A 112,259-nucleotide genomic window follows, 5' to 3' on the forward strand; every position below is an offset into this window, starting at 1 on the left:
CAAGGACTACGTCTGCGCGCCGGTGCCGGGCACCGCGAATTCGTACACGTTCAACGTCGATTCGTTCGTGTTCTTCCAGCAGAAGGGCGAGAAGAACGCGACGCCGGGCCAGCTCGCGCTCGCGAAGACGATCATGACGCCGGACTTCCAGGAGCAGTTCAGCCTGCTGAAGGGCTCGGTGCCGGTGCGTCTCGGCGTGAAGATGGACAAGTTCGACGACTGCGCGAAGAAGTCGTATGCCGACGAGCAGACCGCGATCAAGTCGGGCGGCTTCGTGCCGTCGCTCGCGCACGGCATGGCGCAAGGCGACGCGACCGCCGGCGCGATCACCGACGTCGTGACGAAGTTCATGAACTCGCAGCAGGATTCGAAGAGCGCGGTCGCCGCGCTCGCGAAGGCCGCGAAGGTCAAGTAACGCGCGCCAGGCGCCCGGCCGGACACGCTTCATCGGCCGGGCGTTTTTGCATGTGCAGCAAACGGGCTCGCCCGCGGGTCCGTGCCGTACCCGGCGCCGGCCCGGCCTGCGCCGCCCTCGTTCCAGGAGTCGAATCAAGTGGCTGCCCCTCTTAGCGGAAACGGATCCGGCGCTGCCGCCGCACGGCGTACGTCGCCGATGTCGGCCTTCGCCGATCGCTGGATCCCGAAGCTCGTGCTCGCGCCGAGCGTCGCGATCGCCGTGGTGTTCATCTACGGCTTCATCCTGATTACCGGCTATCTGTCGCTGACCCGCTCGCGGCTGTTGCCCAACTACGAATTCGACGGCTTCGGCCGTTACACGGACCTGTTCCAGAACGACGTGTGGTGGACCTCCGCCGCGAACCTCGGCTGGTTCGGGATTCCGTTCATCGCGATCTGCGTCGGGCTCGGGCTGTTCCTCGCGATCCTGCTCGACCAGCGGATCCGCAACGAAGGCGCGCTGCGCGCGATCTTCCTGTACCCGATGGCGCTGTCGTTCATCGTCACCGGCACCGCGTGGCAGTGGATCCTGAACCCGGGCCTCGGCCTCGAGAAGGTGATGCACGACTGGGGCTGGACGAGCTTCTCGTTCGGCTGGCTCGACGATCCGGACAAGGCGATCTTCTGCGTGGTGATCGCGGCCGTGTGGCAGTCGACCGGCTTCGTGATGGCGCTGTTCCTCGCGGGGCTGCGCGGCGTCGACGGCGAGATCTTCAAGGCCGCGCAGGTCGACGGCGCGACGCTGCCCACCATCTACCGCAAGATCGTGATCCCGAGCATGCGCCCGGTGTTCTTCTCGGTGCTGCTGATCCTCTGCCACATCACGATCAAGACCTTCGACCTCGTCGTCGCGCTGACCGCGGGCGGCCCGGGCACGTCGTCGTCGCTGCCGGCCATGTTCATGTACACGTTTTCGTTCAACCGCGGCCAGCTCGGGCTCGGCGCGGCGTCCTCGGTGATGATGCTCGCGACCGTGGTCGCGGTGCTGGTGCCGCTGATGTATATGGAATCGAGGAGCACCCGCAATGCAGCCTAAGATGACGATCAGCCGGGCAGTGATCTATGCGGCACTGATCCTGTTCGCGCTGTATTTCCTGTTCCCGATCTACGTGATGCTGTCGACGTCGTTCAAGGACCTCGACCAGCTGCGCACCGGCAACCTGCTGACGCCGCCCACCACGTGGACCGTCGAGCCGTGGGTGAAGGCCTGGAGCGGCGCCTGTACCGGCGTGCGCTGCGACGGGATGAAGCCGTTCTTCCTGAACTCGCTGCAGATGGTGATCCCGGCCGTGCTGATCTCGTCGCTGATCGGCGCGTTCAACGGCTACGTGCTCACGCACTGGCGCTTTCGCGGCGCGGACGCGCTGTTCACGATGATGCTGGTCGGCTGCTTCATTCCGTTCCAGGTGATCCTGCTGCCGATGGCGCGCCTGCAGGGGATGCTCGGCCTCGCCAACACGATTCCGGGCCTCGTGTTCGTGCACGTCGTGTACGGGATCGCGTTCACGACGATGTTCTTCCGCAACTTTTACGTGAGCGTGCCGGCCGAACTCGTGAAGGCCGCGCGCATCGACGGCGCGGGCTTCTTCACGATCTTCACGAAGATCCTGCTGCCGGTGTCGCTGCCGATCTTCATGGTGTGCCTGATCTGGCAATTCACGCAGATCTGGAACGACTTCCTGTTCGGGATCGTGTTCTCCGGCGTCGATTCGATGCCGATCACGGTCGCGCTGAACAACCTCGTCAACACGTCGACGGGCGTGAAGGAATACAACGTCGACATGGCCGGCGCGATCATCGCCGCGCTGCCGACGCTGCTCGTCTACATCGTCGCCGGCCGCTACTTCGTGCGCGGGCTGACGGCAGGCGCGGTGAAGGGGTAAGCGCGGCTTCATCCGATACGACGAACCGGCCGCGCAGGACGCGCGGCGCATCGAAACGAACCCGACGCGGCGCCCGAGCGCGCCGCGCGAGACGAGACAGAGGATTCACAGCATGGCAAGCCTTTCCATCCGTGACGTGTACAAGACCTACCCGAACGGGGTGCCGGTCCTGAAGGGTGTCGACATCGAGATCGAGGACGGACAGTTCCTGATCCTGGTCGGCGGCTCGGGCTGCGGGAAATCGACGCTGCTCAACATGATCGCCGGGCTCGAGACCGTCACGAGCGGCGAGATCTGCATCGACGGCAAGGTCGTCAACGACCTGTCGCCGAAGGATCGCGACATCGCGATGGTGTTCCAGTCGTACGCGCTGTATCCGTCGATGACGGTGCGCGAGAACATTTCGTTCGGGCTGAACATCCGCAAGGTGCCGAAGAGCGAGCAGCAGCAGATCGTCGACCGCGTGTCGGCGATGCTGCAGATCCAGCACCTGCTCGACCGCAAGCCGGGCCAGCTGTCGGGCGGCCAGCGGCAGCGCGTCGCGATGGGCCGCGCGCTCGCGCGTGATCCGTCGCTGTTCCTGTTCGACGAACCGCTGTCGAACCTCGACGCGAAGCTGCGCATCGAGATGCGCGCGGAAATCAAGCTGCTGCACCAGCGTCTCGGCACGACGATCGTCTACGTGACGCACGACCAGATCGAGGCGATGACGCTCGGCGACCGGATCGCGGTGATGAAGGACGGCGTGGTCCAGCAGTTCGGCGCGCCGCAGGAGATCTACGATTCGCCGTCGAACCTGTTCGTCGCGGGCTTCATCGGCGCGCCGCCGATGAACTTCATCAACGGCAAGCTGGTCGAGCAGGGCAGCGGAATCGCGCTCGAGATCGACACGGGCCTCGCGCGCAGCGCGCTGATTCTGCCGTTCGACGCGGCGAAGCTGAAGTCGCACGTCGGCCGCGAGGTGATCCTGGGCCTGCGTCCGGAACGCATCACCGACGCACGCAACGCGCACAACGGCGAGGCGTCGAACCTGCAGCCGATCGACGTGCGCGTCGACGTGACCGAGCCGACCGGGCCGGACACGCACGTGTTCGCGCAGGTGAACGGCAAGCGCATCGTGAGCCGCGTGCATCCGGCCGCGAACCCGCAGCCGGGGCAGACGCAGTCGCTGCTGTTCGACGTGTCGAAGGCCGTGCTGTTCGATCCGGCATCGGAAGAGCGGATCGCGTGACGCGGCGCTTGGGTTGAACGAAACAGAAAGGGGCCGTATCGAACGGCCCCTTTTTTCGTTTCGGCGCTGCGGCTGACGCGTCCGCGGACGCGTCGGTCAATGCGGCAATCGCACGTCGAACTTGAACGTCGCGAGCCGCGCGACGAGGATGAAGCCGGTCGCGAGCAGCACGCTGTACACCGAGTCGAACTGCAGCCACACGAGCAGCAGGTAGAACCAGCAACCGACGAACGCGCAGGTCGCGTACGGCCGCGAATCGCGCAGGATCAGCGGAATGTCGTTGCACAGCACGTCGCGGACGATCCCGCCGACCACACCGGTAATCACGCCCATCATCACCGCGATGAAGCGCGGCATCTCGGCGTCGAGCGCGATCGCCGTGCCCGAGATGCTGAAGATGCCGAGCCCGATCGCATCGGCGATCAGCAGCAGCCGTTCGGCCGACAGCCGCGACAGCATGCGCAGCACGAACGGCGCGAACAGCGCGAGCACGAAGATCGCGATCACGTAGTCGTCGTGCACGACCCAGTAGAACGGCCGGCGCTCGAGCAGGATGTCGCGCAGCGTGCCGCCGCCGAACGCGGTCGCGAGCGCGACGACGAACGTGCCGACCGAATCGAGACGGTTCTTGCGCGCCTCGATGAACCCCGAAATCGCGAAGGCCAGCGTGGCGATCGCCTCCAGTACCGCGATCGCGAGCGTCAGCCTAGGATGCGGCACGCGGCCCCCGGTCGGCCGGCGCCGCGTGCGGCTGCAGCAGCACGAGCACCGCGCCCGCGCCGCCGTCGTGGCCGCGCGCCTCGCAGAATGCGATCACTTCTTCCTTCTGCACGAGCCATGCGCGCACCTTGCCCTTCAGCACGGGTTCCTTGCCGATCGAGCCGAGCCCCTTGCCATGGATCACGCGCAGGCAGCGCAGCCCTTTCTTGCCGGCTTCGCGGATGAATTCGGCGAGCGCATCGCGCGCCTCGTCGCGCCGCATCCCGTGCAGATCGATCTGCGCCTGCACGATCCACGCACCGCTTCTCAGCTTGCGCACGACGTCGCGGCTGATGCCGGGGCGGTGGTAATACAGCGAGTCGTCGCTGTCGAGCAGTGTCTCGGGATCGAATTCGTCGGACAGCGTCGCGTTCAGCACGGCTTCCTCGTCGCGCTGCGTCTGTTTCGGCACCGGGTCGGGCGGCATGCGGCCGGACGACGCGCGCGGCGGCGCGTTCAGCGGCCGGATCGTGCCGATTTCGTTGCGGAACAGGTTCGCGTCGGCTTCCGCCTTGCGCTCGGCCTGCGCGGCTTCGATGCGCGCGCGTTCGCGACGGTCGGCTTCGCCTTGCAGCGACTTGCGCAACGCGCCAAGGCCCGCGAGGCCCTGGCCGCGCAACGCGGCCGCATCGAGGGCGGGCGGCGGCGCCTCGGGCGCCGGGGTCACGGGACGGGCAGCGATCTTCCGCTTCGCGGGATCGCTCGGATGGGGCTGGTTCTTCGCCATGATTCGATAACAGGGCAGGCGCGTTCGGGCGCGCGGGCACAAAAAAGCCGCTGCGCGGCGGCAGCGGCTTTCCGGTCGAGCCCGCTTCGCGGCAGCGGACGCCATTGTAGCGCCCGCCGCGAAAAGGCTTCCGGCTTACTTCTTGTCGTGCAGGCTTTCGAGGTAGCGCTGCGCGTCGAGCGCGGCCATGCAGCCCGTGCCCGCGCTGGTGATCGCCTGGCGGTACACGTTGTCCTGCACGTCGCCCGCGGCGAACACGCCCGGCACGCTCGTCGACGTCGCATTGCCCTGCAGGCCGCTTTTCGTCAGGATGTAGCCGTCCTTCATCTCCAGCTGGCCCTGGAACAGGTCGGTGTTCGGCTTGTGGCCGATCGCGACGAACACGCCCTGCACCTGCAGGTCTTCCGTCGCGCCGGTCTTCACGTTCTTGATGCGCAGGCCCGTGACGCCCGACTCCTCGCCCGTCACCTCGTCGAGCACGTGATCCCACTTAATGTCGACGACGCCTTCCTTTTGCTTCTCCAGCAGGCGGTCGATCAGGATCGGCTCCGCGCGGAACTTGTCGCGGCGGTGGATCACGGTGACCTTTTTCGCGATGCCGGTGAGGTAAAGCGCTTCCTCGACGGCCGTATTGCCGCCGCCGATCACCGCGACTTCCTGGTTGCGATAGAAGAAGCCGTCGCAGGTCGCGCAGGCCGACACGCCCTTGCCCATGAACGCTTCCTCGGACGGCAGGCCGAGATACTGGGCGGACGCGCCGGTCGCGATGATCAGCGAATCGCACGTGTACTCGCCCGAGTCGCCGATCAGGCGGATCGGCTTTTCGTGCAGTTTCGCGGTGTGGATGTGGTCGAAGACGATTTCGGTGTTGAAGCGCTCGGCGTGCTCCTGGAAGCGCGCCATCAGCTCCGGACCCTGCACGCCTTTCGCGTCGGCCGGCCAGTTTTCGACGTCGGTCGTGGTCATCAGCTGGCCGCCCTGCGCGATGCCGGTGATCAGCACCGGGGACAGGTTGGCGCGTGCCGCGTAGACGGCAGCCGTGTAGCCGGCGGGGCCGGAACCGAGAATCAGGACTTTGGCGTGTTTGGGCGTGGACATGTGCGAATCCGTAAAAGGCGGCCGCGGCGGGCGGGGTGGGGCTCGCCGTACGATCCGGGATTGACCGGTATGCCGTCATAGATGGGTATCAGACGCGCATTATAAAGGCCCCGTTGCTGCGCTGCCGAACGAGAGTTTCAATCGTGCCGATAGCGTTTCGCGGCGCCTCGCCCACACGGGGCCGCGGGCCGGACGGCAGGCGGCCGGGGTGGCGGCGCGTTGCCGCACGCGCGGACATCCGGCCGGCTTGCGGCCGTCGGCGGCGCCGGTTCGGCGCTCCGTCTCCGTGATGTAACCGTCATTTACACTTGGCGGCGCGGTGCAGCGTTTACAATAAGCGCGATCGAACGACAGGCGGGCGCACGGCCCGTCCTCTTTATACGGATTCATGGCAAAAGCTCCTTATTCCGCCCAGGCACAGGCGTTGCCGCACCGGATGTCGAAGCTCCTCACGGAGATCCGCTGGATTCTCCAGGTCGCGCTCTGCGCCTTTCTGGTGATGGCCCTGCTGAGCTACAGCCGGCGCGATCCGAGCTGGACGCACGCCGCCCAGGTCGATCACATCTCGAACTGGGCCGGCCGCGTCGGCGCGTGGACGGCCGACATCATCCTGCTGCTGTTCGGCCTGTCGGCCTACTGGCTGATCGTGCCGCTCGGGCGGCGCATCGCCGTCAACTACCGCCGCATCACGCGCCACGAGGCGATTCCCGACGAACCGGAGCGGCCGATCGGCTGGCTCACCGAAATCTTTGCGTTCGTGCTGGTCGTGCTCGCGTGCGACGGCATCGAGGCGCTGCGCATGTGGTCGCTGAAGGTGCAGTTGCCGCGTGCGCCGGGCGGCGTCGTCGGCGAAGCCGTCGCGGGCGCGATGTCGCATGCGTTCGGCTTCACGGGCGGCACGCTGTTGCTGCTGATCGCGCTCGCGATCGGCCTGTCGCTGTATTTCCGCTTCTCGTGGCTGTCGGTCGCCGAGCGCGTCGGCGGTGCGATCCTGTCCGCCGTCAACGTCGCGAAGCTGCGCCGCGAGGCCGAGCGCGACCGCAAGCTCGGCGAGGCCGCGGCGGTGCGCCGCGAAGGCAAGGTCGAAGAGGAGCGCGTGCGCATCGAGGACCACGAGCCGGTGACGATCGTGCCGCCGGTCGTCACGCCGGCGAAGTCCGAGCGCGTCGAGCGCGAGCGCCAGGTGCCGCTGTTTACCGACCTGCCGGGCGATTCGACGCTGCCGCCGGTGTCGCTGCTCGACCCCGCGCCGAAGACGCAGGAAGCGATTTCCGCCGATACGCTCGAATTCACGTCGCGCCTGATCGAGAAGAAGCTGAAGGACTTCGGCGTCGAGGCGAGCGTCGTCGCCGCGTATCCGGGCCCGGTCGTCACGCGCTACGAGATCGAGCCGGCCACCGGCGTGAAGGGCAGCCAGATCGTCAACCTCGCGAAGGATCTCGCGCGTTCGCTGTCGCTCGTGTCGATCCGCGTCGTCGAGACGATTCCCGGCAAGAACTACATGGCGCTCGAGCTGCCGAACCAGCGCCGCCAGACGGTGCACCTGTCCGAGATCATCGGCTCCGAGGTGTATGCGGCCGCGTCGTCGGCGCTGACGCTGAGCCTCGGCAAGGACATCGGCGGCAAGCCGGTGTGCGCGGATCTCGCGAAGATGCCGCACCTGCTGGTGGCCGGTACGACCGGCTCGGGCAAGTCGGTCGGGATCAACGCGATGATCCTGTCGCTGTTGTACAAGGCCACCGCCGAGCAGGTGCGTCTGATCCTGATCGATCCGAAGATGCTCGAAATGAGCGTCTACGAAGGCATTCCGCACCTGCTGTGCCCGGTCGTCACCGACATGCGCCAGGCCGGCCATGCGCTGAACTGGACCGTCGCGGAGATGGAGCGCCGCTACAAGCTGATGAGCAAGCTCGGCGTGCGCAACCTTGCGGGCTACAACAACAAGATCGACGACGCGGCGAAGCGCGAGGAGAAGATCCCGAACCCGTTCAGCCTGACGCCGGAAGATCCCGAGCCGCTCGGCCGCCTGCCGAACATCGTCGTCGTGATCGACGAGCTGGCCGACCTGATGATGGTCGTCGGCAAGAAGGTCGAGGAACTGATCGCGCGGATCGCGCAGAAGGCGCGTGCGGCCGGCATCCACCTGATCCTCGCGACCCAGCGTCCGTCGGTCGACGTGATTACCGGCCTGATCAAGGCGAACGTGCCGACGCGGATCGCGTTCCAGGTGTCGTCGAAGATCGACTCGCGCACGATTCTCGACCAGATGGGCGCCGAATCGCTGCTCGGGATGGGCGACATGCTGTACCTGCCGCCGGGCACCGGGCTGCCGGTGCGCGTGCATGGCGCGTTCGTCGCCGACGACGAAGTGCATCGCGTCGTCGAGAAGCTCAAGGAGCAGGGCGAGCCGAACTACGTCGAGGGCCTGCTCGAAGGCGGCACCGCCGACGGCGACGAGGGCTCGGCCGGCGCGGGAACCGGCGAAGGCGGCGGCGAGTCTGATCCGCTGTACGACCAGGCGGTCGAGATCGTCATCAAGAACCGCCGCGCGTCGATCTCGCTCGTGCAGCGTCACCTGCGGATCGGCTACAACCGCGCGGCGCGGCTGCTCGAGCAGATGGAGCAGTCGGGGCTCGTGTCGGCGATGTCGTCGAGCGGCAACCGCGAAATTCTTGTGCCGGCGCGCGACGCGGAATGAGTCCGCGGCGCCCGCAGCGCCGGCCACCCAGGGAGAAAACCGCAATATGCAGCAACTTTCGTTCGTCCCTTTCCTTCGTTCGACGCGGCGCTGGCTCGGCGCGGCGCTCGCCGGCGCATCGCTGATGCTCGCGGCGACGCACGCGTTCGCGGGCGGCACCGAGCAACTGAAGGCCTTCGTGTCGCAGGTGCGTTCGGCGAAGGGCGATTTCACGCAGCAGATCGTCAAGGCGCCGGCCAAGGGCGCGAGCGCCGCACAGGCCGCACCGAAGCCCACCGACAATTCGAGCGGCACTTTCGTGTTCGCGCGTCCGGGCAAGTTCATCTGGACGTACCAGAAGCCGTACCAGCAGGTGCTGCAGGCCGACGGCGACAAGCTCTACGTGTACGACCGCGACCTGAACCAAGTCACCGAGCGCAAGCTGAACGGCGCGCTGGGCGCGAGCCCCGCCGCGATCCTGTTCGGCAGCAACGATCTCGACAAGAACTACACGCTGCGCGATGCCGGCGAGAAGGGCGGCATCGAGTGGCTCGAGATGCTGCCGAAGGCGCAGGACACGCAGTTCCAGCGGATCGGCATCGGCTTCCGCAACGGCACGCTCGCCGCGATGGAGCTGCACGACGTGTTCGGCAACGTCACGCTCTTGACCTTCACGAACATCCAGACGAACCCGGCGCTGAAGGGCGATACGTTCAAGTTCGTCGTGCCGAAGGGCGCGGACGTGATCAACGGCTGACCGGCGCCGCGCGCCGTTCTCCTGCAACGGGCCTGCCGGCGACGGCAGGCCCGTGTCGTTTCCGGGCGCGGGTAACAGGCTGGGCACCCCCGGGCCCGGCGGCGCGCTCGCGCGGCTGTCATAATGTCGGGTCCGGCGGCCGGTTCGGCCGCTATCGTTTGATGTGGAGCGAGGGTTCATGTCCGACCTGTTTCAAGTCGAGCCGCGCCGCCCGCTCGCCGAGGCGCTGCGGCCCAAAACGCTCGCCGAGGTGATCGGCCAGACGCATTTGCTGGGCGAAGGCAAGCCGCTGCGGCTCGCGTTCGAATCGGGCAAGCCGCATTCGATGATCCTGTGGGGGCCACCCGGCGTCGGCAAGACGACGCTCGCACGGCTCACCGCGCTCGCGTTCGACTGCGAGTTCATCGCGCTGTCCGCGGTGCTCGGCGGCGTGAAGGACATCCGCGAGTCGATGGAGCAGGCGAAGGACACGCTGAACCGCACCGGTCGCCACACGATCCTGTTCGTCGACGAGATCCACCGGTTCAACAAGGGGCAGCAGGACGCGCTGCTGCCGTTCGTCGAGTCGGGTCTCGTCACCTTCATCGGCGCGACGACCGAAAACCCGAGTTTCGAAGTCAATTCGGCGTTGCTGTCGCGCGCGCAGGTGTACGTGCTGAAATCGTTGAACGACGACGAGATGCGTCAGTTGCTGTCGCGCGCGCAGGAAATCGCGCTCGACGGCCTCGCGTTCGACGACAAGGCGATCGACACGCTGGTCGGCTACGCGGACGGCGACGCGCGCCGCTTTCTGAACCTGCTCGAACAGGCGCAGACGGCGGCGACGTCGGCCGGGGTCGCGACGATCGATGCCGATTTCGTCAGCAGCGCGATGACGCTGAACGCGCGGCGCTTCGACAAGGGCGGCGACAACTTCTACGACCAGATTTCGGCGCTGCACAAGTCGGTCCGCGGCTCGAGCCCGGACGGCGCGCTGTACTGGTTCTGCCGGATGATCGACGGCGGCGCGGATCCGAAGTATCTCGCGCGGCGCATCGTGCGGATGGCGTGGGAAGACATCGGGCTGGCCGACCCGCGCGCGTTGCAGGTGGCGAACGACGCGGCCGAGACCTACGAACGGCTCGGCTCGCCGGAAGGCGAACTCGCGCTCGGGCAGGCCGTGATCTATCTCGCGTGCGCGGCGAAGAGCAACGCCGGCTACAACGCGTTCAACCAGGCGATGGCGTTCGTGAAGCAGGACAAGTCGCGCGAGGTGCCCGTGCACCTGCGCAATGCGCCGACCAAGCTGATGAAGGAACTCGGCTACGGCCACGCGTATCGTTACGCGCACGACGAGCCGAATGCGTACGCGGCCGGCGAGACGTACCTGCCCGACGGGATGCGCGAGCCGCGCTGGTATCAGCCGGTGCCGCGCGGGCTCGAATCGAAGATCGCCGAGAAGCTCGCCTGGCTGCGCGAGCTCGATCGCGAAGCCGGCAAGAAGGACTGACGAGGCCGCGCGGCCCGGTTCGGCCTGCGCCTCGCGGACGCGTCAGCGCTTGCGGCCCGGCTGCTGCTTCCAGTATTCGAACGGTTCTTCGTGGCATTCGATGTCGAGTTCGGCGATCCGCGCGTGCAGGCGCTCCTGCGCGTCGGCGATCGCGAGGTTGTAGATCGCCGGCGCGATTTCCTGGACGAAGAAATGCAGCAGCGCGCCGGCCTGGATGTTGCCGATCGGCTCGTCCATGTTTTCTGTGAAATAACGTTGCAGCGACGCGATCGCACGGTCGCGTACATCCTTGTCGAGTTCGATGGTCATCGGATTCCCTGGCGTGCTGTGATACGGAGCCGGCGCGCCGCCTGAATCGGTTGGCGCCAGCCGGCGCGGGCGGTTTGCGATCCGCCATGGCGCGTCGCGCGGCAATTCGCCGGCCGCCGACGCGCAGACCGGCAATGCGATACTGCCATGCTCGCCCCATTTGCGGCATTGTCCGTCCGGACGGTGCCGTGGCGGCCGCGCGGTGCGTTAGAATTCCCGTCTTACACAACGATTTTCCAAGTCCTCCCATGCTCGACATCCAGTTGCTGCGCAAAGACCTCGACGGCGTCGCCAAGCGCCTCGCCGATCGCGGCTACACCCTCGACGTCGCCGCGTTCTCCGCACTCGAAGCGGAACGCCGCGCGATCCAGACCCACACCGAAGAGCTCCAGGCGCGCCGCAACAGCCTGTCGAAGCAGATCGGCGCGATGAAGGGGAAGGGCGAGGACACGTCGGCCGTGATGGCCGAAGTCAGCGGGATCGGCGACGACATGAAGGCGTCGGAAGCCAAGCTCGGCGAGATCCAGGCGCGCCTGTCCGACCTGATGCTGGGCATGCCGAACGTCGCGCACGAAAGCGTGCCGGTCGGCAAGGACGAGGCCGACAACGTCGAGGTGCGCCGCTGGGGCACGCCGCGCCAGTTCGACTTCGAGGTGAAGGATCACGTCGACGTCGGCACGCCGCTCGGCCTCGATTTCGAGACGGGCGCGAAGCTCGCCGGTGCGCGCTTCACGATGCTGCGCGGCCCGATCGCGCGCCTGCACCGCGCCCTCGCGCAGTTCATGATCGACACGCACACGCAGCAGCACGGCTATACCGAAACGTACACGCCGTACATCGTGAACCCGGAGATCCTGTACGGCACGGGCCAGTTGCCGAAGTTCGCGGACGACATGTTCCGCGTCGAGAAGGGCGGCGCGGAAAACACGGTCACGCAATACCTGATCTCCACGTCCGAGATTTCGCTGACGAACACCGTGCGCGAGTCGATCGTCGACGGCGCCGCGCTGCCGATCAAGCTCACCGCGCATTCCCCGTGCTTCCGCTCGGAAGCCGGTTCGTACGGCCGCGACACGCGCGGGATGATCCGTCAGCACCAGTTCGACAAGGTCGAGATGGTGCAGGTCGTCGCGCCGGAAACGTCGTACGCGGCGCTCGACGAGATGGTCGGCCACGCGGAAGCGATCCTGCAGAAGCTCGGCCTGCCGTACCGCGTGATCACGCTGTGCACGGGCGACATGGGCTTCTCGGCCGCGAAGACGTTCGACCTCGAGGTGTGGCTGCCCGCGCAGAACACCTATCGCGAGATCTCGAGCTGCTCGAACACCGAGGCGTTCCAGGCGCGCCGGATGCAAGCGCGCTTCCGCAACGCGCATGGCAAGCCGGAGCTCGTGCATACGCTGAACGGTTCGGGTCTGGCGGTCGGTCGCACGCTCGTCGCGGTGCTGGAGAATTACCAGAACGCGGACGGCTCGGTCACGGTGCCGGAAGTACTGCGTCCGTACATGGGCGGCATGGAGCGGATCGACGCGCCGGCACAGACGTCGTAACGCGGGTCTTTCGAAGCCCTCGCAAAAAAATTTGCAGAAAGGGCTTGTCAGCCGCGAAGTGATCGTCTTATAATCTTTTTCTCGCGGAAACGACCAGCCGCGAAATGCAGTAAGGAAGGAGAGGTGGCAGAGTGGTCGAATGTACCTGACTCGAAATCAGGCGTACGGTTTCCCCGTACCGTGGGTTCGAATCCCACCCTCTCCGCCAAAATACGAAGCCCCTTGATCCGGCAGGATCAAGGGGTTTTTCGTTTTGGGCCGGCGGCGCGCCCGCATCGGGTCGCATCTTCGATGCAGCCCGGCTGCTTGATGAACACCATCGCCCCGTGACGAACCGGTCGTCGGAAGTCCTGACAGTCGTTGCATGGCTGCCGCACCGCGCACGCGTGCAAAACCGGCAGCCGGTGCGCCCACCAGTTTCTACGCAGCCCTCACAGAACCATCACGCCGCCGCCGGATACTGCGCCAGCACCCTGTCGCGGATCGACGGCTTGATGTTCGACTGCGCCATGTCGCCGCGATAGTGGGCGACGACGCGCGGGTTCATCACGCGATACCAGAGCGGCGGCACGTACGCGAACAGGATCATCGTCGCGTAGCCGGCCGGCAATTGCGGCGCATCGTCGAAGTGGCGCAGCGCCTGGTACGAGCGCGTCGGATTCGCGTGATGGTCGGCGTGTCGCTGCAACTGGTACAGGAACAGGTTCGTGACGACGTGATTGCTGTTCCACGAATGCTGCGGCGTGCAGCGTTCGTAGCGGCCGCTCGGCAGCTTGCGACGGCCCAGCCCGTAGTGCTCGACGTAGTTCACGACTTCGAGCAGCGACGCGCCGTAGACGGCCTGGATCACGAGGAACGGAATCACGACCTTGCCGGCCATCGCGATCGCGATGCCCCACACGACGGCGGTCATCGCCCACGCGTGCAGCACTTCGTTGCGCCAGGTCCACGGCGACTGTCCGAGCCGTTCGAGGCGCGCCTTTTCGAGCCGCCACGCCGAGCGGATGCTGCCGGTCACCGTGCGCGGCAGGAACGCCCAGAACGACTCGCCGTAGCGCGCGCTCGCCGGATCCTCGGCCGTCGCGACGCGCACGTGATGGCCGCGGTTGTGCTCGACGTAGAAGTGGCCGTACGCGACCGGCGCGAGCGTGATCTTCGCGAGCCAGCGTTCGAAGCGGTCGGTCTTGTGCCCGAGTTCGTGCGCGGTATTGATCGAGATCCCGGTCGCGGCGCCGAGCGACAGCGCGAAGCCGACATAGTCGTACCACGCGAGCGCATGCGTGCCGACGATCCACACGCACATGAAGAACGCGACGTATTCGACGAAGGTCGCGAGATAGACGATGTACCGGTAATAGCGCTCGCGTTCGAGATGCGGCACGACGGCCTCGGGCGGATTGTCGCGATCGTCGCCGATCAGCGTGTCGAGGATCGGGATCACGCCGAACGCGAACAGCGGGCCGAACCACCAGAACACATGCAGGCCCGTCGACAGCGCGAGCTGTGCAGCGAGGATCGGCAGCGTGATCGTCAGCGCGCCGAGCAGCCACAGGTAACGCTTGCCATCCGACCAGCCCGAAGCCGATTCGTCGGTCATTGCCATTGTCTCCCTCCAGTCGGCCGGCCCGCCGGCGGCCGCATGCAAGATTGTTCGAATCCTCGTGGTCCGCGGCGTGCGCGGCGGCCTCCGGATCGTCGCCCGGTTCTGCCTGTTATACGACCGGTGCGCGCGCTTGCCAAACCCCGGCGCTAGGCGCGTCGCTCCAAACGGCGTGGTGCGCGCACCGCGCGCCGGGAAGGGCCGACACGCGCCGATTGAAACATGCAGGCGAGGGCGGATCGACCCGCACGGAGCGTCGCGTTCGTCGGATGAATGGCCCGGCGCGCGGCGAGCGCATGCCGGGTGATGGGGCTGCAACAAATGTTGCGTCGCAATAAAGACGGTGACGAAGGATTGGCACAGCGTGTTTTTCGTTTGCTTATATTACGCAGCATTACGGCCGCCGCGCGGCCATTCAGCGCGACTTGAAACCGGGTGGCCATGCATGGCAAGGAGAACGAGGCGATGCGCCAAGCGAGGGCGGCACGTTCACCGTCCGACCGCCCGCGTCGATGCACCGATGCTGCACCTGCACACCGATCGGCGCGTGTCGTCGCTGATGACACTTGCTGCCTTTCGATCCGCGCCGCCATTTGAAAATTACGATTTGACTCATGCCCCGCTTTCGGTTGAAGCTAATAGCTTGCTGTCCGAAGGGGGCTGTGCCTGCATGAGTTCGACCTTGACCGTTCGTCGTATCGCTGCCGATCAGGGCGGCGTGTATCGCGAACTCCGCGCTGCATCGCTGCGTGAGCCCTACGCGCCCGGCGAAGCGCCGGAGGCCGAATTGCTGACCGTCGAAGCGGACGCAGCGTCGGCGATCGCCGCGCAGCGCGCCGTGTCCGACGAGTCGACGACTTTCCTGCTGTACACCGAAGGCCATCCGGCCGGCATGATCGGCGCGTATTTCGACAACACGCCCGATCGGCGCGCGTTCGTCAGCGAACTGTGGGTCGCGCACGCGGTGCGTCACCTGCGCGGCGGCGTGCTGCTGCTGGAGACGGCCACCGCGTGGCTCGCCGAGCGCGGCGCCACCGACGTCTACGCATGGATCGCCGATGCGAACCGCAACGCGATCCGCTTCTACGAGCGCGCGGGTTTCGGCAACACCGGCGAACATGCGCCGATCGCCCGGATGCCCGGCGCGATGAAATCGCTGTTCGTATCGCAGGTGAAGCACTGACGCGACGGCGAAACGCCAGCCGCGCGGCGCGATGACAGCCCGGTCGCCCGCCTGCCTGCCCCCTGCCGGTCGCGCGTCCGCCCGGGCCGGCGCGACCCCGAGTCCCAAAAATAATGGCCGCACGCGTGGACGCCTGTAAAATACGCAAAAATTTTTTGCAGAGTGTCCATGTCGCTTAAAAAATCGCCATTCTTCGAGCTGCGCAGCGGATCGGTCGATACGTTGCTGTTCACCGTGAAGACGACCGATCTCGATGCGTTGCGTACCGAACTGGTCAAGCGCTTCGAAGCGACTCCCGAGTTTTTCGCCGACGATGTCGTCGCGATCGACGTCCGCCGCCTGGCTGACGGCGAACGCGTCGCGCTCGCGGACATCCGCCAGATGCTGAACGATGTGCGGATGCGTCCGGTGGGCGTCGTCGCACTGGCAACGCAGGGCTGGGCGGGGGAAGCCGGCCTGCCGTTGCTGGAGGCGCGCGATCGCCGCGCGCCGGCCGCGAAACCTGCGGACGAAGCGGAACCGGCGGCTGTGCCAGCCGTCGAGGCCGCCGCCGCTCCGGCAGCCGCAGCGGCGCCCGAACAGTCGTCGGATCCCGCGCCGACGCTCTTGCAGGCCGGTGGCCAGACGCTGGTGATCGACCGGCCGTTGCGTTCGGGGCAGCAGATTTACGCGAAAGGAGACCTCGTGGTGCTCGCGCCGGTCAGTCACGGCGCGGAAATCATCGCGGAAGGCAATATCCACATCTACGCGCCGTTGCGCGGCCGCGCCCTCGCGGGCGTGCACGGCAATCACGACGCGCGCATTTTCTGCACGTGTCTCGAACCGGAACTGATTTCGATCGCGGGTATCTATCGAACGACCGAGAACCCGCTGCCCGCCGACGTACTGGGCAAATCGGTGCAGATCCGGCTCGAAGAGGAAAAACTGATGATCGAACCGCTGCGCCTGACGTGATTCACGCGGTGCGCTCCGGATCGGTCGGCTCTCATTGACGAACACAGGGTATTGGGTAAATGGCAAAAATCATCGTGGTGACCTCGGGCAAGGGCGGCGTGGGCAAGACGACGACGAGCGCGAGCTTCGCGTCGGGTCTCGCGCTGCGCGGCCACAAGACGGCCGTGATCGACTTCGACGTCGGCCTGCGCAACCTCGATCTCATCATGGGCTGCGAGCGTCGCGTCGTGTATGACCTCGTGAACGTGATCCAGGGCGAAGCGAACCTGAACCAGGCGCTGATCAAGGACAAGAAGTGCGAGAACCTGTTCATCCTGCCGGCGTCGCAGACGCGCGACAAGGATGCGCTGACGCGCGACGGCGTCGAGAAGGTGCTGAACGACCTCGTCGCGATGGACTTCGAATACATCGTCTGCGATTCGCCGGCCGGTATCGAGGCCGGCGCGCTGCACGCGATGTACTTCGCCGATGAAGCGCTGATCGTCACGAACCCGGAAGTGTCGTCGGTGCGCGACTCGGACCGCATTCTCGGCATCCTGTCGTCGAAGACGAAACGCGCGACGGAAGGCAAGGAGCCGATCAAGGAACACCTGCTGATCACGCGTTACAGCCCGAAGCGCGTGAGCGAAGGCGAGATGCTGTCGCTCGAGGACATCAGCGAGATCCTGCGCATCAAGCTGATCGGCGTGGTGCCCGAGTCGGAAGCCGTGCTGCACGCGTCGAACCAGGGTCTGCCGGCCGTGCATATCGACGGCACCGACGTCGCGGAAGCGTACAAGGACGTCGTCTCGCGCTTCCTCGGCGAGGACAAGCCGCTGCGCTTCACCGATTACCAGAAGCCGGGCCTGCTGCAGCGCCTCTTCGGCAGCAAGTAACGGAGGCCGCCCATGTCCATCCTTTCGTTTCTCCTCGGCGAGAAGAAGAAGTCCGCATCGGTCGCGAAGGAGCGCCTGCAGCTCATCATCGCGCACGAGCGGGTCGGCGGCCGGCCGCCGGCCGATTACCTGCCGGCGCTGCAGAAAGAGCTGGTCGCGGTCATCTCGAAGTACGTCCATATTTCGAACGATGACATCCGCGTGAGCCTCGAGCGCCAGGACGATCTCGAAGTCCTCGAAGTGAAGATCGAGATTCCGCAAGCCTGACGCTTGGCGCGTGTCCCTCCGCACGGCGGCGCCCGCCGCCGTGCGCGTCTTACGCCCTGTTGCACTTTCGGGCACGCCGTAACACGGCGCCTGTCGACCGTAATCGACCTTCCCGCATTGAACGAATACGCTCGCGTGACTTGTTCAACCAGGAGGTTCCGATGGCTGTCCCTACCGTTTCCCGTCGTATCGTTTCGCTCGCGCTGTTCGCCGCGGGCCTGTCGGCCGTCGTCGCCCCGTTTGCCGCGCAGGCCGACGAGATTCTCGTCGGCACGCCCGTGGTCGCGCCGCAGGGCCGCATGGTGATCGCGGAGCCGGTTGCCGTGCGCACCGAGGAAATCGTCGTCGTCGCGCCGAATGCGCCACCGCCCGTGCGCTACGAGGTCGTACCGGCCATGCGCGTGGGCTATGTGTGGGAGCGCGGACACTGGCGCTGGGATCATGGCCGCTACGTATGGATCGGCGGCCACTGGGAAACCGAGCGCGTCGGCATGCAATGGGTGCCGGGGCATTGGGACCAGCGCGGTCCGAACTGGTTCTGGACGCGTGGCCACTGGGCCTGATGGAGGCGCGCGATGAAAAGAACCGCAATCGCCATCGTGCTCGTCGCGATCACGCTGGCCGGGTGCATCGTCGTGCCGGCGCGGCCGGTCTACTACCGGCCGGCGCCCGTCGTGATCTATTGAGCGTCGCGCGGGCCGTGCTGTTGCGCCGGACCGTTCGCGTCGGTCGCAGCCGGTCCGGCATCGTGCGGCGCCGGCGCATGCGCGGCGCTGTCGGCTGCCGCAGCAGCGGCCGGCTCGCTGCCATCTTCGTCGCGCAGCGTATCGAGCGGATCGGCAGGGGCCGCGTTCGCGTCTTGGGGTTCGGTCACATCGGTCACGTTGCTCGCAGCGGCCGCCGCGGTTGCCGCGGCCGGTGCGGCGGCCGCGACGGGCGGCGCGAGATAGCGCTGCGCGAGCGTTTCGTAGAGCGGCGGCGCGAAAAAGCGCGAGACGCGGCTCGATACCAGTGCGGTCGCCATCAGCGAAATCACGAGCGCATGACCGTTGATCATTTCCATCACGATCACGAACGACGTGATCGGCGACTGCGTGACGGCGGCCAGATAGCCGACCATCGCGAGCGCGATCAGCATCGGCAGGCTCATGTTGGTGAACACCGCATGCAGCAGATTGCCGAAGCCGGCGCCGATCGACAGCGACGGCGCGAAGATCCCGCCCGGGATGCCCGGCAGGTACGACGCGACCATCGACACCATCTTCAGGAACGGATAGAACACCGACAACTGCTGGCTGCCGTCGAGCAGGCCGCGCGCTTCGGCGTAGCCGCTGCCGAACGTCGTGCCGCCGGACACGAGCCCCACGACGGCGATCGCGAAGCCGCACAGCGCGGCGAACGTGACCGGCCGCTCGCGATACAGGCCCAGCAGTTGCGCGGGCAGCCAACGCCCCGTGTTGAGCAGCAGCCAGCAGAACAGGCCGCCCGCGATGCCCGTCACGATCGCGGTGACCAGCACCGCGACCGCCAGCAGTTTCGGGAAATGGAGGCCCGTGTCGATGGTGCCGAAATACGTGTAGTTGCCGTTCAGGCCGAGCGCGACCACGCCGGCGAGGATGATCGCGGTGATCAATACGCCGCTGGCGCGCGCGGAGAAGCTGCGGGTCAGCTCCTCGATCGCGAACACGATGCCGGCGAGCGGCGTATTGAATGCGGCCGACAGCCCGGCCGCCGCGCCGGCCAGCACCAGCTGGCGTTCGATCTGCGCGTTCGAGCGCGGGTAGAAGCGCCGCAGGTTGAACATCAGCGCCGCGCCGACCTGTACCGTCGGCCCTTCGCGACCGATCGTGAAGCCGCCGAGGATGCCGAGGAACGAGATCAGTATCTTGCCGAACAGGATGCGCAGCGTCAGCAGCCGGGCGCCGAATGCGCTCGGGCGCGCATGCAGCGTCGCGATCACCTGCGGGATGCCGCTGCCCTCGGCGCCGCGGAAGAAACGGCGCGTGACCCACACCGACATCGCGGCGATCGCCGGCGTCAGCAGCAGCGGCAGCCAGACGGCGTGATCGCGCATCGCGCGGAAAGTCTCGTAGCCCCAGTCGATCAACCGGGCGTACAGTACGGCGGCGAGGCCGACGACGATCGCGCCGAGCCAGAAAACACCATATTGGCGCCAGATTCGCAGCGAGCGGCGGGTGAGGGCGGGGAACAGCGAGGGAAGGGCGGGGCGCGGCATTGGCTCGGGCCGGAGGCAAAGAATGAATTATAAAAAGAACCGGATGCCAGCGGGGACGACAAACGCCCGCAAGGCGCGACAAAAATTCACAAAAGAGATGCAATTTGTTGCAAATGTAATGTTGACGTAATGTATGCGCACCGCAACCGTCGTTAGCATGCCGAATGGCCAGTCAGGAATACCCGCACATCGTGAAACGCATTCTTATCGTAAAAGTGACGTCGCTCGGCGACGTCGTCGAGACGCTGCCCGTCGTCGCCGACCTGCATCGCGCCTTTCCCGGCGTGTCGGTCGACTGGGCCGTGGACGAATCGTGTGCGGAGATCGTGCGCTGGCATCCGGGAGTGAGCACCGTCCTGTGCGCGCCGCTGCGCCGCTTCAAGAAAATGCGTAACGCCGGCGACCTGAAGGCGATCTCGGCCTCGATCGGTGCGCTGCGTGCGCACCGCTACGACGCGGTCATCGATCTGCACGGCGTCTACAAGAGCGCGATCATTGCGGCGCTGGCGCGCGCCGGGCGCCGCGTCGGTTACCGGACCCCGGATCTTGGCGAGACAGGGGCGCGTTTCGCGTATTCGCATCGTTTTGGCCCGAAGCCTGCATGCGATGCGTGGCACGGCATGCGCATCAGCGCGGGCGAAGCGCTCGGCTATGCGCCCGAGGGTATCGCCTCGTACGGGATCGAACCGCCCGACGTCACGTTGCCGCCCGCAGTTACCGAGGGTGCGCCGTTCATGCTGCTGTTCCACGCGACGTCGAATTCCGACAAGAAATGGCCGACCGGCCATTGGGTTGAACTGGCTACCCGGATGATGGCGCGCGGCTTGCGCGTGCTGCTGCCATGGGGCTCGTCGTCCGAGCATCGCGACGCGCAGGAGATCGCGATGCAGGCGCCTGGCGCGGTCGTGCTGCCGGCCATGTCGCTGGGCGAACTCGCCGCGACGATGAGCCGGGCGGCGCTGGTCATCGGTGTTGATACGGGGATGGTGCATCTGTCGCACGCGCTGCGGCGTCCGACGGTGATGATTTTCGTGGCCACCTCGCGCGCCCACTTCGGCATCGGCGGCGCACCGCACGCGCTGTCGATCGGTGAGTCCGGCGCCGCGCCGAGCGTGGACGACGCGATGAAGGCAATCGATACCGTGGGACCGGTCTACGACGTGTTGCCGGTGCGGGCGGTAGCCTGACGGCTGCCGGGCGGAGTTACGCCAGCAGCGCCTCGACCGTGACGACGGCGGCGATCGCCGCGAGATTCGCCAGCAGCGCCTCGAACACGAGGCCGCGCCAGGTCTTTGGCCGGAACCGCAGCGCGAGCAGCAACGCGCCACCCAGCGCGAGCGCGAGGATCAGGACGAGGTCGGCATTGGCGAGGCGGATATTCATCGCGGCGGCTCCTGTCGGGGCGGAATCCCCGGGCGCGCAACGACGCGCCCAGAATCGAGTATAGAGAGCCGCCGCCGCTGCACAACCCGGGTCGCCCCGGAGGGTCAGACGAGCGATGCGTCGCGCGTTTCGCGCATCAGCAGTACGCCGATCAGGCTGATCGCCGCCGCGACCGACACGTAACCGCCGACCCACGACAGGCCGCCGCGCGCAGCCAGCAGTTGCGCGATATACGGTGCGATCGACGCGCCGAGAATCCCGCCGAGGTTGTACGCGACGCCCGCGCCCGTATAGCGGACGTTGGTCGGGAACAGTTCCGGCAGCAGCGCGCCCATCGGTGCGAACGTCACGCCCATCAGGAACAGCTCGATCGTCAGGAACAGCGCAACGAGCGGCATCGACCCGCTGCCGAGCAGCGGCTCCATCGCGAACCCCGACAGCAGCGCGGCGATCGCGCCGACGACCAGCACCGGCTTGCGGCCGAAGCGGTCCGACGCCCATGCGGACAGCGGCGTCGCGAGCCCCATGAAGACGACCGCGAAACACAGCAGGCCGAGGAAGCTCTGGCGCGGAATATGCAGCGCTGACACGCCGTACGACAGCGAGAACACCGTCGAGATGTAGAACAGCGTGTAGCAGACGACCATCGCGAGCGCACCGAGCAGCGTCGGCTGCCAGTGCTGCGTGACGAGCGTCGCGACCGGCACGCGCACGCGCTCGTTGCGCTCGAGGGCCGCCTGGAACGCGGGCGTTTCGGTGATCTTGAGCCGCACGTACAGCCCGAGCGCGACGAGCACCGCGCTGACGAGGAACGGAATGCGCCAGCCCCAGCTGCGGAACTGCTCGTCGGACAGCGACAGCGCGAGCGCGAAGAACAGCCCGTTCGACATCAGGAAGCCGACCGACGGCCCCAGTTGCGGGAACATCCCGAACCAGCCGCGCTTGCCCTGCGGCGCATGCTCGGTCGCGAGCAGCGCCGCGCCGCCCCATTCGCCGCCCAGGCCGATCCCCTGACCGAAGCGCAGCACGCACAGCAGCACCGGCGCGAGCGCGCCGATCGCGTCGTAGCCGGGCACGAAGCCGATTGCGGTGGTGGACACGCCCATCACGAGCAGCGAGGCGACGAGCGTCGACTTGCGGCCGATACGGTCGCCGAAGTGCCCGAACAGGAACGAGCCGATCGGGCGTGCGATGAACGCGATGCCGAACGTGACGAATGCGGACAGCGCCTGCGCCGTCGCGGAGCCGTGCGGGAAGAACACGGGGCCGATGACGAGCGCGGCGGCCGTCGCGTACACGTAGAAGTCGTAGAACTCGATCGCGGTGCCGATGAAGCTCGCGAACACGATGCGCCGGTGGCTGACGGCGCCGGCCGAACCGGTTGCGTGTGCAACGGCCGGGGGGGATGCGGACATGGATGTCTCCGTTTTGTCGTTGGGGCGGTCGGCTGAGCGTGCGTTCGGGCAGGCGACGGCCTGCCGGGTGCAGCCGAGCAGAGGATGATGCGGATGACGCGGTGGCGGCGTGGACGCGCGCCGTGGCGCGGACGTCACCCGCCGGTCGACGATGGAGACGGGTACGTCGCCGCCGCCCGGTGCCGGCGTGGTCGGCTCGCTTGCCGGGTGGGGCGCGCGAACGCACGCGCGGCGTGATGGCCGCGCGAGTGCGGAAAATTATAGCCAGCGCCGCCGCTCACCGGCAATCGGGCTGCGGCGGCGCGTCAATCGATCGATTGCGCCTGCGCGGAGGCGGTGCTTTGCAGCTGGAAGTGGCCGTCGTCGTTGAAGAGCCAGCCTTCCATCAGTTCGAGCCGGCCGTTGCCGTCGAGCAGCCGCGACGGCGGGGCCGGCAGCGGTGCCGAGCGGCGCAGCGACGCGAGCGCGAGCGCTTCCGCTTCGCTGTCGCCGTTGCTGCGGTAGACGGATGCGTTCACCACGCGGCCGCTGCCATCGACGGTGAAGGCGACGACGACGAGCGAACGCAGCATCGCCTGCGGTGTGCCGTGCAGCATGCCGGACGGATTGCGTTCGGCGACACGATGGGCAACCTCGACGCGATACTGGTCGAGGCTGCCGCTGCGGGTGACCGACGGAATCGTCAGGACCGAGCGTAGCGACGAGGGCGGCGTGATCGTGCACGCGGCAAGCAGGGCGACGACGGCCAGCGTCGCAACACGAAGCCGCGCGACGCGCGGACGGAGAAGGGGGCGCATGAGGTGATGGCCAGGAGGGACGATAAAAAAATGATAGGCGTACCGGCGCGCGGCGATATGGGGAGAAACGCATAGCGCGCGGGACCGGTCGCTGCTATCGCTGATGATGACGGCCGGGTGCCGCGTCGTGCCGTGTACATCGCGATGTGACGCGACAGGTGACAGCGTGCGCGGTGGACGCGCCTGTTGGAGGGTTGAAAGCGATGGCGTGCAGCGTTCGTCCGGCCGGGCGACGCGGTCATCTGATGCGGCAACCTCGGCTTGCCGCGCGCACGCTGGCAAGCGATGCCGGCCGGCTCAGAAGCCGTGCGTGACGAGCGACAGTACCGACAGGTCGGGATGCGTGCCGTCGATGATGCTCTTGCCGATGTGCACGGCTTCGCGGGTGGCCTCGTCGAGGCTCGCGAAGCTTTCCTCGCCGTCCGCGTGGAACGGCACCGCATGGCCGGGCAGCGCGGGATTCACGCCCGGATGGCACACGTAGCCGGTGTAGGTATAGCGCGTGTCGCTGCCGGGCATCGCGGCCGGCACGACATGGATCTCGAAGCCTTCGTAATCGACGGGTTCCGTCGCGCTCGACAGGTCGGTCATGGCGATCTCCGTGTGCCGCGCGCAGGGTGGCGCGTGCGGCATCGAATACGCGGCGGCGTTCGTGTCGCCGTGTTGAACGAATTCTAGGCGATGGCGGGGCGGGCCGGGAGGCGTCCGGCGCGGTGCGACGCAACGACGGGCCGCTGCCGGGCCCGTGGCTCAGATGCCGCGCGAGGTTCGGCACGAACGCGCGTGCCGTTCCGATTGACGGATTCGCGCGCCGCGCTGCGTCATTGTTTGCAGCGCGCGTTCTTGCGCTGCACGACGATGATCACCGGGTATTTCTGGCCATGATCGAGCTCCACGCGCGCCACGACCGTCAGCGTCGCTGGATCGGAATCGTCGTACACGCTGACCTGTTCGTTGCGCAGATAGGTCACGCCGGTACAGTTCGACGTGCGTCCGTCGTCGCCGACCTTGCACTGGAGGTCGTTGTCCTTCAGGTAGTTGTAGGGCGACGGGCTCGCGAGGTATTCGCTCAGGCCGCGCGGCGAGCCGCCGACGCCGGTCACGTACGCGATCGCGCACGACGCCTGCGCGTCGCTGCCGGAGGCGGTGTCGGCCGCTGCATGCATGCTGGCGGCGGCCAGCACGGCGACGAGCGACGAGACGAGGAAGGGCTTCATGACGTGGATTTCCCGTTTCGCGAATCGGAGCGCCGGATTGTAACGGCATCCGGCGGGGCGCGTCGGGAAGTGCGGGGCACGGCCACCAGGCTGGTCGGCGATTTGACTGTAGAATCGCGGCCTGAGAGCGCCAGCCATCATCTGGTGAAAAAACGACGGCAAAAGAAACAATAGAGGGATTGGAATGAGTGCGCAGGACATCGTGCGGGCGTTTTAAGGAGGCTTGATCCAGCAGGACCGCCTGCTGAAACTCGACACTCCGCTCGGGCCCGATGTGTTGTTGCCGCAGCGTGCGGCGGGACTTTCGCGCATCGGCCGGCATTACGACTTCACGCTCGATGTGCTGTCGACACGCAGCGACGTCAAGCTGAAGAGCCTGATTGGGCAGCCCGTTACCCCGTGGATCCAGCAGCCGAAACAGTCGTATCTGCCCCGACACGGTTATGTCTATATGGTGCGGATACCAGCAAGATCGGCCGCTTTTACTGGCTGGGACTCGGTGCGTTCGCATCGAAGCAGGTCGCCGCGACGCTCGCGCTGTGGCAGGTGCGATATGCCGGGCGCTGGACCGAATTGCGGGCTGGGCTAGGCCGCGGCAATCTCTGGCTCTTCAACGACGTGCTGGCGTGGTTCTACGCGTATGCCGCCGGGTCTGATACGTTCGACAAGTGCGTGCAATCGCGTGACAGCACCCAGTTCGTCAAGCAGGTCGCGGTCAACTTTACTCGGCAGGTTGGATACGACGAAGCGATCGACAAGGTACCGTTCGAAATCGACGGAGAAACCGGCGCCAAGAAAAAGCAACTGGGCTATCTCAAGTCCACGCCGATTATTGTTGCCGGATTCAACAAGGTAAAGCAGTGGGAAGCGGGCGATGAGCAAAGCCGGGCGATCTGGGCTTTCCAGCATCTGATTTTGATTGCGCAACACGAGCAGGGCGAGGTGTTGCAGGGGCTGATTTACGAAAACAAGAAGTTCAAGCGATGGCTTGGCGTGCAGCGTGGCGCACTGGCGTCTTCGGACGATACGGCGATCAACAACTCGGTCCAGTCGATGCAGCACGGCCTGTCGGACGGTTCCGAGATTGCGCTGGCGCCGGTCATTCGCGCGCTGGTTCCCAGCCTTCAACTCGTGCTCACGGCCGATGATAAGACTGACAGCATCGAATTCAGATCGGACGCGCCGGACCGTCTGGTTCTGGAGGACTATCAGAAGCGCATGGACTGGATCCAGACGGCAGCAACGAAGTACGACGGGTTGATGCAGGGACCCAGGAGGCAAGTCATGCTCGATTATCTCGGAACGATCAAAAGCTGGGGCGACAGACCCGATACCTGATGAAAAAGACTCATTTCCTTGTACTGATTCTCGGGGCGTTCCTGCTCGGCGTCGTGCTCTCATCGCACAACGGGAATGCCCGCTCAACCCTCGACAACCGCAACGGCATGAATCCATCACTTACAGTTATCCGGCTCGGCGATCCCAAGGACTCTGATCTCAACGGTCCGGGCGCGTCTGTCGACACTCATCCGTCCGGCACGAGCTTTTATCAGCATGAGTGGATGCGCGGTAATCTCGGCACGGTGAAGTTCGTGCAGGGAACGCATGGTTTCGTGCTGGACAACGTGCTGTCCGCGGTGGGTTCCGCGGACAAGGACGTGCCGGGCGGCATCTACACGTGGAATATCAATTTCGGCGTCAGTCCCGAGCAGGCCGACACGCACGAGGCCGCACTGGCGCGCATGACGAAACTGTTTCAGGATCTGCGCGCGAACGGCTGGGTCCGGTACATCGACGTCAGCAATCCGCGCCTGACCGGCAAGCAGGCGTGGGACTACATGAAAACGTATTCGATCTATTCCCTCGATTCTGGCTACACGCCGACGATCGAGGAGTGGAAGGCCGCCGTGAAGGAAATGCCGAGATGGGTTTTTTATGCAGATGGCGCCTATCTGGAGATTTCACTGTCGGAGCGAAACATGGGCGGCTTTGTCGGGAAGACGACCTATCTTCTGACGGCTCGCATTAGGAACGAGTATGCGTTCTACGGGCTGGGGTATTTCCCCGGGAACGCTGAAAAAATTCGTAACTGGAAGGCGTTGTTGCCCGCGGAACTGCAGAAGTACCATGCGAAGCGCATTGCTACCGAGGCTGCCCTGAAGGGGCAGGGCTATACGATCGACACGGCCTATCAGGATCCGCCGATCCAGGCGTTGAAGTGACGTGTCCGCCCATTCGTGACGAGGTGATGCAGGTGAGGCGAGCGACAGTAGGCGGGAAGGCGCAGATCGTGGTCGGCGACACGACCAGTCATGGCGGGCGGGTGATTTCCGGCAGCCCTTCTTCGACGTGGGGACGCGACGCAATTCCGATCGCGCGCAAAGGCGACAAGGTGACCTGTCCGATTTGCGCACCTCATGTCTTCGAGATCGCGGAGGGTTGTTCGATCAGTCTGGATTTTGGTGCACCGGTCGCGCTGGAAGGGCACACGACGACGTGCGGCGCGGTGCTGCTGGCCGAGTCCGGCGGTGCCGAGTCGTGAACGGAATCGTTGATCGCCGCGTGACCACGCACGCGAACCGCGTCGACGATGCGCCGTGAGTGGCGCAGGCGGATGTGCTCAGCACCGGATAACTGTCGGAAACGAAAAACGGGCCAAGCGGCCCGTTTCCTTTGAAACCCTGGCGGAAGCGGTGAGATTCGAACTCACGGACAGTTTCCCGTCGCTGGTTTTCAAGACCAGTGCCTTAAACCGCTCGGCCACGCTTCCACACGAGGCGGCATTGTAACCGAAATGCCGCCTCGTTCATTCGTTCAGTCGTCGCGCAGGAACAATTCCTGCAGGTCGTTGAGGAAACGCTGGCCGAGCGGCGTCGGCGCGATTTGCGTGAAATCGCGCGTGATCAGTCCGCGCCGCTCCGCTTCCTTCAGCGCCGGCTCGATCGTGCTCATCGGCAGGCCGGTGCGTTCCGCGAAGCTGTGCACGGGGAAGCCCTCGACGAGCCGCAGCGTGTTCAGCATGAATTCGAACGGCAGGTCGCGCGTGCCGACTTCGCGCTCTTCCTGCACGGCCGCGCCGGCCTTCGCCTGCTCGATGAAGGTCGCCGGATGCTTGTAGCGTGCCTGCCGCAGGATCCGGTTCGGGAACGACAGCTTCGTATGGGCGCCCGCGCCGATGCCGAGATAGTCGCCGAAGCGCCAGTAGTTCAGGTTGTGCTTGCACTGATGATTCGGCTTCGCGTACGCGGACACTTCGTAGCGCCCGTAGCCGGCTTCGGCCGTGCGCGCATGGATCCATTCCTGCATGTCGGCCGACGCGTCGTCGTCGGGGACCACCGGCGGGAACTTCGCGAACAGCGTATTCGGCTCGAGCGTCAGGTGATACAGCGACAGGTGCGGCGGCGCGAACGACAGCGCGGTCTCGATGTCGGTGCGGCATTCGTCGAGCGTCTGGTTCGGCAATGCGAACATCAGGTCGAGGTTGAAGTTGTCGAAGTTCTTCGCGGCGATCTCGACGGCCGCGCGTGCCTGCGCGGTGTCGTGAATCCGGCCGAGCGCCTTCAGGTGCCCCTCGTTGAAGCTCTGGATGCCGACCGACAGGCGGTTCACGCCGCTTGCGCGGAACTGCGCGAACTTCGCGGCTTCGAATGTGCCCGGATTCGCCTCGAGCGTGATCTCGGCATCGGCATCGAGCGGCAAGAGCGCGCGCACGTCGGACAGCATCCGGTCGAGACCGGCCGCCGACAGCAGGCTCGGCGTGCCGCCGCCGATGAACACGGTATGCACCTGCCGGCCCCACACGAGCGGCAGCGCCTGCTCGAGATCGGCGCGCAACGCGTCGAGATACTCGGTTTCCGGAAACCGCTCGCCTTTCCATTCGTGCGAGTTGAAATCGCAGTACGGGCACTTGCGCACGCACCACGGGAAATGCACGTACAGCGCGAGCGGCGGCAGCGACGTGAGGCGCACCTGGCCGGGCGACGTGAAGGTCGCGACGACGCGCGCGCCGGTTTCCGCAGCCTGGCTCATGCGGCCTCCCGCAGCGAATGGGTGTCGGGTACGGTCATGCTTCCTCCGCGAGCCGCGCGAGCAACGCCTTCAGCGCCAGCGCGCGATGGCTGTGCGTGTTCTTCACGGTGGGTTCGAGTTCGGCGGCCGTCGCGCCGAGCGACGGCAGGTAGAAATACGGGTCGTAGCCGAATCCGTGTTCGCCGCGCGGCGTGTCGACGATCTCGCCGGCCCAGCGACCTTCGGCGAACAGCGGCTCCGGGTCGTCCGCATGGCGGACGAGCGCGAGCACGCAACAGTAGTATGCGCGCCGGTCGCCGATGCCGCGCAGTTGCTCGACGAGATACGCGTTGTTCGCCGCGTCGCCCTTGTCGCGGCCCGCGCGCTGCGCGTAGCGGGCCGAATAGACGCCCGGCGCGCCGCGCAGCACGCGCACGCACAGGCCCGAATCGTCGGCGATCGCCGGCAGCCCGGTGAGCCGCGACGCGTGACGCGCCTTGGTCAGCGCGTTCTCGATGAACGTGCCGAACGGCTCTTCCGCCTCGGGCACCGCGAGGTCGCCCTGCGGGACGATCTCGATGCCGACCGTCGAGAACAGCGCGGTGAATTCGCGCAGCTTGCCCGGGTTGTTCGACGCGAGAACGATGCGCGACAGCGGCGCGACGGTGCGGTCGTCAGGCATGGCTCGCACCCAGGACGTCTTTCTGCAACTGCACGAGCTCGGCGATCCCGCCCTGCGCGAGGTCGAGCAGCGCATTCATCTCGGCGCGCGAGAACGGCACGCCTTCGGCCGTGCCCTGGACTTCGACGAAGCCGCCCGCGCCCGTCATCACGACGTTCATGTCGGTGTCGCAGCGCGAATCTTCCGCGTAGTCGAGGTCGAGCACCGGTGCGCCTTCGTACACGCCGACCGAAATCGCGGCGACGTGATCGGTGATCGGCGAGCGCGTGAGCTTGCCGGCCGCGATCAGCGTCGACACGGCGTCGTGCGCGGCGACGAACGCGCCGGTGATGCTGGCCGTGCGCGTGCCGCCGTCGGCCTGGATCACGTCGCAGTCGATGTGGATGGTGCGCGGGCCCAGCGCCTCGAGATCGAACACCGCGCGCAGCGCGCGGCCGATCAGGCGCTGAATTTCCTGGGTGCGGCCCGTCTGCTTGCCGCGCGCGGCTTCACGGTCGCTGCGCGTGTGGGTCGCGCGCGGCAGCATCCCGTATTCGGCGGTCAGCCAGCCTTGCCCGCGCTCGCGCAGGAATTCGGGCACGCGCTCGGCGACGCTCGCGGTGCAGAGCACCTTGGTGTCGCCGAATTCGACCAGCACGGAGCCTTCGGCGTGTTTCGTGTAGTGGCGCGTGAGGGCGACCTTGCGCAGTTCGTCGGCGCGGCGGCCGCTCGGGCGGGAAACGGAAGACGTCATGGGGAAATCGCGGAAGAAGAGGAAACCCCGATTTTAGCGCCGAACGGCGGGCGCGCCCGGCGGGGTGGTCCGCAAAAATGGGATAATGCGCGCTTGCCGCCCCGCGCTTTCCGATGCGCCGGGCGCCTCGACATATCCCCCCGCCCGCGAGGGCACCAGACGGCGAGACGAACCATGATCTACAGCATGACGGGCTACGCGAGCGCGACGCGCGAACTCGTGACGGCCACCGGCAACGGCGGCACCAGCGTGTCGGTCGAACTGCGCACCGTGAACTCGCGCTTCCTCGATCTCAATTTCCGGATGCCGGACGACGTGCGCGCGTGCGAACCCGCGCTGCGCGAAATGCTGATGAACAAGCTGTCGCGCGGCAAGGTCGACGTGCGCATCAACCTGCAGCGCGGCGAGCAGAGCATCGGCGCGGGCGCGCTGAACCAGTCGGCGCTCGGCCAGCTTGCCGAGCTCGAGCGCGCGGTGCTCGATTCGTTCCCGGGCGTCGGCCGCCTGCGCGCGGGCGAAATCCTGCGCTGGCCCGGCGTGCTCGCCGAGAGCGGCGTGTCCGCGGAAGCGATCCGCGACGCGGTGCTCGCCTGCGGCAAGGAAGCGATCGGCGAGCTCGTCGTCGTGCGTTCGCGCGAAGGCGCGCAACTGGCGACGATGCTGCTGTCGAACGTTACCGAGATGGAGGCGATCGTCGCGCGCATCACGCCGCTCGTGCCGGAGCTGATCGCGAAGCACCAGCAGAAGATCGTCGAGCGGCTGCAGGAAGCGCTCGGCCTCGCGGCGCCCGAAGGCGGCTCGACGGTCGTCACGCGCGAGGAAGCCGCGGAGCGCATCCGTCAGGAAGTGACGATGTACGGGATCCGGATCGACATCGCGGAAGAGCTGTCGCGGCTCACCGCGCACCTGAACGAAACGCGTCACGTGATCGAGAAGGGCGGCCGCGTCGGCAAGCGTCTCGACTTCATGATGCAGGAACTGAATCGCGAAGCGAACACGCTCGGCTCGAAGGCGGCGGCGAAGGAACTCGCCGATGCGTCGATGGCGCTGAAGCTGCTGATCGAGCAGATGCGCGAGCAAGTGCAAAACCTGGAGTAACAGCAACATGACCGACCTTAACCGCGACGGCCACGCGTCGCATTCGCTGCATGGCGGCGTCTATCCCGGCAACCTGTTCATGGTCGTCGCGCCGTCGGGCGCCGGCAAGTCGACGCTCGTGAACGCGCTGCTGTCGAAGGACAGCGACATCTGCCTGTCGATCTCGTACACGACGCGCAAGCCGCGCCCGGGCGAGCAGGACGGCCAGCACTACCACTTCACGACCGTCGAGGATTTCCGCGCGCGTCACGCGGCGCACGAATTCCTCGAGAGCGCTGAAGTGCACGGCAACTACTACGGCACGTCGCGCGTCTGGATCGAAGAGCAGATGAAGAACGGTCACGACGTGCTGCTCGAAATCGACTGGCAGGGTGCGTTGCAGGTGAAGAAGCAGTTCCGCAACGCGGTCGGCATCTTCATCCTGCCGCCGTCGCTCGACGCCCTCGAGGAGCGCCTGAAGAAGCGCGGCCAGGATGAACCGAACGTGATCACGCGACGCCTGCTGGCCGCCGGCAGCGAGATTGCGCACGCGTCGGAAGCGGAATACGTGGTGATCAACGAGAATTTCGAGCGTGCGCTCGCGGAACTCGAATGCATCGTCGCGGCGACGCGCCTGCGTTTTGCTTCGCAGTACGCGCGACACACGGAGCTGTTCATCGACCTCGGCGTCCATCTGCCCCACGCGGAATGACGCGGGGCACGAGGGACATAAGGTAGAATAAGGACTATATTCAGAAGGAATTACCAACATGGCTCGCATTACCGTCGAAGACTGCCTGAAGCAAATCCCGAACCGCTTCGAACTGGCGCTCGCCGCCACCTATCGCGCGCGGCAGCTCGCGCAAGGCCATACGCCGAAAATCGAAAGCCGCGACAAGCCGACCGTCGTCGCGCTGCGCGAAATCGCTGCCGGCCAGGTCGGCGTCGAGATGCTGAAGAAGGTGCCGGTGTAACGCGCATCCGGCCCGTTCCAGCCATGTAGTCCACGCGCGCAACGACTCGACCTGGAGGCGAATATGAGCACCACCCCATCGTCCGCCTCCGCGGATTCGACCACCGAAGCCACGGCCCAGTCGCCTGCGCGCCAGTACATCGACGCGGTCCTCGAACAGTCCTTCCGGCATCTGTTCGGGCCGACCGCCACGCCGGAGCAGCCGCGCAAGCACGGCGTCGTTTCGATCGCGAAACTGACCGCCGCGCTTGCCGAGTATCTCGGTCCGGACGAAATCAAAGAGGTCAAGGCGGCGTTCCACTTCAGCGACGAAGCCCACCTCGGTCAATATCGCCAGAGCGGCGAGCCCTACATCACCCATCCCGTCGCCGTCGCGGAAATCTGCGCCGGCTGGAAGCTCGACGCGCAGGCCGTGATGGCCGCGTTGCTGCACGACGTGATGGAAGACCAGGGCGTGACCAAGAACGAGCTGGCCGAGCGATTCGGCCCGAAGGTCGCCGAGCTGGTCGACGGCCTGTCGAAGCTCGACAAGATGGAATTCCGCAGCCGCGAGGAAGCGCAGGCGGAAAACTTCCGCAAGATGCTGCTCGCGATGGCGCGCGACGTGCGCGTCATTCTCGTCAAGCTCGCCGATCGCCTGCACAACATGCGTACGCTCGGCGCGGTGCCGATGGAAAAGCGCCGCCGCGTCGCGCGGGAAACGCTCGACATCTACGCACCGATCGCGCACCGGCTCGGCTTGAACAACACGTATCGCGAGCTGCAGGACATGAGCTTCGCGAACTTCAACCCGCATCGCTACGCGACGCTCGAGAAAGCCGTGAAGGCCGCGCGCGGCAATCGCCGCGAAGTGATCAGCAAGATCCTCGAGGCCGCGCAGCGCGCGATGGCCGACGCGAAGATCGACGCTGAGATCACCGGCCGCGAGAAAACCATCTACAGCGTCTATCGCAAGATGCGCGACAAGCAGTTGTCGTTCTCGCAGGTGCTCGACGTGTACGGCTTCCGTGTCGTCGTCGACAGCCCGCTCGACTGCTACACGTGCATCGGCGCGCTGCATGCGCTGTACAAGCCGGTGCCCGGCAAGTTCAAGGATTACATCGCGATCCCGAAGATCAACGGCTATCAGTCGCTGCACACGACGCTCGTCGGCCCGTTCGGCGCGCCGATCGAGTTCCAGGTGCGTACGCGCAAGATGCACGAGATCGCCGAGGCGGGCGTCGCCGCGCACTGGCTGTACAAGAACGGCAGCGCGGATCTCAGCGACGTGCAGAAGCGCGCGCACCAGTGGCTGAAGTCGCTGCTCGACATCCAGAGCGAGGCCGGCGATTCGAGCGAGTTCCTCGAGCACGTGAAGATCGACCTGTTCCCCGATGCGGTCTACGTGTTCACGCCGAAGTCGAAGATCATGGCGCTGCCGCGCGGCGCGACGGCGCTCGATTTCGCGTATTCGATCCACAGCGATCTCGGCAACCAGTGCGTGGCCGTGAAGATCAACAACGAGCTGCTGCCGTTGCGCACCGAATTGAAGAGCGGCGACATCGTCGAGGTGATCACCGCGCCGTATTCGAAGCCGAACCCCGCGTGGCTGGGCTTCGTGCGTACCGGCAAGGCGCGCTCGGCGATCCGTCACTACCTGAAGACGATGCGCCTGAACGAGTCCGTGCAGCTGGGCGAGCGGCTCGTCGACCAGAGCCTGAAGGGCTATGGTCTCGCGCTGGCCGACGTCGAGCCGGAAGTGTGGGAGAAGCTCGTGCAGTGGACGGGCAACAAGAGCCGTCAGGAAATCTTCGCGGACATCGGTCTCGGCCGTCGCGTCGCCGCGGTGATGGCCAAGCGCATCGAGGTGCTGATGAGCGGCCGCGATGCGGACGACGATCTGCCGAAGTCCGAGCGGCATCCCGCGCATCATGCGCCGCCGGTCGTGATCACCGGCACCGAAGGGATGTCCGTGCAGTTGTCCGCATGCTGCCGGCCGATTCCGGGTGACGCGATCATGGGTTACATCGGCATCGGTCTGGGCATGGCGATTCATACGACGGATTGCCGGGTCGCGCAGCGCATCCATCGCCGCGATCCGGGCCGCTGGATCGACGTCGAATGGGCGCCGCAGCCGGGCCGTCTGTTCGATGTCGCGGTGAAGGCGCTCGTGAAGAATACGAAGGGCATCTTCGCGCGCGTCGCCGCGGACATCACGTCGGCCGACGCGAACATCGTCCATATTGCGATGGACGAGGATCTGACGCACGAATCGACGGTGCTGCGCTTCGTGATCCAGGTCAGCGACCGCGTGCACCTCGCGAACGTGATGCGGCGCGTGAGAACCAATCCGGACGTGATGCGGATCATGCGCGAGCGCTCGACTGACGACGGTGCGCATGCGCGCCATGACGGCGGGATGCGAATCGAGCGCGAGCGGCAGGATTACTGACGCTGACGCGCACCCTCGCGGGTGAATGCGTTGATCGACGGACGGCGGCCGATGGCCGCCGTTTTCATTGGGGCCGGCGAAAGCGCGCGCGACGTTGCCGGTGCTTTGCCCAAGGCGTGCGGATGATGGCGCGAACGAAGGAGGGGCGCAAAAAGAAAAAGGGCTTTCCCGGAGGAAAGCCCTTTTAAGGTGGCGCGGCTGGCAGGATTCGAACCCACGACCCCTTGGTTCGTAGCCAAGTACTCTATCCAACTGAGCTACAGCCGCACGCAAAACGGTACTGCTTCAACTGTCGGAACCTTCTGCGATGGGAAGGCCCCCAAAAAAGTGGCGCGGCTGGCAGGATTCGAACCCACGACCCCTTGGTTCGTAGCCAAGTACTCTATCCAACTGAGCTACAGCCGCACGCAACAACAAACTTCTACTGCTTCGAACTGAAAGGGCCTTCGGTTGGGAAGGCCCTCGAAAAAGTGGCGCGGCTGGCAGGATTCGAACCCACGACCCCTTGGTTCGTAGCCAAGTACTCTATCCAACTGAGCTACAGCCGCACGCAGAAGCGGAAGTATAGCAGAGTCGTATAAAAAGGGAAGCCTTATTCGCGAATTAGGGTGCATGACCTTGGCCGGCCCCCTTCGTGTACCCTTGGGGGGATCAGTCATCCACGTTGAATCTGCATCATGAACAAGGCGTTTGTCAAAGAGTCGGACGGTGACGACGACGATCTCGACCCGGCTCAACCCGCGATTCCGGCGGGCGCGAAGAACTACATCACGCCGGCCGGCCACAAGCGGCTGAGGGACGAGCTGCTGAACCTGATCGACGTCGAGCGTCCCGAAGTCGTGCGGCTCGTGTCGTGGGCCGCATCGAACGGTGACCGGTCGGAGAACGGTGACTACATCTACGGCAAGCGGCGGCTTCGCGAGATCGATCGCCGCATCCGCTTCCTGACGAAGCGGCTCGACCTCGCGGAAGTCGTCGACGCGAGCCGACAGGAGAATGTCGACCAGGTGTTTTTCGGCGCGACGGTCGATTACGAGACGCCGGACGGCGAGGATCATACGGTGACGATCGTCGGGATCGACGAGGTCGATCTCGACCGCGGCTGCGTCAGCTGGATTTCGCCGGTCGCGCGTGCGCTGATCAAGGCGAAGATCGGCGATACCGTCACGCTGATGACGCCGGCGGGCCCCCAGCCGATCGACATACTCGACGTCCGGTATCCGGCACGGGGCGACGCCTGAGCGTCGACGGTGCGGCACGGCAAAGAAAAAGCGCCCCGACGGGGCGCTTTTCCGTTCCGGTGTATGGTGCGGTGCCGGTGGCTCAGAAACGGTGACGCAGGCCGGCGGTCACGGCGATCTGCTTGTTGCTCGACGAAGCGCCACCGAGGCCATTGACATAGGCGCCGATGCCCAGGCCGTCCGTGCTGACGCGCTGATACACGCCTTGCACATACACGTCGGTCCGCTTGGACAGCGCATAGTCGGTCTGCAGGTTGAACTGATTCCAGCCCGGATGACGGCCGTCCAGGAAGCCCGCGGTGTACGTGTACGACCCGGCCAGCGACAACGCCGGCGTGAGCGCGTAGCGCGCGTTCACTTCGTAGTTGTTGAAGCGGGCAAACGTGCCGTTGAGACCCAGGCCGGTCGACACGCCCGACGCACCGGCAGAGATGCCGAGCGCCCGGTTCACGCGCGATTGCGTGAAGACGAAGCCGGCCGTTGCCGGACCGAACGTGTAGTTCAGGCCACCGCCGAACACGCGCTGACGCTTGCCGACGAACGTGTTGTCGCCTGCCACCGCGCCGGCGCCGTTGGTGACCGCGGCCGACGTGAGCCCCGAGATGTCGTTGTTCAGCTGCAGATAGCCGGCGCCGATATTGAAGCCGGCGTAGGTGTACGACACCCCCGCGCTGTATGCACGGTTGTTCGAGAACTGGCTGCTGTTCGAGAAGCCGTACAACGCCCCGAACTTCAGCCCGCCGAAATTGACGCTCGTATATTTGACGGCGTTGTTGATCCGGAACGAATTGTTCAGGTTGTCGTTATCGAACGGGTGGGCAAACTGGGTGCCGCCGAATTGCGTGCCGGTCAGCGACAGCGGGCCGATATAGTCGACGACGCTATCGTATTGGCGACCGAGGGTGATGGCGCCGAACTGCTCCTGCGACAGGCCGACGAATGCCTGGCGGCCGAACTCGCGGCCATTCTGGCCGAGCGTGCCGTTGGCGATGTTGAAGCCGTTTTCCAGCACGAAGATCGCTTTCAGGCCGCCGCCGAGATCTTCCGTGCCGCGCAGACCCCAGCGGCTCCCGTTGATCTGGCCGCTGCGTTCGGACCACGAGCTGTGGCCGCCCTGATTGTTCGTATAGGTGATGCCTGCGTCGATCAGGCCGTACAGCGTAACGCTGCTTTGAGCATGGGCTGCGGTAACGAATACACCCGACAACGCGGTGACGATCAGGGTTTTTTTCATGGATCTGTCTCCAAACAGGATGATGTCGATCGAACCTGCGGCGGACTGGCCGTGTTTTGCTTGACGCTGTAGCCGGTCCCGCAGAACGGCGGTGCGCTTATCAGAAAGCCATGTGCAGTGTACGGAGGGCGCGAAGCGGGGACGGCTCACACTTTAAGAAACAATGTATTTTGGAATCCGCAAAAATCGAAAAAAGCGCGCAAACGGTTGCTCCGCAAGGGTTTGTGGCAGTGCAGCGAAATGAAATGGAACTCAGGACTACGTAACGGGCGTTGCGCGATTGCGACAGACGGTCAGCAACGGGCGGCGGCAGCTATAGCGCGATTATTGACACATCGGCAATAGAGGTTTGTGTGGAGCATGGATAATGAAAGGTAGTTCTCTCGTTATACTGCGATCTCTGCTTTCCGAAGCAGACTTTTTCGTTGACGGAAAAGATCTCCAAACCTTTGTCGGCGCGACTTCCCAGTCGCGCTTTTTTTTGCCCTGCTGCCCGGTGCGCTACTGCGTGTACGAGCGGCGCTTGCGCTTGCCCGCGGGCACGGCTTCTTCTGCCTCGATCGGCGGCGGCGTGTAGGTCCAGTCTTCCATCACGTAGTGACGGGCATCGAGAGGCGATGCGAGCAGGTTCTGCCAGTGATCGCCGTGCCACGTCATATCGAATTCGGTGTCGCACGGCGCTTCGCGCGCGGACTCGGCCAGGGCGCGGGACTTGCGACGTACGCGTCCGAGCCGGCTCGCGAAGCGCTTGATTCCGTCCAGCCACATGACCCTCTCCTTCCTTCCGGTGTTGATTCAGGATCGCAACGTCCCCGCATTTCTGCAACCCGGAAAAAACCCGAGGATTTTACCGAATCGATTTGTCCCCGGTAGGAATTTCACGCCCCGGATTATTGGCGATCCGGTCCCGGTAATATTGACAGGTTTTTGATGCGAATCAATTAATCAAAGGCGATGGTGTACCGATTCCAGTGCTATTAGCGTCTTTTCGATAAAACGGTCGCCAAAAATTTTCTTGACGCACCCGGATTGTCCAATTTATAAAGTCAGCACTCCGTCCTCGGGCGGCGTGCTGGTGCGGGTGCTGGCGCAATGTTTCGGGATTTCGGGTAACGGCTATAAAAATAGCTTTTTTGATCTTATCGAGTGGGGAACGAAGACATGGATACCGGTATCGTGAAATGGTTTAACGATGCTAAAGGTTTTGGCTTTATTACGTCGGACAATGGCGGTGAAGATTTGTTTGCGCACTTTTCCGAAATCCGGATGGACGGCTTCAAGACGCTGAAGGAAAACCAGCGTGTCTCGTTCGACGTCAAGGTCGGCCCGAAAGGCAAGCAGGCAGCGAATATCCAGGCGGTCTGACGCGCCACGCATCGCCGATCACGTCCGGCCCCCGCATCGCGGGGGCTTTTTGTTTTCCGGGGACGGAGCAAACCGGTCCGGGCTGGCCGCGAGTACGCCCGCCGGTGCATACTCACGGAAGCATCGTTTCCCAGTCTTTTCATGTCCGATTCCCGTCCGTCCGATCCCGCCAGCGAACAGCCGCTCGTCTTCGTCGACCTCGAAACCACCGGCGGCTCGTCCGCCGACCACCGCATCACCGAAATCGGCGTGGTCGAAATCGGACCGCTCGGCGTGTCGACGTGGACGAGTCTCGTCAATCCGGGGCAGGCGATCCCGCCGTTCATCCAGCAACTGACGGGCATCTCCGACGCGATGGTGCGCGACGCGCCGACGTTCGCGTCGCTCGCGCCGGCGTTGTTCGAGCGGCTCGACGGGAAGCTGTTCGTCGCGCACAACGCGAGCTTCGACCGCGGTTTCCTGCGCGCCGAGTTCGAGCGCGCCGGGCTGGCCTTCAATCCCGATGTGCTCTGCACGGTGCGGCTGTCGCGCGCGCTGTTTCCGCGCGAATCGCGGCACGGGCTCGATGCGCTGATCGAACGGCATGGGCTCGTTCCGGCCGCGCGCCACCGGGCGCTGGCCGATGCCGACCTGCTCTGGCAGTTCTGGCGCCAGTTGCACGAGATCGTGCCGCTCGAGCGGCTGCGCGACCAGATCGCGCGGACGACGCGTCACTTCCGTCTGGGCGGCGATCTGACCGAGGCGTGGCTGGATACCGCGCCGGCAGGGTGCGGCGCGTATGCGTTGTTCGGGGAGCGTGACGAAGCGCTGTATGTCGGCCGCAGCGTGCGCGTGCGGCAGCGGCTGCGTGCGCTGTTGACCGGCGAACGCCGGTCGTCGAAGGAAATGCGGCTGGCGCAGCAGGTGCGCCGTGTCGAATGGCGCGAGACCGGCAACGAGCTGGGGGCGATGCTCGCCGAAGCGCAATGGATTGCCCGGTTGCGCCCGTCGTACAACCGGCGCCCCACGGCCGACGCTACCCGCGCGGGTGGCGCGCCCTGGCCGTTCGAAGGCGCCGTCGCGTTCGAGGCGAACGGCGAGCGCCGCCTGTTTCATGTGATCGACGGCTGGTGCTATCTCGGTTCGGCGGAATCGCTCGATGCGGCCGCGCGGCTCGTGGCCGACGCGGCGGCCAGTGTGTTCGAACCCTTCACCCATCGCCTGCTGCAGACGCATCTCGCGCGCGGCCTGCAGGTGATTCCGCTCATGGCGCTCACGCCGGCGGATTGAGCGCCACGGCGCGTCAGCCGATCGCGCTGGCTCCGCCGGCGGAGCAGACGTGCGACAGCGCGGTATCGAGTGCCTGCGTCTGCGTGGAATCGTAGCGGGTGAGCGTCTTCCAGTTCGCGATGCTGCGCGCGAGCCGCGCCTGGCAATCGGGCGCCGCGCGTAGCGGGGCGACCTGCGCGAGACCGGTCAGCATTTTCTGCGTCAGCCGATCGAGCGCCGGCCGCGTGCTGGTCGCGAGATCGGGCGGTGTGCCTTCCGGCGGCCGCGTCGTGCGCCAGGTCGCGAACAGTGCATTCTGCACGTCCTTGCTCGCCGTGATCTGGTCCTCGAAGAACGTACGGGCGAACGCGGGATCGATGCCGGCCTGAACGGCGCGCTGTTCGACCGCCGTGAGCAGGGCCGCTTCGCGCGGCCGGTCCTCGATGGCCTTGTGATTCGCCCATTTCCAGCGCGCGACCGGTTCGGCGAGCGCGAGGCGCTGCGACGCGAGCGCCACGATGTTGGTGAGGGCGGTGTCGTCGCCGTCTGCCCGGGCGGGATGCGGAGACGAAAGGAGGGCGACGCCGAGCGCGGCGACAGCGAGGCTGGCACGAATGGCTTGCTTCATCGGAACGATCGGGAGACCCGGGCGGGCCGGACGTGGAAAACCAGAAGGATAGACGAAGACAGTCGCGCGGCGTAGCGTCGCGACAGGAGAATCAGCAGGCGAGCTGATCCGGCACCGTCAGGCTGTTGCGGCCCGGGTGCGAGGCGAATTGCGCGCGAAGCGCACGGATGAACCGCACGATAGCGATGATCGACACGTGGCGGTTACAGAACCGAACTGACGTTCACTTCGGCGAGTACAGCTTGTGCTGCTCGTCGAAGAATGCCCGAACGTGCTCGGGCAGCTCGGCGAGGAATTCCACGCCGACGGGTTCCGGATCCGGGCTCATCACTTGCTCGGGCGGTGGCATGCGAGTGGGTCTTTCGTCCATGATCGTTTCTCCAGCAGGTTCAATGATTATCAACCTCGCGCTCGGATTTATGCCAGCGGCGAATCGTTAGATTTTGTCTCTGTTGTATTAACGGCACATGCGTTCCGGCGCGCGGTGCGATGCCCGGTATTGCACGCTGCACGATCGGCAACAATCGGGCCGCTTGTTATACTTGCGCGCACTTTTTCCTGGACCGCGATGAGACGAACGACGCGATGGATCGGCCTCGTATGGCTGGCGCTGGTACTGAACGTACTGTCGCCCGTCGTCGGCTACGCGCGTCTCGCGTCGAGCGGCTCCGGCGCACTCACGCTCGAATTGTGCAGTGCAGCGGGCGCCCGTCAGGTCGTGCTCGCACAAGCGGGCGACGACCGCGACACGTCGTCGTTCGACCATGCCGGCGTCCCGCACTGCGTGTACTGCCCCGGCTTCGCGGCGAACGTCGCGCTGGGCACGAGCCTGCCCGCGATGCCGGGCTTCGTGCGGACGTTCGCGTATCGGGTGGCCGCGCCGGTCGTTCCCGATGTACCCCGCAAGGGCATCCGTCTCGCGCAGCCGCGCGCCCCGCCTGAAAACCTCCCGATCTGATTGATGTCGTCCGCGCGCCCTGGTGGCGCGCGAGCCGCCCGCGGCCCCGGTCCGCGCGTCGCGTCGTTCGTGCGCGGCTCGCGCACCCGTGTCCGGCGGCGTCCGATCACGTTTTCAGGAATTCACTCATGTCGTCTACCTTTGCCGCGCGGCCGTCGCGCTGCCGGCTCGCGCTCGCATGCGCGACCGCTTTCGCATGGCCGGCCGCTCACGCGGCTTCGACCGACGATGCACGCGCCGAGGCCGCCCGCGGCGGCGACGCCGATCGTTCCGCCATCGCCACGCCGGCTTCCGCCGGTGTCGCGGCATCGGCCACACCGGCCGGCGACACGCTGAGCGCCGTCAGCGTGACCGCGCAGCGGCAACCGGTCGACCCGGATACGCCGGCCGTCGTCACGTCGATCACCCGCGAGCAGATCGATGCGCACACCAACGTCACCACCGAGGACGCGCTGAAGTACGCGCCGAACCTGATGGTCCGCAAGCGCTACATCGGTGACCGCAACAGCATCTTCGCGGGCCGCGACTTCAACGAACTGCAGAGCGCGCGCGGGCTCGTCTATGCCGACGGCGTGCTGCTGTCGAACCTGCTCGGGTCGAGCTACGCGTACCCGCCGCGCTGGTCGCTGATTCCGCCCGACGACATCGCGCGCGTCGACGTGCTCTATGGCCCCTTTTCCGCGCTGTATCCGGGCAATTCGATCGGCTCGACCGTGCTGCTCACCACGCGCCGCCCGGAACAGCTCGAGGCGTCGCTGTCGACGCAGTTTTTCACGCAGCGCTACCACGACGGCTACGGCTTTGCCGATAGCCTCGGCGGCAATCATCAGACCGCGCGGATCGCGAACCGCGTCGGCCGGTTCTGGTTCGCGCTGTCGCTCGACCGGCTGGAGAACAACGGCCAGCCGATGCAGTATGCGAGCCCCGCTTCGGCCTACAACCCGAGGCTGGGCGCCGCCGTGCCCGTGACGGGCGCCGCGACCGACATCGGCCCCAACGGCAAGCCGCGGACCATCGTCGGCGCGCAGACGATCGAGCGGACCGAGCAGCTCAACGAGACGGTCCGGATGGGCTATGCGTTCACCGATCACGTCGATGCGACGCTGACGCTCGGGCATTGGGAGAACCATTACCGGCAGCACGGCGAGACCTTCCTGCGCGATGCGACGGGCAATCCGGTCTACGGCGGCAACGTGTCGATCGGCGGGCAGAACATGACCGTCGCGCCGAACGCGTTCGCGCCGCAGCGTGGCGACCAGGAGAACTGGCTGTACGCGCTCGGGCTGAACGGCCGGCTCGATTCCGGCTGGCGGTTGTCGGGCGTGGTATCCGCGTACGACGTGTCGCGCGACGTGCTGCGCGCGGCCTCGACCGTGCAGGGTGGGGCCGGCACGCTGTTCCAGGGCGACGGCACCGGCTGGCGCACGCTCGACCTGAAGGCCGAGGCGCCGGAAGTGAAAGGCCATACGTTCACGTTCGGCTATCACTACGACAACTACTTCCTGCGCAACGTCACGTACAACACCGCCGACTGGCTGGCCGGGCCGACCACGTCGCTCGCGAGCGTCTATCGTGGCGACACGCGCACGCAGGCGCTGTTCGGGCAGGACGCGTGGCGCTTCGCGCCGGGCTGGCTCGCGACGCTCGGGCTGCGCTACGAGCGCTGGGATGCGTACGGCGGCGCGCTCGGCAATGCGAAAGGCACGTTCGGCTATGCGGACCGGAGCGCGAATGCGCTGTCGCCGAAAGTCGCGCTGCAGTGGGACGCGACGGAAGTCTGGCGCTTCCGGCTGTCGTTCGCGACCGGCACGCGGTTTCCGACGGTCGGCGAGCTGTTCCAGGGCACGATTTCGAACAACGCGATCGTCAACAACAATCCGAACCTGCGGCCCGAAAAGGCGATCGACTGGGATTTCACGGCCGAACGCGACGTGGGCGTCGGCGTCGTGCGCGCCAGCGTGTTCCAGAGCGACCTGCGCGATTCGATCTACAGCCAGACGACGGCGTCGGGCGCGACGACCGTCACCAACATCTCGAACGTCGACCGCGTGCGCGTGCGTGGCGTCGAGCTCGCGTTCAGCGGCGAGAACGTCGGGCTGCGCGGGCTCAACCTCGACGCGAACGTGTCGGCGAGCAACGCGCAGATCCTTGCCGATGCCGCGAACCCGGCCTACGTCGGGTCGCGTTTCCCGCGCATTCCGCGCATGCGCGCGAACCTGCTCGCGTCGTATCGCTTCGACGAGCACTGGCTCGCGAGCGTCGGCGTGCGCTACTCGGGCCGCCAGTACAACACGCTCGACAACAGCGACGTGAATCCGGACGTCTACGGCGGCACGAGCTCGTTCACGGTCGTCGATCTGAAGGCACGCTACCGCTTCGATCGTCACTGGACCGCGTCGGCCGGCATCGACAACCTGACGGACCGCCGCTACTACACGTTCCACCCGTATCCGGGCCGCACTTTCTATGGAGAACTGAAATGGTCGCTGTGAGATCGTTCGCGGCGGGCTGCGCGCTGTGGCTCGCGGCGCTCTCGACCGCCGGCGCGCATGATGCGTCCAGCGTGCCGAAAGCCGCCGATCCGCACGCCGCGCACACGAGCATGCAGGCGACGCCCGCGCAGCAGAAGCAGCCGCTCGCGACGGGCGCCGCGTTCGATACGCGTCATCGGCTGTGGGTCGCATGGGTCGAAGGCGCGCATGTCGTCGTCGCGCATTCCGACGACGCCGGGCGCACGCTGTCCGCGCCCGTCACCGTCAATGCGATGCCCGAGCCGATCTACACGAGCGCCGAGAATCGCCCGAAGCTCGCGACGAGCCCGGACGGGCGCGCGGTGTACGTGTCGTGGTCGATGCCGCTCGATGCGCCGTACACCGGCATGGTGCGCTTCTCGCGCTCGCTCGACGGCGGCGCGACATGGAGCGTGCCCGTGACCGTGCATCGCGACCGGCAGGCGATCACGCACCGCTTCGACATGATGGCCGTCGATCCCGCCGGCAACATCGCGATCGCATGGATCGACAAGCGTGATCTCGTCGCGGCGAAGGCGGCCGGGCAGACGTACGAAGGCGCGGCCGTCTACTACGCGGTGTCACGCGACGGCGGCGCGTCGTTCGACCCCGAGCGCAAGGTGACCGACCACACCTGCGAATGCTGCCGGATCGCGATGGCGATCGATCCGGCCGGGCGCATCGAGGCCGTGTGGCGCAACGTGTTCCCGGGGCAGATCCGCGATCACGCGCTCGCGGTGCTGCCCGTATCGGCGTCCGAGCCGGTCCTGCCGATACGCGCGACGTTCTCGAACTGGCACGTCGAGGCGTGCCCCGAACACGGGCCGGCGCTCGCGATCACGCCGGACGGCACGCGACATGTGGCGTGGTTCGGCGTCGTCGACGGTCGCGCCGACGTGTTCTATTCGCGCATCGGCGCCGATGGCCAGCCGCGCGGTACACCGTGGGCATTCGGCGCGAATCCCGCGGTGCCCGGCGAGCAGGCGTCGCATGCGGCGCTCGTCGCGCACGGCGACGTCGTGTGGCTCGCTTGGAAGGCGTTCGACGGCGACACGATGCAGATCAAGCTGCGTCGGTCGGATGACCGCGGCGAGCACTGGTCGGCGCCGCGCGTGATCGCGTCGACGGCGGGCGCGAGCGACAACCCGCAATTGCTCGACGATGCGGGCCGCATCTACCTGTCGTGGCGCACGCGCAACGACGGCTATCGGCTGATCGCCGTGGAGGGAGTGCAATGAAGCGGCTGATGGCATGGCTCGGCATCGTGCTCGCGAGCCTGCCCGCATGGGCGGGCGGCGGTGCATTGCAGCCGTTGCGCGCGGCGGACGTCGCGCGCCTGTACGCGGCGGCGCGCGAGCGGCCGCTGGCGGTCGAGATCTGGTCGCTCGATTGCGGATACTGTCGCGAGAACGCCGCGCATCTGGTCGCGTGGCAGCGCCGTCATCCGGGCGTGCAGCTCGCGATGGTCGCGATGGATGCGTACGACGACAACGGTGCGGCGATCGCGCAGGCGCTGGCGCAGATGAATCTGCCGCCGCAGGTCGCGCAGTATGCGAACGCGGAGCCGATGCCCGAGCGGCTGCGAACGGCGCTCGATGCGGGATGGCGAGGGGAGATGCCGCGCACCGTGTGGATCGGGCGCGAGGGCGTGCGTGACGCGCGCAGCGGCTTGCTGACGGCCGACGTGCTCGACGGCTGGCTGCAGCACGCGAAGCGGTGACGCAGCGGGCGGCGCGCGGCGAACCGGCCGCGCGCCGGCCCGATGCGAAAACGCGCCCGAAGGCGCGTGGAGAGAAACGTCAGGCCGCTCGCCTGAATAGCCGGATCACGAACAGCAGGATCACCGCGCCGATGACCGCGACGATCACCGAACCGATGAAGCCGCTGCCGATGCTGATGCCGAGCAACCCGGCAAGCCAGCCGCCGATCACCGCGCCGACGATCCCGACGATGATGTCGACGATCAGCCCGAAGCCGCCGCCCTTCACGAGCAAGCCGGCAAGCCAGCCGGCGATCGCGCCGATGATGAGCCACATAATCAAGCCATGAGTCATGGTGGTCCTCTCCTTGGGTTGAGTCGAAATGACCGCGTACCGGCCGCCGCGCGCCGCAAGCTGGTTGAAAGCGGCTGCGACCGCCGCGCCGCCCACGCAATGTAACGCGATAGACGGGTCAGAATCGTTAAGTAATGTTATGCACCCTTAAGCAGATTTTCCAGGTGATTTGTCTGCGTACGGCACGATTCGTGCGCACGAGACGCATGGCGAAATGAATTTGTAAGAATCGGGTTGCCGCTGCGGCTCATCGGTCGAACGCGTTATCTCTCGTGCGTCGTCGTGGGCAGGGTGGCCTCCGGCAGTCCGTCGGCTGCGTCGGCGATCAGTCGCGCGACGGTCGCGGCATCGTCGATCGCCTCGATCGACAGCAGCGCCAAACGGGCGAGGAAGAGCGACGCATCGGCTTCACCGATCCGGGTCATCGTGTGGCACAGAGCGGTGTAGAGCGTGTCGCGTTCGGTGTCCGTCATCATGCGGTCTCCTGAAGATCGGTTTCGATCGAAGCGTGCGGATGGAGCGCGCGATCGAGTGCGGCGCTCACGTCGTCGGCCCGCGCATCGTGCCAGCGACCGAGCACGTGCCCGTCCGGACGCACGAGATAGACGGTGCCGTCGCGTGCGCCGTACATGTCGAACAGCCGCCCGTCGTCGTCGTGGCCGCGGCAGGCCGGATGCCGTACGGTCGCCGCATGCCGGGCGAGCGTGACGAGCGCGAACGGTATGTGCGCTGCCTGCAGGCGTGGCTCGAGCGCGGCGAGCGATGGATCGGGCACGCCGTCCGCCGTGAAGCAGAACGCGGTGAAGCGCGGCGCGACGAGATCGGTCAGGTGGCCGCGGTGCGTATCGTCGCCATGCGCCCCGTACAGCGTCAACGGACACTCGGGGAGCACCGTGCCGGGCGCCGGGCCGGCCGCGAAGGTGTCGCGTTCGGCCGTGTTGAGCGGCGACCTGGCATACGCGATGGCCGATGTCTGGCGCGGGTTGATCAGCGAACGCAGTGCCGGATGCCGCACCGCGAGCGTCAGCACGGCCTTGCGCATCAGCGCGAACGCAAACGACGGCGGCGCCATGAACTCGGTGCTCTTCGTGCCGTAGCGCAGGTTCTCGTGCGCCGCGAACACGCGCTCGTCCGAGTAGCTGTCGAGCAGCGCGTCCGACGCGATGCCGCGGATCACGTACGCGAGCTTCCACGCGACATTGTCGGCATCGTCGATACCCGAATTCGCGCCACGCACGCCGAAGATTGGCACGAGATGCGCGGCATCGCCGCAGAACAGCACGCGGTCGTGCCGGTAGCGTTCGAGCGTCAGCGCGTTCGCCTTGTAGATCGTGATCCAGATGGGCGACCACGCGCCGCGCTCGCCCATCATGTCGAGCAGGTCCTGCACGCGCGGGATCACGTTCTCCGGCTTCACGGCCGCTGCGGGATCCTCGTCGTCACGCAACTGGTAGTCGATCCGCCATACGTTGTCGGGCTGCTTGTGGACGAGCACGGTGGAGCCCGGATTCGACGACGGATCGAAGTAGGCCAGGCGTTCGGTCGGCCGGTCGCTGTCGAGCGCGATGTCGACGATCACGTAGCGGCCCTCGTAGGTCGTGCCGCGCAGCGACAGGCCGAGCGCGTCGCGCATCGTGCTGCGGCCGCCGTCGCACGCAACGACCCAGTCGGCATCGAATGCGTAGCCGCCGAGCGGCGTGTCGACGTCGATGCGCACACCGTCCGGCAGCCGCGTCACGCCGGTCACCTTCGTCTGCCAGCGGATCTCGATCAGGTCGGGCTGGCGCAGCGCGGCATCGAGCAGGAATTGTTCGATGTGATATTGCGCGAGATTCACCATCGGTGGCAGCTTCTGGTTCGCGTCCTGCGGCATCGTGAAATGCAGCACTTCGTCGCGCCGGTAGAAACTGCGGCCGCCGGTCCATGGGAGCCCCGTGCGCAGGAAATCGTCGAGCGCGCCGAGCCGCTCGACGATCTCGAGGCTGCGGCGCGAGATGCAGATGGCGCGGCTGCCGTGGCAGACCGAATCGTCGGCTTCGATCAGCACGCTGCGGATGCCGTGATTCGCGAGGCCGAGCGCGACGGCGAGGCCCACGGGGCCGCCGCCGACGATCGCGACGCGATGCCGGCGCGTGTCGATGCCGCCGTCACGCTCCGGCAGATGCGCGGGATGGCGCTCGGCGACGAACGGGTAGGGCTTGAAGTCGATATCCATCGTTGGCTTCCAGGGTGGTCCGGTTCGACGTGCCCGCATCGGTGAAGCGATGTGGGCAGCTGGTCGATCCAGTATGGAAGCCGGTCGTGCCGCCGTTGTCCCCATTTCGGGTACGGCGGCGGTCGCGCTACGCCCGGTGCGAGCCGACGCGTTTCAGGGCTGCATGCACAGCGCGAACAGTTCTCGCTGGCTCGAAATGCCGAGGCGCCGATACGCGCGTTTCTGATAGGTCACGACGCTCGACGCCTTTACGCCCATCGTCTCGCCGATGTCATGCGCGGTCTGGCCTTCGAGCACGCCGCGCAACACGTCGAGTTCGCGCTTCGACAATGCCGGGCACGCATGACGCAGTCGCGCGAGCATGCGTTGCGGGATGCCGATCTGCGCCGCGCCGGCCAGCGCGTAGTGATGCTTGGCGGCCTGCGCGATCAGCGGCGCGAGCGCCTCGATCGTCGCGATCTCGCGCGGCTGGAATGCGCCGCTGCGATGCGCGCGATACAGGTTGATCGACAGCCAGGTTGCATCGTCGGGCTGCATCAGCAACGCGAGCCGGTCGGATACGTCGGGGCCGCGATAGCACGCCGCGCGATACGCTTCGTGATCGATCTCGTCGCCGGCCTGCTGGTGCAGCAGCACGCCGTGCCGGTGCGTGCCGCGCCGGGCGGCCGAGACGATCGGCTGGTTGCCGTCGAGTGCGTAGAAGTGTCGCGCGTACGTGTCGGCGACGTCGCGCAGATAGCGGCCGCCGCGATGATCGGCGACGGACAGCGTGCGCGGGCGGTTGCCGAACTCGTACGCGAAGATCGTGCACTGCGTGATCGACAGTGCATCGTCGAACAGCCTCAGGATTTCGCCGGCGAACGCGTCGGGTTCGTTGCCGCCGATCGCGGCGACGAGGCGCGTCGCGCGGGACACGTCCAGTTGCGCGGAGAAAGTCGGTCGCTCGAGACGCCAGGTGCGCATGGTGCGGGGAGAGGGCGGAATGGTCCGGCGATTGTAATCGGCGGGACGCGGCGCGGGAGTCGGGAGATGCCCGCAAACGAGGGTGAGTCGGAAAGCGGACGGGCGCACGATTTCGGCGCCGGAAAATAGAAAAGGTCTGACAAGCGATGCTTGTCAGACCTTTATGTCTTGGTGCCGGAGATAGGAGTCGAACCTACGACCTTCGCATTACGAATGCGCTGCTCTACCAACTGAGCTACACCGGCAGCAGAGAAATGAAATTATATGGTGAAATCCGCGATCTTGGCAATAGGTTTTGCGAAATTTTTTCAGCTTGCTGCGGCTGCTTCGCGAAACCCTCGATCCGGCGGACTTTCCGCTTTCACTTCACTGCGATGCAACCCGTTAGGGCCACATCGCGAAGGCGCGATTGTACTGATGTCTCGCACCCTCGTCCAGTGCTGCAGTGCAATTATTTGGCTTCGTCGTGATAGCCGGTCACGCGCTCGACTTCGTTCTTCGAACCGAGGAACACGGGCACGCGCTGGTGCAGGCCGGTCGGCTGCACTTCCATGATGCGCTGCGTGCCGGTCGTCGCGGCGCCGCCTGCCTGTTCGACGATGAACGACATCGGGTTCGCTTCGTACATCAGGCGCAGCTTGCCCGGACGATCGGGCGTGCGCTTGTCGGCCGGGTACATGAAGATGCCGCCGCGATTCAGGATCCGGTGCACGTCGGCCACCATCGACGCGATCCAGCGCATGTTGAAGTTGTCGCCGCGCGGGCCGTCCTTGCCGGCGTTCAGCTCGTCGACGTAGCGCTTGACCGGGTCGTACCAGTGGCGCGCGTTCGATGCGTTGATCGCGTATTCGCGCGTGTCGGCCGGGATCTGCATGTTGCTCTGCGTGAGCACCCACGAGCCGACTTCGCGGTCGAGCGTGAAGCAGTTCACGCCGTTGCCGGTCGTCAGCACGAACACCGTCTGCGGGCCGTAGACGGCGTAGCCGGCCGCGACCTGCTGCGTGCCGGGTTGCAGGAACGATTCCTCGGTCGCCTGCTTGCCGTCCGGGCAGCGCAGCACCGAGAAGATCGTGCCGATCGACACGTTCACGTCGATGTTCGACGAGCCGTCGAGCGGATCGAACACGAGCAGGTATTCGCCGCGCGGGTAGTTCGCCGGGATCGGGAAGAACGTTTCCATTTCTTCCGACGCCATCGCGGCGAGGTTGCCACCCCATTCGTTCGCGTCGAGCAGGATTTCGTTCGACAGGATGTCGAGCTTCTTCTGCACTTCGCCCTGGACGTTCTCGCTGCCGGCGGTGCCGAGCGCTTCGCCGAGCGCGCCCTTCGACACGTTGTAGCTGATCGCCTTGCACGCGCGGGCGACGACTTCGATCAGCAGGCGCAGGTCGGCGGGGAGGTTGTTGGTCTCACGTTGCTGTTCGATCAGGAACTTCGACAGCGTGGTGCGGCGGGCAATGGACATGACAGACTCCGAAAGGCCAAAGAATCCTTGAATGGCCGCAATTTTACCCGTCGCGCCTCCGGTGCCGCCGGCTTTTTTCGTCCGGTTACATGGCCGGGTGCCCGAAGCTGCGCGGTATCGGGCGGCGACGCCGGGCGGGGTGCGCCTCGCCGCGGAGGCCGCCCGAGCGGTCCGACCCCACGAGCGCGTGCGGTTGCAGCCGTGCTCGTACGATAAAAAAGCCGGCGCCGCGTGAGGCGGCACCGGCTCGATCGCGCGGACGCGACAGGTCGAACGCGCAAGTTACGCGAGCGCCTTCTCGACGATCTCGCGCACGTCACGCGATTTCGCGCCGGCCGCGACCTGTTCGAGCGCTTCGCGCATCCGGTCGCGCAGCGCCGGCGTGAAGCGGCGCCACAGTTCGAGCGAGCGCGCGAGGCGTGCGGCGACCTGCGGGTTGATCGCGTCGAGCGCGAGCACCTGTTCGGCCCAGAACGCGTAGCCCGAACCGTCCGCCGCGTGGAATTGCGCGGGATTGGCCGCGCAGAAGCTGAAGATCAGCGAGCGCGCGCGGTTCGGATTCTTCAGATTGAACGCCGGGTGCGCGAGCAGCTTGCGCACCTTCGCGAGCGTCGGCTGCGCGGGCGTACCGCGTTGCGCCGCCTGCATCGCGAACCACTTGTCGATCACGAGCGCTTCCTTCTCGAAGCGGCGGTAGAAGTCGTCGAGCGCGTGCTCGGCCGGCCCGTTCGCGCCCGCGGCGGCCGCGGACAGCAGCGCGCCGAGCGCAGCCGCGCGATCGGTCATGTTGTTCGCCGCGTCGTACTGGGCCGTGGCGAGGCGTACCGCATCGGCCGGATCGTCGAGTTCGGCCAGATACGCGAGCGCGAGGTTCTTCAGCGCGCGGCGGCCCGACGCGTCCGGGGTCGGCTCGTAGGCGCCGGGCGTCTGGTGCTGCTCGTACGTAGCGAGCCAGTCGGCGCGCAGCGCGGTCGCGAGCTGGCGGCGCACGAACTGGCGCGCGCGATGCACGGCGGCCGGATCGGCCTCGGCCATCTGATCGGCGAGATAGGTTTCCGACGGCAGGGTCAGCGCGAGTTCGCGGAACGCCGGCGACAGGCTTTCATCGGTCAATACGCGGTGGAACGCGGCGACGAAGTTCTCGCCGAGCGTGAGCGGCGCGTTGGCGGCCGCCCGCGCGGCGAGCGTCAGCAGCGCGCGCGTCGCGAGGCGCTGGCCGGCCTCCCAGCGGTTGAACGGATCGCTGTCGTGCGCGAGCAGGAACGCGAGATCGTCGTCGCTGTAGTCGTACTCGACGATCACCGGCGACGAGAAGTTGCGCAGCAGCGACGGCAGCGGCGCTTCCGGCACGTCGACGAACGTGAAGGTCTGCTCGGTGTCGGTGAACTCCAGCACGCGCGTCGTGCCCGATGCAGCGGCTTCGCCGTCGAGACGCAGCGGCAGGTCACGGCCGTCGCGGCCGATCAGGCCGATCGCGAACGGGATCAGGAGCGGCCCCTGCTGCGTTTCGCGCGCGGCCGGCGACGCGTCGCCGTAGCCCTGCGCGAGCGTGACCGTATAGCGGCGTGCGGCCGCGTCGTACGCGGTGCGCACCGACACGCGCGGCGTGCCGGCCTGGCTGTACCAGCGCTCGAACTGCGCGAGGTCGCGTCCGTTCGCGTCGGCCATCGCGTGACGGAAGTCATCGCAGGTCACCGCGTGGCCGTCGTGGCGCTTGAAGTAGAGGTCCATCCCCTTGCGGAAGCCGTCGCGGCCGAACAGCGTCTGGTACATCCGCACGACTTCCGAGCCTTTCTCGTAGACCGTCATCGTGTAGAAGTTGTTGATCTCGACGTAGCTCTCCGGGCGCACCGGGTGCGCCATCGGGCCCGCGTCCTCCGCGAACTGCAGCTGGCGCAGCACGCGCACGTCCTCGATGCGCTTGACCGCGCGGGCCGCCGATTCGACCGCGTCGCCCGCGGCCATGTCGGCCGAGAACTCCTGGTCGCGGAACACCGTCAGGCCTTCCTTCAGGCTCAACTGGAACCAGTCGCGGCAGGTCACGCGGTTGCCGGTCCAGTTGTGGAAGTACTCGTGGCCGACCACCGACTCGATGTTCGCGAAATCGGTGTCGGTCGCGGTCTCGGGGTTCGCCAGCACGTACTTCGTGTTGAAGATGTTGAGCCCCTTGTTTTCCATCGCGCCCATGTTGAAGTCGCCGACCGCGACGATCATGAAGCGGTCGAGATCGAGCTCGAGGCCGAAGCGCTTTTCGTCCCAGCGGATCGAGTGGATCAGCGAATCCATCGCGTGACGCGTCTTGTCGAGATCGGCCGGTTCGACCCACGCCTGCAGCAGCTTTTCCTTGCCGGAGCCGGTGGTGATCGTTTCCTCGATCGCGACGAGCTTGCCCGCGACCAGCGCGAACAGATAGCTCGGCTTGCGGAACGGGTCTTCCCATTTCGCGAAGTGGCGGCCGTCGGGCAGGTCGCCCGAATCGACGAGGTTGCCGTTCGACAGCAGCACCGGGTACGCGGCCTTGTCGGCACGCAACGTGACGACGTACGACGCCATCACGTCGGGGCGGTCGAGGAAGTAGGTGATGCGGCGAAAGCCTTCGGCTTCGCACTGCGTGAAGAAGTTGCCGCTCGACACGTAGAGGCCCGACAGCGTCGTATTCTGGTCGGGGGCGCACGCGCTTTCGAGCGTCAGCTCGAACGTGTCGGGTACGTTCTCGACGGTCAGCCCGTGCTCGTGCGCGCGCACCGCGCCGTGCGGTGCGCCATCCAGCCGCGCGCCGAGGAATTCGAGCGCCTCGCCCATCAGTTCCAGGTGCGGCGCGGGCGCGGCATCCGGATTGCGGCGCACGCGCATCGTATTCCTGACGATCGTGCGGGCCGGCGCGAGATCGAATTCGAGTGCGACGGAATCGATGAGGAAGGCCGGCGGCGTGTAGTCGGCGCGGCGGATCACGGTGGAGGAGGCGTTGTCGGACATGGTCGTCGAGATCGGTGGAGTGGGGGACGGGCCCGTCGCGCGGGCCAGGCGAACCGGGCCATTGTACAAAGGCTTGCGGCTGCGTGTCGGGCGAACTTTTTACCGCTTCCGCCAGTCCGCGTATTATCGGCATCCCGTTGTGGTTCGCGCGGTGCGACGAACGGGTGACGGATCGACGAGGATCAACATGAAACGCGATTGGATTTTTCGCGGTGCGGGCTGGGCGGCGGCGCTGTGCGTCGCGCTGCTGACCGGCTGCACCAGCTACGTGACCACCCAGGTCACGGCCTTCTCCGACTGGAGCGGCAGCGACGCGACGCGCACCTATGCGTTCACGCGCACGGACGCGCAGAAGAACAGCATCGAGCAGTCGACCTACGAGCCGATCGTCGCGAACGAGCTGTCCGCGTACGCGTTCCGGCAGGTGCCGCAGTCGCAGGCCCGCTATCTCGTCGGGCTGACCTATGCGGTCGGCAGCGATCTCGTGACGGTGCCGCAGCCGGTCTACTACGATCCGTGGTTCGCGCCCGGGCCGTACTGGCGGCGCGGGCCGTGGAATCCCTGGGGCCCGTGGGGGCCCTGGGGGCCGATGCCGGCCGGCTATGTCGCGCAGACGTACCAGGTGTTCGACTACATGCTCGGTATCCGCATCACCGAGCGCGCGACCGGCAAGGAGGTCTACAACGTGTCCGCGCGCACGACCGGCGACAACGGCACGCTGCTGTACGCGATGCCGTTCCTCGCGCGCAGCGCGCTCGCCGATTTCCCGTTGTCGAACGGCGCGGTCCGCTCGGTTCGGCTGCCGGTCGACAAGCGCGGCGGGCCGGCGGCGCCGGCCGCCAACGAGCGCGCGGTGCCGCCGGCGCCCGCCTCGGGCGCGGCCGTCGCGAAGTAAAGCGGCATCCACTCCGGCGCGGCCGCCCGGCCGCGCCGGCCATCTACCTTTCCGTCAGACCCCGATACCCAGCAGCGCCAGCGCGCCGAGCACGACGAACAGCACGGCTGCGATCCCGTGTACGAGCTTCGTCGGCAGACGGTGCGCGAAGCGGTCGCCGAGCAGGATCGCCGGCACGTTCGCGAGCATCATCCCGAACGTCGTGCCGGCCACGACACCGATGTAGTCCTGGAAGCGCGCGGCCAGCGCGACGGTCGCGATCTGCGTCTTGTCGCCCATTTCCGCGAGGAAGAACGCGACGAGCGTCGCGCCGAACACGCCGAGCCGCGAGCGGGTCGCATTGGCTTCGTCCTCGTCGAGCTTGTCCGGTACGAGAATCCACAGCCCCATCGCGATGAACGAGAACGCGAGCGCCCAGCGCATGATCGACGGCGTGACGAGCGCGCCCAGCCATTCGCCGAGCGCGCCGGCGAAACCATGGTTGACGAGCGTCGCGACGAGCACGCCGAGAATGATCGGTACCGGCTTGCGATAGCGCGCGGCCAGCACGAGGGAAAGCAGTTGGGTCTTGTCGCCGATTTCAGCGAGGGCGACGGCGCCGGTGGAGATCAGGAAGGCTTGAGACACGAATGGGGTTCCGCGGGCCGTTGTTGTGCGTGCGAGCGACGATCCACCGCGCGCCGGGCCCTGATGCGGCGCGCAGTGAACCATCGGTCTCGCCAGGCCAACGTGGCTGCGTCCGCCATGGCCGAACGGCCAAGTCTGTTGACGGACGCCTCCGTCACGATGCGCGCCGGGGGCGCGGGACATCGAGCGGAGCGGCTACTCCCCAATGAGCGGCGCATTCTAGCACGGCGCGTTGCGCGCCGGAAAGCAGCCGGGCCGCCGTGCGGCGCACTGAAGCGGCTTCGATTGCCGACATGCACGGCGGCGAAGCTGCCGCGCGTGTCGGAACGTGCCGGCCGCGGGTCGTTACGCGGCGGCCGGGCGGCGCGCGGCGCCGCGTTCGTGCACGAGTTCGCCGGCCGCGTAGGTGCGGTATACCGCGCGGTCGTCGCCGAGCAGCGCGAACGCGAACAGCAGTTCCTCGAGCGACTCCGCGCGCTTCGTACGGCGCGCGAGCAGCGGCGTCGCCTGCGGATCGAGCACGACGAAGTCGGCTTCGGTGCGCGGCTTGAGCGTGCCGACCGTGTCGGCGAGGTCGAGCGCCTGCGCGGCGCCGGCCGTCGCGAGCCAGAACATCCGCGTGGCGGTCAGGTGGTGGCCCGACAGCCGCGCGACCTTGTGCGCCTCGTTCATCGTCTGCAGCATCGAGAACGACGTGCCGCCGCCGACGTCGGTCGCGAGCGTGACGGGCACGTCGTGTTCGCCGGCCTTGTCGAAGTCGAACAGCCCGCTGCCGAGGAAGAAGTTCGACGTCGGGCAGTGCGCGACGACGGTGCGCGTCTCGGCCATCCGGCGGCGATCCTCGTCGTCGAGGTGGATGCAGTGACCGTACACCGCGCGCGGACGCAGCAGCCCGTAGCGGTCGTAGATGTCGAGATAGCTGCGATGGCCGGGGAACAGCTCGGCCACCCATTTCACCTCGTCGACGTTTTCCGCGACGTGGCTCTGCACGAACACGTCCGGATGGCGGCGCGCGAGTTCGCCGCACGCCTCGAGCTGCGCCTCGGTCGACGTCGGCGCGAAGCGCGGCGTGAGCGCGTACATCTGGCGGCCCTTGCCGTGCCAGCGGTCGATCAGCTCGGCGCTGTCGTCATAGCCCGACTGCGCGGTGTCGCGCAGGAAGTCGGGGCAGTTGCGGTCCATCAGCACCTTGCCCGCGATCATCCGCAGGTCGCGCGCGTCGCTTGCGGCGAATAGCGCATCGGTCGATTGTTTGTGCACCGTGCAGTAGACGAGTGCGCTCGTCGTGCCGCACGCAAGCAGTTCGTCGACGAAGAAGTCGGCGACTTCGCGCGCATGCTCGGGGTCGCCGAACTGGCGCTCGGTCGGGAACGTGTACTTGTCGAGCCACGGCAACAGGCCCGGCGCCGGCGACGCGATCATGTCCGTCTGCGGATAGTGGATGTGCGTGTCGATGAAGCCGGGCACGATCAGCTTGTCGCGCAGGTCGTGGACCACCGCATCGCGCGCGAGCGTCGCGGCGAGCGCCGCATACGGGCCGGCCGCGACGACCTTGCCGTCGTCGACGATCAGGAGCCCGTCGGTCTCGTGGTTCGCGGCCTGGCTCGATTGCGCCGGGTCGCCGTTGAAGGTCAGCAGCTGGGAACGGAAAGCGGTTTGCGTCATGACGAATGGTCCTGCATCAAGGTAAGGCGAACAGAAGAAAGCGATCGGCGCAGCACGGCGGCGGGACGGTGCGTCGCGAGCGGCAGCGGCACGCGGCGTGCGGCGCGGCCGGCGGCGATGGCATGGGCGAACGTGGCGGCCGAAGCCGCCCGCAAGTGGTTGCCCGCGCACCTCGCGGCCGTTGCACCCGCATCCGGTGCGGCGGCGAACGGCACGGCAAGCCGCGACGGCCGGTGCGCACAAGCGCCGACACACGGCGCCGTCGCGCCGCATGCACGCAGCCCACCGGCCCGGGGCCAGGCCGAACCGGTGAGCGCGAAGCGGATGCCGTTGCCGTGTTTCATCTGTCTAGCGTTCCTCGATGCGGGCCGTCACGCGGCCTGCCAGTACGCGTCGAGGCGCGCGTACAGTGCGTCGCGCTGCGCCGGTTCGATGAACGACGCCTCGAAGCCGTTGCGGATCACCGCATGGACTTCGGCATCCGTGAGTTGCAGCCCTTCGGCCGTCGCGAAGTAGTTTTCATTGACGTAGCCGCCGAAATAGGCCGGATCGTCGGAGTTGATCGTCACCGCGACGCCGCGGTCGAGCAGCGCCTTCAGCGTGTGCTTCGCCATGTCGTCGAACACGCACAGCTTCAGGTTCGACAGCGGGCAGACGGTGAGCGCCGTGCGCGATCGGGCGAGGCGTTCGACGAGCGCGGCATCCTCGATGCTGCGCACGCCGTGGTCGATCCGGTCGACCTTCAGCACGTCGAGCGCTTCGTAGATGTAGGCGGGCGGGCCTTCCTCGCCCGCATGCGCGACGAGCTTCAGCCCGAGTGCGCGGGCCTTCTCGAACACGCGCGCGAACTTCGTCGGCGGATGGCCGAGCTCGGACGAATCGAGGCCCACGCCGATCAGGCGATGACGATAGCGTTCGAACAGCGGCAACGCGGATTCGAACGTCGCGAGCGCATCCTCTTCCGACAGGTGGCGCAGGAAGCACAGGATCAGCTTGCTCGACAGCCCGCGTCGTTCGGCATCGGCGAGCGCGCGCTCGATGCCCGCGACGACCGTCTCGATCGGCACGCCGCGCTCGGTGTGCGTCTGCGGGTCGAAGAACAGTTCGGTGTGGACGACGTTGTCGGCGAGCGCGCGTTCGCAGTACGCGGCCGTCATGTCGTAGAAATCCTGCTCGGTGAGCAGCACGCTCGCGCCGGCGTAGTAGATGTCGAGGAACGATTGCAGGTCGGTGAACGCATACGCGGCGCGCAGCGCATCGATCGAGTCGTAAGCGAGCTTCACGCCGTTGCGCTGCGCGAGCGCGAAGATCAGTTCGGGCTCGAGCGAGCCTTCGATGTGGATGTGCAGCTCCGCTTTCGGCGCGCGGGCAATCTTGTCCTTGAATGTCGGGGTCATGGCGTCGTTCTTGGTCGGTCAGTAGGTAGGGGAAGCCTGCGCGGACGCATTCGCCTCGACGGCCTGCAGCAACTGCGCGGCCACCGAGATCGCGATCACTTCGGGCGCCTTGTCGATGATGCCTTCGACACCGATCGGGCAGCGCATCCGCGCGACCTGGGCCGGGTCGATGCCGATCGCGGCGAGCCGGTGATCGAACTGCACGCGCTTCGTGTGCGAGCCGGTCATCCCGAAGTACGCATAGTCGCCGCGTCGCAGGATGCGCTCGGCCAGCACGAAATCGAGTGCATGGTCGTGCGTCATCACGACGAAGTAGGACTGCGGCGGCGCGGCGTCGACCGCGTCCGCCGGCGAAGCGGCCGCGTCGATCACGAGGTTGCCGATACCGGCGAGCGCGTCGGCCGGCGGGAACACCGCATCGGGCCCGTCGATCCAGCGCACGTGGCACGGCAGCGTCGCCAGCACCTTCACGAGCGCGGTGCCGATGTGCCCGGCGCCGAACAGCACGACGGGGAACGCATACGGCGCGATCGTCTCGGTCATCAGCGATACGCCGCCGGTTTCCCACAGCAGGCAGTCGGCACGCGCGGCTTCCGATTCGGGCTCGCTCAACAGCGGCGCGCCCGGCGAGGGGCCGAATGATACGCTACGCACGGTCGCGGCGCCGGCCGCGACGCGCTTCGCGAGCGACATGATCCAGCCGAGATCGCCGACGTCGAGCCGCTCGAACGCGAGCACCACGACGCCGCCGCAGCACTGGCCGAGACTCGGGCCGAGCGCGAGCCGCTCGAGCCGGCGGGCGTGCGGCACGTGCGCGCCGTCCTTCAGCAGGTGCCGCGCGATCTCGATCGCCTTCCATTCCAGATGACCGCCGCCGATCGTATGGCGGGCCGTGTCGCGCGTGACGAGCATCTTGGTGCCGGCTTCGCGCGGCGCGGAGCCGTCGGTGTGCGCGACCGTCACGAGCACGGCCGCTTCGCCGTGCGCGAGCAGTTGCTGCAGATCGCCGAGCCAGGCTTCCATCAGCACGCTCCGTTCGGGACGACGCGGCACGGCACGCGGCGCGGGCTGGCGGGCGCGGCGGCAACGAGGACGGACGGGAGCGGGGCCGGCCGGCTGCAGGGCCGATGCCGTGCGGTGGCCGCGGACTGACGGCGTGCGCGTACGGCGCCGCCGGACGCGCGGACGCCATGAGGGTGACGGATGCGGATGGTTTGCGTTGTCATGATGAATCCAGTCGACATTGCGGATCGGGCGCGCGTTACGCAGGGAGCGGTGAGACCGCCTGGCCTCGCGCACGTAGATCGCCATCCAGTCCCTAAGATAGCATCGCCACGCGGCCGGAACATGGCCGGGCGGTGATCCGGGCTATCAGGAGGCGATCATGTCGATCATAGGCCCGCCGCGCGGGATCGGGGGACCGATGCATGCACATCGGGCCGAAACGCATGCGTGGCGGGGCGGGGGCGCGGCAATCGCGCGACACGCGCTCGCCCGGAAATCCAGGCGACGGCGGGGTAGGTGTTTACGCGCGGCGGCCGGGCAGGGCCGCCGGAGGCGTCGGCTGCAGCCGGGCGACGACTTGCCGGCGGCGCGCGGCCCGTTCGGCGGGGCCGCGCAGGCCATGGGCCAAAACGCGGCCGGCCGGTCAGCCCGCGAGCTTGCGGCGATGGCGCCAGAGGCTCGCGACGACCGCGACCAGGATCACGGCGAAGCCGATCAGCGCCCAGCCGGGCAGCAGGATGCCGAAGATCGGCGGATAGACGGTCTCGCACAGCCCGGCGACCTTGAACATGCCGGGGAACCACTGCGCGGGCGGCAGGCTGTCGACGATCGGCTGCAGCGTGTCGAAGCCGCAGCTGAAGCCCGGATTCATCTGGATCGACAGGTGCCGTGCGGCCGTGCCGACACCGCCGGCCGCGGCGATCGCGATCAGCAGCTCGAGCACCCAGACGCCGCGCCAGTTGCGGATCCCGGCGGCCAGGAACGCGAAGATCCCGATCGCGCAGAAGAAGTAGCGCTGGATGATGCACAGCGGGCACGGGTCTTCGTTCTTCACGTACTGCAGGTACAGCGCGCCGGCCAGCAGGGCGATGCACACCCATCCGAGCAGCATCAGCAGGCGGCGTTCGCGGCGTAGTGCAAGCGTGTAGTCGTTCATGTCGGCGGGGTTCCTCGTCGGTCGGTCCGGAAAACAATCGCGCGATTTTAGCGCGAACGGTCTGGCACGAAACTGACAGCGCGCGTGCGGCACCCTGCCGCACCGCGCTCGGTCCGCCGACGATCGGCGGGCGCGGTCAGCGGATCGTGTTCAGCACGGCCTCGACCGACTGGCCGATCGCGAGCAGCGCGTCGTCGCGATGCGGCGCCGCCGCGAGCATCAGGCCGACCGGTGCCGCGTCGCGCGGATGGCACGGCAGCGACAGCCCGCACGCATCGAGGAAGTTGAACGCGCTCGGGTTGCGCAGGATCAGCGCGTTGGTGCGCGTGAACGCGTCGTCGTCCGTTTCGAGTTCGGCGATGCGCGGCGGCACGACCGGCACCGTCGGCGCGACGAGCGCGTCGAAGCGCGCCCAGACCGTGTGCGCGGCTTCGTCGAGCATCGCGGCACGCGCGGCGAGCAGGTCGAGATAGTCGGCGGCGCTCGCGGGTTCGCCCTTCAGGATCCGCGTCAGCACGCGCGGGTCGTACTGGTCGCGATGCGTGGCGAGCAGCGGACGATGCCACGCGTACGCCTCGATCGGCGAGAAGCCGAAACGGTTGATCTCCGGCAGCCGGTCGAGCGCGGGGAAGCGCACTTCGGTGATGATCGCGCCGGCGGCTTCCAGATGCTTGAGCGCGGTGTCGAGCGCGGCCGCGACGTCGGCATCGACGCCGTCCGTCACGTAGTTCGTCAGCACGCCGAGCCGTACGCCTTCGAGCGGCCGGGCGGCCGGCACGTGCGGCTCGAGCCCCGCCAGCATCCGGTCGACGAGCGCGCAGCACGCGACCGTGAGGCCGATCGGGCCGAACGAGTCGAGCGTCGTCGACAGCGGCACGCCGCCTTGCGTCGGAATCCGGCTCGCGGTCGGCTTGAAGCCCGTGAGCCCGCACAGCGCGGCCGGGATGCGGATCGAGCCGCCGGTGTCGGTGCCGAGCGCGACGGCGGCCATCCCGTCGGCGACCGACGCGGCCGCCCCCGACGACGAGCCGCCCGAAATCCGCGCGTCGCCCGGCACGTCGCGGTGGTACGGCGAGCGCGGATTGCCGAAGTGCGGATTCAGCCCGAGCCCCGAGAACGCGAATTCGCTCATGTTGGTGCGGCCGACCAGCACCGCGCCCGCGCGCTTGAGCCGCGCGACGGCGACCGCATCGGTGCGCGCGGCCGGTGCGCCGTCGAGCACGCGCGAGCCCGCGCGCGTCACCTGGCCCGCGACGTCGAACAGGTCCTTGACCGATACCGGAATGCCCGCGAGCGGCGACAGCACGGTGCCCGCCGCGCGCAGCCGGTCGTGCGCGTCGGCGGCCGCGCGGGCGTTGTCGGCATCGACTTCGGTGAAGACGACCGCGCCCTGGCCCGCCGGATCGGCGATCCGGTCGAGCGCGGTGTCGACGAGCGCGCGGCTCGTGGTTCGGCCGGCGGCGAGGTCGGCGGCGAGCTGGGCGAGCGGGGGGAACGGCGTGAAAGTGGTCATGGCGGCTCAGGGGCGAAGATGTTGGACAAGCGTGGAGCGGAACGAATCGATGTGGCTTTCGACGGCTGCGCGCGCACCGGCGGCGTCGCGGGCGGACAGCCGGTCGAACAGCGCGCGGTGCTCGTGCTGGACGTCGGCGAGATGGTGCGGTTCGGACAGCGTGACGAACCAGAAGCGCAGCGAGCGCTCGTGCAGCGCGCGCAGGATGTCGGCGAGCACCGCATTGCGCGCGGCCGCGGCGATCGTCTGGTGAAACGCGCGGTCGAGCTCCATCATGCCTTCGACGTCGTGCGTGTCGACGCAGGCCTGCCCGTCGTCGAGCAGCGCGGCCAGGTGCGCGAGATCGTCGGGTGTCGCATGGCGCGCGGCGAGTTCGGCGCAGTGCGCTTCGTTGATGCGCCGCACGTCGATCACCGCGACGATGTCGTCGAGCGACAGCGGCTGCACCATCAGGCCCTTGCGCGGCATCACGGACAGCAGCCCTTCGAGCACGAGCCGATGCACGGCCTGGTGCACCGGCGTGCGGCCGATCCCGGTGCGCGCGACGAGGTCGGCTTCGTTGAGCGCGGCGCCCGGCTTCAGGCGCATCGTGATGATGTCCCGCTGGATCAGCGCGTACGCGCGGTCGGCAAGGCTGGCCGGCGATGCGGCGGGGCGGTCGCGTGCGACGTCGGTCAGCGTACTCATGCGGGCGGCGGCAGCGGGGCCGGAGGGGGCGCGATCATGACGCGGAGGCTCGGAAAGCGTGGACGATCTCTGGATATTATTGTGATATATCACGGATGTCCACTGCGGAAGATATCGGGAAAGCCGGTGCCGGCGCGTGAGCGGAACCGCCCCGCGGCACGACTTGCCACCGACTTGCAACAATATCGACAGGATGTTGCAGGTTTGCCGCGCGATCGTGCACTGAAGCATAATGAATCTTCGTCAATCCATACGCGCGAGCGACGTACCAGACCATCGTCATGAGCGAAACCACGCCTTCCCCGGCCGGTCTGCCCGGCACCTCTTCCGCTTCTTCCGATTCCCCCCGTCCCGATCCGGCGAAAACGCCCGATGCGCCGGCCACGCAGGCCGCCGCGCACAACGTCGCCGACGACGGCGCGTCGCCCGTCACGGCCGCATCCGAGCCGGGCGCGCCCGGTGCGGCAGGCGCCGTAGGCGATGGCGCTGCCGCAGCCGCGCCGCCGAAGCCCGGCGCGCCGCCGCCCGGATTCGGCGCGCAGCCCGATTTCGACACGCCGCGGCCGCCGCCCGCGAACGCGCAGAATGCGCCGCCGGCCTACCTGAAGCAGAGCGACACGCCGTGGTCGGTGTTCGGCCGGATCGTCGCGGCGCGCGCGCGGCGGCTGTTCGACCGCGCCGGCCAGCGCATCACGCAGCGCACGCTGCGCATCGGCGTGTCGGCGCGGATCTTCCATCCGGAGCCGGGCGCGAAGGGGCTGCGCGGCAAGACGCTGCAGTATCTCGAGGAATCGATCGCTCACTGGGTGATGTCGCGCGACGTGCTCGTGTTCATGATTCCGACCGTCGGCCATCAAGGCATGATCCATCCGAGCAACATCCGCCTGCGCGATTACGCGAAGCATCTCGACGGCCTGCTGCTGCAAGGCGGCGCCGACGTGTCGCCGCAGACCTACGCGGCGTCGGATGCGCGTCCCGAATGGCCCGGCGATCGCGTGCGCGACATGTACGAGCTCGAGCTGCTGCACGAATTCGTCGAGTCCGGCAAACCCGTGCTCGGCGTGTGTCGCGGCTGCCAGCTGATCAACGTCGCGTTCGGCGGCTCCTTGTACCAGGACATCGCCACCGACGTGCCGACCGCGAATGCGCACGTGAGCGAGCATTACGACCAGCATCGTCACGCGATCCGCTTCCCCGACTCGTCGACGCTCGCGAGCATGTTCCCGGGACGCAGCGAAGCGATCGTCAACTCGATTCACCACCAGGCGATCCGCGATCTCGGCCGCGATCTGAACATCGAGGCCGTATCGGCCGGCGATGGAATCATCGAAGGCATTCGCCATCGGCGCTCGCCGTTCGTCGTCGGCGTGCAGTGGCATCCGGAGTTCCATCGCGCGGGCGGCTCTGAACTGCTCGATTGCACGCCGCTGCTCGATGCGTTCCTGCGCGCGGCGCGTGAAACGCGTCTGTAGCACGCCGCATTTTCCGTGTTGCACGAAGGCCGGCCGCATCCCGATAAATTCGAGATGCGGCCGTTTCGTTTTGAACGATAATCGCGAGTTCCGATTCGTTCGCCGGAGTCTGACGTTGGTTTTCCGAAACTTTTCCCCTGCACGATGCGCAACGTGGATCGTTGCGCTGGTTGCCTGCGCGCAAACGGGCGCGGCCTGGTCCGCCGACGCGAGCGCACCTGTTGCCGGCACGCGTCCGGCGGTCACGAGCCTGAGCGGCGGCGCGTCATCGGCGGCATCGGGCGCGGTCGCGACGGACGCCGCCGCGCAAGGCAACGTCGCCGAGCTGACGCAGATGCTGCACGACGGCCGGATTGTCGAGATGCGCACCACGTACAACGGCAGTTACGGCGCGAGCCTGATGTTCGATCCGCGCGAGATGACGTATTACGTCGCGCTGTTCCAGGACAAGAACCTGTGGCGCGTGATCCGTTCGCAGGAAAAGAATCGCGCGGAGACGGTGTACGCGAACTTCGTGCAGCAGACCGCGCAGCTCGCCGATATCGAGATCCGCCGGACCGAGTTGCAGGCGCAGAAGGCATTTCTCGAGCGCGTGATCGCGCTGCAGGCGAATCGTGCGCAACAGTTGCAGGCCGATCTGAGCGTCGCGCGCAGCCAGCAGGCCGAAGTCGCGCAGCGGCAGAAGTCGGCGCAGGAGCAGGCGCAGGCGCTGCAGGTCGAGAAGCGGGCTGCGCAGTTGCAGTTGCGCGATCTGCAGGAGCAGGTGCGGCAACTCGAGAGACAGACCGAGACAGGGCTGCCCGCGCACAAGTAACGGTTCGTCGAACGGACGGAGCGAGACGAGCGAAAACCCGGCGAAGCGATCTTCGCCGGGTTTTTTATTGCGCGGGCGTCAGTGCGTGAACGCGTCCGGCGTGTCGGTCACGCGGCGGTGCGACAGTTGCGACGTCCAGTCGAAACCGGCCGCGCTCGGGTGTGCCGGGCGGGCCGGCTGCGTGGCGCGCAGCGCGTTCGCCATTGCGATCAACGTGGCCGGATCGTCGAGCGAGCCGCGTGCATCGCGCCTGTTGGCGATGCGCGGCGGTGGAGCGAGTCGATCGCGTGTGCCGGTGCCGGCCGCGTCGCGCGGGATCGGCGGATGCGCAGCGAGCCGCGGCACGACCGGTGTGCGGGTCGGTGACTTCGTCGTGCGCAGGCCGGTTGCTCGACGTGGTGAAGCAGGCGTGACGTGCCGCACGTCGGCCGTCGCTTGCGGGTGAAGCGTTGCCGGTCGAAGCGCGACGCGGTGCCTGGCTGGCGGCGATTCGACCGTGTGCGCGACGGGCGTCGCCATCTTGTGCTGCGGCATGACGCGCGTCGATGTATCCGGCTGTGCCGAGGCGACACGTATCGAGCCGGTCGATGTCGTGACGTGATCGGACGTACGGCCGGTCGCTTGAATCGCATGCACGGGCCCGAAACCCGCAGGCGGGTCGTACGTGCCGATCAGCCAGCCGATGATGCCGAGCGCGCCGATGCTCCAGCAGACCGCGTACATCGCGCGCCGGTCGCGAGGGCGGCGCGCGGGATGGCGCAACCGCCGGGCAGGGGCCGCAGCCGGCGCGACAGCCCGCCCGCCCGAAGCCGGCAGCGCGGCCGCCGGTAGCGGTTGCCACCGGCATGCGCGGTGCGGCGAGCCGACATCGACGCAGGACGTCGTCAGGGTCGCGAGGCCGTGCTTGCCGGGCCGTGCGCCGGGTGCGCCGAGAAACCGCCATTCGCGGCCGAACGGCGGGACGTGATCGAGCGGATTGACGCGCGGGCGGGCGAGCGCGCCTTCGATCGGGACGAGGGGCGATGGGGTCATGAAAGGGGTACACCGTGCGATACGGGCAACCGTGCCGGCGCGCCGCGGAAATGTCGTTGCAAATCGTGACATTGTGGTCAGCCGGCGAAGGCAGGTCGATCAGATCAATCTGATTCTTGTGCCCGTTTGAGGGCGACTGGTACGAGGTGGGTGCCGCGACAGCCGGGACGGGCGCGCCACAAGGCAAATGTCGGCCTGGCGTGGCATGATTCGCGAATCATGCCGGCGGCGCGTCGTTACGCGCAGTGCCGTCGGCGGGCAGCGATGCCCGTGCGCGCGGGTCAACCCGGCGCGTCGCGCATCGCCGGATTCATGCGGCGCGGTATTCGCGCCATCCGAGCTGAGCGAGAAAACATGTCCACAGCGTCCCCTGCCATCGCGCAGGAATCGAAAGTCCGCACCGTCTTCCGGGTGGTCAGCGGCAATTTCCTGGAAATGTACGACTTCATGGTCTACGGGTATTACGCGTCGGCCATCGCGAAAACGTACTTTCCGAGCGGCAACGCCTTCGCATCGCTGATGCTGTCGCTGTCGGTATTCGGCGCGGGTTTCCTGATGCGGCCGGTCGGCGCGATCGTGCTCGGCGCGTACATCGACCATCACGGCCGCCGCAAGGGGCTGATCCTGACGCTCGGGCTGATGGCGATCGGCACGCTCACGGTGGCCGCGATACCGGGCTATGCGACGATCGGCGTGCTCGCGCCGGTGCTCGTGCTGCTCGGCCGGCTGTTGCAGGGCTTTTCGGCGGGCGTCGAGCTCGGCGGCGTGTCGGTCTACCTGTCGGAAATCGCGACGAAGGGGCACAAGGGGTTCTATACGTCGTGGCAGTCGGGCAGCCAGCAGGTGGCCGTCGTGTTCGCCGCGTTCGTCGGTGTCGTGCTGAACCGCGCGCTGCCGGTCGAGGAAATGACCGCGTGGGGCTGGCGCATTCCGTTCCTGATCGGCTGCCTGATCGTGCCGTTCCTGTTCCTGATCCGCCGGTCGCTGAAGGAGACCGACGAATTCCTGGCGAAGCGTCACCGTCCGACGATGGGCGAGATCATGCGCTCGATGCTCGACAACTGGGGCGTCGTGGTGGCCGGCATGGGGATGGTGATCATGACGACGGTGTCGTTCTACATGATTACCGCCTATACGCCGACCTTCGGCAAGGAAGTGCTGCACCTGTCGTCGCTCGATGCGCTCGTCGTGACCGTTTGTGTCGGGATCTCGAATCTCGTGTGGCTGCCGCTGTCCGGTGCGTTGTCCGACCGCATCGGCCGCCGCCCGGTGCTGATCGCGTTCACCGTGCTGACGCTGGTGTCGGCTTACCCGGCCGTGCTGTGGCTCGTCGGCGATCCGTCGTTCCTGCGGCTGCTCGCGGTCGAGCTGTGGCTGTCGTTCCTGTACGCGTCGTACAACGGGGCGATGGTCGTCGCGCTGACCGAAGTGATGCCGGCCGACGTGCGTACGGCCGGCTTTTCGCTCGCGTACAGCCTGGCCACGACGATCGGCGGCTTCACGCCGGCGATCTCGACGCTGCTGATCCACCAGACGGGCAACAAGGCGGCGCCGGGGCTGTGGTTGAGCGTGGCCGCGATCTGCGGCTTGATCGCGACGCTCGTGCTGTACCGCACGGCCGACGCGCGCAACCAGTACAAGTCGGCCTGACGGCGGCAGGGCTAGCGCGCGGCGTCGGCCGCGCATCACATCGAAACAGGGAGCGCGATGCGCTCCCTGTTTCGTTTGCGGTCATGCTTCGCGCAGCAGGTCGGCCACCGCGGCCGCCACGTCGCGCCAAGCGCCCGGTGCAGGCTGGCGCGCGATCCTGGCCCGCGGATACCACGGGCAGTCGTCGCCGGTGAACCAGCGCCAGTCGGCTGCGAACGGCAACATGACCCACAGTGGCTTGCCGAGCGCGCCCGCGAGGTGCGCGACCGCCGTGTCGATCGTGACGACGCCGTCGAGGCGCTCGATCAGCGCGGCCGTATCGGCAAAGTCGTTCAGCCGGCCGTCGAGACGATGCACGCGCGGATGCGCGTCGACGCGCGTCCGTTCGTCGTCGTCGAGCGCGGGCTGCAGCACGATCCAGTCGATGTCCGGCAGCGCGAGCAGCGGCGCGAGCGCGTCGAACGGCATCGAGCGGTTTTCCTGCGCCTGGCGGCGTCCCGACCAGGCCAGGCCGAACTTGCGCTTCGACTGCCCGCCGAGCGAGCCGCGAAAGCGCCGGCGGGCGCCGTCGGGGGCGTCGAGGTAGCGCGAGCCGGCGATGTCGTCCGGCTGAAGCCCGAGCAGGAACGGCAGGCTCATCAGCGTGCAGGCGACGTCCGCGGCAGGCGGCTTCGCGGCGCCCTGCGCGACGAGCGTCACGCGCCAGCGCGACGCGGCCGGCGCCAGCAGCGCGACGAGCTCCGGCTGGACTTCGAGGACGACGCGCGCGCAGCGTGCGCGGACCAGCGGCACGAAGCGGACGAACTGCAGTGTGTCGCCGAACCCCTGTTCCGCGCGGATCAGCAGCGTGCGCGACGCAATCGGCTCGCCCTGCCAGCGCGGCAGCGTGCCGAGCGGCGTCGCGCCGGGCGTCTCGTGGCGCGCTTCGTAGGCGGGTAGGCCGCGCGTGAAGTCGCGCAGCGTCAGCAGCGTGACCGCGCGGTGCAGCCGCGCGAGCGTGAGATCGGGCGCGACGCGCAGCGCCTGGTCGTATGCGCGCAGCGCCATCTCGTGCGCGCAGAGCGCGTGATGCGCGTTGCCGAGATTCAGCCACGCGAGCCCGAACGACGGATCGAGCCCGACGGCGCGTTCGTAGTAGGGCAGCGCGTCGCGGTGGCGCGCCTGCGCGCAGAGCGCATTCGCAAGCCCGAACAGCGCGAGCGGAAACGGCGGATGCAGCGCGAGCGCGGCTTCGAATGCCGCGGCCGCCTCGGCATGCCGGCCGACCGCATCGAACGTATTGCCGAGATTGAAATGCGCGGCGACGAACCGCGGCTGCGCGGCGATCGCGGCCTGGAAGTGTGCGATCGCATCGTCGGCGCGCCCCATCGCGTTCAGCGCCATCGCGAGGTTGTTGTGCGCGCCCGCGTGCCCGGGCCGGAGCTCGAGCGCGCGACCGAACGCGGCGAGCGCGTCGTCGTGGCGGCCGAGCGCGTTCAGCGCGTTGCCGAGATTGTTGTGGATCGACGCGTCGTCGGGCGTGAGCCGCAGCGCGCGGCGGAAGGCGTCGATCGCATCGTCGTGGCGCTGCAGCGCCGCATACGCGTTGCCGAGGTTGTAGTGCGCGAGCGGAAATTCGGGCGCGAGCGTCAGCGCGTTGCGAAAGCGGTCGATCGCTTCGTCGAGCCGGCCGAGCGCTTTCAGCGCGTTGCCGAGATTGAGCTGCAGCGCCGCATCGTCCGGACGCAGCGCGACGGCGCGGCCGACGAGATCGGCCGCCTCGGCGTGCTGGCCCTGCTGGTGCCGCAGCACGCCGAACAGGTGCAGCGCGTCGGCGTCGGCGGGGTTGGAGGCGAGCGCGTTGCGATAGCCGTGCTCGGCCTCGGCGAGGCGGCCCGCACGGTGTGCGGCGTACGCCTGGTCGAATGCGGAATCCATGACGCGAAAACTGGCGGAAAGCGCGTATTTTCCCACACCGCGCGGCGGGGCCGCGGATCGGCCGGTCGGCATATGGCCCCGTCACGCGGAGCGGCGTAGACTTGCATGATCGCGTGTCATCGAGGTCCTCATGGCTGACACACTGTCCGATATCCCGCCCGTGCTGATCGTCGGCGCGGGGCCGACCGGCCTTGCCGCGGCGATGAGCCTCGCGCGGGCCCACGTGCCGGTGCGCCTCATCGATCGTCTCGTCGCGCCCGCGCCGTTTTCGCGTGCGATCGGCATCCAGGCGCGCACGCTCGAACTGCTGGAGCAGCATCGCGCGGTCGAGCCGTTTCTCGCGCTCGGTCATCGCGCGCATGCGGCCGAGCTGCATGCCGACGGCCGCGTGATCGCGCGGCTCGATTTCGATCCGCTGCAAACGCGCTATCCATATCTGATGTTCCTCGACCAGAGCATCACCGAGCGGCTACTCGCCGAGCATCTGGCCGGGATGGGCGTGAGCGTCGAGCGCGGTACGACGCTGACCGCCTGCGACGCGGGCGGCACGTCGCTCGACGTGACGCTTCGCCGCGCCGACGGCCGCGACGAGTCGTTCACGCCGTCGTACCTGATTGCGGCCGACGGCGCGCACAGCACGGTCAGGCATCTGCTCGGCCTGGGCTTTGCCGGGCATGCGTTCGAACAGACGTTCCTGCTTGCCGATTTCGCGGCGATACCCGACTGGCCGGACGAAGAGATCCGCCTGTTTACGACATCCGCGGGCATCGCGGGCCTGTTTCCGATGGGGGGCGGTCGTTACCGGCTCGTCGCGGACCGGCCGCCCGGCAGCGATGCGTCGCCTGACGCGCCGGCGCCGTCGCTCGACGAATGCGACGCGATCATCCGCGCGCGCGTCGGCGCATCGATCGCGCCGAGCGATCTTGCATGGTCGTCCTATTTCCACCTGCACAGCCGGATGGTCGACCGGCTGCGTCACGGCCGCGTGTTCTTCGCGGGCGACGCCGCGCACGTCCACAGTCCGGCCGGCGCGCAGGGCATGAACACCGGCATCCAGGAGGCGTTCAACCTGGGCTGGAAGCTCGCCCGCGTCCTCCGTGCAGGCGCGCCCGAGCGATTGGTCGACACGTATCACGCGGAGCGCCACCCGATCGAGCGCGACGTGTTGCGGCAGACCGGTTTCGTCACGCAGGTCGTCGGAGCCGAGCGCGGCGCGATGAAGCTGCTGCGCGATCATGTCGTGCCGCTGCTGGCGTCGTTCGGGCCGATGCGCGACGCGGTCAGGCGCACGGTCAGCGAGCTCGGCGTGCAGTACCGGAAGAGTCCGCTCACGCTCGAGCGCGTGCTCGACGGCGGCCCGCGCGCCGGCGAACGCGCGCCCGATGCACTCGTGCACGTGCTCGACGGGCCGCTCGGTCGCGCGCCCGGCACGGCGCGGTTATACGATCTTCACGATCCGGCGAGCTTCACGCTGTTGCTGCTGGAAGAGCCGGTGAATACCGGCGCCGGCGAGGTACCGCCGATCTCGGCCGACGCGCAGGTGCTCGTGCAGGGGCTCGAACGGATCATGCCGGAAGCGGTGCGCGTGTGGCGTGTCGCCGATGCCGAAGGCGACGGGGCGGCGGGGCTCGCGCAGGAATACGGCCGCTCGCGGCCGTCGTTCTATCTGCTGCGGCCCGACGGCTATGTCGCCGCGCGCGGGCGTACGGCAACCGACGCGAACGCGTTGCTGCGCCACTGCGAAAGCTGGTTCGCGGGCATGTCGGTGTCCGCGTAGCCGCGCTCAGGCCGGCGCCGCCGCGGGGACGAGCGCCGCGCGATGCGCGGCGATCGCGTCGCGCACGATCGGCGCCGCGCGTTGCCCGGCTTCGCTCGACGGATCGTCGAGCGCGGCGAGGAATGCGCGACGCATCCGCGGCTCCCAGAAGCGCCGGATATGCTCGGCGATCCCGGTCAGCGCTTCGTCGCGATCGGGCATCGATTCGAAGAATGCGCCGATCTGGTTGGCCATGTCGATCAGGTGGTCGTTGTCCATGGTTGCCTCACTTGCCTGTCGTCACGGCGGCCGGCGCGGCGGCGCGGCGCTCGAGCAGATCGAGCTGCTCCGTGTTGAAGCGCGCATACGAGCGCTGCCAGTCGGACGGTTGCGCAACCGGCATCACCTGCACGGCCGTCACCTTGTATTCGGGGCAGTTCGTCGCCCAGTCGGAACTGTCCGTCGTGATCACGTTCGCCCCCGATTCAGGGAAGTGGAACGTCGTGTACACGACGCCCGGCTGCATGCGGTCGGACACCCGCGCGCGCAACACGGTCTGACCGGCACGCGACTCGATGCCGACCCAGTCGCCGGTCCGGATCCCGCGATCTTCCGCGTCGTGCGGATGGATCTCGAGGCGATCCTCTTCATGCCACTGAACGTTCTCGGTCCGGCGCGTCTGCGCGCCGACGTTGTATTGCGACAGGATGCGGCCCGTCGTCAGGATCAGCGGATAGCGCTGCGTGACCTTCTCCGGCGTCGGAATGAACTTGGTGATCACGAACCGGCCCTTGCCGCGCACGAACGTGTCGATGTGCATGGTCGGCGTGCCGTCCGGCGCCTGTTCGTTGCACGGCCATTGAATGCTGCCGAGCGCGTCGAGCTTCTCGTACGACACGCCCGAGAAGGTCGGCGTGAGCCGCGCGATCTCGTCCATGATTTCCGACGGATGCGTGTAGTGCATGTCGTAGCCGAGCGCCTGCGACAGCAGCAGCGTGACTTCCCAGTCCGCGTAGCCCGCGAGCGGCGGCATCACCTTGCGCACGCGCGAGATCCGGCGTTCCGCGTTCGTGAACGTGCCGTCCTTTTCGAGGAACGTCGAGCCCGGCAGCAGCACGTGCGCGTATTTCGCGGTTTCGTTCAGGAAGATGTCCTGCACGACGATGCATTCCATCGCGGACAGTGCGGCCGCGACGTGCTGCGTGTTCGGGTCCGACTGGACGATGTCCTCGCCTTGGCAGTAGAGTCCCTTGAAGCTGCCGTCGAGCGCCGCGTCGAACATGTTCGGGATGCGCAGCCCCGGCTCCGGCTGCAGCGTGGCCGACCACGCCTGCTCGAACTGCGTGCGCACGACCGTGTCGCCGATGTGCCGGTAGCCGGGCAATTCGTGCGGGAACGAGCCCATGTCGCACGAACCCTGCACGTTGTTCTGGCCGCGCAGCGGATTGACGCCGACGCCTTCGCGGCCGACGTTGCCGGTCGCCATCGCGAGGTTGGCGATGCCCATCACCGTCGTCGAGCCCTGCGCGTGTTCGGTGACGCCCAGGCCGTAGTAGATCGCGGCGTTGCCGCCCGTCGCATAGAGGCGCGCGGCCTCGCGCACTAATTCGGCCGGCACGCCCGTCACGTCGGCGGTCGCCTCGGGCGAATTGTCGGCCTGCGCGACGAAGTCGCGCCATTGCTCGAACGCGCGCGTCTCGCACCGCTCGGCGACGAATGCGTCGGCCACCAGCCCTTCGGTGACGATCACGTGCGCCAGCGCATTGACGATCGCGACGTTGGTGCCCGGGCGCAACTGCAGGTGATGCGTGGCCTTCACGTGCGGACCGTCGACGACGTCGATGCGGCGCGGGTCGATCACGATCAGCTTCGCGCCTTCGCGTACGCGCCGCTTCAGTCGCGAGCCGAATACCGGATGGCCGTCGGTCGGGTTCGCGCCCATTACGACGATCACGTCGGCCTGGCCGACCGATGCGAACGTCTGCGTGCCGGCCGATTCACCGAGCGTCGTCTTGAGGCCATAGCCGGTCGGCGAGTGGCACACGCGTGCGCAGGTATCGACGTTGTTGTTGCCGAACGCGGCGCGCACGAGCTTCTGCACGAGATAGGTTTCCTCGTTCGTGCAGCGCGACGACGTGATGCCGCCGATCGAATCGCGGCCGTATTTCTGCTGCAGCTTGCGGAATTGCGTCGCCGCGTAGGTGAGGGCTTCGTCCCAGCTCACTTCGCGCCACGGGTCGGTGATCTTCTCGCGGATCATCGGCTTCGTGATGCGGTCCTTGTGCGTCGCATAGCCCCACGCGAAACGTCCCTTCACGCAGGCGTGGCCTTCGTTCGCGAGACCGTTCTTGTGCGGCGTCATGCGCACGACCTGCGTACCCTTCATCTCGGCCTTGAACGAGCAGCCGACGCCGCAGTACGCGCAGGTCGTGACGACCGAGTGTTCGGCCTGGCCGAGCTGCACGACGGATTTTTCCTGCAGCGTGGCCGTCGGGCAGGCGGCGACGCACGCGCCGCACGACACGCATTCCGATGCCATGAACGATTCGCTTTCGCCGGCGGCGACGCGCGATTCGAAGCCGCGCGCGGCGATCGTCAGCGCGAACGTGCCCTGCGTTTCCTCGCACGCGCGCACGCAGCGGTTGCAGACGATACACTTCGACGGATCGTACGTGAAGTACGGATTCGATTCGTCCTTCGTGTCCTTCAGGTGATTCGCGCCATCGAAGCCGTAGCGCACTTCGCGCAGCCCGACCACGCCGGCCATGTCCTGCAGCTCGCAATCGCCGTTGGCGGGGCAGGTGAGGCAGTCGAGCGGATGGTCGGAGATGTACAGCTCCATCACGTTGCGGCGCAGCGACTGCAGCCGGTCCGACTGCGTGCGCACCTTCATGCCGGCCTCGGCGGGCGTCGTGCACGACGCCGGATAGCCGCGCCGGCCTTCGATCTCGACGAGGCACAGCCGGCACGAGCCGAACGGTTCGAGCGAATCGGTCGCGCAGAGCTTCGGGACGTTGACGCCGGCTTCGATCGCCGCGCGCATCACCGACGTGCCGGCCGGCACCGTGACCGGCTGGCCGTCGATTTCGAGCGTGACGTCGGTGTCGGCATGCCGTTGCGGCGTGCCGTAGTCGGTTTCGTCGAATGGGTCGAATGCGCGCGCCTGCGCGGCGCTCTTGCACGCGCATTGGCCCGAGCCGCAGCCGCCTTGGCGGACGTTGTTCGTGTCGAGGGACATGCAGGGCTCCTTCTGGGTCAGGCCGCAGCCTTGACCGGGCCCGACGCGGCATCCTTGCCGGCTGCGAGCCCGAAATCTTCGGGGAAATGGTCGAGCGCGGACAGCACCGGGTACGGCGTCATGCCGCCCATCGCGCACAGCGAACCGGCGAGCATCGTGTCGCACAGGTCGCGCAACAGCGTGACCTGCCGCTCCGACGTGTCGCCGTCGCGAATCCGCGCGATCGTCTCGACCCCGCGCGTCGAACCGATCCGGCACGGCGTGCACTTGCCGCACGATTCGATCGCGCAGAACTTCATCGCGTATTCGGCCAGCTCGGCGAGATTCGACGTGTCGTCGTGCAGCACGATGCCGCCGTGGCCGACGACCGCGCCGATCGCCGTGTACGCCTCGTAGTCGAGCGGCACGTCCCACCGATGGTCGGGCAGGTAGGTGCCGAGCGGGCCGCCGACCTGCGCGGCGCGGGCCGGCCGGCCGCTGGCCGTGCCGCCGCCGAAGTCGAACAGCAGCTCGCGCAGCGTGACGCCGAACGCAAGCTCGACGAGGCCGCCGTGACGGATGTTGCCTGCCAGCTGGAACGGCAGCGTGCCGCGCGAGCGGCCCATCCCGTAATCGCGATAGAACGCGGCGCCGCGCGCGAAGATCACCGGCGCCGTCGCGAGCGTGATCACGTTGTTGATGACGGTCGGCTGGCCGAACAGGCCCGCGAGCGCGGGCAGCGGCGGCTTCGCGCGCACGACGCCGCGCTTGCCCTCCAGCGATTCGAGCAGCGCCGTTTCCTCGCCGCACACGTACGAACCCGCGCCTTTCGCGACCTGCAGCTCGAACGCATGCGCGGAGCCGAGCACGTGCTCGCCGAGCCAGCCGGCTTCACGCGCGCGGACGATCGCGGCTTCGAGCGTGGCGATCGCGTGCGGGTATTCGCTGCGCACGTAGATGTAGCCGACCGTCGCGCCGGTGGCGACGCCCGCGATGATCATTCCTTCGATCAGGCAGTACGGATCGCACTCCATCAGCAGGCGGTCGGAGAACGTGCCCGAATCGCCTTCGTCCGCGTTGCAGACGATGTATTTCTGCGTGGCGCGTGCTTGCCGCACGGTACGCCACTTGATGCCGGCCGGGAATGCCGCGCCGCCGCGGCCGCGCAGCCCCGATTCGATCAGCGTTTCGCAGGCGGCATCGCCGTCGAGCGCCAGTGCGTTCTTCAGGCCGGCGAGGCCGCCGTGTTGCAGATAGTCGTCGATCGACAGCGGATCGGTCAGGCCGATGCGCGCGAACGTGAGTCGCTGCTGACGGGCGAGGTAGGGCAGTGCGTCGACGAGGCCGACACTGCTCGGATGCGTGCCGCCGTCGAGCCAGTTGGCGTCGAACAGGGCGGGCACGTCGGCGGCCGACAGGTTCGCATAGCCGACGCGGCCCGCGGCCGTCCCGACCTCGACGAGCGGCTCGAGCCACAGCAGCCCGCGCGAACCGTTGCGAACCAGTTCGATCGCGACGCCGCGCCGTTCGGCTTCGGCCACGATCGCGGCGGCGAGCGCGTCGGCGCCGAGCGCCAGCGCGGACGAATCGCGCGGAACGTAGATGCGGGTCGTCATGCCAGCTCCTGCGTGTGGGCGACCGCGTCGGCCAGCAGCGCGTCGAACTTCTCCGGCGTGACCTTCGCGTGGAGCACGCCGTTGACCGTCATCGACGGCGATTGCGCACATAGCCCGAGGCAGTAGACCGATTGGAGCGCGACGTCGTCCGGCGCGTGGGGCGCGGCGGCATCGCCGTGCGCGGCGTCGAACCGGCAGCCCGTGCGGGCTTCCGCATGAGCGGCGAGCGTTTCGCAGCCCATGCTGCGGCACGCTTCGGCACGGCACATCTGGATCGTCACGCGCGCGGGCGGCGCGGTGCGGAAATGGTGGTAGTAGGTCAGCACGCCGTGCACTTCCGCGCGCGACAGGTTCAGCGCTTTGGCGAGCGGCGCGACGCAGCCCGGCGGCACGTAGCCCGCGTCGTCCTGGATCGCGTGCAGGATCGCGACGAGCGACCGGCCGGCGTGCGCATGGCGCCCGACGAGCGCGTCGGGCGCAGGGGAATTCGGGGACATCGGTTATGCTCCTCCAAAGTCTCATATGCGCTCGAAATTCATATAGTGCGCATCGGGACTTCGTTCTGATTGATTTCGACCAACGATAAGCGGAAGATTTCGCGGTCGCAATAGGAAATCGGAGTGCATAATTGATTCGAATCGAATGCGACGCGTATCTGACCGTACGCGACACCGAAGGCCGTTCGGCCAGTCTGTCCGACGTCGCGCCGCTGCTGGAGCTCGTGGCCGATACGGGCAGCATTGCGCAGGCCGCGCAAGCGAAGGGACTGTCGTACCGGCACGCGTGGGGCATGCTGCGCGCGCTGGAGTCGTGCATCGGCGGGGAATTGATCGAAACCGCACGCGGCAAGGGTTCGACGCTGTCGGCGCTCGGGCAGGCGGTCGTCGATGCGCAGCGTCTGGCGCGCAGCCGCCTCGACGGGAACCTGCGTACGCTGGCGGCGGAGGTGGCTAGCGAGCTCAACCGGCGGCTCGCGCAGCGCGATGGCGCCGTGCGCATTCATGCGTCGCACGGTTACGCGGTCGCGGCGCTCGTCTCCGCGCTCGTCGATGCGCAGGCGGCCGTCGACATCAAGTATCGCGAGAGCGTCGAGGCCGTGCAGGCGCTCGTCCGCGGCGAATGCGATCTCGCCGGCTTTCATTTGCCGCGCGGCGCGTTTCGCGCGCAGTGCGCGCAAATCTACCGGCCCTGGCTCGACGACACGCGCCACGTGCTGATTCATCTGACGCGCCGCCAGCAGGGGCTGTTCGTCCCGCGCGGCAATCCGAAGCAGGTCCGCGGGCTGGCGGATCTGGCACGCAACGACATCCGCTTCGTCAATCGCCAGCCAGGGTCGGGCACGCGCATGCTGCTGGATCTCGCGTTGCGCGCGATCGGCATCGATCCGGAGCGCATCGACGGCTATGCGTCGGCCGAACTCACGCATTCGGCGATCGCGGCGTTCGTCGCGAGCGGCATGGCCGATCTCGGTTTCGGTGTCGAGCCGGCCGCCCGTCATTTCGGGCTCGACTTCATTCCGGTCGTCGACGAGGACTATTACTTCGCCTGCGAGCGCGCCCGGCTCGATGTGCGGCCGCTCGCCGACGTGCTGGCGCTGCTGCGCGACGCACGGTTCGTCGAACGGGTCGCGCATCTCGACGGCTACGATCCGGCCGCGTGCGGCGCGCTGGAGTGCATCGCGACCGGGCTGGCCGGCAGCGACGGCGCGAGCGCGTCTGACGGCAATTCCCGGTAACGAAGACGCGATCGAACCGCGCTGCAGCAGTGGGGGATTTGCGCTACGCTTGCCGCTTGATCAACGTTCCAACAAGCACGCCGTTCAGGCGTCATCCGCCATGAAATTTTCCGTTCCCCTTGCCGCGGCAGCGTTGACCGCGGGGCTGCTGGTCGTCGCTTCGCCGTTTGCGTTCGCGCAGAATTCCCCGGGTGTGCCCGGCGGGATCCTGAGCGAACAGTTTCGCCTGAACGAACATCCGCAGATGCCGTTCGCGGCGTCGGCGCCGTCGCAGAAATACCAGGGCAGCAAGAAGTCGGCATTGCGCCGTAAGGGGGACCTGGGCGATCCGAACGGCTGCAACCTGAAGTGCCCGATGGATAGCCGGTAACGCGCAGGCTGTGTGCTTGCGCCCGGGTGAGGCGCCTGTCCTCTGGACAGCAGCCGGATCAACTGACAACCGATTGCGCCCGATCCGCTTTGTTCGAGCCCCGCGAAGCCTGCCGCTTCGCGGGGCTTGTGCTTTGGGGCAGGCATTTCCTGCAATGCGGGGACGACCCCGCGACCGTTCGCCTGCGCGTCATATCGACGGTGATTCAGGGTTAACCCGTAAATCAGGAAGGATGTCTTCCTGAAACCTGCCTTATTCTTAAGCATCCACCTACATAAACTTCGGTTTGTCGGCGCTGATCAACGTGTTCACCGCCGAATCAGACAAACCTGGAGGTAGGTCATCATGAAGTCGCTCGTTCAAGCTGTTGTCGTTGCTGCCGCTCTCGTTGCCCCGGTCGTGTCGTTCGCCCAGTCGGGTTCGACGATCACCCGTGCGCAGGTCCGTGCCGAACTGGTTCAGCTCCAGCAGGCCGGTTACAACTCCGCCCGTGGCGAAGATCCGCATTATCCGGAAGCGATCCAGGCCGCAACGGCGCGTATCGCGGAGCAGCAGCGCAGTGCACTGGCGCAAGCGCAAGGCGCCGACGTCAGCGGCTACGGTGCGCAGGCACAGGGCGCATCGGCATCGGGTTCGCGTGCGATGGGCGTGCGCCCGGCCAGCGCGGAAGAAATGAAGTCGCTGTATCGCGGCAGCTAAGTCGTACATCGCCCGGTGCGGGCAGGCGCGACGCCTGACCGCCGGGCCGGCCGCTGCCCCGCGCAAGCGATGATGGCGCGGGCGCGGCAGAACATCCGTCACCTCCTGTCGCCGGAACGCCGGCGGCATTCCGCCCGGCCCGCCCGTGGCTGGGCGCTTTTTCGGAAGGGTCGGACGTGCGTTTCGTCGGCAACAAAAAACCCCGCAGACTTGCGTCTTGCGGGGTTCGTGCGACGAGCGCGGAATTTGGTGGAGGCGGCGGGAATCGAACCCGCGTCCAGAAGCGCTCCACGACTAGTTCTACATGTTTAGTCCAGTCTTTTGATTTAACCGCAGCGACGCGGACGAACACGCTGCACTACGGCGATTCGCTAGATTTTCGACCCTGGCGTCGCGACGCCGACAGGGCTTAACTGACGTAAATGACCTCTGTCGGTATTGCTACCGGTCTTGCGACACTAGCCCGTCAGTGAACTAGGCAGAGGACGGCGGCCCTTAGGCTGCCAGTGCGAACGTATCGTCGTTTGCAGTTACGATTTTCCCATTGATTAACGAGGTGACGGGTCCTCGACATGCCCTAGCCGCTTCACAACCCCTGTCGAAACCAGGTCGCCCCCGCGGATAAGATCAAACATTATAGCCCAACATCGCGCAGCAGGTCCCGCAGTTCCTGCGTCGTGTCGACGAGGTGCTGGGCCTGCCAGTCGGCCGGCGCGATACCGTCGCCGCAATAGCCGTATGCGGCCGCGACCGTGGCCATGCCGGCGGCGCTGCCGGCCTGAATGTCGCGCAGGTCGTCGCCGACGTAGACGATGCGCGCGGGCGCGAGCGTCAGCTGGCCGGCTGCATGCAGCAGCGGGGCCGGATGCGGCTTCGAGTGCGGCGTTGTGTCGCCCCCGACGACGCATGCGGCGCGCGACGCGAGGCCGAGCAGCTCGACGAGCGGTGCCGTGAGCCGCATCGCCTTGTTCGTGACGATGCCCCAGCGCACGCCGCGCGCATCAAGTTCGTCGAGCACGTCGCGGATGCCCGGGAACAGCGTGGTATGCACGCACAGATCGGTCGCATAGTTGGCGAGGAACTCGTCGCGCATCGCGTCGTAGCCCGGCGTGTGCGGGTCGATGCCGAACGCGCCGCCGAGCAGCCCGCGCGCGCCGGCCGAGGCCAGCGGCCGCAACACGTCGAGCGACGTTTCGGGCAGGCCGCGTTCGCGCTGCATCTTGTTGACAGCTGCCGCGAGATCGGGCGCCGTGTCGGCGAGCGTGCCGTCCAGGTCGAACAGGACCGCATCGCAGTGCAGCAGGCGCGGTTCGTCGGCGATCCGCGCGGTCGAAAGGGGAGTCGTCATGCCGGTCGGGGAGTCACGCGCCGCGGCGGCACGCGACGAGGTAGTTGATGTCGGTGTCGTTCGACAGCGCGAAGCGCTTGCCGATCGGGTGATACGTGATGCCCTTGATCTCGACGATGTGCAGATCCGTCGCACGCACGAAGCCGGCCAGCTCCGACGGGCGGATGAAGCGCGCGTAATCGTGCGTACCCTTCGGCAGCATTTGCGCGATGTACTCCGCGCCGATCACGGCGAACAGGTAGGACTTCAGGTTGCGGTTCAGCGTCGAGAAGAACACCCAGCCGCCCGGCTTCACGAGCGTCGCGCACGCGGCCACGACATCGCCCGGCGACGGCACGTGCTCGAGCATTTCCATGCAGGTGACGACGTCGTAGGTACCCGGTTCGCGCGCGGCGATCGCTTCGGCGGCGATCGCCTCGTAATCGACCGAAATGCCGCTTTCGAGGCTGTGCAGGTCGGCCACGCCGAGCGCTTCGGTCGACAGGTCGATGCCTTTCACCTGGGCGCCGAGCCCGGCCATCGATTCGGACAGGATGCCGCCGCCGCAGCCGATGTCGAGTGCGCGCTTGCCGGCCAGATGCGCATGCGCGTCGATCCAGCCGAGCCGGACCGGGTTCAGGTCGTGCAGCGGTTTGAATTCGGCATTCGGATCCCACCAACGGTGGGCGAGGTCGCTGAATTTCTGGAGTTCGTGCGGATCGGCGTTGGTCATGTCGGCAAACGGGCTACGAGAGGAGGGCGGTGCTTCGGTGCGTCAGCCCCGAGTATATAAGCGGGCGGACCACGAGGCCAGCGAGCGCCTGGACGGGCGTCAATGAAAAAGCCCCGCCGGAGCGGGGCTTTGAAGCAGTCGAAAACCGCGGCTTAGTTTGCCGGAACGGTCGTCTTCTGCACTTGCTGCGTACCAACCACTTCGACTTCCACGCGGCGGTCCGGTGCGAGGCAGGCGATGAGTTGCTTGCGGTTCTTCTGGTTGCAGCCGGTCGTAACCGGGTTGCGCTTGCCCTTGCCTTCCGTGTAGATCTTGTTGGCCGGCACACCCTTGCTGACCAGGTACGACTTCACGGCTTGCGCACGGCGCAGCGACAGACGGTCGTTGTACTTGTCCGAACCGATGCGGTCCGTGTAGCCCGTTGCGACGACCACTTCCGTGTTCATGCCTTCGATCTTCGAAGCCAGTTCGTCCAGCTTTTGCTTGCCCAGCGGCTTGAGCGTTGCCTTGTCGAAGTCGAACAGTGCGTCAGCTTGATACGTGATCTTCTGGCTCGTGATGGCCGGAGCGACCGGAGCGACCGGCGGCTGCGGTGCCTGGGCGACCAGTGCGCCATCGCACTTCGCGTTGGCGGTGGCCGGCGTCCAGAACGCATCGCGCCAGCAGAGCTCGTTCGTGCCGTTCATCCACACCCATTCGCCCGTGCCGTTCACCCAGTTGTCATTGACGGCTTGACGCGACGCCGGCACCGACTGTGCCGAAGCGGATGCAGCCATAACTGCGGTAGCTGCAATGAACGCGAGCTTTGAAAGTTTATTCATATTTCTCCTCTCGAAATTGAGATTACCGCAGGTTTACTGCGAGCCTGTTGACGGTGACAAGTCATACATTGCTCGAAGTATAACATTGGTGCGGCACAAAAAACGCGGCACCGCTCTGTGTAGACTTCGAGCAGCGTCTAACTTTCAGTGCGTTGGCATTTTGCCATATCGTTCCCTTCCTACGAAAAAAAATCCTCCCCACCCCAAGATCGCTTCAACTTTGTGGTGCATGCGCAACACCGGCCTGCCGTAACTTTTAGAGATTGTCAAGAGCGGGGCGGCGAAATTGCGCGAATGCGTGCAGTTGTTTACTCGTGTGCGTGAAACGCGGTGATGCGATCGCCTGCGACGTCGAGTCGCACGCGCGTGGGTGCGATGCGATTGCGGCCGATTCGTCGCGGCCGCGATTTTTGCTATTTATATATAGAGGGGAAGGCGAATTGGCGGCTGATGGGCGCATGTTAGAATCTCGCGTTGCGTTGCGCATGCAGCGCCCACGCGAAAGGCGTTCGCCGTCTTCGCTCCGAAACGATACGGATACATGGATCAATTCGCCAAAGAGACCCTGCCCACCTCCCTAGAGGAGGAAATGCGCCGTTCGTATCTCGATTACGCGATGAGCGTGATCGTCGGACGTGCCCTCCCGGATGTCCGCGATGGCCTCAAGCCCGTGCACCGGCGCGTGTTGTTCGCGATGCACGAACTGAACAACGACTGGAACCGTGCGTACAAGAAGTCGGCGCGTATCGTCGGTGACGTGATCGGTAAATACCACCCTCACGGCGATACCGCGGTCTACGACACGATCGTGCGGATGGCGCAGGATTTCTCGCTGCGCTACATGCTGATCGACGGGCAGGGCAACTTCGGCTCGATCGACGGCGACAATGCCGCGGCGATGCGTTACACCGAAATTCGCATGGCGAAGATCGGCCACGAGCTGCTCGCCGACATCGACAAGGAAACGGTCGATTTCGAGCCGAACTACGACGGCAACGAAATGCAGCCGTCGGTCCTGCCGTCGCGCATCCCGAACCTGCTGATCAACGGCTCGTCGGGCATCGCGGTCGGCATGGCGACCAACATCCCGCCGCACAACCTGAACGAAGTCGTCGACGCGTGCCAGCACCTGCTGGGCAACCCGGAAGCGACGATCGACGAGCTGATCGAGATCATCCCGGCGCCGGACTTCCCGACGGCCGGCATCATCTACGGCGTCGCCGGCGTGCGCGACGGCTACCGCACCGGGCGCGGCCGCGTCGTGATGCGCGCGGCCACGCACTTCGAGGAGATCGACCGCGGCCAGCGGATGGCGATCATCGTCGACGAGCTGCCGTACCAGGTGAACAAGCGCTCGCTGCTCGAGCGGATCGCCGAGCTCGTCAACGAGAAGAAGCTCGAAGGCATTTCCGACATCCGCGACGAGTCCGACAAGAGCGGCATGCGTGTCGTGATCGAGCTCAAGCGCGGCGAAGTGCCTGAAGTGGTGCTGAACAACCTGTACAAGGCGACGCAGCTGCAGGACACGTTCGGCATGAACATGGTCGCGCTGGTCGACGGCCAGCCGAAGCTGCTGAACCTGAAGGAAATCCTGCAGTGCTTCCTGTCGCACCGACGCGAAGTGCTGACGCGCCGCACGATCTACGAACTGCGCAAGGCCCGCGAACGCGGCCACGTGCTCGAAGGTCTCGCGGTCGCGCTCGCGAACATCGACGAGTTCATCGCGATCATCAAGGCCGCGCCGACGCCGCCGATCGCGAAGCAGGAACTGATGGCGAAGCCGTGGGATTCGTCGCTCGTGCGCGAGATGCTGACGCGCGCCGAGAGCGAGAACGCGGCGGCCGGCGGCCGTTCCGCGTACCGTCCGGAAGGCCTGAACCCGGCGTTCGGGATGCAGGCCGACGGGCTGTACCGCCTGTCCGACACGCAGGCGCAGGAAATCCTGCAGATGCGCCTGCAGCGCCTGACCGGCCTCGAGCAGGACAAGATCATCGGCGAGTACCGCGACGTGATGGCACAAATCGCCGACCTGCTGGACATCCTCGCGCGCCCCGAGCGGATCACGACGATGATCGGCGAGGAGCTGACCGCGGTGAAGGCCGAATTCGGCGACGCGCGCCGCTCGAGGATCGAGCTGAACGCGACCGAGCTGAACACCGAGGATCTGATCACGCCGCAGGACATGGTCGTCACGATGTCGCATGCGGGCTACGTGAAGTCGCAGCCGCTGTCCGAGTACCGCGCGCAGAAGCGCGGCGGTCGCGGCAAGCAGGCGACGCAGATGAAGGAAGACGACTGGATCGAGACGCTGTTCATCGCGAACACGCACGACTACATCCTGTGCTTCTCGAACCGCGGCCGCGTGTACTGGGTCAAGGTCTATGAGGTGCCGCAAGGCTCGCGCAACTCGCGCGGCCGTCCGATCGTCAACATGTTCCCGCTGCAGGAAGGCGAGAAGATCAACGTCGTGCTGCCGGTCAAGGAATTCTCGGCCGACAAGTTCATCTTCATGGCGACGTCGCTCGGCACCGTGAAGAAGACGCCGCTCGAAGCGTTCAGCCGCCCGATGAAGAAGGGCATCATCGCGGTCGGCCTCGACGAGGGCGACTACCTGATCGGCGCGTCGATCACCGACGGTGCGCACGACGTGATGCTGTTCTCGGACTCCGGCAAGGCCGTGCGTTTCGACGAGAACGACGTGCGCCCGATGGGGCGCGAGGCGCGCGGCGTGCGCGGCATGCAGCTCGAGGACGGGCAGCAGGTCATCGCGCTGCTGGTCGCGGGCAGCGAGGAGCAGACCGTGCTCACCGCTACCGAAAACGGCTACGGCAAACGCACGCCGATCACCGAGTACACGCGCCATGGCCGCGGCACGAAGGGTATGATCGCGATCCAGACGTCCGAGCGCAACGGCAAGGTCGTGGCTGCCACGCTCGTCGACGCCGAGGATCAGATCATGCTGATCACGACGGCCGGCGTGTTGATTCGCACCCGCGTATCCGAGATTCGCGAGATGGGGCGCGCCACGCAAGGTGTTACACTCATCAGTCTCGATGAGGGTACCAAGCTCTCTGGCCTGCAGCAGATCGCCGAGGCCGAAGAGGGAGAGGGCGAGGCCGACGAGGCGTCGGACGGCGAAGCCTGAAGAACGGATGAGACTCTGGCCGCCGCGGGCGAAAAGCGCCGCGGCCGGCGAGCAACCATTCATATTTCCAAAAGGGAGTGATGATGCAAAAGCAATTCAAGCAACTGGTCCTGCTGGCTGCACTGGTGCCGACGTTCGCGATGGCGCAGGCGCTGTCGAATTCCGCACCGGCTGCACCGGCGGCAGCTGCGCCGATCGACGCCGACAAGAAGGCGGCGATCAAGGATCTGCTCGACGCGATCGACGCGCCGAAGCTCGTGTCGGCAATCGGCAACAGCGCCGAAATGCAGGCCAAGCAACTCGTGCCGGCGATCCTGTCGGACGCGCTGTCGGAAAACAAGACGCTGAACGACAAGCAGAAGCAGGCTGCCGTTCCGACGCTGCAGAAGAACGCGGTGCCGAAGCTGGTCGACGGCGCAGGCAAGGTGTTCGGCACGCAACAGTTCCAGAGCGACGCGATGTCGGCTCAGTACGACGCGTACGCGAAGTACTACAGCACGTCGGAGATCAAGGATCTGACGACGTTCTACAAGAGCCCGACGGGCCGCAAGTTCATCCAGGTTCAGGATCAGGTCGGTCGCGACGTGGTCAACGGCCTGATGCAGAAGTACATGCCGCAAGCGATCCAGGCAACGCGTACGCAGGCTGACAAGGAAGTCGCAGCAGTCAAGCCGGGCAAGTAAGCTGTCCGGGCGCGCCCCCGGCCGTTCGGCCGGGTTTGGCGGGAGCCTGACGACAGTGCGATAATGGCCGTTTGCGCGCGAGCGCAAGCGGCCATTTCTTTTCTGGCGCGTTTTGCCGGCGGCAAGCCGGTCGCGTCCCTCCCGAGGTTTTCACGATGCGCGTCTTTAATTTCTCCGCCGGCCCTGCGGCGATGCCCGAGGAAGTGCTGCGGCAAGCCGCCGACGAAATGCTCGACTGGCATGGCAGCGGCATGAGCGTGATGGAGATGAGCCATCGCGGCAAGGAATTCATGTCGATCCACGAGGCCGCGCTGACCGACCTGCGCGACCTGCTCGGCGTGCCGGCGAGCCACCGGATCCTGTTCCTGCAGGGCGGCGGCATCGCGGAAAACGCGATCGTGCCGATGAACCTGCTCGGCGCGCGCAACACGGCCGACTTCGTCGTGACGGGTTCGTGGTCGCAGAAATCGTTCGGCGAGGCGAAGAAGTTCTGCACGCCGCATCTCGCCGCGAGCGGCAAGACGGAGAACGGCTTCACGCGTGCGCCCACGCGCGCCGAATGGCAGCTGTCGGACGATCCGGCCTACGTGCACCTGTGCACCAACGAGACGATCGACGGCGTCGAGACGTTCGAGATTCCCGATCTCGGCGACGTGCCGCTGGTCGCGGACGTCTCGTCGCACATCCTGTCGCGCCCGATGGACGTCGTGAAGTACGGCGTGCTGTTCGGCGGCGCGCAGAAGAACATCGGGATGGCCGGCGTGACGGTCGTGATCGTGCGCGAGGATCTGCTCGATCGTGCGCTGTCGATCTGCCCGTCGGCGTTCGAATGGAAGACCATCGCCGCGAACAACTCGCTGTACAACACGCCGCCCACCTACGCGATCTACATCGCGGGCCTCGTGTTCCGGTGGCTGAAGCGGCAGGGCGGCCTCGAAGCGATCGAGGCCCGCAATATCGAAAAATCGAAGCTGCTCTACGACACGATCGATGCGAGCAGTTTCTATCTGAACAAGGTCGAGCCGGCAGCACGTTCGCGGATGAACGTGCCGTTTTTCCTGGCCGACGAAACGCGCAACGAAGACTTCCTTGCCGGCGCAAAGGCGCGCGGGCTGCTGCAGCTGAAGGGCCACAAGTCCGTCGGCGGCATGCGGGCGTCGATCTACAACGCGGTGCCGCTCGAGGGTGTGAAGGCGCTCGTCGAGTACATGAAGGACTTCGAGCAGCGCGACGCCTGACGGCGGCGCTGTTCAATCAGCACGGCAAAACGCATGGACGACGAACTGAATTCCCGCCTGAAACCGCTGCGCGACCGCATCGACGCGATCGACGCGCAGCTGATCGCGCTCCTGAACCAGCGCGCCGCGGTGGCGCTCGAGGTGGGCGAGGTCAAGAAGCATTTCAACGCGCCGGTGTTCCGGCCGGAGCGCGAGCTGCAGGTGATCGCGCGGCTGCAGGACATGAGCGCCGGGCCGCTCGCGAGCGAGCACATCAGCGCGATCTGGCGCGAGATCATGGCGGCGAGCCGCGCGCTCGAGCAGACGATCCACGTCGCGTTCCTCGGGCCGGTCGGCACGTACAGCGAGCAGGCGATGCTCGAGTATTTCGGCCAGTCGATCGAAGGGCTGCCGTGCCCGTCGATCGACGAGGTGTTCCGCTCGGTCGAGGCCGGGGCATCCGCGTTCGGCATCGCGCCGGTCGAGAATTCGACCGAAGGCGCCGTATCGCGCACGCTCGACCTGCTGCTGCAGACCCAGCTGCTGATCAGCGGCGAGCTCGCGCTGCCGATCCATCACAACCTGCTCACGCAGAGCGGCACGCTCGACGGTGTGAAGCGCGTCTGCGCGCATGCGCAGGCACTCGCGCAGTGCCAGCAGTGGCTCGCGGCGAATGCGCCGCAGCTCGAGCGGCAGGCCGTCGCGAGCAATGCGGAGGCCGCGCGTCTTGCGGCGGCCGATCCGACCGTCGCCGCGATCGCGGGCGATCGTGCAGCCGCGCATTACGGCCTGCAGATCGCGTTCTCGCTGATCCAGGACGATCCGCACAATCGCACGCGCTTCGTGATCATCGGCAAGCAGCCGGCCGGCCAGAGCGGTCACGACCAGACGTCGCTGATCGTGTCGGTGAAGAACGAGCCGGGCGCCGTGTTCAAGCTGCTCGAGCCGCTCGCGCGGCACGGCGTGTCGATGACGCGCTTCGAATCGCGTCCGGCGCGCGTCGGCACGTGGGAGTACTACTTCTACATCGACATCGAAGGGCACCGCGACGATGCGGCGGTGGCGGCCGCACTGACGGAGCTCGGCCAGAAGGCTGCGTTCCTGAAGATACTCGGTTCGTATCCGCGCGCACGCTGACGCGCGGCGGCCCAGCGCCTGCTTGAGGCAGGCGTGGCGGCCGGGCGGGCGGGGCAGGCCGGTCGGCGCTGCCGAAGGCGGGTTCGGGCGGTATCCGGTGCAGGCTGCGCCGGGTGCGGGTCCGGTGCCCGGAATCTGGAATTCCGCGTGCGGGCGTCGTTTCGTGCGCGTAACTTGGCTCTTGTCGTGTCAGGCTTTGCATTCAACAAACTGGTCATCTTCGGCGTCGGCCTGATCGGCGGATCGCTGGCCCGCGCGCTGCGCGAGCGCGCGCCGGGCGGCGCGGGCGAGATCGTCGGCGTGGGCCGCTCGCGCGCATCGGTCGAGCGCGCGCTGTCGCTCGGCGTGATCGATCGCGCGGCGGCACTCGACGACGACGCGCAGTTGCGCGACGCGCTCGCCGGCGCCGATCTCGTCTTGCTGGCCGCGCCCGTCGCGCAGACGGGCCCGTTGCTCGCGCGCATCGCGCCGTGGCTCGACGGCGCGACGATCGTCACCGACGCCGGCAGCACCAAGTCCGATGTCGTCGCGGCCGCGCGGGACGCGCTCGGCGCGCGGATCGCGCAGTTCGTGCCCGGTCACCCGATCGCGGGGCGCGAATCGAGCGGGGTCGAGGCTGCGTTGCCGGACCTCTACGTCGGTCGCAACGTCGTGCTGTGCCCGCTGCCGGAGAACGCGCCCGAAGCGGTGGCCCGGATCGACGCGATGTGGCGCGCGACCGGCGCCGACGTGCGCACGATGAGCACCGAGCAGCACGATCGCGTATTCGCGTCGATCAGCCATCTGCCCCACGTGCTGTCGTTCGCGCTCGTCGAGCAGATTCTCGGCGAGGCCGACGCGGAACTGAAATTCTCGTACGCGGCCGGTGGTTTCCGCGATTTCACGCGCATCGCGGCGTCGAGCCCGGAAATGTGGCGCGACGTGTGCGTCGCGAACCGCGCGGCGCTGCTCGACGAACTCGACGGCTACACGCGCGTGCTCACGCGGTTGCGCGCGGCGATCGACGCCGGCGACGGCGCGGCGCTCGAAGCCGTCTTCACGCGCTCGCGCGCCGCACGCAAGGCATGGCAGGAACGCGGCGGCGCGCCCGCTGCCGAACCGGTCAAGAAATAACAGGACGATTCCCATGGACTACCTCGATCTCGGCCCGTACTCCAGCGCATCGGGCACCGTGCGCCTGCCCGGCTCGAAAAGCATTTCGAACCGCGTGCTGCTGCTCGCGGCGCTCGCCGAAGGCGAAACGACGATCACCAACCTGCTCGACTCCGACGACACGCGCGTGATGCTCGACGCGCTCGGCAAGCTCGGCGTGAAGCTCGCGCGCGACGGCGACACCTGTGTCGTCACCGGCACGCGCGGCGCGTTCACCGCGAAGACGGCCGACCTGTTCCTCGGCAACGCGGGCACGGCCGTGCGGCCGCTGACCGCCGCACTCGCGGTGAACGGCGGTGACTATCGCGTGCACGGCGTGCCACGCATGCACGAGCGGCCGATCGGCGATCTCGTCGACGGCCTGCGCCAGATCGGCGCGCAGATCGACTACGAGCTGAACGAAGGCTACCCGCCGCTGCGGATCAAGCCGGCGACGATTTCGGTCGATGCGCCGATCCGCGTGCGCGGCGATGTGTCGAGCCAGTTCCTTACCGCGCTCCTGATGACGTTGCCGCTCGTGAAGGCGAAGGACGGCCGGACCGTCGTCGAAGTCGATGGCGAGCTGATCTCGAAGCCGTACATCGACATCACGATCCGGCTGATGGCGCGCTTCGGCGTGACCGTCGAGCGCGACGGCTGGCAGCGCTTCGTGGTGCCGGCCGGCGTCCGCTACCGCTCGCCGGGGCGGATCATGGTCGAGGGGGACGCGTCGTCCGCATCGTACTTCCTCGCGGCCGGCGCACTCGGCGGCGGCCCGCTGCGGGTCGAGGGCGTGGGGCGCGCGAGCATCCAGGGCGACGTCGGCTTCGCGAATGCGCTGATGCAGATGGGCGCGAACGTGACGATGGGAGACGACTGGATCGACGTGCGCGGCATCGGCCACGATCACGGCAAGCTCGAGCCGATCGACATGGACTTCAACCTGATTCCCGACGCCGCGATGACCATCGCGGTCGCGGCGCTGTTCGCGAACGGCACGAGCACGCTGCGCAACATCGCGAGCTGGCGCGTGAAGGAGACGGACCGCATCGCCGCGATGGCGACCGAGCTGCGCAAGGTCGGCGCGATCGTCGAGGAAGGCCCCGACTATCTCGTCGTCACGCCGCCGGCCAAGCTCACGCCGAACGCGGCGATCGATACGTACGACGATCACCGGATGGCGATGTGCTTCTCGCTCGTCAGCCTGGGCGGCGTGCCCGTGCGGATCAACGATCCGAAGTGCGTCGGCAAGACGTTCCCCGACTATTTCGACCGCTTCGCCGCGCTCGCCAAAGCCTGACCCGACTGTTCCGATGAAATCGACCCGACCCTTTCACCCGACTCCCGTCATCACGATCGACGGCCCGACCGCTTCCGGCAAGGGCACCGTCGCGGCGCTCGTCGCCGCGCACCTTGGCTTCCACCTGCTCGACAGCGGCGCGCTGTACCGGCTCGCGGCGCTCGCGAGCGTGCGCTACGGCATCGCGGCGGAGGACATCGACGCGCTCGTGAAGCTGATCGACGATCTGCACATCACGTTCCGTGAGGGGTGCGCGCAACTCGACGGCGTCGACGTGTCGAACGACATTCGCGCCGAAGCGGTCGGCAACCGCGCGTCGGCCATTGCCGTGCACGGCCCCGTGCGCGCCGCGCTCGTCGCGCGCCAGCGCGCGTTCCGCAAGACGCCGGGCCTCGTGGCGGACGGGCGCGACATGGGCACCGTGATCTTCCCGGACGCCGTGCTGAAGGTGTTCCTGACGGCCAGCGCCGAGGCGCGCGCGACCAGGCGGCATAAGCAATTGATGCAAAAAGGTTTTTCTGCTAATATAGATGACTTGCTCCGGGATCTTCGTGAACGTGACGCGCGCGACAGCAATCGCGCGGCCGCGCCGCTGAAGCCTGCGGCAGATGCCAAGCTGCTCGATACGTCGGCACTTTCGGTCGATGAAGCCGTCGATCAGGTGCTGCAGTGGTACCGGGCGCTCGGCCAGCCCGCCTGAGTAGGCGGGCAGCGGTAGGTGCTCCGCGTCGCAAGCGCGGAGCGTGTTTCGAACCCTTAACCCCGTGTGGTCCTCGATCTGGCCCTTTCAGCCTGCCATTCCGGCCGGCGTGGCACAGCGAGCCATGCACAATCAGATTTTTATGTCCGACCTGCAAACCTCCAACCCGAATACCGAATCCTTTGCGGCTCTGTTCGAAGAGTCGCTGACCCGCCAAGACATGCGCGCCGGCGAAGTGATTTCCGCCGAAGTCGTGCGCGTCGACCACAACTTCGTGGTCGTCAATGCAGGCCTGAAGTCCGAGGCTTACATTCCGATCGAGGAATTCCTGAACGATCAGGGCGAGGTTGAGGTGCAGTCGGGCGATTTCGTGTCCGTCGCGATCGACGCACTCGAAAACGGCTACGGCGACACGATCCTGTCGCGCGACAAGGCGAAGCGCCTTGCATCGTGGCTGTCGCTGGAAAAGGCGCTCGACAACAACGAGCTCGTCACCGGCACGATCACCGGCAAGGTGAAGGGCGGCATGACCGTGATGGTCAACGGCATCCGCGCGTTCCTGCCGGGTTCGCTGGTCGACACGCGTCCGGTCAAGGACACGACCCCGTACGAAGGCAAGACGCTCGAGTTCCGCGTGATCAAGCTCGATCGCAAGCGTAACAACGTCGTGCTGTCGCGTCGTGCAGTGATCGAAGCAACCCAGGGCGAAGAGCGCGCGAAGCTGCTCGAGACGCTGAAGGAAGGCGCGATCGTCAACGGCGTGGTCAAGAACATCACCGACTACGGCGCATTCGTCGACCTCGGCGGCATCGACGGCCTGCTGCACATCACCGACATCGCATGGCGTCGTGTGCGTCACCCGAGCGAAGTCCTGTCGGTTGGCCAGGAAGTCACCGCGAAGATCCTCAAGTTCGACCAAGAGAAGAACCGCGTCTCGCTGGGCATCAAGCAACTGGGCGACGATCCGTGGGAAGGCATCTCGCGCCGTTACCCGTCGGGCACGCGCCTGTTCGGCAAGGTCACGAACATCACCGACTACGGCGCATTCGTCGAAGTGGAATCGGGCATCGAAGGCCTCGTCCACGTGTCGGAAATGGACTGGACCAACAAGAACGTTGCGCCGTCGAAGGTTGTCCAGCTGGGCGACGAAGTCGAAGTCATGGTCCTCGAGATCGACGAAGACCGTCGTCGTATCAGCCTCGGCATGAAGCAGTGCAAGCCGAATCCGTGGGATGACTTCAGCCGCAACTTCAAGAAGGGCGACAAGATCACGGGCGCAATCAAGTCGATCACCGACTTCGGCGTGTTCATCGGTCTGCCGGGCGGCATCGACGGCCTGGTCCACCTGTCGGACCTGTCGTGGAGCGAAGCCGGCGAAGAAGCCGTTCGCAAGTACAAGAAGGGCGACGAAGTCGAAGCAATCGTGCTCGGTATCGACGTCGAGAAGGAGCGCATTTCGCTCGGCATCAAGCAGCTCGAAGGCGACCCGTTCAGCAACTACGTTGCAATGAACGACAAGGGCTCGATCGTCGACGGCGTCGTGAAGACGGTCGATGCGAAGGGTGCGGTCGTCACGCTGACGGGCGACGTCGAAGGCTACCTGCGTGCGTCGGAAATCTCGCAGGATCGCGTCGAAGACGCACGCAACGTGCTGAAGGAAGGCGACAAGGTCAACGCGATGGTGATCAACATCGATCGCAAGTCGCGCGGCATCAACCTGTCGATCAAGGCGAAGGATTCGGCTGAACAACAGGAAGCGATCCGCGGCCTGCAGTCGGACTCCAGCGCTGCTGCGACCGGTACGACCAACCTCGGCGCGCTGCTGAAGGCGAAGCTCGACGGCCAGAACCAGTAAGCCTTACGAGGTCTGCTGAAGTATGACCAAATCCGAGTTGGTCGCGCAGCTGGCATCGCGATTTCCGCAACTTGTCCTCAAGGACGCGGATTTCGCGGTGAAAACGATGCTCGATGCGATGTCCGACGCCCTGGCGAAAGGGCATCGCATTGAAATTCGGGGTTTCGGCAGCTTTGGCCTCAATCGTCGCCCGGCGCGCGTCGGACGCAACCCGAAGTCGGGGGAGAAAGTGCAGGTGCCCGAGAAGTTCGTGCCGCACTTCAAGCCTGGCAAGGAATTGCGTGAACGCGTCGACGGCCGCGCCGGTGAACCGCTGAAGGCTGACGATCCGGACGACGAGCGTTGAGCGTCGTTCGGTTTGCCCGGAACCTGTCCGGCGAAGGCTGAAAAGAAAAGCGCCCCTTGCGGGCGCTTTTTTCATTTCCGGCAACCTGACGCGCAACGCGGCGCACAGGATCTGCGCAGCCGCGGAAACGCTTCCTTTACAATACGGGTCGATTCGGTGCGACGAAGGGGAGTCGCGCGCCGCGGCAAACCTCAACAAAGAGAGGGCTTCATGAAGTTTATCGTCTGGCTGATCCGGGTATTGGTGTTCGTCCTGCTGCTGGTGCTTGCGCTGGCCAATACACAAACCGCGACGCTGAATTTCGTTGCCGGCTACGCATGGCAAGCGCCGTTGATCCTGATCGGCCTGGCATTCTTCGCCGTGGGGCTGCTGGCCGGCCTGCTGTCCGCGCTGCCTTCGATCTTCCGGCTGCGCATCGAGAACGGGCGTTTGAAGCGCGATCTGCGTGCGGCGCGCGAAACGCCTGCCGTCATCGACCAGCCGCCGATGCCGCCCGTCATTTAACACGGACGCCGCGCGATCATCGCGCGGTTTTCGTCTCTGCTTCGATATTTCGCATGGATCTGGATTTCTGGTGGTTGCTCGCGATTCCGGTCGCGTTCGCGCTCGGGTGGGCGGCGTCACGCTATGACCTGAAGAATCTCCTGTCGGAGAGTGCCAACCTGCCGCGCTCGTATTTTCGCGGCCTGAATTTTCTGTTGAACGAACAACCCGACAAGGCGATCGATGCGTTCATCGAGGTGGCCAAGCTCGATCCCGAAACGGTCGAGTTGCACTTCGCGCTGGGCAACCTGTTTCGCCGTCGCGGCGAGACCGATCGCGCGATCCGCGTGCACCAGAACCTGCTGAGCCGCACGGATCTGCCGGTCAACGAGCGCGACCACGCGCTGTACGAGCTCGGCCAGGATTTCCTGAAAGCCGGCCTGCTCGATCGCGCCGAAGAGGCGTTCCACAAGCTCGCCGACGGCGACTACGCGCTTGGCGCACAGCGGGCGCTGCTGACGATCTACGAGATCGAGAAGGACTGGAACAAGTCGATCGATACCGCGAGGCGCATCGAATCGATGAGCGACAAGCCGCTCGGCACCGAAATTGCGCAGTTCCACTGCGAACTCGCGCAGGACGCGCTGCAGCGCAAGAACGCCGCCGCGGCGGCCGAACAGTTGCGCCTCGCGCTGACGGTGAATCCGCAGAACGTCCGGGCGACGGTCCTGTCCGGCGACGCGGCCGAGGCGGCGGGCGATCACGCGGCCGCAATCGAGCACTGGAAGCGCGTCGAAGCGCAGAATCCGGCGTATCTGCCGCTCGTCGCGGACAAGCTGATGAAGGCGTACGTCGCGCTTGGCAAGAACGTCGAGGGCGCGGAATTGCTGATGGGGTACGTCGATCGATATCCGTCGAACGACCTGCTCGATATCGCCTATCAGCATATCGCCGGATTGCGCGGCCAGGATGCGGCCCACACGCTCGCGCGCACGCAAATGGAAAAGTCGCCGAACCTGTCGGGGATGCTGCATCTGCTCGATGCGCAGATCGCGGCGGCCGACGAACCGCGTCGTAAGGAACTTGAAATGATGCGTGCGCTGATCAAGCAGCGCACGAAAAATCTGCCACGGTATACGTGCCAGAATTGCGGTTTCCGGGCACGGCTCTTCTACTGGCAGTGCCCCGGATGCAGCGGCTGGGAAACCTATGCGCCGCGCCGCGTCGAACCTGCGATGCCGGGCTGATCCCGGCACGCGGAGCCAACGCGCTGCGGTTGCCGCCGGGCTCGTCCCGGCGGCCAAGTTAGTCCATTACCGGGAAGTACCGGAACATCTATGAAAATCACCATCATCGGCACCGGCTATGTCGGTCTCGTCACGGGCGCCTGCCTCGCGGAGATCGGTCACGACGTCTTCTGTCTCGACGTCGATCCGCGCAAGATCGACATCCTGAACAACGGCGGGATGCCGATTCACGAACCGGGGCTGCTGGACATCATCGCGCGCAACCGCACGGCGGGGCGCCTGCGCTTCTCGACCGACATCGAGGCGAGCGTCGCGCATGGCGAGATCCAGTTCATCGCGGTCGGCACGCCGCCCGACGAGGACGGCTCGGCCGACCTGCAATACGTGCTCGAGGCCGCGCGCAACATCGGCCGCCACATGACGAGCTTCAAGGTGATCGTCGACAAGTCGACGGTGCCGGTCGGCACCGCGCAGCGCGTGCGCGGCGTGGTCGACGAAGCGCTTGCGGCACGCGGGCTCGCGGGCAGCGTCGCGCACCGCTTCTCGGTCGTGTCGAACCCGGAGTTCCTGAAGGAAGGCGCCGCGGTCGAGGACTTCATGCGCCCCGACCGGATCATCATCGGCGTCGACGACGACGAAACCGGCACGATCGCGCGCGAGAAGATGAAGAAGCTCTACGCGCCGTTCAACCGCAACCACGAGCGCACGATCTACATGGACGTGCGTTCGGCGGAATTCGCGAAGTATGCGGCGAACGCGATGCTCGCGACGCGCATCTCGTTCATGAACGAAATGTCGAATCTCGCCGACAAGGTCGGCGCCGACATCGAGGCCGTGCGCCGCGGGATCGGCTCCGATCCGCGCATCGGCTATCACTTCCTGTATGCCGGCGTCGGCTACGGCGGCTCGTGCTTCCCGAAGGACGTGCAGGCGCTGATCCGCACCGCGGGCGAGAACGGCCAGCCGCTGCGTATCCTGGAGGCCGTCGAGGCCGCCAACCATGCGCAGAAGGACGTGCTGATCGGCAAGATCGAGCAGCGCTTCGGCGCCGACCTGACGGGCCGCGAATTCGCGGTCTGGGGCCTCGCGTTCAAGCCGAACACCGACGACATGCGCGAAGCGCCGAGCCGTCGCCTGATCGCCGCGCTGCTCGAACGCGGCGCGACCGTGCGCGCCTACGATCCGGTCGCAGTCGACGAAGCGCGCCGCGTGTTCGCGCTGGATTTCGGCGACGATGCGGACGCACTGGCGCGGCTGCATCTCGTCGATACGCAGGACGTCGCGGTCACCGGTGCGGATGCACTCGTGATCGTGACCGAATGGAAGGAATTCCGCAGCCCCGATTTCACGCGCCTGAAGGCGGAGCTGAAGGCACCGGTGATCTTCGACGGGCGCAACCTGTACGAGCCGGATGCGATGGCCGAGCTGGGCATCGACTACTACGCGATCGGCCGGCCGTATGTCGATCCCCAGTTGTCCTCCCGTGGCTGAACCTACGATGAATACTCTTCGCGAAGTCGTTCCGGTGCCGCGCGAGCAACTCGCGCGCTCGCGTGTGCTCGTCGTCGGCGACGTGATGCTCGACCGTTACTGGTTCGGCAACGTCGACCGCATTTCGCCTGAGGCGCCGGTGCCGGTCGTGCACGTGCAGCGTCAGGAGGAGCGGCTCGGCGGCGCGGCCAACGTCGCGCGCAATGCCGTGACGCTCGGCGGCCAGGCCGGGCTGCTGTGCGTCGTCGGTTGCGACGAACCCGGCGAGCGGATCGTCGAGTTGCTCGGCAGCAGCGGCGTGACGCCGCATCTCGAGCGCGATCCGGCGCTGCCGACCACGATCAAGCTGCGCGTGCTCGCGCGCCAGCAGCAACTGCTGCGCGTCGACTTCGAGGCGATGCCGACGCACGAGGTATTGCTTGCGGGGCTCGCGCGCTTCGATGTGCTGCTGCCGCAGCACGACGTCGTGCTCATGTCGGATTACGCCAAAGGCGGCCTCACGCACGTCACGACGATGATCGAGAAGGCGCGTGCGGCGGGCAAGGCGGTGCTGGTCGACCCGAAGGGCGACGACTGGGCACGCTATCGCGGCGCATCGCTGATCACGCCGAATCGCGCGGAACTGCGCGAGGTGGTCGGGCAGTGGAAATCGGAAGACGACCTGCGCGCGCGCGTCGCGAATCTGCGTGCGGAGCTCGACATCGACGCACTGTTGCTCACCCGTTCGGAAGAGGGCATGACGCTCTTTTCCGCCGGCGGCGAACTGCATGCGCCGGCGCTCGCGCGCGAAGTGTTCGACGTGTCGGGCGCGGGCGACACCGTGATCGCGACGGTCGCGACGATGCTCGGCGCCGGGGTGCCGCTCGTCGACGCGGTGGTGCTCGCGAATCGCGCGGCAGGCATCGTGGTCGGCAAGCTCGGCACGGCCACGGTGGATTACGACGAACTGTTTCACTGAGCGCATTCGGCGGCGCGACGAGCGCGTCGCCCGAGTGGGCTCGCACTTTTCAGGCAGGACGATCATGACCCTCATCGTCACCGGCGCAGCCGGTTTTATCGGCGCGAACATCGTCAAGGCGCTCAACGAGCGCGGCGAGACGCGCATCATCGCGGTCGACAACCTGACCCGCGCAGACAAGTTTCGCAATCTCGTCGATTGCGAGATCGACGACTATCTCGACAAGACCGAATTCGTCGAGCGCTTTGCGCGCGGCGATTTCGGCAAGGTACGCGCGGTATTTCATGAAGGCGCCTGTTCGGACACGATGGAAACCGACGGCCGCTACATGATGGACAACAACTTCCGCTACAGCCGCGCGGTGCTCGATACCTGCCTCGCGCAGGGCACGCAGTTCCTGTATGCATCGTCGGCCGCGATCTACGGCGGCTCGACGCGTTTCGTCGAGGAGCGCGACGTCGAGGCGCCGCTGAACGTGTACGGCTATTCGAAGTTCCTGTTCGACCAGGTGATCCGTCGCGTGCTGCCGAGCGCGAAGAGCCAGATCGCGGGCTTCCGCTATTTCAACGTGTACGGCCCGCGCGAGACGCACAAGGGCCGCATGGCGTCGGTCGCGTTCCACAACTTCAACCAGTTCCGCGCGGAAGGCAAGGTGAAGCTGTTCGGCGAATACAACGGTTATGCGCCGGGCGAGCAGACGCGCGATTTCGTGTCGGTCGAGGACGTGACCAAGGTGAATCTGTTCTTCTTCGACCATCCGGATAAGTCGGGCATCTTCAATCTCGGCACGGGCCGGGCGCAGCCGTTCAACGATATCGCTTCGACGGTCGTGAACACGTTGCGCGCGCTCGACAACCAGCCGCCGCTGACGCTTGCGCAGCAGGTCGAGCAAGGGTTGATCGAGTACGTGCCGTTCCCCGATGCGCTGCGCGGCAAGTACCAGTGCTTCACGCAGGCCGACCAGACGAAACTGCGCGCGGCTGGCTACGACGCACCGTTCCTGACCGTGCAGGAAGGCGTCGATCGTTACGTGCGTTGGCTATCCGGCCAGGTTTAAACCGGCGCGTTGCATCGATAGACTGGGTCTCACGGTCGGCAGCCGCCGGCCGTTTTCTTCGGAGATCCAGCACATGTTCAGGAAATGGTTTGCCGCAGCGGTCATGCTCGGCGCAGTAGCGTCGGCCTGGGCGGCCGTCGACGTCAACACCGCGAACGAGGATGCGCTCGTCGGCATCAAGGGCATCGGCCCGGCACGCGCGAAGGCGATTCTCGACGAGCGCGGCGCACGCGGTCCGTTCAGGAATGCGGACGATCTCGCCAAGCGTGTGAAAGGCATGGGCGGGCACACCGTCGAGCGGCTTCAGCAGGAAGGCTTGACGATCGGTGCGGCGGCCGGCGCCGGTACGACGCCGGCCGCCGCGGGCAAGCCGGCGGCAGCGAAGCCTGCTGCCGCACCGGCCCGCACCGCGCAGAAATAACGCGTCACGCAAGCGACAAAGCGCTCCTTCAGTCGCCGTCGTTGCGACGGCTTCCCGCGGCATGCCGCGGGTTTTTTGCGTGGTGCGGCGTGCGGCGCGATCACGAACCGCGGCACGCGTATTCCATCGGCGCAACGGGGTTGCCGGCGCGCGTGCCGGTGCTGGTTTACAATCGATCGATTGATCGGCCTCGTACTCACGGTATACCCATGGCTTACAAAACTATCGAAGACACGATCGGCAATACGCCGCTCGTGCAACTGGTCCGCCTGCCGGACGACGAGATTCGCGCTCGCAACAACGTGGTGCTCGCGAAGCTCGAGGGCAACAATCCGGCCGGTTCCGTGAAGGATCGCCCGGCGCTGTCGATGATCAGCAAGGCCGAGGCGCGCGGGCGCATCAAGCCGGGCGATACGCTGATCGAGGCGACGAGCGGCAACACGGGCATCGCGCTCGCGATGGCCGCGGCAATCCGCGGCTACAAGATGGTGCTGATCATGCCGGAGGATCTGTCGGTCGAGCGCCGCCAGAGCATGGCGGCTTATGGTGCTGAAATCATCCTGACGCCGGTGAAGGGCGGGATGGAACTGGCGCGCGACCTCGCGGAGCAGATGCAGCGCGAAGGCAAGGGCGTGATCCTCGACCAGTTCGGCAACCCCGACAATCCGATCGCGCACTACGAAGCAACGGGGCCGGAGATCTGGCGCGATACCGAAGGGCGCGTCACGCACTTCGTGTCCGCCATGGGCACGACGGGCACGATCATGGGCACATCGCGCTACCTGAAGGAGCAGAATGCGGCGATCGAGATCGTCGGTGCGCAGCCGGAAGACGGCTCGCGTATTCCGGGCATTCGCAAGTGGCCGGAAGCCTACATGCCGACCATCTTCGATCGCAGCCGCGTCGATCGCGTCGAAAACGTGAGCCAGGCCGCGGCGGAAACGATGGCGCGCCGGCTCGCGGCGGTCGAAGGCATCTTCGCGGGGATTTCATCGGGCGGCGCATGCGAAGTCGCGATGCGCATCGCGCGTCAGGTCGAGAATGCGACGATCGTGTTCATCGTCTGCGATCGCGGCGACCGTTACCTGTCCACGGGCGTGTTTCCGGCTTGAGCGAGAGAGAGGCGCGATTCGCGCCGCGATAAAAAAAGCGCCGCTCGTGCGGCGCTTTTTCTTTGGCTGGCCGGCGCTTATTGCGACTGAGCCTCGCCAGCGGCGGGCTGCAGCGCGCCGGTCGCTTCCATCTGCGCTTTCACGGCCTCGCCGAGCTGGTACACGGTGAGCGCGTAGAAGAAGCTGCGGTTGTAGCGCGTCAGCACATAGAAGTTCTTCAGGCCGAGCATGTATTCGGTCGCGCGCCCCGGCGTCGGCAGGTCGACCACGGTCACCGGCGTGCCGGCTTCGGTCGTGATGTTGACCGTCGGCTCGTTCAGCGTCATGCCCGCGCGCAGCAGTTGCGACAGCGCCCAGTGCGGTTCGGGCTGGCCGTCGGCGGCGGCCTGTGCGATGCCCAGGCTGCCCGTGTCGGGCGTGATCTGCCAGACCACCGGGCGGTCGGTTTCCCAGCCGTGCTGCTTCAGGTAGTTCGCGACACTGCCGATCGCATCGACAGGACTGCTGCGCAGATCGACATGGCCCGTGCCGTCGAAGTCGACCGCATATTCGCGGATGCTGCTCGGCAGGAACTGCGGAATCCCGATCGCGCCGGTGTACGAGCCGAGCACGGTGGTCGGGTCGAGCTGGTTGTCGCGGGTCCAGACCAGGAAGTCTTCGAGGTTCTTGCGGAAGGTTGCCTGGCGGCTGTCGCGATTCGGCGTGTCCGGGTAGTCGAACGTGAGCGTCGTCAGCGCGTCGAGCACGCGGAAATTGCCCATGTAGCGGCCGTAGATGGTCTCGACGCCGATGATGCCGACGATCACCTCGGGCGGCACGCCGAACTGCTCGGATGCGCGCTGCAGCGTCGCCTGGTTCGCCTTCCAGAACTTCACGCCCGCGTTGATGCGGATCGGCTCGATGAAGCGCGAGCGATACACGCGCCAGTTCTTGACCGTCGGCGACGGGGCCGGCCTCACGAGCTTGACGGCCGTCGCCGAGTAGCTGACGCGCGAGAACAGCGCATGCAGGCTCGCCGAATCGAAGCCGTTGCGACTCACCATCTCGTCGATGAACGCGTCGACCTTCGCGTTGCTCGCGTAACGCTGTGGAACGATTTCCTCTTCGAAGGTCTGACCTTGCGGTGTCGCCTGCTGCGGCTGGGCCTGGGCGACGAGCGTGCCGGCGGACTTCGCAGGCTGCGTCTGCGCCATGGCAGGCGCGGTGCCGAGGGCCGCGGCGATGGCAGCGACGACGAGCGGAGCGCGAACACGGAACAGCGCGGAGAGAAGGGCGGCAGGCTTGCTGGAATTCATGTCGAAGCGGGCGGACAGGGCGATGGTGTTCGGCGCAGTATACCCGACGCATCCGGCGCGCCGGGACGAAGCTGGCCCCCGTTGTGGTAAGTTAGCGGCGAATTCGCGGCAGACGATGGACATCATTGAGGGAGACCTGCGGCGCATCGTGCGCCGCGGATGACAGCTTATGGCAACCGCTTTCTACACGCACCCCGACTGCATGCTGCACGAGATGGGGGAATGGCATCCGGAATGTCCGGCCCGCCTGTCGGCGATCCAGGATCAACTGATTGCGAGCCGCATCGACGACCTGATCGTGCACGAAACCGCGCCATTCGCGAGCGAGGTCGCGCTGGGCCGCGTGCATACGCAGGCGCACATCGACTACATCCGCAGCATGACGCCGGTCGACGGTTACGTCGAGATCGATCCCGATACGCTGATGAATCGCGACACGTGGCGCGCGGCACTGCGCGCGGCCGGCGCGGCGATCGCGGCGACCGACGCGGTGATCGAAGGCCGCTATGCGAATGCGTTCTGCGGCGTCCGTCCGCCCGGTCACCATGCGGAGCCGGCGCGCGCGATGGGCTTCTGCTTCTTCAACAACGTCGCGATCGCCGCGCGGCATGCGCTCGACGTACACGGCATCGAGCGTGTCGCGATCATCGATTTCGACGTGCATCACGGCAACGGTACCGAGGCGGCGTTCGCGAACGACGAGCGCGTGCTGATGTGCAGCTTCTTCCAGCATCCGCTGTATCCGTTCTCGGGCGTCGATCATCAGGCGCCGAACATGGTCAACCTGCCGATGCCCGCCCGCAGCAACGGGATGGCGATCCGCGAAGCGGTCGACATGTTCTGGCTGCCGCGTCTCGACGCGTTCAAGCCGCAGATGCTGTTCGTGTCGGCCGGCTTCGATGCGCATCGCGAGGACGACATCGGCAATCTCGGCCTCGTCGAAGCCGACTTCGAATGGCTGACCGCGCAGATCGTCGACGTGGCGCGCCGGCATGCGCAGGGCCGCATCGTCAGTTGCCTCGAAGGCGGCTACAACCTGTCCGCGCTCGGGCGCAGCGTAGTCGCGCACCTGCGCGTGCTGGCCGGGATCTGATTTCCGCTTGACCGGCGGGCCGGCGTGTTCAGTGCGCCGGCACGCGCGCATGAATCCACGCGATCAGCGCGTCGATCACGCGATCGCGTTCGAGATCGTTCATCGTTTCGTGGAAACCGCCTTCGTACAGCGTCAGCGTACGGTCGGGCGAGCCGACGCGCGCGCCGAACGCGCGACTGCCGTCGGGTTCGGTCAGCTTGTCCTCGGTGCCGTGATAGACGAGCACCGGTACCCGCAGCGCGCCGCGGCCATTCTCGATGCGCGCCATCGCGTCGAGAATCTCCGCGCCGGTGCGGGCGGGCACCGCGCCGTGATGCACGAGCGGATCGGCGCGATTGGCGGCGACGACGGCCGGATCGCGCGACAGCAGCGCCGCATCGATCCTGATCGCGGGGAACGTGGGGCACACCCGGCTGATGACGCGGCTGACCGCAAGCATCCAGCGCGGCACGTCGCGCCCCGGCGCGAGCGCCGGACTCGACAGCACGAGGCCTGTCAGTCCATGGCCACGGGCCGGTGCGCGTTCGATCGCATAGAGCGCCGCGACCGCGCCACCCATGCTGTGTCCCATCAGGAACAGCGGCGCATCGCCACGCGCGGCTTCGGCGACCAGCGCATCCGCATCGTTCAGGTAGCCGTCGAAGCGCTCGACCCACACGCGTTTGCCGGGCGATTGGCCATGCCCGCGCAGATCGATCGCCAGCACGTCGATGCCGGCTGCATTCAGCCGGCCGGCGAGCGCGGCATAGCGGCCCGCGTGTTCGGCGAGGCCATGCACCAGCGCGATCGTCGCGCGCGGCGGCGCGGTGCCGTCGCCGGCCGGCCAGCGGTACGACGCCAGTTCGAGCCCGTCCGCGGTACGCAGCCGGCCCATGCGCGGCGCGGGTGCCGATCCGGTGGCGGCGGGTGCGGCGGCCGGCGTGGTGGTGATACTCATCTGGCGTGTCCCCTGTTCGTTGGTCGGTGTTCCGGATCATAGACGCGGCCTTCCCGCGCGGGCCCAGCGGCGCCCCTCTAATTTCGTCCGGTTATGAAAAGATCGAAATCGATTATTAAGGGGAATGAGGGGTTTGCGGTAAAATCGCCGGTTATTCCAGATGCATCGGCGGCCGACTGGCGGGCCAACTCGCCGGCCGGCCGCCGTTTTGTTTACATGATCGAATTACGCAATCTCTCGCAGCGTTTCCCCGGCCCGGGCGGCTGGGTCGATGCGCTGCGCAACGTCAACCTGACGATCCCGCAAGGCGAGGTGTTCGGCATCATCGGCCGAAGCGGCGCCGGCAAGAGCACGCTCGTGCGCACCATCAACCTGCTCACGCGGCCGACCGAAGGCAATGTCGTCGTCGGCGGGCGCGACCTGATGCTGCTGTCGGCCGGTGCGCTGCGCGAGGCACGCCGCGAGATCGGCATGATCTTCCAGCACTTCAACCTGCTGTCGTCGCGCACGGTGTTCGACAACGTCGCGCTGCCGCTCGAACTGGCCGGTGCGAGCCGTGCCGACATCGAAGCCGCCGTGCTGCCGCTGCTCGATCTGGTCGGGCTGTCCGCGCAGAAGGATCGCTATCCGTCGCAGATCAGCGGCGGCCAGAAGCAGCGCGTCGGCATCGCCCGCGCGCTGGCGAGCCAGCCGAAGGTACTGCTGTCGGATGAAGCGACGTCCGCGCTCGATCCCGAAACCACGCGTTCGATCCTCGACCTGCTGAAGCGCATCAACCGCGAGCTCGGCCTGACGATCGTGCTGATCACGCACCAGATGGAAGTGATCAAGCAGGTCTGCGATCGCGTCGCGGTGCTCGATGCGGGACGCGTGGTCGAGGAAGGTCGCGTGATCGACGTGTTCCTGCAGCCGCATCACGAAGTGACGCGCGCGCTGATCGGCGACGTGATCGCGCAGGAGCTGCCGCCCGCGCTGAAGGCGCGCGTGGCCGAGCGGCTGAAGACGGGCAGCGGCCATCTGCTGCGGCTCGCCTTCACGGGCTCGGGGGTCGACCAGCCGATCCTGTCGGAGACGATCCGCCGGTACGAACTCGATTTCAACATCCTGCATGGCCAGATCGACGAGATCCAGGGGCAGGCATTCGGTTCGCTCGCGGTGCTCGCGGGCGGCGAGCCGGGCAAGGTCGGACAGGCGCTCGCGTTCCTGCGCGAGCAAGGCGTGGTGGTAGAGGAGCTTTCGTATGTTGAGTGAGATGTTCGATATGTTCGTGCAGTCGTTCTGGGAGACGCTGATCATGGTCGGCATCTCCGGAGCGGTCGGCGCGCTCGTCGGCCTGCCGCTCGGCGTGCTGCTTTACCTGACCGATCGCCAGGGCGTGCTGCAGAACCTCGCGGTGAATCGCGTGCTCGGCGGCATCGTGAACGCCGTCCGCTCGACGCCGTTCATCATCCTGCTCGTCGCGGTGATTCCGTTCACGCGGCTCGTCACCGGTTCGTCGATCGGCACGGCCGCGGCGGTCGTGCCGCTGACACTCGCGGCCGCGCCGTTCATCGCGCGTCTCGTCGAAACGGCGCTGCGTGAAGTCGACCGCGGGCTGATCGAGGCCGCGCAATCGATGGGCGCGACCACGTCGCAGATCGTATTCAAGGTGCTGTTGCCCGAATCGCTGCCGGGCGTCGTCGCGGGCCTGACGATCACGTTCGTGTCGCTGGTCGGCTATTCGGCGATGGCGGGTGCGATCGGCGGCGGCGGCCTCGGCGATCTCGGCATCCGCTACGGTTACCAGCGCTATTTGCCGGAAGTGATGTGGACGGTCGTCGCGATCCTGATCGTGTTCGTGCAGATCGTGCAATCGTTCGGCGACTGGCTGGTGCGCCGGCTGAGCCACAAATAAGACAGACCGATCCGATAGGGGAGACACGATGCAACGACGCTTCATGCTGAAATTTGCCGCGGCGCTGGGCGCGGCCGCACTGTTCGCGGGCGCGCACGCCCGGGCCGAAGCCATCAAGGTGGGCGTGACGGGCGGCCCGCACGCGCAGATCATGGAAGTGGTGAAGCAGGTCGCGGCGAAGGGCGGCCTGGAGATCCGCATCGTCGAATTCTCCGACTACGTGCAGCCGAACGCCGCGCTCGCGTCGGGCGATCTCGACGCGAACAGCTACCAGCACGATCCGTATCTGCAGGCGCAGGTGAAGGATCGCGGCTACAAGCTGATCAAGGTCGCGGATACCGTCACGTTCCCGATGGGCATCTATTCGAAGCGCGTGAAGTCGCTGGCCGAGCTGAAGCCGGGCGCGCGCATCGCCGTTCCGAACGATCCGACCAACGGCGGTCGCGCGCTGCTGTTGCTGCAGAAGCAGGGGCTGCTGAAGCTGCGCGCGGATGCGGGGCTGAAGGCGACGCCGCTCGATATCGTCGACAATCCGCGCAAGCTGAAGATCGTCGAGCTCGACGCGGCGCAGATCCCGCGCTCGCTCGGCGACGTCGACGCGGCCGCGATCAACACCAACTACGCGATGGAAGCGGGGTTGAAGCCGAAACAGGACGCGATCGCGATCGAGGGCCCGAACGGCCCGTACGCGAACATCCTCGCGATTCGCGAGACGGACCGGAACAAGCCGTGGGTCGCGAAGCTGATTGCGGCGTATCACTCGGCCGATGTGAAGCAGTTCATCGAAGGCAAGTTCGGCGGCGCGGTCATCGCCGACTGGTAACGGGCGAAGCACGGGATGCCCGGCGGGATTAGAGTCGATGATCGAAAACCCGGGCTTTGCGTCCGGGTTTTTTCTCTTTTAAAATAGAACGACCGTTCGCTATCATTGGCGCGTCGCCAAGAAGCGGTATCCTCGACAACCATCATGGTTGGGTCCGCCTGGCCGCGCAGTCATGAGGCCTCGCTATAAAATGGCCTCTGGTCGTATTCGTAACTTTGGAGCGTGTGCATGAAAATCCTGGTGCCAGTGAAAAGAGTGGTCGATTACAACGTGAAGGTCCGCGTGAAGTCGGACAACACGGGCGTCGACATCGCGAACGTGAAGATGTCGATGAACCCGTTCGACGAAATCGCCGTTGAAGAAGCCGTGCGCCTGAAGGAAGCGGGTGTCGCGACCGAAGTGATCGCGGTGTCGGTGGGCGTCACGCAAGCGCAGGAAACGCTGCGCACGGCGCTGGCGATCGGCGCGGATCGCGCGATCCTCGTCGAGTCGAACGACAGCGTCGAGCCGCTGGCCGTCGCGAAGATCCTGAAGGCGCTGGTCGACAAGGAACAGCCGCAACTCGTGATCCTCGGCAAGCAGGCGATCGACGACGATTCGAACCAGACGGGCCAGATGCTGGCCGCGCTGGCAGGCTTGCCGCAAGCGACGTTCGCGTCGAAGGTGACGGTGGCCGACGGCAAGGCGACGGTGGCGCGCGAAGTCGACGGCGGCGCGGAAACGCTGTCGCTGACGCTGCCGGCGGTTGTGACGACCGACCTGCGCCTGAACGAGCCGCGCTACGTGACGCTGCCGAACATCATGAAGGCGAAGAAGAAGCCGCTGGAAACCGTGAAGCCGGAAGACCTCGGTGTGGACGTCGCACCGCGCCTGAAGACGCTGAAGGTGGTCGAGCCGCCGAAGCGCGCAGCCGGCGTGAAGGTGCCGGACGTGAAGACGCTGGTCGAGAAGCTGAAGACCGAAGCCAAGGTGCTGTAAGAGGGAGCGGAAAGAAATGACGATTCTGGTGATTGCAGAACACGACAACGCGTCGATCAAGGCCGCGACGCTGAACACGGTGGCGGCGGCAGCGAAGATCGGTGGTGACATCCACGTGCTGGTCGCGGGCCACAACGCGCAAGCGGCGGCAGACGCTGCAGCGAAGATCGCAGGCGTGTCGAAGGTGCTGCTGGCCGACGCGCCGCAACTGGCCGAAGGCCTGGCGGAAAACGTCGAAGCGACCGCGCTGAACATCGCGAAGGACTACTCGCACATCCTCGCGCCGGCGACGGCCTACGGCAAGAACATCGCGCCGCGTATCGCGGCGAAGCTGGACGTCGCGCAGATCTCGGACATCACGGCAGTCGATTCGGCCGACACGTTCGAGCGCCCGATCTACGCGGGTAACGCGATCGCGACGGTGCAGTCGAGCGACCCGATCAAGGTCATCACGGTGCGTGCAACGGGCTTCGATCCGGTGGCGGCGGAAGGCGGCAGCGCGGCGGTCGACAAGATCGAAGCGGCGGCCGACGCCGGCAAGTCGCAGTTCGTGAGCCGCGAAGTGACGAAGCTGGACCGTCCGGAACTGACGTCGGCGAGCATCATCGTGTCGGGCGGCCGCGGCCTGGGCAGCGGCGAGAACTACACGAAGGTGCTGGAGCCGCTGGCCGACAAGCTGTCGGCAGCGCTCGGCGCATCGCGCGCGGCAGTCGACGCCGGCTACGTGCCGAACGACTACCAGGTCGGCCAGACCGGCAAGATCGTCGCGCCGCAGCTGTACATCGCGGTCGGCATTTCGGGTGCGATCCAGCACCTGGCCGGCATGAAGGATTCGAAGGTGATCGTCGCGATCAACAAGGATCCCGAAGCACCGATCTTCAGCGTGGCCGATTACGGCCTCGTCGGCGATCTGTTCGCGCTCGTGCCGGAACTCGTGACCGAGCTCGGCTGACGCGGTGTGATGCTTCAGCGGTAAGCACACGAGAAGAGGGGCGCGACGAGCGCCCCTTTTTGTTGTGTCATCGCGGAAGAGGCGCGAGCGGCGTGCGCCTGGATGATCCGCGATCGTCTCGTGCCGAGCGGCGCTCGCACGCTCGCAGTCGCCCAAAAGAGAAAGGCGCCCTCGGGCGCCTTTCTCGCTGATGCAACGGGCCCGCATCGCCGCGGGCCGTTCCGACTTACGCGTATGCCGGGCGCGTCTGGCCGGGCACGTCCTTCAGGTAACGATGCACCGACAGGTCGTCGGCCTGGATCGCGGGCATCTTGCCCGAGATCAGGTCCGCGAGCAGTTGGCCCGAGCCGCACGACATCGTCCAGCCGAGCGTGCCGTGGCCGGTGTTCAGGAACAGGTTCGACACCGGCGTGCGGCCGACGATCGGCGTGCCGTCCGGCGTCATCGGGCGCAGGCCTGTCCAGAACGTCGCCTTCGACGTGTCGCCGCCGCCCGGGAACAGGTCGTTCACGCACATCTCCAGCGTTTCGCGGCGTGCCGCGCGCAGCTTCTTGTCGAAGCCGACGATTTCCGCCATGCCGCCGACGCGGATGCGCTGGTCGAAGCGCGTGATCGCGATCTTGTAGGTCTCGTCGAGCACGGTCGACACGGGCGCGGCGGCTTCGTTGACGATCGGCGCGGTGATCGAATAACCCTTGAGCGGATAGACCGGAATCTTCATCAGGTTCGAGATGAAGCTCGTCGAGTACGAGCCGAGCGCGACGACGTACGCGTCCGCGCGCACCGTCTCGCTGCCGCACTGCACGCCGGCGATCTTGCCACCCGCGATCGCGAGCGCATCGATCGGCGTGTTGTAGCGGAACTTGACGCCAAGCGATTCGGCCAGCGCGGCGAGGCGCGTCGTGAACAACTGGCAATCGCCCGTTTCGTCGCCCGGCAGGCGCAGGCCGCCCGTCAGCTTGTGCGAGACGGCGGCGAGCGCCGGTTCGGCCTTTTTCAGTTCGGCCGGCGACAGCAGTTCGAACGGCACGTTCGCTTCCTGCAGCACGGCGATGTCCTTCGCCGCGCCGTCGAGCTGCTGCTGCGTGCGGAACAGTTGCAGCGTGCCGCCTGTGCGGCCCTCGTACTGGATGCCGGTATCGGCACGCAGCGCCTGCAGGCAGTCGCGGCTGTATTCGGCGAGACGGACCATGCGGCCCTTGTTGACGGCATAGCGCTCGGCCGTGCAGTTGCGCAGCATCTGATACATCCACTGGAGCTGGAAGCGCGTGCCGTCGAGGCGGATCGCGAGCGGCGCGTGCTTTTCGAACATCCACTTGACGGCCTTCAGCGGCACGCCGGGCGCGGCCCACGGCGCGGCATAGCCGGGCGAGATCTGGCCTGCGTTCGCGAAGCTCGTCTCCAGCGCCGGGCCGGCTTCCCGGTCGATCACCGTGACTTCATGGCCGGCGCGCGCGAGGTAATACGCGCTTGCCACGCCCACCACACCGCTGCCCAGAATGACGACTCGCATAGCTGCTCCAGATGGAAGGGACCAGGTTGAGGCCGGGCGCACCCTGCGGCTCCGTGTAACCTCTAGCTGATCTAGTTTTTTGAGCTATGGTATTGTCGAATGTGCAGTTTTTGTTATCGTATTTTTTCGATTTTCAGCATAAACAAATGAGAACGCAACGTCAGCCTGTACGCTCGCTCGACAAGCTCGACCGACGCATCCTGAAACTGCTCCAGGACGACGGCCGGATGGCGATGAAAGACCTTGCGGAACAGGTCGGCCTGACCGTCACGCCGTGTATCGAGCGCGTGCGGCGCATGGAGCGCGACGGCGTGATCACCGGTTATCACGCGCGGGTCGACCCGGGCCAGCTGGGCGCCGCGCTGCTGGTGTTCGTCGAGATCACGCTCGGCCACAAGGGCGGCAACATGTTCGAGCAATTCCGCCGGGAAGTGATGAAGATCGACGAGGTGCTCGAATGCCATCTCGTCTCCGGCGATTTCGACTATCTGATCAAGGCGCGGATCGGCGAGATGGCCGACTACCGCAAGCTGCTCGGCGACATCCTGCTGCAGTTGCCCGGCGCCGTGCAGTCGAAGAGCTACGTCGTGATGGAAGAAATCAAGGAAACGCTGACGATCGCCGTCGGCGAATGACGTGCCGGTGGCCCGTTGTCGGGCCCTTTATCCCGCCCTTGGCATGCTGCGCCCAATACTGTATAAATATACAGTATTGGGCGCAGGCGAATGGGTGGGCACATGGACGATCGGTCCGACAACGAATTTCCGATAGCGCCGCCCGTGCCCCGCAAGGGGCGCGGTGCGGTCGACAACCTGCAGGGGCGGTATGAACTCGCGCAGCGCGAAGCGGTGGACGACGGCTGGACGCACGAGTCCGACGATGCCGATTTCCCCGCGCCGCTGCGCACGCAGGTATTCGAGGAGCGGGCGAAGAGCATCCTGACGCGCAACCAGTCGCCCGATATTCCGTTCAGCGTGTCGCTCAATCCGTATCGCGGTTGCGAGCACGGTTGTATCTACTGTTTCGCGCGGCCGACGCACAGCTATCTCGGGCTGTCGCCGGGGCTCGATTTCGAAAGCCGCATCTACGCGAAGGTGAACGCGGCCGAGCTGCTCGAACGCGAGATTTCCCGCAAGCGCTACGTGCCGGAGCCGATCGCGCTCGGCGTCAACACCGACGCATACCAGCCGGTCGAGCGCGACCTGCGCATCACGCGCAGCGTGATCCAGGTGATGCACGATCGCGGGCTGCCGTTCGCGGCGATCACGAAATCGTCGCTGATCGAGCGCGATCTCGACCTGCTCGCGCCGATGGCCGAACGCGGGCAGGTGATGGCGGCGGTCACGATCACGACGCTCGATGCCGAACTCGCGCGCACGCTCGAGCCGCGCGCGGCCACGCCGGCGCGGCGGTTGCGCACGATCCGCGCGCTGCGCGATGCGGGCGTGCCGGTCGGCGTGAGCATCGCGCCGGTGATTCCGTTCGTGACCGAGCCGGACATGGAGCGCGTGCTGGAGGCGTGCGCGGAAGCCGGTGCGACGCATGCGAGCTACATCATCCTGAGGTTGCCGTGGGAGGTCGCGCCGCTGTTCAAGAGCTGGCTTGCCGCGCATTTTCCCGATCGTGCGGAGCGCGTGATGAACCGCGTGCGCGACATGCGCGGCGGCAAGGATTACGACTCGGATTTCTCGAAACGGATGAAGGGCGAGGGGATCTGGGCCGACCTGTTGCGGCAGCGCTTCCGTCAGGCGGTCAAGCGGCTCGGGTTGAACGAGCGCACGAACGGCATTCTCGATCTGTCGCGGTTCAGCGGGGCGCCGGCTGCTGCGGTGCCGGCGCCGCGTGTTGCGGTTCGCTCAGCCGGCGCGAAGCCGCGCGACGACATGCAGTTGAACCTGTTCTGATGGACGAGCGATACGGTTGCCGGTGTGCCGTATCGACCGTATCGGTGGTGCTTACTGCGAAATCTGCTTGGCTGCTTCGACCTGCGATTCGAAGTAAGTCTGAAACGACAGCGCGAGCGCGGTCATCAACAGGAACGCGCCGATCAGCAGCGAGAAGATCACGACGAAGATCACGGTCCAGCCCGACTTGCTGTGCTTGCCGGTGTCCGCATTGAATTGCGCATCCCATTTTTGGTCGGGGCGCAGCCCGTAGACGAGTGCGGCGAGGAACGCCGCCAGCAGCGAGATTGCGCCGGGGACCGCGAGCCACCAGCCGAGGCCGGCGCTGCGCTGGGTAGCCGCGAGCAGGAGGAAGCCCGGGATGCCGACGATCGTCGCGAGCAGGTGGGCCCAGCCGTACACGTCGCGAAAGCCGTACAGATAGAAGCGGTGCGCGCCGAGCGATCCGAGCAGGAACGCGAGGGCGGCGGTGAGCGTCTTGGAGCGGAAGCGGCGGGGCGATGCGGTGCTGCTGGACATGGATGGCGGCGTCTTGTCGTTGGCATGGGCGGGGCCGGCAGGCCGGCGCGGGCGCGCGGCCCGGCACGCATTCTACGATGCCCGGTCGGGCCCGGTCACCCCTCGCCTGCGTCAAGGTGCCGCATAGGTCACGCGATAGATCGCGCCTGCGTAATCGTCGCTGACGAGCAGCGAGCCGTCCGGCAGCGGCAGTACATCGGCCGGGCGTCCCCATACCGTGCCGTCGGGTCGCAGCCAGCCGGTAACGAACGGCGTCTGGCGTGCATGGCTGCCGTCCGCCGAGACGACCACGCGCATCACGCGGTAGCCGACCTTCGTGCTGCGGTTCCACGAGCCGTGT

At 66.6% G+C, this 112,259-nt stretch carries 106 protein-coding genes, 6 tRNA genes, 1 other RNA gene, 1 pseudogene and 1 riboswitch (2 of these 115 running past the window's edge); of the genes and pseudogenes, 62 read left to right on the top strand and 52 right to left on the bottom strand.

Features of this window, described 5'->3' with window-relative positions; translation table 11 throughout:
• From H0X95_RS05140 to H0X95_RS05155, 4 genes are all read left to right on the top strand, one after another.
• Positions 1-415, top strand: partial view of an ABC transporter substrate-binding protein gene (locus tag H0X95_RS05140; protein WP_006491170.1) — the 3' end only. The gene continues 833 nt to the left of window position 1, outside the view; the window shows 415 of its 1,248 coding nt (coding positions 834-1,248); its start codon lies beyond the left edge, outside the window; it ends in the stop codon at positions 413-415.
• Positions 416-553: 138 nt separating this feature from the next.
• On the top strand, positions 554-1,492 hold the full coding sequence (locus tag H0X95_RS05145) for a carbohydrate ABC transporter permease (protein WP_011544827.1): 939 nt from the start codon (positions 554-556) through the stop codon (positions 1,490-1,492).
• Positions 1,482-2,339: a carbohydrate ABC transporter permease gene (locus H0X95_RS05150; RefSeq protein WP_006496594.1), complete on the top strand. Its 858-nt coding sequence runs from the start codon at positions 1,482-1,484 to the stop codon at positions 2,337-2,339. Before H0X95_RS05145 ends, H0X95_RS05150 begins: the two co-directional genes overlap by 11 nt.
• Positions 2,340-2,451: 112 nt before the next feature.
• Positions 2,452-3,570 carry an ABC transporter ATP-binding protein gene (locus tag H0X95_RS05155; protein ID WP_196445927.1) on the top strand — a complete coding sequence of 373 codons (1,119 nt, stop codon included), beginning with the start codon at positions 2,452-2,454 and terminating at the stop codon, positions 3,568-3,570.
• A gap of 96 nt (positions 3,571-3,666) precedes the next feature.
• Here H0X95_RS05155 and H0X95_RS05160 read toward each other — a convergent pair whose 3' ends face one another.
• The 3 genes from H0X95_RS05160 to trxB all read right to left on the bottom strand — a co-directional run bounded on the left by H0X95_RS05160 (position 3,667) and on the right by trxB (position 6,154).
• Positions 3,667-4,290, bottom strand: a complete 624-nt coding sequence (locus H0X95_RS05160) for a trimeric intracellular cation channel family protein (RefSeq protein ID WP_006491172.1) — start codon at positions 4,288-4,290, stop codon at positions 3,667-3,669.
• Positions 4,277-5,056 (bottom strand): Smr/MutS family protein, encoded by a 780-nt coding sequence (locus H0X95_RS05165; RefSeq protein ID WP_006496592.1) that lies wholly within the window; start codon positions 5,054-5,056, stop codon positions 4,277-4,279. Before H0X95_RS05165 ends, H0X95_RS05160 begins: the two co-directional genes overlap by 14 nt.
• A 135-nt stretch (positions 5,057-5,191) precedes the next feature.
• Positions 5,192-6,154 carry a thioredoxin-disulfide reductase gene (gene trxB / locus H0X95_RS05170; RefSeq protein ID WP_006491171.1) on the bottom strand — a complete coding sequence of 321 codons (963 nt, stop codon included), beginning with the start codon at positions 6,152-6,154 and terminating at the stop codon, positions 5,192-5,194.
• Between the two features lie 388 nt (positions 6,155-6,542).
• On the opposite strand from trxB, the gene H0X95_RS05175 reads away from it, so the two are divergent.
• The 3 genes from H0X95_RS05175 (at position 6,543) to H0X95_RS05185 (ending at position 11,077) form a co-directional block, all read left to right on the top strand.
• Positions 6,543-8,852: a DNA translocase FtsK gene (locus H0X95_RS05175; RefSeq protein ID WP_006486612.1), complete on the top strand. Its 2,310-nt coding sequence runs from the start codon at positions 6,543-6,545 to the stop codon at positions 8,850-8,852.
• Positions 8,853-8,898: 46 nt separating this feature from the next.
• Positions 8,899-9,588 (top strand): outer membrane lipoprotein chaperone LolA, encoded by a 690-nt coding sequence (gene lolA, locus H0X95_RS05180; protein ID WP_006486626.1) that lies wholly within the window; start codon positions 8,899-8,901, stop codon positions 9,586-9,588.
• A 178-nt stretch (positions 9,589-9,766) separates the two neighbouring features.
• Entirely contained in the window at positions 9,767-11,077 is a 1,311-nt protein-coding gene (locus H0X95_RS05185; protein WP_196445928.1) for a replication-associated recombination protein A, read from the top strand.
• A gap of 42 nt (positions 11,078-11,119) precedes the next feature.
• Here the strand turns inward: H0X95_RS05185 and H0X95_RS05190 are convergent, their stop codons facing one another.
• Positions 11,120-11,386 (bottom strand): DUF2164 domain-containing protein, encoded by a 267-nt coding sequence (locus tag H0X95_RS05190; protein ID WP_006486638.1) that lies wholly within the window; start codon positions 11,384-11,386, stop codon positions 11,120-11,122.
• Positions 11,387-11,634: 248 nt separating this feature from the next.
• Between H0X95_RS05190 and serS the strand changes: the two genes are divergently transcribed.
• Both serS and H0X95_RS05200 read left to right on the top strand, forming a co-directional pair.
• Positions 11,635-12,936 (top strand): serine--tRNA ligase, encoded by a 1,302-nt coding sequence (gene serS, locus H0X95_RS05195; protein ID WP_060266550.1) that lies wholly within the window; start codon positions 11,635-11,637, stop codon positions 12,934-12,936.
• A 117-nt stretch (positions 12,937-13,053) separates the two neighbouring features.
• Positions 13,054-13,144, top strand: a tRNA-Ser gene (locus H0X95_RS05200).
• Positions 13,145-13,378: 234 nt separating this feature from the next.
• On the opposite strand, the gene H0X95_RS05205 is transcribed toward H0X95_RS05200, so the two are convergent.
• Positions 13,379-14,539: an alkane 1-monooxygenase gene (locus H0X95_RS05205; RefSeq protein WP_006496590.1), complete on the bottom strand. Its 1,161-nt coding sequence runs from the start codon at positions 14,537-14,539 to the stop codon at positions 13,379-13,381.
• A gap of 556 nt (positions 14,540-15,095) precedes the next feature.
• On the opposite strand from H0X95_RS05205, the gene H0X95_RS05210 reads away from it, so the two are divergent.
• The 5 genes from H0X95_RS05210 to H0X95_RS05230 all read left to right on the top strand — a co-directional run bounded on the left by H0X95_RS05210 (position 15,096) and on the right by H0X95_RS05230 (position 18,378).
• A complete protein-coding gene (locus tag H0X95_RS05210) occupies positions 15,096-15,719 on the top strand; it encodes a GNAT family N-acetyltransferase (protein WP_226244688.1) in 624 nt (207 codons plus the stop codon).
• Between the two features lie 168 nt (positions 15,720-15,887).
• Positions 15,888-16,673 (top strand): septum site-determining protein MinC, encoded by a 786-nt coding sequence (minC, locus tag H0X95_RS05215; RefSeq protein ID WP_006496586.1) that lies wholly within the window; start codon positions 15,888-15,890, stop codon positions 16,671-16,673.
• Positions 16,674-16,732: 59 nt separating this feature from the next.
• Positions 16,733-17,548 carry a septum site-determining protein MinD gene (gene minD, locus H0X95_RS05220; RefSeq protein WP_006486674.1) on the top strand — a complete coding sequence of 272 codons (816 nt, stop codon included), beginning with the start codon at positions 16,733-16,735 and terminating at the stop codon, positions 17,546-17,548.
• A gap of 12 nt (positions 17,549-17,560) precedes the next feature.
• Positions 17,561-17,815, top strand: a complete 255-nt coding sequence (gene minE / locus H0X95_RS05225; protein WP_006486661.1) for a cell division topological specificity factor MinE — start codon at positions 17,561-17,563, stop codon at positions 17,813-17,815.
• A 161-nt stretch (positions 17,816-17,976) separates the two neighbouring features.
• A complete protein-coding gene (locus H0X95_RS05230) occupies positions 17,977-18,378 on the top strand; it encodes a YXWGXW repeat-containing protein (protein WP_006486632.1) in 402 nt (133 codons plus the stop codon).
• 116 nt (positions 18,379-18,494) lie between these two features.
• Here H0X95_RS05230 and H0X95_RS05235 read toward each other — a convergent pair whose 3' ends face one another.
• Positions 18,495-20,051: a chloride channel protein gene (locus H0X95_RS05235; RefSeq protein ID WP_080323242.1), complete on the bottom strand. Its 1,557-nt coding sequence runs from the start codon at positions 20,049-20,051 to the stop codon at positions 18,495-18,497.
• A 191-nt stretch (positions 20,052-20,242) separates the two neighbouring features.
• Between H0X95_RS05235 and waaC the strand changes: the two genes are divergently transcribed.
• Positions 20,243-21,238 carry a lipopolysaccharide heptosyltransferase I gene (waaC, locus tag H0X95_RS05240; RefSeq protein ID WP_034201852.1) on the top strand — a complete coding sequence of 332 codons (996 nt, stop codon included), beginning with the start codon at positions 20,243-20,245 and terminating at the stop codon, positions 21,236-21,238.
• A gap of 16 nt (positions 21,239-21,254) precedes the next feature.
• Here the strand turns inward: waaC and H0X95_RS05245 are convergent, their stop codons facing one another.
• The 5 genes from H0X95_RS05245 to H0X95_RS05265 form a co-directional block, all read right to left on the bottom strand.
• Positions 21,255-21,434, bottom strand: a complete 180-nt coding sequence (locus H0X95_RS05245) for a hypothetical protein (protein WP_006486620.1) — start codon at positions 21,432-21,434, stop codon at positions 21,255-21,257.
• Between the two features lie 104 nt (positions 21,435-21,538).
• Entirely contained in the window at positions 21,539-22,849 is a 1,311-nt protein-coding gene (locus H0X95_RS05250) for an MFS transporter (protein WP_006486616.1), read from the bottom strand.
• A gap of 305 nt (positions 22,850-23,154) precedes the next feature.
• On the bottom strand, positions 23,155-23,646 hold the full coding sequence (locus H0X95_RS05255; protein ID WP_006486614.1) for an energy transducer TonB family protein: 492 nt from the start codon (positions 23,644-23,646) through the stop codon (positions 23,155-23,157).
• Between the two features lie 297 nt (positions 23,647-23,943).
• Positions 23,944-24,237, bottom strand: coding sequence for a hypothetical protein (locus H0X95_RS05260; protein ID WP_006486651.1), 294 nt, complete (start codon positions 24,235-24,237; stop codon positions 23,944-23,946).
• A gap of 230 nt (positions 24,238-24,467) precedes the next feature.
• Entirely contained in the window at positions 24,468-24,863 is a 396-nt protein-coding gene (locus H0X95_RS05265; RefSeq protein WP_006486642.1) for a hypothetical protein, read from the bottom strand.
• 223 nt (positions 24,864-25,086) lie between these two features.
• Between H0X95_RS05265 and H0X95_RS05270 the strand changes: the two are divergent.
• From H0X95_RS05270 to H0X95_RS05285, 4 genes and pseudogenes are all read left to right on the top strand, one after another.
• A pseudogene (locus tag H0X95_RS05270) lies at positions 25,087-25,323 on the top strand (contractile injection system protein, VgrG/Pvc8 family); the annotation flags it as partial.
• Positions 25,263-26,201: a DUF2515 family protein gene (locus tag H0X95_RS05275; protein ID WP_196445956.1), complete on the top strand. Its 939-nt coding sequence runs from the start codon at positions 25,263-25,265 to the stop codon at positions 26,199-26,201. The pseudogene H0X95_RS05270 and the gene H0X95_RS05275, both read left to right, overlap by 61 nt.
• On the top strand, positions 26,201-27,085 hold the full coding sequence (locus H0X95_RS05280; RefSeq protein WP_034200876.1) for a hypothetical protein: 885 nt from the start codon (positions 26,201-26,203) through the stop codon (positions 27,083-27,085). The genes H0X95_RS05275 and H0X95_RS05280 overlap by 1 nt, the downstream gene beginning before the upstream one ends.
• 68 nt (positions 27,086-27,153) lie before the next feature.
• Positions 27,154-27,405 carry a PAAR domain-containing protein gene (locus H0X95_RS05285; RefSeq protein WP_306172189.1) on the top strand — a complete coding sequence of 84 codons (252 nt, stop codon included), beginning with the start codon at positions 27,154-27,156 and terminating at the stop codon, positions 27,403-27,405.
• A 140-nt stretch (positions 27,406-27,545) separates the two neighbouring features.
• Here H0X95_RS05285 and H0X95_RS05290 read toward each other — a convergent pair.
• The 4 genes from H0X95_RS05290 to rph all read right to left on the bottom strand — a co-directional run bounded on the left by H0X95_RS05290 (position 27,546) and on the right by rph (position 30,286).
• Positions 27,546-27,633 (bottom strand) — tRNA-Ser (locus tag H0X95_RS05290).
• A gap of 44 nt (positions 27,634-27,677) precedes the next feature.
• Positions 27,678-28,892, bottom strand: coding sequence for a radical SAM family heme chaperone HemW (hemW, locus tag H0X95_RS05295; RefSeq protein ID WP_080330736.1), 1,215 nt, complete (start codon positions 28,890-28,892; stop codon positions 27,678-27,680).
• Positions 28,893-28,926: 34 nt separating this feature from the next.
• A complete protein-coding gene (rdgB, locus tag H0X95_RS05300) occupies positions 28,927-29,553 on the bottom strand; it encodes an RdgB/HAM1 family non-canonical purine NTP pyrophosphatase (RefSeq protein ID WP_062910915.1) in 627 nt (208 codons plus the stop codon).
• Positions 29,546-30,286, bottom strand: coding sequence for a ribonuclease PH (gene rph, locus H0X95_RS05305; protein ID WP_006496577.1), 741 nt, complete (start codon positions 30,284-30,286; stop codon positions 29,546-29,548). The genes rdgB and rph overlap by 8 nt, the downstream gene beginning before the upstream one ends.
• Positions 30,287-30,460: 174 nt before the next feature.
• Between rph and H0X95_RS05310 the strand changes: the two genes are divergently transcribed.
• The 4 genes from H0X95_RS05310 to H0X95_RS05325 all read left to right on the top strand — a co-directional run bounded on the left by H0X95_RS05310 (position 30,461) and on the right by H0X95_RS05325 (position 34,767).
• Entirely contained in the window at positions 30,461-31,384 is a 924-nt protein-coding gene (locus H0X95_RS05310) for a YicC/YloC family endoribonuclease (protein ID WP_006486665.1), read from the top strand.
• Between the two features lie 7 nt (positions 31,385-31,391).
• Positions 31,392-32,075, top strand: coding sequence for a guanylate kinase (gmk, locus tag H0X95_RS05315; RefSeq protein WP_006486663.1), 684 nt, complete (start codon positions 31,392-31,394; stop codon positions 32,073-32,075).
• 58 nt (positions 32,076-32,133) lie between these two features.
• Positions 32,134-32,337 (top strand): DNA-directed RNA polymerase subunit omega, encoded by a 204-nt coding sequence (gene rpoZ / locus H0X95_RS05320; protein WP_006025620.1) that lies wholly within the window; start codon positions 32,134-32,136, stop codon positions 32,335-32,337.
• Positions 32,338-32,400: 63 nt separating this feature from the next.
• Positions 32,401-34,767 carry a RelA/SpoT family protein gene (locus H0X95_RS05325; RefSeq protein WP_006496576.1) on the top strand — a complete coding sequence of 789 codons (2,367 nt, stop codon included), beginning with the start codon at positions 32,401-32,403 and terminating at the stop codon, positions 34,765-34,767.
• Positions 34,768-34,957: 190 nt separating this feature from the next.
• Here H0X95_RS05325 and H0X95_RS05330 read toward each other — a convergent pair.
• The 3 genes from H0X95_RS05330 to H0X95_RS05340 all read right to left on the bottom strand — a co-directional run bounded on the left by H0X95_RS05330 (position 34,958) and on the right by H0X95_RS05340 (position 35,315).
• A tRNA-Arg gene (locus tag H0X95_RS05330) sits at positions 34,958-35,034 on the bottom strand.
• A gap of 61 nt (positions 35,035-35,095) precedes the next feature.
• Positions 35,096-35,172, bottom strand: a tRNA-Arg gene (locus H0X95_RS05335).
• A gap of 66 nt (positions 35,173-35,238) precedes the next feature.
• A tRNA-Arg gene (locus H0X95_RS05340) sits at positions 35,239-35,315 on the bottom strand.
• A 129-nt stretch (positions 35,316-35,444) separates the two neighbouring features.
• On the opposite strand from H0X95_RS05340, the gene greB reads away from it, so the two are divergent.
• Complete coding sequence (gene greB / locus H0X95_RS05345) at positions 35,445-36,008, top strand: transcription elongation factor GreB (RefSeq protein WP_006486618.1); 564 nt, start codon at positions 35,445-35,447, stop codon at positions 36,006-36,008.
• 82 nt (positions 36,009-36,090) lie between these two features.
• On the opposite strand, the gene H0X95_RS05350 is transcribed toward greB, so the two are convergent.
• Both H0X95_RS05350 and H0X95_RS05355 read right to left on the bottom strand, forming a co-directional pair.
• Complete coding sequence (locus tag H0X95_RS05350; RefSeq protein ID WP_006486676.1) at positions 36,091-37,242, bottom strand: porin; 1,152 nt, start codon at positions 37,240-37,242, stop codon at positions 36,091-36,093.
• A 501-nt stretch (positions 37,243-37,743) separates the two neighbouring features.
• On the bottom strand, positions 37,744-38,010 hold the full coding sequence (locus H0X95_RS05355) for a hypothetical protein (protein ID WP_006486644.1): 267 nt from the start codon (positions 38,008-38,010) through the stop codon (positions 37,744-37,746).
• A 393-nt stretch (positions 38,011-38,403) separates the two neighbouring features.
• Here H0X95_RS05355 and H0X95_RS05360 point away from each other — a divergent pair, with 393 nt between their 5' ends.
• A complete protein-coding gene (locus H0X95_RS05360; RefSeq protein WP_006476615.1) occupies positions 38,404-38,607 on the top strand; it encodes a cold-shock protein in 204 nt (67 codons plus the stop codon).
• A gap of 141 nt (positions 38,608-38,748) precedes the next feature.
• Positions 38,749-39,876, top strand: a complete 1,128-nt coding sequence (locus tag H0X95_RS05365; protein ID WP_006496574.1) for an exonuclease domain-containing protein — start codon at positions 38,749-38,751, stop codon at positions 39,874-39,876.
• A 13-nt stretch (positions 39,877-39,889) separates the two neighbouring features.
• Here the strand turns inward: H0X95_RS05365 and H0X95_RS05370 are convergent, their stop codons facing one another.
• Positions 39,890-40,483 (bottom strand): chorismate mutase, encoded by a 594-nt coding sequence (locus H0X95_RS05370; protein ID WP_006486628.1) that lies wholly within the window; start codon positions 40,481-40,483, stop codon positions 39,890-39,892.
• 223 nt (positions 40,484-40,706) lie between these two features.
• Positions 40,707-40,853, bottom strand: coding sequence for a hypothetical protein (locus H0X95_RS05375; RefSeq protein WP_009690993.1), 147 nt, complete (start codon positions 40,851-40,853; stop codon positions 40,707-40,709).
• A gap of 198 nt (positions 40,854-41,051) precedes the next feature.
• Here H0X95_RS05375 and H0X95_RS05380 point away from each other — a divergent pair, with 198 nt between their 5' ends.
• From H0X95_RS05380 to H0X95_RS05395, 4 genes are all read left to right on the top strand, one after another.
• The gene (locus H0X95_RS05380; RefSeq protein WP_006486673.1) at positions 41,052-41,441 is read left to right on the top strand and encodes a DUF2946 domain-containing protein; all 390 of its coding nucleotides are present in this window, start codon (positions 41,052-41,054) and stop codon (positions 41,439-41,441) included.
• A gap of 128 nt (positions 41,442-41,569) precedes the next feature.
• A complete protein-coding gene (locus tag H0X95_RS05385; protein ID WP_196445929.1) occupies positions 41,570-43,933 on the top strand; it encodes a TonB-dependent receptor in 2,364 nt (787 codons plus the stop codon).
• On the top strand, positions 43,921-45,189 hold the full coding sequence (locus tag H0X95_RS05390; protein WP_196445930.1) for a sialidase family protein: 1,269 nt from the start codon (positions 43,921-43,923) through the stop codon (positions 45,187-45,189). The genes H0X95_RS05385 and H0X95_RS05390 overlap by 13 nt, the downstream gene beginning before the upstream one ends.
• Positions 45,186-45,671 carry a TlpA family protein disulfide reductase gene (locus tag H0X95_RS05395; protein WP_058902076.1) on the top strand — a complete coding sequence of 162 codons (486 nt, stop codon included), beginning with the start codon at positions 45,186-45,188 and terminating at the stop codon, positions 45,669-45,671. Before H0X95_RS05390 ends, H0X95_RS05395 begins: the two co-directional genes overlap by 4 nt.
• A 79-nt stretch (positions 45,672-45,750) precedes the next feature.
• Here H0X95_RS05395 and H0X95_RS05400 read toward each other — a convergent pair whose 3' ends face one another.
• From H0X95_RS05400 to pepN, 7 genes are all read right to left on the bottom strand, one after another.
• The gene (locus H0X95_RS05400) at positions 45,751-46,005 is read right to left on the bottom strand and encodes a GlsB/YeaQ/YmgE family stress response membrane protein (RefSeq protein WP_006476609.1); all 255 of its coding nucleotides are present in this window, start codon (positions 46,003-46,005) and stop codon (positions 45,751-45,753) included.
• A 263-nt stretch (positions 46,006-46,268) separates the two neighbouring features.
• Complete coding sequence (locus tag H0X95_RS05405; protein ID WP_059721553.1) at positions 46,269-46,481, bottom strand: hypothetical protein; 213 nt, start codon at positions 46,479-46,481, stop codon at positions 46,269-46,271.
• Positions 46,478-48,220, bottom strand: a complete 1,743-nt coding sequence (locus H0X95_RS05410) for an FAD-dependent oxidoreductase (RefSeq protein ID WP_059721552.1) — start codon at positions 48,218-48,220, stop codon at positions 46,478-46,480. Before H0X95_RS05410 ends, H0X95_RS05405 begins: the two co-directional genes overlap by 4 nt.
• 153 nt (positions 48,221-48,373) lie before the next feature.
• Complete coding sequence (locus tag H0X95_RS05415) at positions 48,374-49,183, bottom strand: helix-turn-helix transcriptional regulator (RefSeq protein WP_006485728.1); 810 nt, start codon at positions 49,181-49,183, stop codon at positions 48,374-48,376.
• Between the two features lie 169 nt (positions 49,184-49,352).
• Positions 49,353-49,428: transfer RNA gene (locus H0X95_RS05420), tRNA-Thr, on the bottom strand.
• A 206-nt stretch (positions 49,429-49,634) separates the two neighbouring features.
• Complete coding sequence (locus H0X95_RS05425; RefSeq protein ID WP_006485729.1) at positions 49,635-50,648, bottom strand: class 1 fructose-bisphosphatase; 1,014 nt, start codon at positions 50,646-50,648, stop codon at positions 49,635-49,637.
• 282 nt (positions 50,649-50,930) lie between these two features.
• A complete protein-coding gene (gene pepN, locus H0X95_RS05430) occupies positions 50,931-53,624 on the bottom strand; it encodes an aminopeptidase N (RefSeq protein ID WP_196445931.1) in 2,694 nt (897 codons plus the stop codon).
• A gap of 187 nt (positions 53,625-53,811) precedes the next feature.
• Between pepN and H0X95_RS05435 the strand changes: the two genes are divergently transcribed.
• Complete coding sequence (locus H0X95_RS05435) at positions 53,812-54,519, top strand: DUF4136 domain-containing protein (protein WP_196445932.1); 708 nt, start codon at positions 53,812-53,814, stop codon at positions 54,517-54,519.
• A gap of 54 nt (positions 54,520-54,573) precedes the next feature.
• On the opposite strand, the gene H0X95_RS05440 is transcribed toward H0X95_RS05435, so the two are convergent.
• The 8 genes from H0X95_RS05440 to H0X95_RS05475 all read right to left on the bottom strand — a co-directional run bounded on the left by H0X95_RS05440 (position 54,574) and on the right by H0X95_RS05475 (position 62,569).
• Positions 54,574-55,146, bottom strand: a complete 573-nt coding sequence (locus H0X95_RS05440; RefSeq protein WP_006482044.1) for a TMEM165/GDT1 family protein — start codon at positions 55,144-55,146, stop codon at positions 54,574-54,576.
• A gap of 94 nt (positions 55,147-55,240) precedes the next feature.
• Positions 55,241-55,369: riboswitch (yybP-ykoY riboswitch) on the bottom strand.
• A 122-nt stretch (positions 55,370-55,491) separates the two neighbouring features.
• Positions 55,492-56,811, bottom strand: a complete 1,320-nt coding sequence (gene guaD, locus H0X95_RS05445; protein WP_058902083.1) for a guanine deaminase — start codon at positions 56,809-56,811, stop codon at positions 55,492-55,494.
• A complete protein-coding gene (locus H0X95_RS05450) occupies positions 56,808-57,155 on the bottom strand; it encodes a hypothetical protein (RefSeq protein ID WP_006496561.1) in 348 nt (115 codons plus the stop codon). The genes guaD and H0X95_RS05450 overlap by 4 nt, the downstream gene beginning before the upstream one ends.
• A gap of 27 nt (positions 57,156-57,182) precedes the next feature.
• A complete protein-coding gene (locus tag H0X95_RS05455) occupies positions 57,183-58,208 on the bottom strand; it encodes an adenosine deaminase (protein WP_006482041.1) in 1,026 nt (341 codons plus the stop codon).
• An 18-nt stretch (positions 58,209-58,226) separates the two neighbouring features.
• Positions 58,227-59,231 (bottom strand): xanthine dehydrogenase accessory protein XdhC, encoded by a 1,005-nt coding sequence (gene xdhC, locus H0X95_RS05460; protein WP_060213671.1) that lies wholly within the window; start codon positions 59,229-59,231, stop codon positions 58,227-58,229.
• A 625-nt stretch (positions 59,232-59,856) separates the two neighbouring features.
• The gene (locus H0X95_RS05465) at positions 59,857-60,369 is read right to left on the bottom strand and encodes a disulfide bond formation protein B (protein ID WP_006489750.1); all 513 of its coding nucleotides are present in this window, start codon (positions 60,367-60,369) and stop codon (positions 59,857-59,859) included.
• A 136-nt stretch (positions 60,370-60,505) separates the two neighbouring features.
• Positions 60,506-61,882 carry an amidase gene (locus tag H0X95_RS05470; RefSeq protein ID WP_060266604.1) on the bottom strand — a complete coding sequence of 459 codons (1,377 nt, stop codon included), beginning with the start codon at positions 61,880-61,882 and terminating at the stop codon, positions 60,506-60,508.
• 6 nt (positions 61,883-61,888) lie between these two features.
• Positions 61,889-62,569 carry a GntR family transcriptional regulator gene (locus H0X95_RS05475; RefSeq protein WP_006496558.1) on the bottom strand — a complete coding sequence of 227 codons (681 nt, stop codon included), beginning with the start codon at positions 62,567-62,569 and terminating at the stop codon, positions 61,889-61,891.
• Between the two features lie 281 nt (positions 62,570-62,850).
• On the opposite strand from H0X95_RS05475, the gene H0X95_RS05480 reads away from it, so the two are divergent.
• Together H0X95_RS05480 and H0X95_RS05485 are read left to right on the top strand one after the other, a co-directional pair.
• Entirely contained in the window at positions 62,851-64,041 is a 1,191-nt protein-coding gene (locus H0X95_RS05480; protein ID WP_006496556.1) for a gamma-glutamyl-gamma-aminobutyrate hydrolase, read from the top strand.
• 115 nt (positions 64,042-64,156) lie between these two features.
• Positions 64,157-64,855, top strand: coding sequence for a DUF2968 domain-containing protein (locus tag H0X95_RS05485; RefSeq protein WP_196445933.1), 699 nt, complete (start codon positions 64,157-64,159; stop codon positions 64,853-64,855).
• A gap of 78 nt (positions 64,856-64,933) precedes the next feature.
• Here H0X95_RS05485 and H0X95_RS05490 read toward each other — a convergent pair whose 3' ends face one another.
• On the bottom strand, positions 64,934-65,887 hold the full coding sequence (locus H0X95_RS05490) for a hypothetical protein (RefSeq protein ID WP_196217731.1): 954 nt from the start codon (positions 65,885-65,887) through the stop codon (positions 64,934-64,936).
• A gap of 354 nt (positions 65,888-66,241) precedes the next feature.
• On the opposite strand from H0X95_RS05490, the gene H0X95_RS05495 reads away from it, so the two are divergent.
• Positions 66,242-67,537, top strand: a complete 1,296-nt coding sequence (locus tag H0X95_RS05495; RefSeq protein ID WP_011694210.1) for an MFS transporter — start codon at positions 66,242-66,244, stop codon at positions 67,535-67,537.
• Between the two features lie 81 nt (positions 67,538-67,618).
• Here H0X95_RS05495 and H0X95_RS05500 read toward each other — a convergent pair whose 3' ends face one another.
• Positions 67,619-69,454, bottom strand: coding sequence for a tetratricopeptide repeat protein (locus tag H0X95_RS05500; RefSeq protein WP_408733128.1), 1,836 nt, complete (start codon positions 69,452-69,454; stop codon positions 67,619-67,621).
• A gap of 130 nt (positions 69,455-69,584) precedes the next feature.
• On the opposite strand from H0X95_RS05500, the gene H0X95_RS05505 reads away from it, so the two are divergent.
• On the top strand, positions 69,585-71,231 hold the full coding sequence (locus H0X95_RS05505; RefSeq protein WP_196445934.1) for an FAD-dependent monooxygenase: 1,647 nt from the start codon (positions 69,585-69,587) through the stop codon (positions 71,229-71,231).
• Positions 71,232-71,237: 6 nt separating this feature from the next.
• On the opposite strand, the gene H0X95_RS05510 is transcribed toward H0X95_RS05505, so the two are convergent.
• From H0X95_RS05510 to H0X95_RS05525, 4 genes are read right to left on the bottom strand one after another with little or no spacing between them, the layout of a single operon-like run.
• Positions 71,238-71,489, bottom strand: a complete 252-nt coding sequence (locus H0X95_RS05510) for a formate dehydrogenase subunit delta (RefSeq protein ID WP_006486928.1) — start codon at positions 71,487-71,489, stop codon at positions 71,238-71,240.
• A 7-nt stretch (positions 71,490-71,496) separates the two neighbouring features.
• Positions 71,497-74,448, bottom strand: coding sequence for a formate dehydrogenase subunit alpha (gene fdhF / locus H0X95_RS05515; protein WP_059721544.1), 2,952 nt, complete (start codon positions 74,446-74,448; stop codon positions 71,497-71,499).
• A 17-nt stretch (positions 74,449-74,465) separates the two neighbouring features.
• The gene (locus H0X95_RS05520; protein ID WP_196445935.1) at positions 74,466-76,043 is read right to left on the bottom strand and encodes a formate dehydrogenase beta subunit; all 1,578 of its coding nucleotides are present in this window, start codon (positions 76,041-76,043) and stop codon (positions 74,466-74,468) included.
• Complete coding sequence (locus H0X95_RS05525; protein WP_196445936.1) at positions 76,040-76,540, bottom strand: NAD(P)H-dependent oxidoreductase subunit E; 501 nt, start codon at positions 76,538-76,540, stop codon at positions 76,040-76,042. Before H0X95_RS05525 ends, H0X95_RS05520 begins: the two co-directional genes overlap by 4 nt.
• 131 nt (positions 76,541-76,671) lie before the next feature.
• On the opposite strand from H0X95_RS05525, the gene H0X95_RS05530 reads away from it, so the two are divergent.
• From H0X95_RS05530 to H0X95_RS05540, 3 genes are all read left to right on the top strand, one after another.
• Positions 76,672-77,778 (top strand): substrate-binding domain-containing protein, encoded by a 1,107-nt coding sequence (locus H0X95_RS05530; protein WP_109341657.1) that lies wholly within the window; start codon positions 76,672-76,674, stop codon positions 77,776-77,778.
• A 100-nt stretch (positions 77,779-77,878) separates the two neighbouring features.
• Positions 77,879-78,148: a hypothetical protein gene (locus H0X95_RS05535; protein WP_006486884.1), complete on the top strand. Its 270-nt coding sequence runs from the start codon at positions 77,879-77,881 to the stop codon at positions 78,146-78,148.
• A 345-nt stretch (positions 78,149-78,493) separates the two neighbouring features.
• Entirely contained in the window at positions 78,494-78,847 is a 354-nt protein-coding gene (locus H0X95_RS05540) for a DUF4148 domain-containing protein (RefSeq protein WP_006486887.1), read from the top strand.
• A gap of 247 nt (positions 78,848-79,094) precedes the next feature.
• Here the strand turns inward: H0X95_RS05540 and ssrA are convergent.
• The 4 genes from ssrA to ompA all read right to left on the bottom strand — a co-directional run bounded on the left by ssrA (position 79,095) and on the right by ompA (position 81,728).
• Positions 79,095-79,464: a transfer-messenger RNA gene (gene ssrA / locus H0X95_RS05545) on the bottom strand.
• Between the two features lie 17 nt (positions 79,465-79,481).
• A complete protein-coding gene (gene gph, locus H0X95_RS05550) occupies positions 79,482-80,195 on the bottom strand; it encodes a phosphoglycolate phosphatase (RefSeq protein WP_060213651.1) in 714 nt (237 codons plus the stop codon).
• A gap of 13 nt (positions 80,196-80,208) precedes the next feature.
• Positions 80,209-80,907: a bifunctional 2-polyprenyl-6-hydroxyphenol methylase/3-demethylubiquinol 3-O-methyltransferase UbiG gene (ubiG, locus tag H0X95_RS05555; protein WP_006486844.1), complete on the bottom strand. Its 699-nt coding sequence runs from the start codon at positions 80,905-80,907 to the stop codon at positions 80,209-80,211.
• A gap of 152 nt (positions 80,908-81,059) precedes the next feature.
• Positions 81,060-81,728, bottom strand: coding sequence for an outer membrane protein OmpA (gene ompA / locus H0X95_RS05560; RefSeq protein WP_006476579.1), 669 nt, complete (start codon positions 81,726-81,728; stop codon positions 81,060-81,062).
• A 541-nt stretch (positions 81,729-82,269) separates the two neighbouring features.
• Between ompA and gyrA the strand changes: the two genes are divergently transcribed.
• The 16 genes from gyrA to cysM all read left to right on the top strand — a co-directional run bounded on the left by gyrA (position 82,270) and on the right by cysM (position 100,011).
• Positions 82,270-84,873, top strand: a complete 2,604-nt coding sequence (gene gyrA / locus H0X95_RS05565; protein WP_012492866.1) for a DNA gyrase subunit A — start codon at positions 82,270-82,272, stop codon at positions 84,871-84,873.
• 83 nt (positions 84,874-84,956) lie between these two features.
• Positions 84,957-85,556 (top strand): DUF2059 domain-containing protein, encoded by a 600-nt coding sequence (locus H0X95_RS05570; protein WP_006486966.1) that lies wholly within the window; start codon positions 84,957-84,959, stop codon positions 85,554-85,556.
• 155 nt (positions 85,557-85,711) lie between these two features.
• Positions 85,712-86,794, top strand: coding sequence for a 3-phosphoserine/phosphohydroxythreonine transaminase (serC, locus tag H0X95_RS05575; protein ID WP_196445937.1), 1,083 nt, complete (start codon positions 85,712-85,714; stop codon positions 86,792-86,794).
• 33 nt (positions 86,795-86,827) lie between these two features.
• Complete coding sequence (gene pheA / locus H0X95_RS05580; RefSeq protein WP_034200855.1) at positions 86,828-87,910, top strand: prephenate dehydratase; 1,083 nt, start codon at positions 86,828-86,830, stop codon at positions 87,908-87,910.
• A 186-nt stretch (positions 87,911-88,096) separates the two neighbouring features.
• Positions 88,097-89,023 (top strand): prephenate dehydrogenase, encoded by a 927-nt coding sequence (locus H0X95_RS05585; protein ID WP_006496542.1) that lies wholly within the window; start codon positions 88,097-88,099, stop codon positions 89,021-89,023.
• A 13-nt stretch (positions 89,024-89,036) separates the two neighbouring features.
• Positions 89,037-90,341 carry a 3-phosphoshikimate 1-carboxyvinyltransferase gene (gene aroA / locus H0X95_RS05590; protein ID WP_006486921.1) on the top strand — a complete coding sequence of 435 codons (1,305 nt, stop codon included), beginning with the start codon at positions 89,037-89,039 and terminating at the stop codon, positions 90,339-90,341.
• A gap of 13 nt (positions 90,342-90,354) precedes the next feature.
• Complete coding sequence (gene cmk / locus H0X95_RS05595; RefSeq protein WP_006486962.1) at positions 90,355-91,041, top strand: (d)CMP kinase; 687 nt, start codon at positions 90,355-90,357, stop codon at positions 91,039-91,041.
• Between the two features lie 142 nt (positions 91,042-91,183).
• Positions 91,184-92,896: a 30S ribosomal protein S1 gene (gene rpsA, locus H0X95_RS05600; RefSeq protein WP_012492864.1), complete on the top strand. Its 1,713-nt coding sequence runs from the start codon at positions 91,184-91,186 to the stop codon at positions 92,894-92,896.
• A gap of 22 nt (positions 92,897-92,918) precedes the next feature.
• A complete protein-coding gene (locus tag H0X95_RS05605; RefSeq protein ID WP_006486894.1) occupies positions 92,919-93,242 on the top strand; it encodes an integration host factor subunit beta in 324 nt (107 codons plus the stop codon).
• 210 nt (positions 93,243-93,452) lie between these two features.
• The gene (locus tag H0X95_RS05610) at positions 93,453-93,746 is read left to right on the top strand and encodes a lipopolysaccharide assembly protein LapA domain-containing protein (protein WP_006486935.1); all 294 of its coding nucleotides are present in this window, start codon (positions 93,453-93,455) and stop codon (positions 93,744-93,746) included.
• 53 nt (positions 93,747-93,799) lie between these two features.
• Positions 93,800-94,972, top strand: a complete 1,173-nt coding sequence (gene lapB, locus H0X95_RS05615; protein WP_006496539.1) for a lipopolysaccharide assembly protein LapB — start codon at positions 93,800-93,802, stop codon at positions 94,970-94,972.
• 90 nt (positions 94,973-95,062) lie between these two features.
• Positions 95,063-96,463, top strand: coding sequence for a UDP-glucose dehydrogenase family protein (locus H0X95_RS05620; protein ID WP_006486856.1), 1,401 nt, complete (start codon positions 95,063-95,065; stop codon positions 96,461-96,463).
• A gap of 7 nt (positions 96,464-96,470) precedes the next feature.
• A complete protein-coding gene (gene rfaE1 / locus H0X95_RS05625; RefSeq protein WP_006486931.1) occupies positions 96,471-97,421 on the top strand; it encodes a D-glycero-beta-D-manno-heptose-7-phosphate kinase in 951 nt (316 codons plus the stop codon).
• Between the two features lie 64 nt (positions 97,422-97,485).
• Entirely contained in the window at positions 97,486-98,478 is a 993-nt protein-coding gene (gene rfaD / locus H0X95_RS05630; RefSeq protein WP_196445938.1) for an ADP-glyceromanno-heptose 6-epimerase, read from the top strand.
• Positions 98,479-98,551: 73 nt separating this feature from the next.
• A complete protein-coding gene (locus tag H0X95_RS05635) occupies positions 98,552-98,899 on the top strand; it encodes a ComEA family DNA-binding protein (protein WP_006496537.1) in 348 nt (115 codons plus the stop codon).
• 209 nt (positions 98,900-99,108) lie between these two features.
• Positions 99,109-100,011 (top strand): cysteine synthase CysM, encoded by a 903-nt coding sequence (gene cysM / locus H0X95_RS05640; RefSeq protein ID WP_012492863.1) that lies wholly within the window; start codon positions 99,109-99,111, stop codon positions 100,009-100,011.
• A 77-nt stretch (positions 100,012-100,088) separates the two neighbouring features.
• On the opposite strand, the gene mltB is transcribed toward cysM, so the two are convergent.
• On the bottom strand, positions 100,089-101,432 hold the full coding sequence (gene mltB, locus H0X95_RS05645) for a lytic murein transglycosylase B (RefSeq protein ID WP_077056128.1): 1,344 nt from the start codon (positions 101,430-101,432) through the stop codon (positions 100,089-100,091).
• A 43-nt stretch (positions 101,433-101,475) separates the two neighbouring features.
• Here mltB and H0X95_RS05650 point away from each other — a divergent pair, with 43 nt between their 5' ends.
• Positions 101,476-102,399, top strand: a complete 924-nt coding sequence (locus H0X95_RS05650) for a histone deacetylase family protein (protein ID WP_006486840.1) — start codon at positions 101,476-101,478, stop codon at positions 102,397-102,399.
• A gap of 28 nt (positions 102,400-102,427) precedes the next feature.
• Here the strand turns inward: H0X95_RS05650 and H0X95_RS05655 are convergent, their stop codons facing one another.
• Positions 102,428-103,336 (bottom strand): alpha/beta hydrolase, encoded by a 909-nt coding sequence (locus H0X95_RS05655; protein ID WP_196445939.1) that lies wholly within the window; start codon positions 103,334-103,336, stop codon positions 102,428-102,430.
• A 216-nt stretch (positions 103,337-103,552) separates the two neighbouring features.
• On the opposite strand from H0X95_RS05655, the gene H0X95_RS05660 reads away from it, so the two are divergent.
• From H0X95_RS05660 to H0X95_RS05680, 5 genes are all read left to right on the top strand, one after another.
• On the top strand, positions 103,553-104,587 hold the full coding sequence (locus H0X95_RS05660) for a methionine ABC transporter ATP-binding protein (RefSeq protein WP_043205428.1): 1,035 nt from the start codon (positions 103,553-103,555) through the stop codon (positions 104,585-104,587).
• Entirely contained in the window at positions 104,577-105,230 is a 654-nt protein-coding gene (locus H0X95_RS05665) for a methionine ABC transporter permease (RefSeq protein WP_006486982.1), read from the top strand. Before H0X95_RS05660 ends, H0X95_RS05665 begins: the two co-directional genes overlap by 11 nt.
• Positions 105,231-105,258: 28 nt before the next feature.
• Positions 105,259-106,053: a MetQ/NlpA family ABC transporter substrate-binding protein gene (locus H0X95_RS05670; protein WP_196445940.1), complete on the top strand. Its 795-nt coding sequence runs from the start codon at positions 105,259-105,261 to the stop codon at positions 106,051-106,053.
• Positions 106,054-106,281: 228 nt separating this feature from the next.
• Positions 106,282-107,031 carry an electron transfer flavoprotein subunit beta/FixA family protein gene (locus H0X95_RS05675; RefSeq protein WP_006496532.1) on the top strand — a complete coding sequence of 250 codons (750 nt, stop codon included), beginning with the start codon at positions 106,282-106,284 and terminating at the stop codon, positions 107,029-107,031.
• A gap of 16 nt (positions 107,032-107,047) precedes the next feature.
• Positions 107,048-107,983, top strand: coding sequence for an electron transfer flavoprotein subunit alpha/FixB family protein (locus H0X95_RS05680; protein WP_006486854.1), 936 nt, complete (start codon positions 107,048-107,050; stop codon positions 107,981-107,983).
• Between the two features lie 226 nt (positions 107,984-108,209).
• Here the strand turns inward: H0X95_RS05680 and H0X95_RS05685 are convergent, their stop codons facing one another.
• Complete coding sequence (locus H0X95_RS05685) at positions 108,210-109,496, bottom strand: D-amino acid dehydrogenase (RefSeq protein ID WP_034200850.1); 1,287 nt, start codon at positions 109,494-109,496, stop codon at positions 108,210-108,212.
• A gap of 146 nt (positions 109,497-109,642) precedes the next feature.
• Between H0X95_RS05685 and H0X95_RS05690 the strand changes: the two genes are divergently transcribed.
• On the top strand, positions 109,643-110,131 hold the full coding sequence (locus H0X95_RS05690; protein WP_012492860.1) for an Lrp/AsnC ligand binding domain-containing protein: 489 nt from the start codon (positions 109,643-109,645) through the stop codon (positions 110,129-110,131).
• Positions 110,132-110,221: 90 nt separating this feature from the next.
• On the top strand, positions 110,222-111,400 hold the full coding sequence (locus H0X95_RS05695; RefSeq protein ID WP_196445941.1) for a PA0069 family radical SAM protein: 1,179 nt from the start codon (positions 110,222-110,224) through the stop codon (positions 111,398-111,400).
• 51 nt (positions 111,401-111,451) lie between these two features.
• Here H0X95_RS05695 and H0X95_RS05700 read toward each other — a convergent pair whose 3' ends face one another.
• Together H0X95_RS05700 and H0X95_RS05705 are read right to left on the bottom strand one after the other, a co-directional pair.
• Complete coding sequence (locus H0X95_RS05700) at positions 111,452-111,919, bottom strand: NINE protein (protein WP_196445942.1); 468 nt, start codon at positions 111,917-111,919, stop codon at positions 111,452-111,454.
• A gap of 111 nt (positions 111,920-112,030) precedes the next feature.
• Positions 112,031-112,259, bottom strand: partial view of a PQQ-dependent sugar dehydrogenase gene (locus H0X95_RS05705; RefSeq protein ID WP_196445943.1) — the 3' portion only. 911 nt of this gene lie beyond the right edge of the window; 229 of the gene's 1,140 nt are visible here — the last part of the coding sequence; the start codon falls outside the window, past its right edge; the stop codon is at positions 112,031-112,033.

Origin of the sequence: Burkholderia sp. 9779_493 (genome assembly GCF_015712215.1) — a bacterium.
Lineage (GTDB): Bacteria > Pseudomonadota > Gammaproteobacteria > Burkholderiales > Burkholderiaceae > Burkholderia > Burkholderia cenocepacia.

Coding starts and splice junctions, on each gene's coding strand:
- H0X95_RS05150 (WP_006496594.1), top strand. CDS start 1,482: ATGCAGCCTAAGATGACGATCAGCCGGGCAGTGATCTATGCGGCACTG.
- H0X95_RS05155 (WP_196445927.1), top strand. CDS start 2,452: ATGGCAAGCCTTTCCATCCGTGACGTGTACAAGACCTACCCGAACGGG.
- H0X95_RS05165 (WP_006496592.1), bottom strand. CDS start 5,056: ATGGCGAAGAACCAGCCCCATCCGAGCGATCCCGCGAAGCGGAAGATC.
- trxB (WP_006491171.1), bottom strand. CDS start 6,154: ATGTCCACGCCCAAACACGCCAAAGTCCTGATTCTCGGTTCCGGCCCC.
- H0X95_RS05175 (WP_006486612.1), top strand. CDS start 6,543: ATGGCAAAAGCTCCTTATTCCGCCCAGGCACAGGCGTTGCCGCACCGG.
- lolA (WP_006486626.1), top strand. CDS start 8,899: ATGCAGCAACTTTCGTTCGTCCCTTTCCTTCGTTCGACGCGGCGCTGG.
- H0X95_RS05185 (WP_196445928.1), top strand. CDS start 9,767: ATGTCCGACCTGTTTCAAGTCGAGCCGCGCCGCCCGCTCGCCGAGGCG.
- H0X95_RS05190 (WP_006486638.1), bottom strand. CDS start 11,386: ATGACCATCGAACTCGACAAGGATGTACGCGACCGTGCGATCGCGTCG.
- serS (WP_060266550.1), top strand. CDS start 11,635: ATGCTCGACATCCAGTTGCTGCGCAAAGACCTCGACGGCGTCGCCAAG.
- H0X95_RS05205 (WP_006496590.1), bottom strand. CDS start 14,539: ATGGCAATGACCGACGAATCGGCTTCGGGCTGGTCGGATGGCAAGCGT.
- H0X95_RS05210 (WP_226244688.1), top strand. CDS start 15,096: ATGACACTTGCTGCCTTTCGATCCGCGCCGCCATTTGAAAATTACGAT.
- minC (WP_006496586.1), top strand. CDS start 15,888: ATGTCGCTTAAAAAATCGCCATTCTTCGAGCTGCGCAGCGGATCGGTC.
- minD (WP_006486674.1), top strand. CDS start 16,733: ATGGCAAAAATCATCGTGGTGACCTCGGGCAAGGGCGGCGTGGGCAAG.
- minE (WP_006486661.1), top strand. CDS start 17,561: ATGTCCATCCTTTCGTTTCTCCTCGGCGAGAAGAAGAAGTCCGCATCG.
- H0X95_RS05230 (WP_006486632.1), top strand. CDS start 17,977: ATGGCTGTCCCTACCGTTTCCCGTCGTATCGTTTCGCTCGCGCTGTTC.
- H0X95_RS05235 (WP_080323242.1), bottom strand. CDS start 20,051: ATGCCGCGCCCCGCCCTTCCCTCGCTGTTCCCCGCCCTCACCCGCCGC.
- H0X95_RS05245 (WP_006486620.1), bottom strand. CDS start 21,434: ATGAATATCCGCCTCGCCAATGCCGACCTCGTCCTGATCCTCGCGCTC.
- H0X95_RS05250 (WP_006486616.1), bottom strand. CDS start 22,849: ATGTCCGCATCCCCCCCGGCCGTTGCACACGCAACCGGTTCGGCCGGC.
- H0X95_RS05255 (WP_006486614.1), bottom strand. CDS start 23,646: ATGCGCCCCCTTCTCCGTCCGCGCGTCGCGCGGCTTCGTGTTGCGACG.
- H0X95_RS05260 (WP_006486651.1), bottom strand. CDS start 24,237: ATGACCGACCTGTCGAGCGCGACGGAACCCGTCGATTACGAAGGCTTC.
- H0X95_RS05265 (WP_006486642.1), bottom strand. CDS start 24,863: ATGAAGCCCTTCCTCGTCTCGTCGCTCGTCGCCGTGCTGGCCGCCGCC.
- H0X95_RS05280 (WP_034200876.1), top strand. CDS start 26,201: ATGAAAAAGACTCATTTCCTTGTACTGATTCTCGGGGCGTTCCTGCTC.
- hemW (WP_080330736.1), bottom strand. CDS start 28,892: ATGAGCCAGGCTGCGGAAACCGGCGCGCGCGTCGTCGCGACCTTCACG.
- rdgB (WP_062910915.1), bottom strand. CDS start 29,553: ATGCCTGACGACCGCACCGTCGCGCCGCTGTCGCGCATCGTTCTCGCG.
- rph (WP_006496577.1), bottom strand. CDS start 30,286: ATGACGTCTTCCGTTTCCCGCCCGAGCGGCCGCCGCGCCGACGAACTG.
- H0X95_RS05310 (WP_006486665.1), top strand. CDS start 30,461: ATGATCTACAGCATGACGGGCTACGCGAGCGCGACGCGCGAACTCGTG.
- gmk (WP_006486663.1), top strand. CDS start 31,392: ATGACCGACCTTAACCGCGACGGCCACGCGTCGCATTCGCTGCATGGC.
- rpoZ (WP_006025620.1), top strand. CDS start 32,134: ATGGCTCGCATTACCGTCGAAGACTGCCTGAAGCAAATCCCGAACCGC.
- H0X95_RS05325 (WP_006496576.1), top strand. CDS start 32,401: ATGAGCACCACCCCATCGTCCGCCTCCGCGGATTCGACCACCGAAGCC.
- greB (WP_006486618.1), top strand. CDS start 35,445: ATGAACAAGGCGTTTGTCAAAGAGTCGGACGGTGACGACGACGATCTC.
- H0X95_RS05350 (WP_006486676.1), bottom strand. CDS start 37,242: ATGAAAAAAACCCTGATCGTCACCGCGTTGTCGGGTGTATTCGTTACC.
- H0X95_RS05355 (WP_006486644.1), bottom strand. CDS start 38,010: ATGTGGCTGGACGGAATCAAGCGCTTCGCGAGCCGGCTCGGACGCGTA.
- H0X95_RS05360 (WP_006476615.1), top strand. CDS start 38,404: ATGGATACCGGTATCGTGAAATGGTTTAACGATGCTAAAGGTTTTGGC.
- H0X95_RS05365 (WP_006496574.1), top strand. CDS start 38,749: ATGTCCGATTCCCGTCCGTCCGATCCCGCCAGCGAACAGCCGCTCGTC.
- H0X95_RS05370 (WP_006486628.1), bottom strand. CDS start 40,483: ATGAAGCAAGCCATTCGTGCCAGCCTCGCTGTCGCCGCGCTCGGCGTC.
- H0X95_RS05375 (WP_009690993.1), bottom strand. CDS start 40,853: ATGGACGAAAGACCCACTCGCATGCCACCGCCCGAGCAAGTGATGAGC.
- H0X95_RS05380 (WP_006486673.1), top strand. CDS start 41,052: ATGAGACGAACGACGCGATGGATCGGCCTCGTATGGCTGGCGCTGGTA.
- H0X95_RS05385 (WP_196445929.1), top strand. CDS start 41,570: ATGTCGTCTACCTTTGCCGCGCGGCCGTCGCGCTGCCGGCTCGCGCTC.
- H0X95_RS05390 (WP_196445930.1), top strand. CDS start 43,921: ATGGTCGCTGTGAGATCGTTCGCGGCGGGCTGCGCGCTGTGGCTCGCG.
- H0X95_RS05395 (WP_058902076.1), top strand. CDS start 45,186: ATGAAGCGGCTGATGGCATGGCTCGGCATCGTGCTCGCGAGCCTGCCC.
- H0X95_RS05400 (WP_006476609.1), bottom strand. CDS start 46,005: ATGACTCATGGCTTGATTATGTGGCTCATCATCGGCGCGATCGCCGGC.
- H0X95_RS05405 (WP_059721553.1), bottom strand. CDS start 46,481: ATGATGACGGACACCGAACGCGACACGCTCTACACCGCTCTGTGCCAC.
- H0X95_RS05410 (WP_059721552.1), bottom strand. CDS start 48,220: ATGGATATCGACTTCAAGCCCTACCCGTTCGTCGCCGAGCGCCATCCC.
- H0X95_RS05415 (WP_006485728.1), bottom strand. CDS start 49,183: ATGCGCACCTGGCGTCTCGAGCGACCGACTTTCTCCGCGCAACTGGAC.
- H0X95_RS05425 (WP_006485729.1), bottom strand. CDS start 50,648: ATGTCCATTGCCCGCCGCACCACGCTGTCGAAGTTCCTGATCGAACAG.
- pepN (WP_196445931.1), bottom strand. CDS start 53,624: ATGTCCGACAACGCCTCCTCCACCGTGATCCGCCGCGCCGACTACACG.
- H0X95_RS05435 (WP_196445932.1), top strand. CDS start 53,812: ATGAAACGCGATTGGATTTTTCGCGGTGCGGGCTGGGCGGCGGCGCTG.
- guaD (WP_058902083.1), bottom strand. CDS start 56,811: ATGACGCAAACCGCTTTCCGTTCCCAGCTGCTGACCTTCAACGGCGAC.
- H0X95_RS05450 (WP_006496561.1), bottom strand. CDS start 57,155: ATGAAACACGGCAACGGCATCCGCTTCGCGCTCACCGGTTCGGCCTGG.
- H0X95_RS05455 (WP_006482041.1), bottom strand. CDS start 58,208: ATGACCCCGACATTCAAGGACAAGATTGCCCGCGCGCCGAAAGCGGAG.
- xdhC (WP_060213671.1), bottom strand. CDS start 59,231: ATGGAAGCCTGGCTCGGCGATCTGCAGCAACTGCTCGCGCACGGCGAA.
- H0X95_RS05465 (WP_006489750.1), bottom strand. CDS start 60,369: ATGAACGACTACACGCTTGCACTACGCCGCGAACGCCGCCTGCTGATG.
- H0X95_RS05470 (WP_060266604.1), bottom strand. CDS start 61,882: ATGACCACTTTCACGCCGTTCCCCCCGCTCGCCCAGCTCGCCGCCGAC.
- H0X95_RS05475 (WP_006496558.1), bottom strand. CDS start 62,569: ATGAGTACGCTGACCGACGTCGCACGCGACCGCCCCGCCGCATCGCCG.
- H0X95_RS05480 (WP_006496556.1), top strand. CDS start 62,851: ATGAGCGAAACCACGCCTTCCCCGGCCGGTCTGCCCGGCACCTCTTCC.
- H0X95_RS05490 (WP_196217731.1), bottom strand. CDS start 65,887: ATGACCCCATCGCCCCTCGTCCCGATCGAAGGCGCGCTCGCCCGCCCG.
- H0X95_RS05495 (WP_011694210.1), top strand. CDS start 66,242: ATGTCCACAGCGTCCCCTGCCATCGCGCAGGAATCGAAAGTCCGCACC.
- H0X95_RS05500 (WP_408733128.1), bottom strand. CDS start 69,454: ATGGATTCCGCATTCGACCAGGCGTACGCCGCACACCGTGCGGGCCGC.
- H0X95_RS05505 (WP_196445934.1), top strand. CDS start 69,585: ATGGCTGACACACTGTCCGATATCCCGCCCGTGCTGATCGTCGGCGCG.
- H0X95_RS05510 (WP_006486928.1), bottom strand. CDS start 71,489: ATGGACAACGACCACCTGATCGACATGGCCAACCAGATCGGCGCATTC.
- fdhF (WP_059721544.1), bottom strand. CDS start 74,448: ATGTCCCTCGACACGAACAACGTCCGCCAAGGCGGCTGCGGCTCGGGC.
- H0X95_RS05520 (WP_196445935.1), bottom strand. CDS start 76,043: ATGACGACCCGCATCTACGTTCCGCGCGATTCGTCCGCGCTGGCGCTC.
- H0X95_RS05525 (WP_196445936.1), bottom strand. CDS start 76,540: ATGTCCCCGAATTCCCCTGCGCCCGACGCGCTCGTCGGGCGCCATGCG.
- H0X95_RS05535 (WP_006486884.1), top strand. CDS start 77,879: ATGAAATTTTCCGTTCCCCTTGCCGCGGCAGCGTTGACCGCGGGGCTG.
- H0X95_RS05540 (WP_006486887.1), top strand. CDS start 78,494: ATGAAGTCGCTCGTTCAAGCTGTTGTCGTTGCTGCCGCTCTCGTTGCC.
- gph (WP_060213651.1), bottom strand. CDS start 80,195: ATGACGACTCCCCTTTCGACCGCGCGGATCGCCGACGAACCGCGCCTG.
- ubiG (WP_006486844.1), bottom strand. CDS start 80,907: ATGACCAACGCCGATCCGCACGAACTCCAGAAATTCAGCGACCTCGCC.
- ompA (WP_006476579.1), bottom strand. CDS start 81,728: ATGAATAAACTTTCAAAGCTCGCGTTCATTGCAGCTACCGCAGTTATG.
- gyrA (WP_012492866.1), top strand. CDS start 82,270: ATGGATCAATTCGCCAAAGAGACCCTGCCCACCTCCCTAGAGGAGGAA.
- H0X95_RS05570 (WP_006486966.1), top strand. CDS start 84,957: ATGCAAAAGCAATTCAAGCAACTGGTCCTGCTGGCTGCACTGGTGCCG.
- serC (WP_196445937.1), top strand. CDS start 85,712: ATGCGCGTCTTTAATTTCTCCGCCGGCCCTGCGGCGATGCCCGAGGAA.
- pheA (WP_034200855.1), top strand. CDS start 86,828: ATGGACGACGAACTGAATTCCCGCCTGAAACCGCTGCGCGACCGCATC.
- aroA (WP_006486921.1), top strand. CDS start 89,037: ATGGACTACCTCGATCTCGGCCCGTACTCCAGCGCATCGGGCACCGTG.
- cmk (WP_006486962.1), top strand. CDS start 90,355: ATGAAATCGACCCGACCCTTTCACCCGACTCCCGTCATCACGATCGAC.
- rpsA (WP_012492864.1), top strand. CDS start 91,184: ATGTCCGACCTGCAAACCTCCAACCCGAATACCGAATCCTTTGCGGCT.
- H0X95_RS05605 (WP_006486894.1), top strand. CDS start 92,919: ATGACCAAATCCGAGTTGGTCGCGCAGCTGGCATCGCGATTTCCGCAA.
- H0X95_RS05610 (WP_006486935.1), top strand. CDS start 93,453: ATGAAGTTTATCGTCTGGCTGATCCGGGTATTGGTGTTCGTCCTGCTG.
- lapB (WP_006496539.1), top strand. CDS start 93,800: ATGGATCTGGATTTCTGGTGGTTGCTCGCGATTCCGGTCGCGTTCGCG.
- H0X95_RS05620 (WP_006486856.1), top strand. CDS start 95,063: ATGAAAATCACCATCATCGGCACCGGCTATGTCGGTCTCGTCACGGGC.
- rfaE1 (WP_006486931.1), top strand. CDS start 96,471: ATGAATACTCTTCGCGAAGTCGTTCCGGTGCCGCGCGAGCAACTCGCG.
- rfaD (WP_196445938.1), top strand. CDS start 97,486: ATGACCCTCATCGTCACCGGCGCAGCCGGTTTTATCGGCGCGAACATC.
- H0X95_RS05635 (WP_006496537.1), top strand. CDS start 98,552: ATGTTCAGGAAATGGTTTGCCGCAGCGGTCATGCTCGGCGCAGTAGCG.
- cysM (WP_012492863.1), top strand. CDS start 99,109: ATGGCTTACAAAACTATCGAAGACACGATCGGCAATACGCCGCTCGTG.
- mltB (WP_077056128.1), bottom strand. CDS start 101,432: ATGATGTCCATCGTCTGCCGCGAATTCGCCGCTAACTTACCACAACGG.
- H0X95_RS05650 (WP_006486840.1), top strand. CDS start 101,476: ATGGCAACCGCTTTCTACACGCACCCCGACTGCATGCTGCACGAGATG.
- H0X95_RS05655 (WP_196445939.1), bottom strand. CDS start 103,336: ATGAGTATCACCACCACGCCGGCCGCCGCACCCGCCGCCACCGGATCG.
- H0X95_RS05660 (WP_043205428.1), top strand. CDS start 103,553: ATGATCGAATTACGCAATCTCTCGCAGCGTTTCCCCGGCCCGGGCGGC.
- H0X95_RS05665 (WP_006486982.1), top strand. CDS start 104,577: ATGTTGAGTGAGATGTTCGATATGTTCGTGCAGTCGTTCTGGGAGACG.
- H0X95_RS05670 (WP_196445940.1), top strand. CDS start 105,259: ATGCAACGACGCTTCATGCTGAAATTTGCCGCGGCGCTGGGCGCGGCC.
- H0X95_RS05675 (WP_006496532.1), top strand. CDS start 106,282: ATGAAAATCCTGGTGCCAGTGAAAAGAGTGGTCGATTACAACGTGAAG.
- H0X95_RS05680 (WP_006486854.1), top strand. CDS start 107,048: ATGACGATTCTGGTGATTGCAGAACACGACAACGCGTCGATCAAGGCC.
- H0X95_RS05685 (WP_034200850.1), bottom strand. CDS start 109,496: ATGCGAGTCGTCATTCTGGGCAGCGGTGTGGTGGGCGTGGCAAGCGCG.
- H0X95_RS05690 (WP_012492860.1), top strand. CDS start 109,643: ATGAGAACGCAACGTCAGCCTGTACGCTCGCTCGACAAGCTCGACCGA.
- H0X95_RS05695 (WP_196445941.1), top strand. CDS start 110,222: ATGGGTGGGCACATGGACGATCGGTCCGACAACGAATTTCCGATAGCG.
- H0X95_RS05700 (WP_196445942.1), bottom strand. CDS start 111,919: ATGTCCAGCAGCACCGCATCGCCCCGCCGCTTCCGCTCCAAGACGCTC.